This is a genomic window from Embleya sp. NPDC008237 (assembly GCF_042956465.1).
In the GTDB taxonomy this organism is placed as follows: domain Bacteria; phylum Actinomycetota; class Actinomycetes; order Streptomycetales; family Streptomycetaceae; genus Embleya.
In genome coordinates this window covers 1-108,489 of the sequence record NZ_JBIBGL010000027.1, presented here as the reverse complement: position 1 = coordinate 108,489, position 108,489 = coordinate 1, and the positions used below count along the sequence as shown (strand labels likewise).

Annotated in this window: 64 protein-coding genes and 3 pseudogenes; 39 read left to right on the top strand and 28 right to left on the bottom strand. The window is 72.0% G+C overall.

Going from position 1 to position 108,489, the window contains the following annotated elements:
- The 8 genes and pseudogenes from ACFZBU_RS43755 to ACFZBU_RS43720 all read left to right on the top strand — a co-directional run bounded on the left by ACFZBU_RS43755 (position 1) and on the right by ACFZBU_RS43720 (position 36,859).
- Positions 1–15,648: an SDR family NAD(P)-dependent oxidoreductase gene (locus ACFZBU_RS43755; RefSeq protein ID WP_391589384.1), complete on the top strand. Its 15,648-nt coding sequence runs from the start codon at positions 1–3 to the stop codon at positions 15,646–15,648.
- 85 nt (positions 15,649–15,733) lie between these two features.
- Positions 15,734–25,981 (top strand): type I polyketide synthase, encoded by a 10,248-nt coding sequence (locus ACFZBU_RS43750; protein ID WP_391589383.1) that lies wholly within the window; start codon positions 15,734–15,736, stop codon positions 25,979–25,981.
- 116 nt (positions 25,982–26,097) lie between these two features.
- A pseudogene (locus ACFZBU_RS43745) lies at positions 26,098–31,815 on the top strand (SDR family NAD(P)-dependent oxidoreductase); the annotation flags it as partial.
- On the top strand, positions 31,812–32,348 hold the full coding sequence (locus tag ACFZBU_RS43740; protein WP_391589382.1) for a nuclear transport factor 2 family protein: 537 nt from the start codon (positions 31,812–31,814) through the stop codon (positions 32,346–32,348). The pseudogene ACFZBU_RS43745 and the gene ACFZBU_RS43740, both read left to right, overlap by 4 nt.
- Positions 32,345–33,523, top strand: a complete 1,179-nt coding sequence (locus ACFZBU_RS43735) for a cytochrome P450 (protein ID WP_391589381.1) — start codon at positions 32,345–32,347, stop codon at positions 33,521–33,523. Before ACFZBU_RS43740 ends, ACFZBU_RS43735 begins: the two co-directional genes overlap by 4 nt.
- A gap of 893 nt (positions 33,524–34,416) precedes the next feature.
- Positions 34,417–34,959 carry a hypothetical protein gene (locus tag ACFZBU_RS43730; protein ID WP_391589380.1) on the top strand — a complete coding sequence of 181 codons (543 nt, stop codon included), beginning with the start codon at positions 34,417–34,419 and terminating at the stop codon, positions 34,957–34,959.
- 107 nt (positions 34,960–35,066) lie between these two features.
- Positions 35,067–36,170, top strand: coding sequence for a sensor histidine kinase (locus ACFZBU_RS43725; RefSeq protein WP_391589379.1), 1,104 nt, complete (start codon positions 35,067–35,069; stop codon positions 36,168–36,170).
- Positions 36,167–36,859: a response regulator gene (locus ACFZBU_RS43720; RefSeq protein ID WP_391589378.1), complete on the top strand. Its 693-nt coding sequence runs from the start codon at positions 36,167–36,169 to the stop codon at positions 36,857–36,859. The genes ACFZBU_RS43725 and ACFZBU_RS43720 overlap by 4 nt, the downstream gene beginning before the upstream one ends.
- A 260-nt stretch (positions 36,860–37,119) precedes the next feature.
- On the opposite strand, the gene ACFZBU_RS43715 is transcribed toward ACFZBU_RS43720, so the two are convergent.
- Positions 37,120–39,600 carry a VWD domain-containing protein gene (locus ACFZBU_RS43715; RefSeq protein WP_391589377.1) on the bottom strand — a complete coding sequence of 827 codons (2,481 nt, stop codon included), beginning with the start codon at positions 39,598–39,600 and terminating at the stop codon, positions 37,120–37,122.
- 162 nt (positions 39,601–39,762) lie between these two features.
- Between ACFZBU_RS43715 and ACFZBU_RS43710 the strand changes: the two genes are divergently transcribed.
- Positions 39,763–40,362, top strand: a complete 600-nt coding sequence (locus ACFZBU_RS43710; protein WP_391589376.1) for a hypothetical protein — start codon at positions 39,763–39,765, stop codon at positions 40,360–40,362.
- Positions 40,363–40,637: 275 nt separating this feature from the next.
- Positions 40,638–41,485, top strand: a protein-coding gene (locus ACFZBU_RS43705) for an IS5 family transposase (RefSeq protein WP_391589375.1) whose coding sequence is annotated in 2 segments (ribosomal slippage) — positions 40,638–40,950 and positions 40,950–41,485 — 849 coding nt in all. Because the reading frame shifts where the segments join, the coding sequence is not laid out codon by codon here.
- 49 nt (positions 41,486–41,534) lie between these two features.
- Here ACFZBU_RS43705 and ACFZBU_RS43700 read toward each other — a convergent pair.
- Both ACFZBU_RS43700 and ACFZBU_RS43695 read right to left on the bottom strand, forming a co-directional pair.
- Positions 41,535–42,113, bottom strand: coding sequence for a transposase (locus ACFZBU_RS43700; protein WP_391589374.1), 579 nt, complete (start codon positions 42,111–42,113; stop codon positions 41,535–41,537).
- Positions 42,110–42,604, bottom strand: a complete 495-nt coding sequence (locus ACFZBU_RS43695) for a winged helix-turn-helix domain-containing protein (protein ID WP_391589373.1) — start codon at positions 42,602–42,604, stop codon at positions 42,110–42,112. Before ACFZBU_RS43695 ends, ACFZBU_RS43700 begins: the two co-directional genes overlap by 4 nt.
- Positions 42,605–43,057: 453 nt before the next feature.
- Between ACFZBU_RS43695 and ACFZBU_RS43690 the strand changes: the two genes are divergently transcribed.
- Both ACFZBU_RS43690 and ACFZBU_RS43685 read left to right on the top strand, forming a co-directional pair.
- On the top strand, positions 43,058–46,627 hold the full coding sequence (locus tag ACFZBU_RS43690; RefSeq protein WP_391589372.1) for a WD40 repeat domain-containing serine/threonine protein kinase: 3,570 nt from the start codon (positions 43,058–43,060) through the stop codon (positions 46,625–46,627).
- Positions 46,624–47,526 carry a tetratricopeptide repeat protein gene (locus ACFZBU_RS43685; RefSeq protein ID WP_391589371.1) on the top strand — a complete coding sequence of 301 codons (903 nt, stop codon included), beginning with the start codon at positions 46,624–46,626 and terminating at the stop codon, positions 47,524–47,526. The genes ACFZBU_RS43690 and ACFZBU_RS43685 overlap by 4 nt, the downstream gene beginning before the upstream one ends.
- Positions 47,527–48,012: 486 nt before the next feature.
- Here ACFZBU_RS43685 and ACFZBU_RS43680 read toward each other — a convergent pair whose 3' ends face one another.
- Positions 48,013–48,714, bottom strand: a complete 702-nt coding sequence (locus ACFZBU_RS43680; protein WP_391589370.1) for an AAA family ATPase — start codon at positions 48,712–48,714, stop codon at positions 48,013–48,015.
- A gap of 870 nt (positions 48,715–49,584) precedes the next feature.
- On the opposite strand from ACFZBU_RS43680, the gene ACFZBU_RS43675 reads away from it, so the two are divergent.
- Positions 49,585–49,833 carry a hypothetical protein gene (locus tag ACFZBU_RS43675; protein WP_391589369.1) on the top strand — a complete coding sequence of 83 codons (249 nt, stop codon included), beginning with the start codon at positions 49,585–49,587 and terminating at the stop codon, positions 49,831–49,833.
- A gap of 239 nt (positions 49,834–50,072) precedes the next feature.
- On the opposite strand, the gene ACFZBU_RS43670 is transcribed toward ACFZBU_RS43675, so the two are convergent.
- Positions 50,073–50,507 carry a hypothetical protein gene (locus ACFZBU_RS43670; protein ID WP_391589368.1) on the bottom strand — a complete coding sequence of 145 codons (435 nt, stop codon included), beginning with the start codon at positions 50,505–50,507 and terminating at the stop codon, positions 50,073–50,075.
- 247 nt (positions 50,508–50,754) lie between these two features.
- Between ACFZBU_RS43670 and ACFZBU_RS43665 the strand changes: the two genes are divergently transcribed.
- Positions 50,755–51,798, top strand: a complete 1,044-nt coding sequence (locus tag ACFZBU_RS43665; RefSeq protein ID WP_391589367.1) for a hypothetical protein — start codon at positions 50,755–50,757, stop codon at positions 51,796–51,798.
- A gap of 202 nt (positions 51,799–52,000) precedes the next feature.
- On the opposite strand, the gene ACFZBU_RS43660 is transcribed toward ACFZBU_RS43665, so the two are convergent.
- Positions 52,001–52,357, bottom strand: coding sequence for a hypothetical protein (locus ACFZBU_RS43660; RefSeq protein ID WP_391589366.1), 357 nt, complete (start codon positions 52,355–52,357; stop codon positions 52,001–52,003).
- Positions 52,358–52,824: 467 nt separating this feature from the next.
- Here ACFZBU_RS43660 and ACFZBU_RS43655 point away from each other — a divergent pair, with 467 nt between their 5' ends.
- The gene (locus ACFZBU_RS43655) at positions 52,825–53,334 is read left to right on the top strand and encodes a regulator (protein WP_391589365.1); all 510 of its coding nucleotides are present in this window, start codon (positions 52,825–52,827) and stop codon (positions 53,332–53,334) included.
- A complete protein-coding gene (locus ACFZBU_RS43650) occupies positions 53,328–53,567 on the top strand; it encodes a hypothetical protein (RefSeq protein ID WP_391589364.1) in 240 nt (79 codons plus the stop codon). The genes ACFZBU_RS43655 and ACFZBU_RS43650 overlap by 7 nt, the downstream gene beginning before the upstream one ends.
- 223 nt (positions 53,568–53,790) lie before the next feature.
- Here the strand turns inward: ACFZBU_RS43650 and ACFZBU_RS43645 are convergent, their stop codons facing one another.
- The 3 genes from ACFZBU_RS43645 to ACFZBU_RS43635 are packed head-to-tail and all read right to left on the bottom strand — an operon-like array spanning position 53,791 to position 55,358.
- The gene (locus ACFZBU_RS43645) at positions 53,791–54,102 is read right to left on the bottom strand and encodes a hypothetical protein (RefSeq protein WP_391589363.1); all 312 of its coding nucleotides are present in this window, start codon (positions 54,100–54,102) and stop codon (positions 53,791–53,793) included.
- A 57-nt stretch (positions 54,103–54,159) separates the two neighbouring features.
- Positions 54,160–55,047: an IS21-like element helper ATPase IstB gene (istB, locus tag ACFZBU_RS43640; protein WP_391589362.1), complete on the bottom strand. Its 888-nt coding sequence runs from the start codon at positions 55,045–55,047 to the stop codon at positions 54,160–54,162.
- Positions 55,044–55,358, bottom strand: coding sequence for a hypothetical protein (locus tag ACFZBU_RS43635; protein ID WP_391589361.1), 315 nt, complete (start codon positions 55,356–55,358; stop codon positions 55,044–55,046). Before ACFZBU_RS43635 ends, istB begins: the two co-directional genes overlap by 4 nt.
- Positions 55,359–55,730: 372 nt before the next feature.
- Here ACFZBU_RS43635 and ACFZBU_RS43630 point away from each other — a divergent pair, with 372 nt between their 5' ends.
- Complete coding sequence (locus ACFZBU_RS43630; protein WP_391589360.1) at positions 55,731–56,165, top strand: hypothetical protein; 435 nt, start codon at positions 55,731–55,733, stop codon at positions 56,163–56,165.
- A 53-nt stretch (positions 56,166–56,218) separates the two neighbouring features.
- On the opposite strand, the gene ACFZBU_RS43625 is transcribed toward ACFZBU_RS43630, so the two are convergent.
- Positions 56,219–57,568 (bottom strand): helix-turn-helix domain-containing protein, encoded by a 1,350-nt coding sequence (locus ACFZBU_RS43625; protein ID WP_391589359.1) that lies wholly within the window; start codon positions 57,566–57,568, stop codon positions 56,219–56,221.
- A gap of 222 nt (positions 57,569–57,790) precedes the next feature.
- On the opposite strand from ACFZBU_RS43625, the gene ACFZBU_RS43620 reads away from it, so the two are divergent.
- The 6 genes from ACFZBU_RS43620 to ACFZBU_RS43595 all read left to right on the top strand — a co-directional run bounded on the left by ACFZBU_RS43620 (position 57,791) and on the right by ACFZBU_RS43595 (position 62,768).
- Positions 57,791–58,498, top strand: coding sequence for a hypothetical protein (locus ACFZBU_RS43620; protein WP_391589358.1), 708 nt, complete (start codon positions 57,791–57,793; stop codon positions 58,496–58,498).
- Positions 58,499–58,503: 5 nt separating this feature from the next.
- The gene (locus tag ACFZBU_RS43615; RefSeq protein WP_391589357.1) at positions 58,504–59,829 is read left to right on the top strand and encodes a UDP-N-acetylglucosamine 1-carboxyvinyltransferase; all 1,326 of its coding nucleotides are present in this window, start codon (positions 58,504–58,506) and stop codon (positions 59,827–59,829) included.
- Positions 59,826–60,851: a serine hydrolase domain-containing protein gene (locus ACFZBU_RS43610; protein ID WP_391589356.1), complete on the top strand. Its 1,026-nt coding sequence runs from the start codon at positions 59,826–59,828 to the stop codon at positions 60,849–60,851. Before ACFZBU_RS43615 ends, ACFZBU_RS43610 begins: the two co-directional genes overlap by 4 nt.
- A 22-nt stretch (positions 60,852–60,873) precedes the next feature.
- Positions 60,874–61,971, top strand: a complete 1,098-nt coding sequence (locus ACFZBU_RS43605) for a UDP-N-acetylmuramate dehydrogenase (protein ID WP_391589355.1) — start codon at positions 60,874–60,876, stop codon at positions 61,969–61,971.
- Between the two features lie 312 nt (positions 61,972–62,283).
- Entirely contained in the window at positions 62,284–62,475 is a 192-nt protein-coding gene (locus ACFZBU_RS43600) for a toxin-antitoxin system HicB family antitoxin (RefSeq protein ID WP_331768951.1), read from the top strand.
- Positions 62,472–62,768, top strand: coding sequence for a hypothetical protein (locus ACFZBU_RS43595; RefSeq protein ID WP_391589354.1), 297 nt, complete (start codon positions 62,472–62,474; stop codon positions 62,766–62,768). Before ACFZBU_RS43600 ends, ACFZBU_RS43595 begins: the two co-directional genes overlap by 4 nt.
- Positions 62,769–62,789: 21 nt before the next feature.
- Here the strand turns inward: ACFZBU_RS43595 and ACFZBU_RS43590 are convergent, their stop codons facing one another.
- The 4 genes from ACFZBU_RS43590 to ACFZBU_RS43575 all read right to left on the bottom strand — a co-directional run bounded on the left by ACFZBU_RS43590 (position 62,790) and on the right by ACFZBU_RS43575 (position 68,749).
- Positions 62,790–63,209: a hypothetical protein gene (locus ACFZBU_RS43590; RefSeq protein ID WP_391589353.1), complete on the bottom strand. Its 420-nt coding sequence runs from the start codon at positions 63,207–63,209 to the stop codon at positions 62,790–62,792.
- 33 nt (positions 63,210–63,242) lie between these two features.
- Entirely contained in the window at positions 63,243–64,061 is an 819-nt protein-coding gene (locus ACFZBU_RS43585; protein ID WP_391589352.1) for a hypothetical protein, read from the bottom strand.
- A 288-nt stretch (positions 64,062–64,349) separates the two neighbouring features.
- Positions 64,350–68,102 (bottom strand): hypothetical protein, encoded by a 3,753-nt coding sequence (locus tag ACFZBU_RS43580; protein ID WP_391589351.1) that lies wholly within the window; start codon positions 68,100–68,102, stop codon positions 64,350–64,352.
- 137 nt (positions 68,103–68,239) lie between these two features.
- Entirely contained in the window at positions 68,240–68,749 is a 510-nt protein-coding gene (locus tag ACFZBU_RS43575) for a hypothetical protein (RefSeq protein WP_391589350.1), read from the bottom strand.
- 233 nt (positions 68,750–68,982) lie between these two features.
- Here ACFZBU_RS43575 and ACFZBU_RS43570 point away from each other — a divergent pair, with 233 nt between their 5' ends.
- Positions 68,983–69,462 (top strand): hypothetical protein, encoded by a 480-nt coding sequence (locus ACFZBU_RS43570; RefSeq protein ID WP_391589349.1) that lies wholly within the window; start codon positions 68,983–68,985, stop codon positions 69,460–69,462.
- Positions 69,463–69,625: 163 nt separating this feature from the next.
- Here ACFZBU_RS43570 and ACFZBU_RS43565 read toward each other — a convergent pair whose 3' ends face one another.
- Both ACFZBU_RS43565 and ACFZBU_RS43560 read right to left on the bottom strand, forming a co-directional pair.
- The gene (locus tag ACFZBU_RS43565; RefSeq protein WP_391589348.1) at positions 69,626–70,465 is read right to left on the bottom strand and encodes an IS5 family transposase; all 840 of its coding nucleotides are present in this window, start codon (positions 70,463–70,465) and stop codon (positions 69,626–69,628) included.
- A 265-nt stretch (positions 70,466–70,730) separates the two neighbouring features.
- Positions 70,731–71,569: pseudogene (locus ACFZBU_RS43560) on the bottom strand (IS5 family transposase).
- Between the two features lie 1,014 nt (positions 71,570–72,583).
- Between ACFZBU_RS43560 and ACFZBU_RS43555 the strand changes: the two are divergent.
- Both ACFZBU_RS43555 and ACFZBU_RS43550 read left to right on the top strand, forming a co-directional pair.
- On the top strand, positions 72,584–72,889 hold the full coding sequence (locus tag ACFZBU_RS43555) for a hypothetical protein (protein WP_391589347.1): 306 nt from the start codon (positions 72,584–72,586) through the stop codon (positions 72,887–72,889).
- 468 nt (positions 72,890–73,357) lie between these two features.
- Positions 73,358–73,717 (top strand): hypothetical protein, encoded by a 360-nt coding sequence (locus ACFZBU_RS43550; protein WP_391589346.1) that lies wholly within the window; start codon positions 73,358–73,360, stop codon positions 73,715–73,717.
- 261 nt (positions 73,718–73,978) lie between these two features.
- On the opposite strand, the gene ACFZBU_RS43545 is transcribed toward ACFZBU_RS43550, so the two are convergent.
- The gene (locus tag ACFZBU_RS43545; RefSeq protein WP_391589345.1) at positions 73,979–74,743 is read right to left on the bottom strand and encodes a class I SAM-dependent methyltransferase; all 765 of its coding nucleotides are present in this window, start codon (positions 74,741–74,743) and stop codon (positions 73,979–73,981) included.
- Positions 74,744–75,706: 963 nt separating this feature from the next.
- Here ACFZBU_RS43545 and ACFZBU_RS43540 point away from each other — a divergent pair.
- The 7 genes from ACFZBU_RS43540 to ACFZBU_RS43510 all read left to right on the top strand — a co-directional run bounded on the left by ACFZBU_RS43540 (position 75,707) and on the right by ACFZBU_RS43510 (position 83,125).
- A complete protein-coding gene (locus ACFZBU_RS43540; protein ID WP_391589344.1) occupies positions 75,707–76,231 on the top strand; it encodes a DUF6193 family natural product biosynthesis protein in 525 nt (174 codons plus the stop codon).
- A gap of 640 nt (positions 76,232–76,871) precedes the next feature.
- Positions 76,872–77,513: a hypothetical protein gene (locus ACFZBU_RS43535; protein ID WP_391589343.1), complete on the top strand. Its 642-nt coding sequence runs from the start codon at positions 76,872–76,874 to the stop codon at positions 77,511–77,513.
- 777 nt (positions 77,514–78,290) lie between these two features.
- Positions 78,291–78,680, top strand: coding sequence for a hypothetical protein (locus ACFZBU_RS43530; RefSeq protein WP_391589342.1), 390 nt, complete (start codon positions 78,291–78,293; stop codon positions 78,678–78,680).
- A 351-nt stretch (positions 78,681–79,031) separates the two neighbouring features.
- A complete protein-coding gene (locus ACFZBU_RS43525) occupies positions 79,032–79,238 on the top strand; it encodes a hypothetical protein (RefSeq protein ID WP_391589341.1) in 207 nt (68 codons plus the stop codon).
- Positions 79,239–79,242: 4 nt separating this feature from the next.
- Positions 79,243–81,384, top strand: coding sequence for an asparagine synthase-related protein (locus tag ACFZBU_RS43520; RefSeq protein WP_391589340.1), 2,142 nt, complete (start codon positions 79,243–79,245; stop codon positions 81,382–81,384).
- Positions 81,385–81,392: 8 nt separating this feature from the next.
- Positions 81,393–81,914: a lasso peptide biosynthesis B2 protein gene (locus ACFZBU_RS43515; protein ID WP_391589339.1), complete on the top strand. Its 522-nt coding sequence runs from the start codon at positions 81,393–81,395 to the stop codon at positions 81,912–81,914.
- Complete coding sequence (locus tag ACFZBU_RS43510; protein ID WP_391589338.1) at positions 81,911–83,125, top strand: protein-L-isoaspartate O-methyltransferase; 1,215 nt, start codon at positions 81,911–81,913, stop codon at positions 83,123–83,125. Before ACFZBU_RS43515 ends, ACFZBU_RS43510 begins: the two co-directional genes overlap by 4 nt.
- Before the next feature lie 298 nt (positions 83,126–83,423).
- On the opposite strand, the gene ACFZBU_RS43505 is transcribed toward ACFZBU_RS43510, so the two are convergent.
- The 3 genes from ACFZBU_RS43505 to ACFZBU_RS43495 all read right to left on the bottom strand — a co-directional run bounded on the left by ACFZBU_RS43505 (position 83,424) and on the right by ACFZBU_RS43495 (position 84,646).
- Positions 83,424–83,810 carry a hypothetical protein gene (locus tag ACFZBU_RS43505; protein ID WP_391589337.1) on the bottom strand — a complete coding sequence of 129 codons (387 nt, stop codon included), beginning with the start codon at positions 83,808–83,810 and terminating at the stop codon, positions 83,424–83,426.
- On the bottom strand, positions 83,807–84,013 hold the full coding sequence (locus ACFZBU_RS43500; protein ID WP_391589336.1) for a hypothetical protein: 207 nt from the start codon (positions 84,011–84,013) through the stop codon (positions 83,807–83,809). The genes ACFZBU_RS43505 and ACFZBU_RS43500 overlap by 4 nt, the downstream gene beginning before the upstream one ends.
- A 186-nt stretch (positions 84,014–84,199) precedes the next feature.
- Positions 84,200–84,646 carry a DUF4267 domain-containing protein gene (locus ACFZBU_RS43495; RefSeq protein WP_391589335.1) on the bottom strand — a complete coding sequence of 149 codons (447 nt, stop codon included), beginning with the start codon at positions 84,644–84,646 and terminating at the stop codon, positions 84,200–84,202.
- Between the two features lie 362 nt (positions 84,647–85,008).
- Here ACFZBU_RS43495 and ACFZBU_RS43490 point away from each other — a divergent pair, with 362 nt between their 5' ends.
- Entirely contained in the window at positions 85,009–85,152 is a 144-nt protein-coding gene (locus ACFZBU_RS43490) for a hypothetical protein (protein WP_391589334.1), read from the top strand.
- A 146-nt stretch (positions 85,153–85,298) separates the two neighbouring features.
- Positions 85,299–86,495: a methyltransferase domain-containing protein gene (locus ACFZBU_RS43485; protein WP_391589333.1), complete on the top strand. Its 1,197-nt coding sequence runs from the start codon at positions 85,299–85,301 to the stop codon at positions 86,493–86,495.
- 269 nt (positions 86,496–86,764) lie between these two features.
- Here ACFZBU_RS43485 and ACFZBU_RS43480 read toward each other — a convergent pair whose 3' ends face one another.
- Positions 86,765–87,481 carry a hypothetical protein gene (locus tag ACFZBU_RS43480; protein WP_391589332.1) on the bottom strand — a complete coding sequence of 239 codons (717 nt, stop codon included), beginning with the start codon at positions 87,479–87,481 and terminating at the stop codon, positions 86,765–86,767.
- Positions 87,482–87,629: 148 nt separating this feature from the next.
- Between ACFZBU_RS43480 and ACFZBU_RS43475 the strand changes: the two genes are divergently transcribed.
- Positions 87,630–87,803: a hypothetical protein gene (locus ACFZBU_RS43475; RefSeq protein WP_391589331.1), complete on the top strand. Its 174-nt coding sequence runs from the start codon at positions 87,630–87,632 to the stop codon at positions 87,801–87,803.
- A 78-nt stretch (positions 87,804–87,881) separates the two neighbouring features.
- Positions 87,882–88,343: a YidB family protein gene (locus ACFZBU_RS43470; protein WP_391589330.1), complete on the top strand. Its 462-nt coding sequence runs from the start codon at positions 87,882–87,884 to the stop codon at positions 88,341–88,343.
- A gap of 367 nt (positions 88,344–88,710) precedes the next feature.
- On the opposite strand, the gene ACFZBU_RS43465 is transcribed toward ACFZBU_RS43470, so the two are convergent.
- Positions 88,711–89,934: a hypothetical protein gene (locus tag ACFZBU_RS43465; protein WP_391589329.1), complete on the bottom strand. Its 1,224-nt coding sequence runs from the start codon at positions 89,932–89,934 to the stop codon at positions 88,711–88,713.
- Between the two features lie 586 nt (positions 89,935–90,520).
- On the opposite strand from ACFZBU_RS43465, the gene ACFZBU_RS43460 reads away from it, so the two are divergent.
- Together ACFZBU_RS43460 and ACFZBU_RS43455 are read left to right on the top strand one after the other, a co-directional pair.
- Positions 90,521–90,769 carry a hypothetical protein gene (locus ACFZBU_RS43460; RefSeq protein ID WP_391589328.1) on the top strand — a complete coding sequence of 83 codons (249 nt, stop codon included), beginning with the start codon at positions 90,521–90,523 and terminating at the stop codon, positions 90,767–90,769.
- Positions 90,770–90,864: 95 nt separating this feature from the next.
- Positions 90,865–92,149, top strand: a pseudogene (locus ACFZBU_RS43455) (methyltransferase domain-containing protein).
- Here the strand turns inward: ACFZBU_RS43455 and ACFZBU_RS43450 are convergent.
- The 6 genes from ACFZBU_RS43450 to ACFZBU_RS43425 all read right to left on the bottom strand — a co-directional run.
- A complete protein-coding gene (locus ACFZBU_RS43450) occupies positions 92,116–93,768 on the bottom strand; it encodes a hypothetical protein (RefSeq protein ID WP_391589327.1) in 1,653 nt (550 codons plus the stop codon). The pseudogene ACFZBU_RS43455 and the gene ACFZBU_RS43450 sit on opposite strands and share 34 nt — an antisense overlap.
- Positions 93,765–97,643, bottom strand: a complete 3,879-nt coding sequence (locus ACFZBU_RS43445) for a hypothetical protein (RefSeq protein WP_391589326.1) — start codon at positions 97,641–97,643, stop codon at positions 93,765–93,767. Before ACFZBU_RS43445 ends, ACFZBU_RS43450 begins: the two co-directional genes overlap by 4 nt.
- Entirely contained in the window at positions 97,640–100,123 is a 2,484-nt protein-coding gene (locus ACFZBU_RS43440; protein WP_391589325.1) for a hypothetical protein, read from the bottom strand. The genes ACFZBU_RS43445 and ACFZBU_RS43440 overlap by 4 nt, the downstream gene beginning before the upstream one ends.
- A complete protein-coding gene (locus ACFZBU_RS43435) occupies positions 100,120–105,660 on the bottom strand; it encodes a DUF6603 domain-containing protein (protein WP_391589324.1) in 5,541 nt (1,846 codons plus the stop codon). Before ACFZBU_RS43435 ends, ACFZBU_RS43440 begins: the two co-directional genes overlap by 4 nt.
- A gap of 30 nt (positions 105,661–105,690) precedes the next feature.
- Positions 105,691–107,061: a hypothetical protein gene (locus ACFZBU_RS43430; protein WP_391589323.1), complete on the bottom strand. Its 1,371-nt coding sequence runs from the start codon at positions 107,059–107,061 to the stop codon at positions 105,691–105,693.
- 835 nt (positions 107,062–107,896) lie between these two features.
- A partial coding sequence (locus ACFZBU_RS43425; protein ID WP_391589322.1) for a hypothetical protein occupies positions 107,897–108,489 on the bottom strand: 593 nt, incomplete at its 5' end.

The following is a 108,489-nucleotide window of genomic DNA, read 5'->3' as shown; positions in this document are numbered from 1 at the left end:
GTGTTGGCGGGCGAGGTGGCGTGGCCGGCGGGTGAGCGGGTGCGCCGGGCGGGTGTGTCGTCCTTCGGGATCAGCGGGACGAACGCACACGTGGTGCTGGAAGAGCCGCCACCGGTGACCGAAGTGACGGATGTGGCGGTCGAGTCCGGGCTCGGCGGGCGGCACACCTGGGTGGTGTCGGCGCGGTCCGAGGCAGCGGTGCGGGAACAGGCGGCCCGCCTTCGGGACTGGGTCAGGGACCGCCCGGATCTCGATCCGGCACACGTGGCCCGGTCGTTGGTGTGCGAACGGGCTCTGTTCGGCCATCGGGCGGTGGTCTCCGGCGCCGATCTCGCCGAGCTGGCCGAGGGGTTGTCCGTTGTGGCGGCCGGCGCCGAGGGCGCGGTGGTCGGTGCGGTGGGTCGCGGGCCGGGGAAGACGGCCGTGCTGTGCACGGGTCAGGGGGTGCGGACCCTCGGTATCGGCCGCGAACTCCACGCGGCCTTCCCGGTATTCGCGGCGGCGCTGGACGAGGCGTGCGCGGCCTTCGACGGCGTGGTGCCGTTCTCGGTGCGCGACGTCGTGCTCGGCGCCGAAGGGGTGTCGGAGGCCGACGCGCAGGACACCGGGGTGGCCCAGCCGGCGCTGTTCGCGTTCGAGGTGGCGCTGTACCGGCTGTGGGCCTCGTGGGGGCAGACGCCCGACTTCGTGGTGGGGCATTCGCTCGGCGAGATCGTCGCGGCGCACGTGGCGGGCGTGTTCTCGCTCGCGGATGCGGTGGTCTTCGTGGCGGCGCGGGCTCGGCTGATGAGTGCGTTGCCGAGCGGAGGGGCGATGCTCGCGGTCGGTGCGGGCGAGGCCGAGGTGGCGGCGTTGTGCCCGGCCGAGGTGACGATCGCGGCGGTGAACGGCCCGGCGAGTGTGGTGGTTTCCGGACCTGCCGAGACGGTGGCCGCGCTCGAACCGGACTGCCTGTTGCGCGGGTGGCGGATCTCGCGCCTGCCGGTTTCGCACGCCTTCCACTCGGCGCTGATGGAACCGATGACGGCCGAACTCAGGGAGGTGCTGGGTGGGTTGACCTTTGGCACACCCGAGGTCACGGTGGTGTCGGACACCACCGGACGGATCGCGGGCGCCGAAGAGTTGGCTGATCCCGAGTACTGGGTGCGGCATGTGCGCCGCGCGGTGCGTTTCGGGGATGCGATCGCCACGCTGCGCGCCGAAGGGGTACGCACCTTCGTGGAGATCGGGCCGGAGGCGGCGTTGACCGCGATGGTGGTCGAGGGCACGGCCGGCGCGGAGGATGTGGCGGCCGTACCGACCCGGCGCCGGGGTCGAGCGGCCGTGGCGAGCGTGGTCGAGGCGCTGGCCCGGGTGTTCGTGCACGGCGCGAACGTGGACTGGGCCGCGCTGTCGACCGGTTCCGGGCCCGGAGGACGGGCGGACCTGCCGACCTACGCCTTCGAGCGGCGGCGCTTCTGGTTGGACGCCGGTGTCGACGCGGGCGACGCGGTCGGGTTGGGGCAGGGCGTGGTGGACCATCCGCTGCTCGGTGCGGTCGTGGGCCTGGCGGACGACCAGGGCGTCCTGTTCACCGGCCGGTTGGCTCTGGGCACCCATCCGTGGTTGGCCGAACACGCCGTCTTGGGGTCGGTATTGCTGCCGGGCACGGCATTCCTGGAACTGGCCCTGCACGTCGGCCGTCTCGTGGACTGCGCTCGGGTCGACGAGCTGACCCTGTCGGCGCCGCTGGCGCTGCCGTCGACGGGCGGTGTGCAAGTCCAGGTCCGGGTCGGTGTACCGGAAGAGAGCGGAACGCGCACGATTACGGTGCATGCCCGCCCGGACGCGGTGGAGGAGGCGCCTTGGACGCTGCATGCCGCCGGGAGCCTGGCTCCATCGGGTGAGGTGGACACTCCCTCGGATGCCACGAGTTGGCCGCCCACCGACGCGACCGCGATGGACACGGCGGAGCTGTATCCCTGGTTCGCCGAGACCGGCGTCGACTACGGACCCTCGTTCCAGGGCGTACAGGCGGCTTGGCGCCGTGGTGACGAGGTGTTCGCGGAGATCGTGCTCGCGGCCGACGACCCGGCCGCCGACGGCCGGTTCGAGCTGCACCCGGCGCTGTTCGACGCCGCGTTGCACCCGCTGGGCCTGAGCCTGCTCGACGCGGAGGCGCCGCGCTTGCGGCTGCCGTTCTCCTGGCGCGGAGTGGCGCTGCACACGTCCGGGGCACGCACGTTGCGGGTTCGGCTGCGTCCCACCGGGTCCGACACCATCGCGGTGACGGCCACGGACGAGACGGGCCGACCGGTGGTCTCGGTCGAGGCCCTGGCGGTGCGCGAACCCTCGCGGGACCGACTGTCGCAACCCGACGCGAACGCGGGCGAGTTGTTCGAGCCGGAGTGGACGCCGGCGTCGGTGGAGGACACGGCGGTAACGCTCGGTGCCGTGGTGGGCGGTCCCGAACTCGCCTCGACAGCCGCTCGATTCGGCGCGCCGCACCACCCCGACCCGGCCGCCATGGCCGAGTCGGCGATCCCCGAGACGGTCCTGTACGACCTGGTCACCCCAGCCGAATCCGTAGAAGCCGTACACCAGGCCGCCGCCCGGGCGCTCGACCTGGCCCGATCCTGGCTCGCCGACGAGCGCTTCGAGTCGGCCCGCCTGATCGTGCGCACCCGCCACGCGGTCGCCGCCGTAGAAGGCGACGCGCCGGACCCGGCCGCCGCCGCGGCCCATGGCCTGCTTCGTACCGCCTGCTCCGAACACCCCGAGCGGTTCGCGCTCGTCGACGCCGACGACCTCGACGAGATCTCGCCCGAGGCCATCGCCGCCGTGGCGGTCGAGCCCGAGGTGGCCGTGCGGGCCGGGCGGATCCTGGTCCCGCGCCTGCGCCGAGCGGCGGTGGCGCCGAAGGCCGACTTCGGCTTCGCCGCCGACGGCACCGTCCTGATCACCGGTGGCACCGGAGCCCTGGGCCGGCAGGTCGCCCGGCACCTGGTGCGCGTACACGGGGTGCGCCGCCTCCTCCTGCTCTCCCGTCGCGGCGACGGAGCCCTCGAGGCCGCCGAGTTGCGGGCCGAACTGATCGAGGCCGGCGCGCACGTCACCTTCGCGGCCGGTGACGCGGCCGAACGGGATGTGCTGGCCGACGTGTTGGCCGCCATCCCGGCGGCCCACCCGCTGACCGGCGTGGCGCACCTGGCCGGGGTGACCGACGACGGGCTGGTCGGGGCGTTGACCCCCGAGCGGCTGGCGGCGGTGTTGCGCCCCAAGGTCGACGCGGCGCTGCACCTGGACGAACTCACCGCCGACGCCGACCTGTCGGCGTTCGTCCTGTTCTCCTCGGCCGCCGGTCTGGTCGGCAACCCCGGGCAGGCCAACTACGCGGCGGCCAATGTCGCCCTCGACGCGCTGGCCCGCCGGCGCCGGGCGCGCGGCCGACCGGCCGTGTCGTTGCAGTGGGGGTTGTGGGCGGAACGCAGCGCGCTGACCGAGACGATGAGCGCGACGGACCGGCGGCGGGCGGCCGGTGCGGGTGTGCGGGCGTTGTCCGTCGAGCAGGGCCTCGCGCTGCTGGACGCGGCGGCGGGGCGGCCCGAGGCGGTGCTGACGCCGCTGCGCCTCGACCCGGCGATCCTGCGCGGTCCGCAGGAACGGGTGGCGCCCGTGTTGCGCGGGCTGGTGCCGACCCGGGCCCGGCGCACGCCGGGCCGCACCTCGGACACCGCCCGCTCGCTGGTGCGCCGATTGGCCGCGCTGCCCGAGGCCGAGCAGGACCGGCTGTTGGTCGACCTGGTCCGCACCCACGCGGCCGGTGTGCTCGGCCACGCCGACGCGCGCACGATCGACCCGGACCGCGCGTTCGGCGAACTGGGCTTGGACTCGCTGGCGGCGTTGGAACTGCGCACCCGGCTGAGCACGGCGGTCGGACTGCGCCTGCCCGCCACGATGTTGTTCGACCATCCCTGCGCGCGGGCCGTTGGCGTACACCTGCGTGCGCAACTGCTCGACGCGCCGACACCCGGGCGGGCGGCGAGGGTTGCCCGGCCGGTGTTCGACGAGCCGGTCGCGGTGGTGGCGATCAGCTGCCGCTTCCCCGGCGGCGTCGCGAGCCCCGAGGACCTGTGGCGCCTGGTGTCGGAACACACGGATGCTATCTCGGAGTTCCCGCAGAACCGGGGCTGGGACCTGGCCGAGCTGTTCCATCCCGACCCCGAACACCCCGGAACCTCGTATGTCCGCGAGGGCGGATTCCTCTACGAAGCACCCGAGTTCGACCCGGAGTTCTTCGGCATCTCGCCGCGCGAGGCGCTGGCCATGGATCCGCAGCAGCGGTTGCTCCTGGAGGCGTCCTGGGAGGCGATCGAGCGGGCCGGCCTGGATCCCCGCTCACTGCGCGGCAGTCGTACCGGGGTGTACGCGGGCCTGATGTACGCGGACTACGCGTCGCGGCTGAGCAGCGCCCCGGAGGGCGTGGACGGCTATCTCGGCAACGGCAGCGCGGGCAGCATCGCATCCGGGCGGGTGGCCTACACACTGGGCCTGGAGGGGCCCGCGGTGACCGTGGACACCGCCTGCTCGTCGTCCCTGGTGGCACTGCACCTGGCGGCCAACGCGCTGCGGCAGGGTGAGTGTGATCTGGCGCTCGCGGGCGGGGTGACGGTGATGTCCAGCCCGGCCACCTTCGTCGAGTTCTCCCGGCAGCGCGGCCTGGCCCCGGACGCGCGGTGCAAGTCGTTCGCCGCGGGCGCGGACGGCACCTCGTGGTCCGAGGGCATCGGACTGCTCCTGGTGGAACGCCTGTCGGACGCGCGCCGGTTGGGCCATCCGGTGCTGGCCGTGGTTCGCGGCAGTGCGATCAACCAGGACGGTGCCAGCAACGGCCTGGCCGCGCCCAACGGGCTCGCCCAGGAGCGGGTGATCCGGGACGCGCTCGCGCACGCCGAGTTGCGTCCGTCCGACGTGGACGCGGTGGAGGCGCACGGCACCGGCACGCCGCTGGGCGACCCGATCGAGGCCCGCGCCCTGCTGGCCACCTACGGGCAGGACCGGGCGGCGGATCGGCCGCTGTGGCTGGGGTCGGTCAAGTCCAACCTCGGGCACACCCAGGCGGCGGCGGGCGTGGCCGGCGTGATCAAGATGATCATGGCGATGCGGCATGCCGAACTGCCCGGGACGCTGCACGTGGACGCCCCCTCGCCGCATGTGGACTGGTCGGCGGGGGCGGTCTCGCTGCTCACCGCCGCGACCCCGTGGCCGGAGACCGGGCGTCCGCGCCGTGCGGGGGTGTCGTCGTTCGGGATCAGCGGGACCAACGCGCACGTGATCCTGGAACAGGGCGATCCCGCCCCGACCGCGTCCGTCGCACCGGTCCCGGAGTCGGCGCCTCCGGCCGCGCTGGCCTGGCCGCTGTCCGGGGCGAGCGCGGCGGCCTTGCGCGGGCAGGCCGAGCGGCTGCGCGCGCACCTGGACGCGCACCCCGAGTACGGGCCGGTCGATGTCGCGCACGCGCTCGTCGGCGGCCGATCCCGGTTCGAACACCGCGCCGTGGTGGTCGCCGAGGACGCGACGGGCCTGCGGGCCGGGCTGGACGCGCTGAGCGCCGACCTACCCGACGCCGCGGTACCGGTGGGCGTGGCCGGCGAACCCGGCCGAATCGCCTTCGTGTTCGGCGGCCAGGGCTCGCAGTGGCCCGGCATGGGCGCCCGACTGCTCACCGAGTCGCCGGTCTTCGCCGCCCGGATCCGCGACTGCGACGCGGCGCTCGCGCCGCACACCGACTGGTCGTTGCTCGCCGTGCTGCGCGGCGAGTCCGACGCGCCGCCGCTCGACCGGGTCGACGTGGTGCAACCGGTGTTGTTCGCGGTGATGGTCGCGCTCGCCGAACTGTGGCGCTCGCTGGGCGTACGGCCGGCCTCGGTGGTCGGCCACTCGCAGGGCGAGATCGCCGCCGCCCACATCGCGGGTGCGCTCACCCTCGACGACGCGGCCCGGATCGTCGCACTGCGCAGCCGCGCCCTGCGCGGGTTGTCCGGCGACGGCGGGATGATGTCCGTCGCGGCCGGCCCGGAGCAGATCGCCCGATTGCTCGACGGATTCGCGGACCGGCTCGGCATCGCCGCCGTCAACGGCCCTGCAGCCGCGGTGATTTCCGGCGAGACCGACGCGCTCGCCGAACTGCACGCCCGCTGCGAGGCGGACGGGATCCGCGCCCGGGTGCTCCCGGTCGACTACGCCTCGCACTCCGCCCAGGTCGAGCAGGTCCGCGAGGAACTGCTCGCCGCCCTCGGCGAGATCGTGCCCACGCCGACCACCGACGCGGTCTTCTACTCCTCGGTCACCGGCGAACCCGTCGAGGGCACCGCGCTCGACGCCGAGTACTGGTACCGGAACCTACGCGCCACCGTCGCCTTCGACCGGGCCACCGATGCCCTGCTGCGGGACGGTCACACGGTGTTCGTCGAGACCAGCCCGCATCCGGTGCTGGCGCCCGCCGTCGAGGACAGTGCCCAGCGTGCCGGTACGGACGTGACCGTCGTGGGCAGCCTTCAGCGCGACACCGACACCCTCGCCCGTTTCCTCACCGCCGCGGCCGGCCTGCACGTGCGCGGCGTCCCGGTGGACTGGTCCGCGACCCACGCCGGACACCGACCCCGGCCGGTCGAGCTGCCCACCTACGCGTTCCAACGCGAGCGCTACTGGCTGGAGGCGGGCAACACGCCCACCGACGCGGCCGGCCTCGGCCTGCACCCGGCGGCACACCCCCTGTTGGGCGCGGCTGTGGCACCCGCCGAGGGCGACCGGCACATCCTCACCGGCCGCATCTCGCTGCGCACCCACCCCTGGCTCGCCGACCACACGATCCTGGACACGGTGCTGCTCCCGGGCACCGCGTTCGTCGAACTCGCCCTCCAGGCGGGCGATCGGGCCGACTGCGACCTGATCGAGGAACTGACCGTCGAGGCCCCGCTGCGGCTCACCGACATCGGCGCCGTACACCTGCAAGTGTTGCTGGACGAGCCGGACGAGCAGGGCCGCCGCGCGCTGACCATCCATTCCCGTCCCGACGACGCGCCCGCCGGGCAGGCGTGGACGCGGCACGCGAGCGGGGTACTGGCACCGGTGGCGGACGGGCCCGGAGTCGTGGTGGTGACCGATGACGCATGGCCGCCCGCCGGGGCCGTCGCGCTGGACGTGGACGGGCTGTACGAGCGGCTGGCCGGGCAGGGCTACCGGTACGGACCGGCCTTCCGCGCGGTGCGGGCCGCGTGGCGCCTGGGCGATACGGTCCTGGGCGAGGTCGCGCCGGGTGACGAGGCGCACGGCGCACGGGACTTCGCGCTGCACCCGGCCCTGCTGGACGCCGCGCTGCACGCGGCGGGCGGTACAGCCGACGGCGACGGCGGCGACGGCGCCATCGGCCTACCCTTCGCCTGGACCGGCGTACGCCTGCACGCCGTCGGCGCCGCCGCGCTCCGGGTCCGCCTGGAACGCCTCGGCCCGGACACCGTCGGCCTCGAACTCACCGACCACACCGGCGCCTTGGTCGCCACCGTCGGCGCCCTGGTCGGCCGCCCCGCGACTGCCGACCGACTCGCGCCCACCGCCGACCCGGCCCACCGCGACCTCCACCACGTCGACTGGACCCCGCTGCCCACCCCCACCGAACCCAGCACCGCCCGCTGGTCGTTGCTCGGCCCCGACGAGCTGGCGGCGGTGGCCGGCCTGCGCGCCGCCGGCACCGAGGTGCACGCGGACGGCGAGCCCGACCCCGCCGACGTACTGCTGATCACCTGCGCCGGCCGGGCCGGGGACGACGTCCCCGAAGCCGCCCGGGCCGCCGCACACCGCGTACTCGACCTGCTCCAGCGTGCGCTGACCGACCCACGCCTCACCGCATGCACCCTGGTCGTGTTGACCCGGGGCGCGGTACCCGGGCACCACGGCGAGGACGTGTCCGATCTGGTCGCCGCGCCGATCGTCGGCCTGGTCCGCTCCGCGCAGACCGAACACCCGGGCCGGATCGTGCTGGTCGACCTGGACGACCACGCCGACTCCTTCGCCGCGCTGCGCGCCGCCGTCGTCGCCGACGTCGGCGAACCGCACCTGGCCATCCGTACGGGCACCGTGTCCGCGCCCCGACTGATCCGCACCGGGACCGAACCGCGCCTGAGCCCGCCCCCCGGCACCCCGGCCTGGCGGCTGGACCTGCTCGGCGGCGGCACCCTGGACCGGCTCGCGCTGCTCCCGAACGCCGACGCGGCGGCCCCGCTGGCGCCCGGACAGGTCCGGATCGCCGTCCGCGCCGCCGGGCTGAACTTCCGCGACGTCGTGGTCGCTCTCGGCATGGTCGCCGACACCCGCCCGCCCGGCGGCGAGGGCGCCGGGATCGTCGTGGAGGTCGGCCCCGACGTACCCGAACTCGCGCCGGGCGACCGGGTGATGGGCCTGTTCGGCGGCGGCACCGGACCGATCACCGTCGCCGATCACCGGCTGCTCGCGCCGATCCCCACCGGCTGGACCTACGCCCAGGCCTCGGCCGTTCCGGTAGTGTTCCTGACCGCCTACTACGGCCTGGCCGACCTCGGCGGGCTGCGCGCCGGCGAATCGCTGCTCGTCCACGCCGCCACCGGCGGAGTGGGCATGGCGGCAGTGCAACTGGCCCGGCACTGGGACGTGGAGGTATTCGGCACCGCCTCGCCCGGCAAGTGGGCCACCCTGCGTGGCCAGGGCGTGGACGACGCGCATCTGGCGTCCTCGCGCGATCTCGACTTCGCGCACCGGTTCGGCGAGGTCGACGTGGTGCTCAACTCGCTCGCACACGAATTCGTGGACGCCTCACTGCGGTTGCTCGCGCCCGGCGGCCGATTCCTGGAGATGGGCAAGACCGACATCCGCGACCGGGACGAGGTGCTCGCCGCCCATCCGGGCCGCGACTACCGGGCGTTCGACCTGATGGACGCGGGGGCCGAGCGCATCCGGGAGATGCTGGCCGACCTGTACCGACTCTTCGAGACCGGCGTGCTGCACCCGCTGCCCGTGACCACGTGGGACGTGCGCGGTGCGGTCGGCGCCTTCCGGCACCTCAGCCAGGCCCGGCACACCGGCAAGATCGTGCTGACCCTGCCGCCCACCCTCGGCGCCGCCCCGGACCCGGAGGGCACGGTCCTGATCACCGGCGGCACCGGCACCCTCGGCGGCCTGCTCGCCCGCCACCTCGTCCGCACCGCCGGGATACGAAACCTGCTCCTGATCGGCCGGCGCGGCCCGGCCGCCGACGGCGCGGCCGAGTTGTCCGCCGAACTGACCGCGCTCGGCGCCCGGGTGACCATCGCGGCCTGCGACGCCGCCGACCGTGCGGCGCTCGCCGCGCTGCTCGCCGAGATCCCGGCCGAACACCCGCTCACCTCGGTGATCCACGCCGCCGGCGTGATCGACGACGCGGCGCTGACCGCGCTCACCCCCGAGCGGCTGGACCGGGTGCTGCGCCCGAAACTGTACGCCGCCTGGAACCTGCACGAGTTGACCCGCGACCTCGACCTGACCGAGTTCGTGCTGTTCTCCTCGATGGCCGGCACCTTCGGCGGCGCCGGACAGGCCAACTACGCCGCCGCGAACGCCTTCCTGGACGCACTCGCCCAGCACCGCCGAGCCCGCGGCCTGGCCGCGACCTCGGCCGCCTGGGGCCTGTGGGCGCAGGCCAGCGGGATGACCGGACACCTGGGCGCCGAAGACCTGGAGCGCATCGCCCGCACCGGCGTCGCCGCGCTGGAGACCGCCCACGCACTCACCCTGTACGACGCGCTCCGCGCGGCCGACCGACCCACGATCGTGCCCGCCCACCTGGACCCGGACACGCTGCGCGCCGCCGCCCCGACCGTACCCGCGCTGCTGCGCGACCTGGTCCGCCCGCGCGGACGCCGCGCCGCCGCCGACACCGCGCCGGACGCCGCGTCCCTGGCCGAGCGGCTGGCCCGACTGCCCGAGGAGCGGCGCCGGCAGACGCTGCTGACCCTGGTCCGCACCGAGACCGCCGCCGTCCTGGGCCACGCGACCCCGGACGCGGTCGCCCCGCTGCGCCCTTTCAAGGCACTCGGCTTCGACTCGCTTACCTCGGTCGAACTGCGCAACCGCATCGGCGCGGCGACCGGCCTGCGCCTGCCCGTCACCCTGGTCTTCGACCACCCGACCCCGCAGGCGCTGGCCGACCACGTCGGCGCCGAACTCCTGGGCGTCGCACCGGTGGTCGTCGAGCCCGAGCGACCCGCCGCACAAACGGACGACGACCCGATCGTGATCGTGAGCGTCGGCTGCCGCTACCCGGGCGGGGTGGCCGGACAGGACGAGATGTGGCGGATGCTCGCCGAGGGCACCGACACCATCGGGCCCTTCCCCCAAGACCGGGGTTGGGAGTTGGACACACTCTTCGACCCGGACCCCGACCGGGCGGGCAAGTCGTATGTGCGCGAGGGCGGATTCGTCGCCGACGCGGTGCACTTCGACGCCGAGTTCTTCGGGATCTCGCCCCGCGAGGCGACCTCGATGGACCCGCAGCAGCGGCTGCTGTTGGAGACCGCGTGGGAAACCTTCGAGCAGGCCGGCATCGACCCCACCGCGCTGCGCGGCAGCAGTACCGGGGTGTTCGTCGGGGCCATGGCGCAGGACTACCACGGCACTTCGCAGGCGATGGCCGAGGGCCAGGAGGGCTACCTGCTGACCGGGACCGCGACCAGCGTGATCTCCGGCCGGGTCTCCTACGTCCTGGGCCTGGAGGGGCCGGCGGTGACCGTGGACACCGCGTGCTCGTCGTCCCTGGTCGCACTGCACCTGGCGGCGAACGCGCTCCGTGCGGGCGAGTGCGATCTCGCGCTTGCGGGCGGGGTGGCGGTGTTGACGTCGCCGCAGGCGTTCATCGAGTTCAGCCGGCAGCGCGGACTGGCCGCGGACGGGCGCTGCAAGCCGTTCGCGGCGGCGGCCAACGGCACCGGTTGGGGCGAAGGCGTCGGCCTGGTGCTGGTCGAGCGGTTGTCCGACGCGCGCCGGCGCGGGCATCCGGTACTGGCCGTGGTGCGCGGCTCGGCGGTCAACCAGGACGGCGCCTCGAACGGGCTGACCGCGCCCAACGGCCCCTCGCAACAGCGGGTGATCCGGCAGGCGTTGCGCAACGCCGGCCTGGCCGCGACGGACGTCGACGCGGTCGAGGCGCACGGCACCGGGACCACGCTCGGCGACCCGATCGAGGCGCAGGCGCTGCTGGCGACCTACGGTCAGGACCGGCCGGCGGATCGGCCGCTGTGGCTGGGGTCGGTCAAGTCCAACATCGGGCACACCCAGTCCGCGGCGGGGGTCGCCGGGGTGATCAAGATGGTGCTCGCGCTGCGGCACGGGACGTTGCCGCCGACGTTGCACGTGGACGCGCCCACGCCGCATGTGGACTGGGCGTCGGGACAGGTGCGGCTGCTCACCGAGCCGGTGGCGTGGCCGGCGGGGGAGCGGGTGCGCCGGGCCGGGATCTCCTCGTTCGGGGTGAGCGGGACCAACGCGCACGTGATCATCGAGCAGGCGCCGGCGGAGGTCGCGGTCGAGGCCGCGCCGGCCGCCGCGCCCGGGGGAATCGTGCCGTGGGTGGTGTCCGCGCGATCCGAGGCCGGGTTGCGGGCGCAGGCGGCGCGGCTGCGGGACTGGGCCGCCGCGCACCCTGAGTTCGCCCCGGCCGACGTGGCCGCCTCGCTGGTGCGCGGGCGGGCGGTGTTCGAGCGCCGGGCGGTGGTCCGGGGGCGGGACACCGCTGAACTGGTCGCGGCGCTGGGTGAGTTGGCCGATTCGCCGGCACCGGGCGAGACACCGACGGCGATCGGCCCCGGGCCGGTGTTCGTCTTCCCCGGCCAGGGATCGCAATGGGTGGGCATGGCGGCGGAGTTGCTGACGTGCTGCCCGGTCTTCGCGGAGACCGTCACGCGGTGCGCCGAGGTGATGGACCCGCTGCTGCCGGGCTGGGCGCTGCTCGACGTGCTGCGCGGCACCGACGAGGAGACGGCCGAACTGCTTCGCCGGGTCGAGGTGGTGCAACCCGTGCTGTTCGCGGTGATGGTGGGCCTGGCCCGCTGGTGGGAGTCGTGCGGGGTGCGACCGGCCGCGGTGATCGGGCACTCGCAGGGCGAAATCGCCGCCGCCTATATCGCCGGCCACCTGACCCTGCCGGACGCCGCTCGGATCGCCGCGCTGCGGATCCGCGCGGTGCAGGCCGCCGACATGATCCGCGGCGCGATGGTGGCGGTCGCGGTATCCGCCGTGCGGGCCGAGGAGCTGATCACCCGCACCGGCACCGGCGACCTGGTCAACGTGGGCGGGATCAACAGCCCGACCAACACCGTGCTGTCCGGCGACACCGACGCCTTGGCCCTGATCGTGGCGGACTGCGAGCGGGAGGGAGTACGGGCGCGCTGGATCCCGGCGGCGTACTCCTCGCACTCGCCGCAGATGGACGCCGTACGCGGCGACCTGGAACGCCTGCTCGCGGGCATCGAACCCACCCCCGGGCGGGTGCCGATGTACTCCACGGTCACCGGCGGCCGACTCGCCGACGACGCGCTGCTCGACATCGACTACTGGTTCGAGAACATGCGGCGCACCGTGCGGTTCGAGGAGGCGATCGGCGCGGCGGCGGCCGACGGACACACCGTGTTCGTCGAATGCAGCTCGCACCCCGGCCTGGTGGTGCCGCTCGGCGACACCCTGGACTCGCTCGGCGTGCACGGCGCCACCCTGGAGACGTTGCGCCGCGCGGACGGCGGCGCCGATCGGCTGCTCACCGCGCTCTCCGCGATGTTCGTGCACGGCGGCGCGGTGGACTGGGCCGGGATGCTGCCGGGGCGGCGCGTCGCGCTGCCCACGTACGCCTTCCAGCGTCGGCGGCACTGGGTGGAGCCCGTCGGCCCGGCCCGAGGGGGCGTCGGCTGGGGGCAGTTCCCGGTTGAGCACCCGATCCTGGGCGCCGGGGTCGACCTGGCCGACGGCTCGGCGACCGTGTTCACCGGGCGCCTGGACACCACCACACACGGTTGGCTCGCCGACCACCTCGTGCTCGGCGAAGTCCTGGTCCCGGGCACGGTGTTTGTGGATCTGGCGCTGCGCGCGGGCGGCGCGCTCGGCTGTGCGGTGGTCGAGGAGTTGACCCTGCACGAGCCGCTGGTGCTGCCGGACGCGGACGGGGTGCGGATCCAGGTCACCGTCGAGGCACCGGACGACGCGGGTGCGCGGGCGCTGACCGTCCACTCCCGGGCCGAGGACGCGCCCGCCGCCGAGCCGTGGACCCGACACGCCTCGGGCACGGTGGCCCCCGGCGCGCACCGGCCGCAGCAGGAGTCCGGGCCGTGGCCGCCGATCGGGGCGACGCCGCTGGATGTGGCGGATGTATATCGGCGGTTGGCCGAACTGGGCCTGGGCTACGGTCCGACGCTCGCCGGACTGCGGGCCGCGTGGCGGCGCGGCGACGACTTGTTCGCCGAGGTCGCGCGCACCGCCGACGCCGAACGTGGCACCGCCCGCTTCGGCCTGCACCCGGCCCTGCTCGACGCGGCCCTGCATGGCCTGGTCCCCGGGGCGGAGCCCAGCGGCGCACCGACCGAGGTGCGGCTGGCCGGCGCCTGGCGCGGGGTGACGCTGGACGGCGACGCCGGTACCGCCGGCCGGATCCGGCTGCGGGGCGCCGACGGGGACGGCGTCGAGGTCGAACTGGCCGACGAGACGGGCCGATCCATGGCCCGGATCGAGTCGGTGACGCTGCGACCCTGGACCACCGGGCAGGTTCGGGCGGCCGGGCGGGCCCGAGCGTGGTTGACCCGCTGGGAGTGGGCCCGGGTCGAGCCGACCGACACGGCGGCGGCAGGAGGTCGCTGGGCCGTGCTCGGCGCGCAGGCATGGGACGGGGAGGCGGCCTACCCGACCGTCGCCGAACTGATCGCGGCCGTCGAGGTCGGCGTCCCGGTCCCGGATCTGGTCGCGCTGCCCGTGCGTATCGACCCGGCCGGCGGCCTCGATCCGGAGGCGATCCGGGCCACGATCCGGGCGGTGCGCGAGACCGTGCGGCAGTGGCGGGCCGAACCACGTCTGGCGGCCTCGCGCCTGGTTGTGGTGACCCACGACGCGGTGTCGGCGCGGCCCGAGGACCGGGTCGCCGATCCGGGCGCGGCGGCGGTGTGGGGCGTGGTTCGGGCGGCCCGGACGGTGGACCCCGAGCGGTTCGTGCTCGCCGATGTGGACGGGGAGGACGCGTCCTGGCCGGTGCTGCTCGCCGAAGCGTCCGCCGGTCGCGCCGAGTTCGCGATCCGCGCGGGCACGGTACTGCTGCCGCGCCTGGCCCGGGTACCGGCGGGCGAGACCGGCACGGCGGGCTTCCCGACCGAGGGCACGGTATTGGTCACGGACGCGACCGACCCGACCGACGTCACCGACACGGTGGGCACGCTGCTGGCCCGGCACCTGGTGACCGCTCACGGAGTGCGCCGGCTGATCCTGGCCGGCGGCCCCGCCGCCGCCGGGATGCCGCTTGCCCGGGAACTGGCCGCGCAGGGAGCGGAGATCGACGTAGTCGCCTGCGATGTGACCGACCGCGCCGAACTGGCGAGGCTGTTGGCCACGATCCCCGAGCACAGCCCGCTGACCGCCGTGGTGCACGCCGCCGGACTCGGCGGGTCGGACCCCGAGGACGTGCTGCGGGCCCGGGTGGACGCGGCCGTACACCTGCACGAACTCACCCGCGACGCCGACCTGTCCGCGTTCGTGCTCTGCACCGCCCTGGACGGCGTACTCGCCGACCCCGGGCGCGGCGAACACGCGGCCGGCGACGCCTTCCTGGACGCCCTGGCCCGGCACCGGCACGCCGCCGGGCTGCCCGCGCTCGCGCTGGCCTGGGCACCGGGTGACGAACCGGCCGCCGGGCTGCTGCCGCTGCCCACCGAGCAGGCCACGGCCCTGTTCGACCGGGCCCTCGGCCTGCCCGAACCGGCCCTGGTCCCGCTCACGCCGGACATCTCGGCGCTGCGCCGGGCCGAACCGGGCGCGCTACCGACGCTGTTGACCATGCTGGTGGCCGACCCGAACCACCGCGCCGGCGCCGCCGCCGAGGCGGCGCCCGCGCTGATCGGCCGACTGCTCGACCTGCCGGACGACGAGCGGGAAAGCGCCCTGGTCGACCTGGTCCGTGGCAGCGCCGCCGCGATCCTCGGTCATGCCGATCCGACCGCGATCGAGACGGGAGCGGCGTTCAAGGACCTCGGCTTCGACTCGTTGACGGCCCTGGAGATGCGCAACCGACTGCGCGCCGCGCTGGGTCTGACGCTGCCCGCCACGCTGATCTTCAGCCACCCCAACGCGGCGGCCCTGGGCCGGCATCTGCACGGCCTGCTGCGCCGCGAGCACGGGGTCTCGTGGGACTCGGTGCTCGGCGAGATCGACCGGGTCGAGGCGATGCTCGCGCAACTCGACGACGCGGACCGGGCCCGGGCGGCGGAGCGGTTGCGGGACCTGATCGGCGGTCCGGAAGGCCCGCTCGCCGGTCGCGAGTTCGGCGCGAACGGCGACGCGGCCGGCGGCCGAGGGTTCGACGCGGCCACGGACGAGGAGCTGTTCGACTTCATCGACGGCGGGATCGAGCACTGATTCGACGACGGCGGGATCGAGGACCGACGACCGATCGCGGGGCTGGGACTCTCCCGTCCTCCTGAACAGGCAAGGAGAAGCACCGATGGCGAACGAAGACAAGCTCCGCGACTATCTGCGCCGGGCCACCACCGAACTCCAGGAAACCCGGCAGAGGTTGCGCGAGACCGAGGACAAGTGGCACGAACCGCTCGCCATCGTCGGCATGCACTGCCGCTACCCGGGCGGGGTGGCCTCGCCGGACGACCTGTGGGACCTGGTCGACGCGGGCACCGACGCGATCACCGGACTGCCCCCGGGCCGGGGCTGGGAGGCGGACGAGGCCGCGAACGGGACGTCGTACCGGGGCGGCTTCCTGACCGACGCGGCCGACTTCGACGCCGACTTCTTCGGCATCTCGCCGCGCGAGGCGCTGGCCATGGATCCGCAGCAGCGGGTGCTCCTGGAGGCGTCCTGGACCGTTTTCGAGCACGCCGGGATCGATCCGACCACGCTGCGCGGCAGTCGTACCGGGGTGTTCGTCGGGGTGATCGCCAGTGACTACCTGTCGCGGCTTGCCCGGGTGCCCAAGGAGGTCGAGGGCCATCTGCTGACCGGCAGCCTGGTCAGCGTGGCGTCGGGCCGCCTCGCCTACCACTTCGGGCTGGAGGGCGCGGCGGTCACCGTGGACACCGCATGCTCGTCCTCGCTGGTCGCGGTACACCTGGCCGGCCAGGCGCTGCGCGCGGGCGAGTGCGACCTGGCCCTGGTCGGCGGGGCCACCGTCCTGGCCACCCCCGGTGCGTTCGACGAGTTCTCCCGGCAGCAGGGCCTGGCCGGCGACGGTCGTTGCAAGTCGTTCGCGGCCGGCGCCGACGGTACCGGCTGGAGCGAGGGTGTGGGCCTGCTGCTGATGGAGCGGCTGTCCGACGCGCGCCGCAACGGACACCGGGTGCTCGCGGTGGTGCGCGGCTCGGCGGTCAACCAGGACGGCGCCTCGAACGGACTGACCGCGCCGAACGACCTGGCCCAGGAGCGGGTGATCCGGCAGGCGCTGGCCAATGCCCGACTGGCCGCGAGCGACGTGGACGCGGTGGAGGCGCACGGCACCGGCACCCGACTCGGTGACCCGATCGAGGCCCAGGCGCTGCTGGCCACCTATGGGCAGGACCGGCCGGCCGCGCGGCCGTTGCGGCTGGGCTCGATCAAGTCGAACATCGGTCACGCCCAGGCGGCGGCCGGGGTGGCGGGCGTGATCAAGATGGTGCAGGCGCTGCGGCACGGTGTGTTGCCGCGCACGTTGCACGTGGACGAGCCGACGCCGCACGTGGACTGGTCCACCGGGCGGGTGGCGCTGCTGACCGAGCCGATGGCGTGGCCGGCGGGTGAACGGGTGCGCCGCGCGGGGGTGTCCTCGTTCGGGGTGAGCGGGACCAACGCGCACGTGATCGTGGAGGAGGCGCCGCCGGTCGAGGACCCGGTCGATGCCGCCGATCCGGTCCGGCCCCTCGGCGGGGTGACGCCGTGGGTGGTGTCGGCGCGTACCGACGACGGCCTGCGGGCCCAGGCGGAGGGGTTGCGGGAGTGGGCGATCGAGCATCCGGAGGCCGATCCGGCCGACGTGGGCCGGTCGTTGGCCTCGGGGCGGGCACTGTCCGGGCACCGGGCCGTGGTGCTCGGCCGGGACGCGGCGGAGCTGGCCGAGGGGCTGTCCGCCGTGGTGGACGGCGAGCCCGAGGCGATCGTGGGCGAGGCCCGACGCGGATCGGGCCGTACCGCCGTGCTGTTCACCGGGCAGGGGGTGCGTTCACGCGGAATGGCGCGCGAACTGCACGCTGGGTTGCCGGTGTTCGCGGCGGCGTTGGACGAGGTGTGTGCCGCGTTCGACGCGGTGTTGCCGTTCTCGGTGCGCGACGTGCTGCTGGCAGAGGGCGAGGACAGCGGCGAGGACGGTGACGGCGTCGAGGACACCGGTGTGGCGCAACCGGCCCTGTTCGCCTACGAGGTGGCGCTGTACCGGTTGTGGACCTCGTGGGCGGCGGAGCCGGACGCGGTGGCCGGGCATTCGCTCGGCGAGGTGGTCGCGGCGTATGTGGCCGGGGTGTTCTCGCTCGCCGACGCCACCACGTTCGTCGCGGCCCGCGCCGCGCTGATGAGCGCGCTGCCGTCCGGGGGCGCGATGGTCGCGGTGGGCACGTCGGAGAGCGCGGCGGCCCGGTTGCTCGCCGACCACCCGGGAGTGGGCATTGCGGCGGTGAACGGGCCTACTGGCGTGGTGCTTTCCGGCGAGGCGGCGGCCGTGGCGGAAGTGGCCCGGGTGTGTGCCGAGCGCGGACTGCGCATCTCCCGGCTGCGGGTGTCGCACGCGTTCCACTCGGCGCTGATGGAACCGATGCTGGACGAACTGGCCCAGGTGGTCTCGGGATTGACGCTGCGTCCGGCACGGATGGCGGTCGGGTCGAACGTGACCGGCCGGATCGGGTCGGCGGAGCAGTTGTGCGATCCGCGCTATTGGGTGGACCACGTGCGACGCGCGGTGCGCTTCGGCGATGTGCTGGACGCGCTGCGCGCCGACGGGGTGCGTACGTTCGTCGAGATCGGGCCGGACTCCGCGTTGACCCCGATGGTCGCCGACGTCACGGCCGACGCGGACGACGTGGTGGCGGTCGCCACCCGGCGGCGCGACCGCGACCCGGTGACGGGTGTGGTCGAGGCGCTGGCCCGGGTGTTCGTGCGCGGCGCGGCGGTGGACTGGGCGGCGCTGGTGCCCGGGCGGTGGGTCGATCTGCCCACGTACGCCTTCACCCGGCGGCGCTTCTGGCTGGACGCCGGCACCGGCGCGGGCGACCCGACCGGCCTGGGGCAGGGGACGGTGGATCACCCGCTGCTCGGCGCGGTGGTCGGCCTGGCCGATGGACACGGTTCGCTGTTCACCGGGCGGTTGTCCCTGGACACCCATCCGTGGCTGGCCGATCACGTCGTCCTGGACACCGTCCTGCTGCCCGGGACCGCGTTCCTGGAACTGGCCCTGCACACCGGACGCCGGGTGGGCTGCGACCGGGTCGAGGAACTGTCCCTGGAGACCCCGCTCGCGTTCGGCGAGCGCGGCGGTTGCCAGGTGCAGGTATGGATCGAGGCGGCCGGCCCCGACGAACGGCGGCGGGCGATCACCATCCACTCCCGGCCGGACGACGGCGACGGCGACGAGGAGTGGATCCGCAACGCGGTGGGCACGGTCGCGCCGGTCGAGGACGAGGCGCCCGCCGACGCCGTCGCCGACCCGACCCCCTGGCCGCCGACGGGCGCAATACCCGTGCCGATCGACGACTTCTATCCCTGGTTGGCCGACAACGGAGTCGCCTACGGGCCGTGCTTCCGGGCGGTGCGCGCGGTCTGGCGTCGCGGGGAGGAGATCTTCGGCGAGATCGCACTGCCCGAGCAGGTCGGGTACGAGGCCGACCGATTCGGCGTGCACCCCGCGCTGATGGACGCCACCCAACACCTGCTCGGAGTGGCCGCGTTCGCAGACCTGGCGGAGACCGAGGGCGGCGGTTTGGCGCTGCCGTTCTCGTGGCGTGAGGTACGGCTGCACGCTCCCGGCGCGGCCGCGGTGCGGGCGCGGGTGGTGCGGACCGGGCCGGAGTCGGTGACGCTGAGTCTGGCCGACGAGGACGGCCGACCCGTCGCCGAGGTCGAGTCGCTGGCCGTGCGGCCGATCTCGGCCGAACAACTGCGCACCTCCACGGCGGGTCGCCGCGACCCGCTGTACACGCTGCGCTGGACGCCGCTGCCCCGGCCGTCCGCCGCGCCGGGCACCGGTTCCCCGGCGATCATCGCCGAGTCGGGCTCGGGGGACCCGTTCGCGGGCCGGCTCGGCGGCACCGTACATCCCGATCTGACCGCGCTCGGCGACGCGGTGGACGCCGGGCTGCCGGCGCCCGAGGTGGTCGTCCTCGCGTGGCCCACGATCCCGGCCGGACCGCTCGGCGACGTGCCGGACCCGGACGACGTACACGCCGCCGTACACCGGGCGTTGGCCACCGTGCAGACCTGGCTCGGGGACGAGCGCTTCACCGGCGCCCGCCTCGTCGTGGTCACCCGGGGTGCGGTCGCCGTCGCGGACGAGGAGGTACACGATCCGGCCGCCGCCGCCGTCGGCGGCCTGGTCCGGTCGGCCCAGTCCGAGCACCCGGACCGGCTCGTCCTCGCCGACCTGGACGACGACGCGGCCTCGCCCGAGGCGCTGCTCGCCGCGATCGGCGCGGGCGAGCCGCAACTCGCGGTACGGGCCGGGGTGGCGTACCTGCCCAGGCTCACCCGGACACCCGCGATCGAGCCGAGCGCACCGCTGTTCGCGCCCGACGGCACGACCCTGGTGACCGGCGGCACCGGTGCACTCGGCGCCCTGGTCGCCCGGCACCTGGTGGTCGCGCACGGGGTGCGCCGGCTCCTCCTGGTCAGCCGGCGCGGGATCGCCGCGCCCGGTGCCGGGGCGCTCGCCGCCGAACTCACCGGCCTGGGCGCGACGGTCGACGTGGTGGCCTGCGACGTGTCGGACCGGGCCGATCTGGCCAAGAAGCTGGCCGCGATCCCGTCCGCCCACCCGCTGTCCGCCGTGGTGCACGTCGCGGGTGTGGTCGACGACGGGGTGATCGGCGCACTGACGCCCGAGCGGGTGGACCGGGTGTTGCGGCCCAAGGTCGACGCGGCGCTGCACCTGCACGAGTTGACCCGGGACGCGGACTTGACCGCGTTCGTGCTGTTCTCCTCGGTGGCCGGGGTGATCGGCAGCCTCGGACAGGCGAACTACGCGGCCGGCAACGCCTTCCTGGACGCCTTCGCGCAGCGGCGACGCGCGCTCGGGCTGCCCGCGGTGTCGATGGCCTGGGGGTTGTGGGCCGAGGAAAGCGGGTTGATGCGTGAGGAGTTCGCCGAGACCGACCGGCAACGCATCAACCGCAGCGGCGTATTGCCGCTGTCCGATGAGCAGGGCCTGGCGCTGTTCGACGCGGCCCTCGCGCACGGCGAGCCGATCCTGGCCCCGGTCCGCCTGGACCTGACCGCGCTGCGCCGCTTGGAGGACGAACTTCCCGCCATCCTGCGCGGATTGGTGCCCACCTCTCGCCGCGACGGCGCCCGCCCCGGCGCGGCGGACACCCGCCGACTGGCCCGGCGGCTCGCCGGCCGCTCCGAGCCGGAGCAGCTGCGCCTGCTCACCGAACTGACCCGCGCCCAGGCCGCCGTGGTACTCGGCCACGCGGGCGCCGACGCGGTCGCCGCCGATCGTGCGTTCACCGAACTGGGCTTCGACTCGCTCACCGCGCTGGAGATGCGCAACCGGCTCAACACGGTCACCGGCCTGCGACTGCCCGCCACGGTGCTGTTCGACTACCCCAACGCCGCCGCGCTGGCCCGCTTCCTGCGCGCCGAGACGCTGCGCGTACCGCAGTACACCCAAGCGGCGGCGAACACTGCCGCCAAGGCCCGGACTTCGGACGAGCCGATCGCGATCGTGGCGATGAGCTGCCGGTACCCGGGCGGCATCGACACCCCCGAGGAGCTGTGGCGCTGCGTCGCCGGCGGAGTGGACCTGACCTCGCCGTTCCCGACCGACCGCGGCTGGGACCTGGGTGCGCTGTACGACCCGGACCCGGACCGCTCCGGGCGCTGCTATACGCGCGAGGGCTCGTTCATGCGCGACATCGACCGCTTCGACGCCGAACTGTTCGGGATCTCCCCGCGCGAGGCGCTGGCCATGGATCCGCAACAGCGGCTGCTCCTGGAGACCTCCTGGGAGGCGTTCGAACGCGCGGGCATCGACCCGGCCTCGCTGCGCGGGAGCAACACGGCGGTATTCGCGGGGCTGATGTACGCGGACTACGCCGCGGGTCGCGTGGGCGACGTCGGAGACGAGTTGGAGGCGTACATCGGCAACGGCAACTCGTTCGGCGTCGCCTCCGGCAGGGTCGCCTACACGCTGGGCCTGGAGGGCCCGGCGGTGACGGTGGACTCGGCCTGCTCGTCCTCGCTGGTCGCGCTGCACTGGGCGGCACACGCACTGCGCAGCGGGGAATGTGATCTCGCGCTGGCGGGCGGGGCGACGGTGATGTCCACGCCCAGTGTCTTCGTGGAGTTCGCCCGGCAGCGCGGCCTGGCGCCCGACGGCCGGTGCAAGTCGTTCGCCGCGGCGGCCGACGGCACGGCGTGGGGGGAGGGCATCGGCATGTTGCTGGTGGAGCGGCTGGCCGACGCGCGCCGCAACGGGCATCCGGTCCTCGCGGTGCTGCGGGGTTCGGCGATCAACCAGGACGGCGCCTCCAACGGCCTCACCGCGCCCAACGGCCCCTCGCAACAGCGGGTGATTCGGCAGGCGTTGGCGAACGCCGGGCTGGCGACGGCGGATGTGGACGCGGTCGAGGCGCACGGTACCGGGACGGTGCTCGGCGACCCGATCGAGGCCCAGGCGCTGCTGGCCACCTACGGGCAGGATCGGCCGGCGGAACGGCCGCTGTGGTTGGGCTCGATCAAGTCGAACTTCGGCCACACCCAGGCTGCGGCCGGGGTGGCCGGGGTGATCAAGATGGTGATGGCGATGCGGCACGGGATGTTGCCGCCGACGCTGCACGTGGACGAACCCTCGCCGCATGTGGACTGGTCGACCGGGCGGGTCGAACTGCTCGCCGAGGGACGGCCGTGGCCCGAGGTGGGGCGGGCTCGCCGGGTGGCGGTGTCCTCGTTCGGGATCAGCGGAACCAACGCGCACGTCATCCTCGAACAGGCCGACGAGGAGCCGGAACCCGCCGCCCGGACCACGGCCGGCACCGGGATGGGTGGGGTGCTGCCGTGGGTGCTCTCGGCCCGGACCGAGGCGGGCGTACGGGCCCAGGCGGCCCGGTTGCGGGACTGGGCCGGGGCCCGGCCCGAGGTCGATCCGGCCGACGTGGGCTGGTCGTTGGCGTCGGGGCGGGCCGTGTTCGAGCGGCGCGCGGTGGTGTGGGGCCGGGACGGCGCGGAGTTGACGGCGGGCCTGGACGCGCTGGCGGCCGGGCGGGACGCGGGAGCACGTGCCGTGCTGGCGGGCGGCACCGGCGTGTCGGGCGAGGCGGTCGTCGGGCCGGTGTTCGTGTTTCCCGGTCAGGGCTCGCAGTGGGTCGGCATGGCTGCGGAACTGCTGAACTGCTGCCCGGTGTTCGCCGATTCGGTGGCGGAGTGCGCGGCGGCGATGGATCCGCTGGCGGCCGACTGGGCACTGCTCGACGTGCTCCGGGACGCGTCCGCCGCGCTGTTGGAGCGGGTGGATGTGATCCAGCCCGTGTTGTTCGCCGTGATGGTCGGCCTGGCCCGCTGGTGGGAGTCGTGCGGGGTGCGGCCGAGCGCGGTGATCGGACACTCCCAGGGGGAGATCGCAGCGGCGCATGTGGCGGGCTTCCTGTCCCTGGAGGACGCGGTCCGGATCGTGGTGCTGCGCAGCCGGGCACTGCGGGGGCTGGCGGCGGACGGTGACGGGATGTTGTCGGTGGGCGTGTCCGCCGAGCGTGGCCGCGAACTCGTCGCACACATCGAGGGATTGTCTCTGGCGGCGGTCAACGGGCCCGGCAGCGTGGTGCTTTCCGGGCCGGTGGAGGGCCTGACCCCGATCGCGGCCGAGTGCGAGCGCGACGGGGTTCGGGCGCGGTGGATCCCGGTGGACTACGCCTCGCACTCGGCGCGGATGGACGACGTACGCGAGGTATTGGCCGAGTCGCTGGCGGGGGTGGAGCCGGGGATCGGGCGGGTGCCGATGTACTCGACCGTGAGCGGGCTGAAGGTCACCGATCCGGCGGACCTGGCCGGCGAGTACTGGTTCGAAAACCTGCGCCGCACCGTGCAGTTGGCCACGGCGGTCGGCGCGGCGGCGGCCGACGGGCACACCGTGTTCGTCGAATGCAGCCCGCACCCCGGTCTGGTGGTGCCGCTCGGCGACACCCTCGACGCCCTCGGCAGCGCGTCCGGCACGGTCCTGGAGACGCTGCGCCGGGGCGAGGGCGGCCCCGAACGGCTGCTCGCGGCACTGGCGGCGGCGTTCGTGAGCGGCCTGCCGGTCGACTGGGCCGGACTGCTGTACCACGACGGGGTCCGGCGGGTACAACTGCCGACGTACCCCTTCCAGGGGCGCCGGTTCTGGCTCGAACCGGACATGGGCACGGCGCTGCCCGGCCGGGCGACACCGGCACCGGTGGTGGGCGATGCCGAGGACAGCAGGCTGTGGGAGGCGCTGGAGGCGGCGGGCGCCGAGGACCTGGCGGCCGAGTTGGACGTGGCGGCGGACGCGCCGCTGAGCGACGTGCTGCCGGCGCTGACGTCGTGGCGGGCGCGGCGGCGGGCGGACGCGACGGTGCGGTCCTGGCGGTACGGGGTGCGGTGGGAGCCGTGGGCGGCGCCGGCCGCCTCCGCCGACGGGATGGGGCGCCTGGTGCTCGTCGCTCCGGACGGGGAGATCGCGGACGTGCTCGCGGGTGCGTTGGCCGAGTGCGGTGCCGAAGTGGTGGTGCTGTCCGCGGAGGGGGAGCGGACCACGTTGGCGCGGCGGCTCGCGGCGATCGGCGAGGAGGGTGTGCCGGCCGGGGTGGTGTCGTTGTCGGCGGTGGGTTGCGCCGCCGACGCGGACCCCGTGTCCGCGCTCGCGCCGGTGCTCACGCTGGTGCAGGCGTTGGGCGACGCCGGGATCGAGGCACCGCTGTGGGTACTGACGCGGGGTGCGGTGTCGGTGCTGGGCGAGGAACCGGCCGGCCTGGCGGGTGCGGCCGTACAGGGGCTCGGGCGGGTGGTCGGGCTGGAGCATCCCGGGCGGTGGGGTGGGCTGATCGACCTGCCGGAGGTGATGGACGGCAGGGTGGCCCAGACGCTTGCGGGCATCCTGGCGGCCGGTACGGGCGGCACCGACTCGGGCGAGGACGAGATCGCGATTCGGCCGCTGGGGGTGTTCGTCCGGCGGCTGGCGCGGATGGCCGGGCCGGAGGGCAACGGGACGAGCCGGTGGCGTCCCGGTGGTACGGCGTTGGTCACCGGCGGTACCGGTGCGCTGGGCGGGCGGGTCGCACGATGGCTGGTCCGCGAGGGCGTCGAGCGGGTGGTGCTGGCCGGGCGGCGTGGGCCCGAGGCGCCCGACGCGGACCGACTGCGCGAGGAACTGGCGGCGGCCGGGGCCGAGGTGGCGGTGCTCGCCTGTGACCTGGGCGATCGCGACGCGGTGGCCGCGCTGTTGGCGGAGGTACGGGCCGGCGGCCGGCGGATCGACACCGTCGTACACGCGGCCGGCGCGGTGGTGGTCGGCCCGCTGGCGGACAGCACCGTCGCGGATCTCGCCGACGCCTCGGCGGCCAAGGTGGGCGGCGCGCTGCTCCTGGACGAGTTGTTGCGGGCCGACGAGCCCGACACCGTGGTGCTGTTCTCCTCCGCCGCCGGGGTGTGGGGCGGCGCGGGGCAGGGGGCGTACGCGGCGGCGAACGCCTGCCTCGACACGATCGCCGAGCGGCGCCGGGCGCGCGGGCTGCGTACGGTCTCGATCGCGTGGGGGCAGTGGGCCGGCGGCGGGATGGCCGACGGCGCGGCCGGCGTGCACCTCGACCGGATCGGGGTGCCGGCGATGGACCCGGATCGGGCCCTGGAGGCACTGCGGCAGGCCCTTGACGAGGACCTGACCTGCGTTACCGTGGCCGACGTGGACTGGCCGAGGTTCGCCGCCGGGTACACGGCGGCCCGGCAGCGACCGCTGATCGCGGACTTGGTGGCGGCGGAGGTCGTGGCGGCGCCGGCCGCCGAAGCGCGCGGGGCGGCCGAGTCGGACGGTCCGAGTGTGTGGCGGGCCCGACTGGCCGAACTGGGCGCGGCGGAGCGGGAGGCGGAACTGCTCGCCCTGGTCCGTACCGAGGTCGCCGCGCAGTTGGGCCACGCCGACCCGGCCGCGATCGAACCCGAACGGCCGTTCCGCGACCTCGGGTTCGACTCGCTCGCGGCGGTGGGCCTGCGCAACCGACTGACCGAGACCATCGGTCTCCGACTGCCCAGCACGCTGGTCTTCGACCACCCGACAGCCGTTGCACTGGCCGCGCACATCGACGGCGAACTCTTCGGCGAGACCGCCGGAACGGTCTCGGTCTTCGCCGAACTGGACCGCCTGGAAGCGGCGCTCGGCGAACTGGGCGGCGACTTCGCCGAACGGGGCAGGGTCGGTGTCAGGTTGGCCGAACTTGCCCGGAAATGGCGGGAGATCGAGGCCGCGAGCCGGAAGGCCGAGCCCGAGGGAGCCGACTTCGCGGCAGCGGAGGACGAGGAGATGTTCGACATGCTCGGAAAGGAGTTCGGCATCTCCTGAGCGGGGCCGGCGACGACCGCCGGTCACGGGTCCCGACGGCACACGGCTCGATCAGGTTCGATCAGGCAGAGGACGGACGTACGGACATGTCGAACGAAGAACGGCTGCGGCACTTCCTCCGGGAGACCGCCACGGATCTGCGCCGCACGAAGCAGCGGCTGCACGAGGTGGAGTCGGCCGCCCGCGAGCCGGTGGCGATCGTGGCGATCGGGTGCCGGCTGCCGGGCGGCGTACGCTCCGCCGAGGACCTGTGGGAGCTGGTGCGGACCGGGACGGACGCGATCGCCGGCTTTCCGTCCGACCGGGGCTGGGATCCGGCGAACGTCTACGCGGACCTGCCGGGCGGCGAGGGCGGCGCGGGTGGTTCGGCCGGATCCGGCGGGTCGACCACCCGGCAGGGCGGATTCGTCTATGACGCGGCCGAGTTCGACGCCGAATTCTTCGGCGTCTCGCCGCACGAGGCGTTGGCGATGGACCCGCAACAGCGGCTGCTCCTGGAGACCGCGTGGGAGACCTTCGAACGGGCCGGCATCGATCCGCTGTCGATGCGGCGCAGCCGGACCGGCGTGTTCGTCGGCGCCGGCGCGCTCGGCTACGGCGGCGGGATGCGGGCGGACAACGCCGAGATCCAGGCCCATCGGGTCACCGGCGGATCGATGTCCGTGGTGTCGGGGCGGATCGCCTACACGCTCGGTCTGGAGGGCCCGGCGGTCACCCTGGACACGGCGTGTTCGTCGTCGCTGGTGGCGCTGCACCTGGCGGCGCACGCGCTGCGCTCGGGGGAGTGCGACCTGGCCCTGGCCGGGGGCGTCACGGTGATGGCCCGGCCGACCGCCTTCGTGGAGTTCTCCCGCCAGGGCGGATTGGCGTCGGACGGCCGGTGCCGGTCGTTCGCGGCGGCGGCGGACGGCACCGGGTGGGGTGAGGGTGTCGGGCTGCTGCTGGTGGAGCGGTTGTCGGACGCGCGGCGCAACGGGCATCCCGTACTGGCGGTGCTGCGCGGCTCGGCGGTGAACCAGGACGGCGCGTCGAACGGGTTGACCGCGCCGAACGGTCCGTCGCAACAGCGGGTGATTCGGCAGGCGTTGGCGGCGGCGGGCCTGTCGGCCGCCGATGTGGACGCGGTGGAGGCGCACGGGACCGGGACGGTGCTCGGCGACCCGATCGAGGCGCACGCGCTGTTGGCCACTTACGGGCGGGACCGGCCGGCGGATCGGCCGCTGTGGCTGGGCTCGGTCAAGTCCAACATCGGGCACACCCAGTCCGCGGCCGGGGTCGCCGGGGTGATCAAGATGGTGATGGCCCTTCGGCACGGGCTGCTGCCGCGCACCCTGCATGTGGACCGGCCGTCGCCGCACGTGGACTGGGCCTCGGGACGGGTCGAGCTGCTGACCGACGAGGTGACGTGGCCTGCGGGCGTTCGGGTGCGTCGGGCGGGTGTGTCGTCGTTCGGGATCAGCGGGACGAACGCGCATGTGGTCCTGGAGGAGGCGCCGGCGGTCGAGGAGGAGTCGGGAAAGGTGAGCGAACCCGCGCCTGGGGTGGGTGGGTTGATCCCGTGGGTGGTGTCGGCGCGCTCACCGGAGGCGTTGCGCGCGCAGGCGGCGCGGTTGCGGGAGCTGGGGGCCGCGGATCCGGCGGACGTCGGTCGGTCGTTGGTGACGGGACGGGCGTTGCTCGACCATCGGGCGGTGGTGCTGGGCCGGGATGCCGCCGAATTGAGGCGTGGGTTGGCCGCGTTGGCGGCGGGGTCCTCGGGTGCGGTCGAGCCGTCGGAGGGGGGAACTCCGGTCGTGGTGACCGGGAACGTGCCGCGAGCGGGTGGTGTAGGTGGTCGGGTCGCCGGGCGGGGTGCGGTGGTGTTCACCGGGCAGGGGGGCCGGTTGCCCGGGATCGGGCGGGAACTGTACGAGGCGTTCCCGGTGTTCGCCCGCGCGCTGGACGAGGTGGGTGCGGCGTTCGATGCGGTGGTGCCGTTCTCGGTCCGGGACGTGTTGCTCGGCGTGGAGGGCACGGTCGGCGTCGACGCCGAGGACACCGGGGTGGCTCAGCCGGTGTTGTTCGCGTTCGAGGTGGCGCTGTACCGGTTGTGGAGTTCGCTGGGGTCGGTCCCGGACTTCGTGGTCGGGCACTCGCTGGGTGGGATCGTCGCGGCGCATGTGGCGGGGGTGTTCTCGCTTGCGGACGCGGTGGCGTTCGTCGCGGCGCGGGCCCGGTTGATGAGCGCGTTGCCGGGCGGGGGCGCGATGCTCGCGGTGGGGGCGAGCGAGGCGCAGGTCACCGCGCTGTCGGGTGGGCTGCCGGTGTCGATCGCGGCGGTCAACGGACCCGCGAGTGTCGTGGTTTCGGGCGCGGTGGCGGCGGTGGACGAGGTGGCGGCGCGGTGTGCGGCGCGCAGTTGGCGCAGTTCGCGGTTGCGGGTCTCGCACGCCTTCCATTCGGTGCTGATGGAGCCGATGTTGGCCGAACTGCGGGACGTGTTGGGCCGGTTGACGTTCGGAGCGCCGGAGATCGGGTTGGTGTCGGATACCACCGGGCGGGTCGTTACGGCGGAGGAGGTGGGCGATCCGGAGTACTGGGTGCGGCATGTGCGCGACGCGGTGCGGTTCGCGGATGCGGTCGGCACGCTGCGTGAGCGGGGTGTGGCCACCTTCGTGGAACTGGGTCCGGACGCGACGCTGACCGCGATGGTGGCCGAGTGCACGGCGGGTGCGGGCGAGGTGCTGGGGGTGCCGGCCCAGCGGCGTGGCCGACCGGCCGTGGCGACGCTGGCCGGCGCGCTGGCCACGGCGTTCGTGCGGGGGCTGCCGGTGGACTGGGTCGGGGCTCTCGGCGGCCCGGGCGGGCGGCGGGTGGAGCTGCCGACCTACGCGTTCCAGGGGCGGCGCTACTGGCTGGAGCCGGCGAAGGCTTCGGTGACGCCGGTCGGGCCGGATTCGGGGGACGGGCCCCTGTGGGACGCGGTCGAGCGGGCCGGGGCGGACGAACTGGCCGCGATCCTGGCGGTGTCCGAGGACGCGACGCTGCGCGAGGTGGTGCCGGCGCTGTCGTCCTGGCGAGCCCGGCGGCGGGTGGACGCGACGGCCGCGTCGTGGCGCTACGCGGTGCGATGGGAGCCGTGGGCGGGTGGATCCCCCGACGCGGCCGCGTTGTCCGGGCGTTGGCTGCTCGTGCACCCGGCGGCGAGCGACCTGGCGGACGCGTTGGCCCGGGAGCTGACCGAGCGTGGCGCGGAGGTGGTGCGGGTCGGGGGTGAGGGCATCGGGCCGCACGTCGGTGGCGAACCCGTCGCCGGGGTGGTGTCGTTGATCGGCTCCGGCTCCGGCTCCGGCTCCGGCTCCGGCGCCGGCGCCGGTTCGGGGTCGTACTCGGGCTCCGGTTCCGGTTCCGGTTCGGGCTCGTACTCGGGCTTCGGGTCCGGTCCGGGCTCGGTTTCGGGCGCCGGTTCCGGTTCGGGGCCGGGTTCGGGTTCGCGCGCGGGTGACGACTGTGCCGACCTCGTGGCCGCCGTGGTGGCGATGGGCGAACTGCTCGCGGACCTGCGCCGGTTCGAGGTCGCCGCCCCCCTCTGGTGTGTGACCCGGGCGGCCGTGTCGGTCCTGGGCGAGGACCTGGCCAATCCCGTGGGCGCCGGCCTGTGGGGCAGGGGCCTGGTGGCGAGCCTGGAGCAACCCGGGTGCTGGGGCGGCCTGGTCGACCTGCCGGCCGCCGCGGACGCCCGCGCGCTGGGGGTGCTGGCCACGATCCTGGCCGGGACTTCGGCCGAGGACCAGTTCGCCATCCGCCCGCTGGGCGTGTTCACCCGGCGGCTGACCCCGCTGCCGGCCGAGGGGTCGGACCGGGTGGTGCGTACCCGCGAAGCGGCGCTGATCACCGGTGGCACCGGCGTGTTGGGCGCGCACGCCGCCCGCTGGCTGGTCGCGCACGGCACCGAGCGGGTGATCCTGCTCGGCCGACGCGGCGCGCGCGCACCCGGATTCGATGCGCTGCGGGCCGACCTGGAGGCGGCAGGCGCCGAGGTGGTGCCGATCGCCTGCGACCTGACCGCGCCCGACGCGGCGGACCGGCTGCGCGTCGCGCTGCCCGCGACGGGTGCGCGGATCCGTACCGTCGTGCACGCGGCGGGCGTGCCCGGATCGCCCACCGCGACCGGCGCCGACGCCGTCGCGGACACCGTCACCGCCAAGGTCGCCGGTGCGCTGGCCCTGGACACGCTCTTCGGGGCGGACCAAGCCCTGGACGCGTTCGTGCTCTACTCCTCCGGCGCGGGGGTGTGGGGCGGCGCCGGCCAGGGCGCCTACGCGGCGGCCAACGCCTTCCTGGACGCGCTCGCCGTACGCCGTCGGCAACGCGGCCTGCCCGCCACGGCGATCGCGTGGGGTCCGTGGGCGGCCGGCGGGATGGCGGACGGCGAGGGCGAACGGCTCCTGGCCCGGGTCGGCGTACGGGCGATGGACCCGGCCGCGGCGCTGAGCGCACTGGGCCGGGCCCTGGTCGAGGACCTCACCTGCGTGACCGTGGCCGACCTGGACCGGCCCCGGTTCGCGGCGGGCTACACCTCCGCCCGTCCCCGGCCGCTGATCGCCGACCTGATCGACGCGGAGCCGCCGGTCGAAGCCGCCGCGCCGACCCGGCCCGGCGGGGCGTGGGACCCGGCGGTGACCCGCTCGCCCGCCCGGCTCGCGGCCGAACTGCTCGACCTGGTCCGCGCCGAGGTCGCCGCGCAACTCGGCCACGCGGGCGTCGAGGCCGTCGAACCCGACCGGCCGTTCCGCGACCTCGGCTTCGACTCGCTGGCCGCCGTCGGACTGCGCAACCGCGTCGCCGAGGCCACCGGGGTACACCTGGCCGGCACCCTGATCTACGACCACGAGACGCCCTCGGCCCTGGCCGCACACCTGGCCGACGCCCTGCGCGAGGGTGCGCCCGCGACCCTCCCCGTGCCGACGGAACCGGGCGGCGCCGAGGACTCGAACGAAATGCTCGGCACGGTCTACCGCAAACTCGCCCTGCTCGGCCGGATGGACGACGCGGAATCGCTCCTGGTCGGCGCGGCCGGCCTGCGGCAGACCTTCGAGGACCCGAACCGGCTCCCGGAGACACCCGGCTTCACCCGGCTCGCGCGCGGACCGGCCCGGCCCCGGGTGATCTGCTTCCCGCCGTTCGCGCCGGTCGAGGGCGCCATCCAGTTCGGCCGGCTGGCGGGCACGTTCGAGGGCCGGCACGACACGGCCGTGGTGACCGTACCGGGCTTCCGGCCCGGCGAGCCGCTGGCCGCCTCGCTGGACGTGCTGCTCGACCTGCTGGCCGAGGCGACGCTGCGGTGCGCCGGGGACGACCCGTTCGCCGTGCTCGGCTACTCCTCCAGCGGCTGGCTCGCCCAAGGCGTGGCCACCCGCCTGGAGGCGACCGGCCGTACGCCCGCCGGGGTCGTACTGCTCGACACCTACCTGCCCGCCACGATGTCGCGGCGCATGCGCAAGGCGATGAACTACGAGGTGATCGTGCGACGGCAGGCGTTCACCGCGCTCGACTACATCGGGCTGACCGCGATCGGCACCTACCGCCGGATGTTCCGGGGCTGGGAGCCCAAGCCCGGCTCCGCGCCGACGCTCGTGGTGCGGCCCTCGCGCTGCGTCCCGGGCTCGCCGGAGGAGCCGATGACCGGCGAGGACTGGCGTTCCACCTGGCCGTACGAGCACACCGCCGCCGAGGTGGAGGGCGACCACTGCACGATGATCGGCGAACACGCGGAGCAGACCGGTGCGGTGGTGCGCGCGTGGCTGGCCGGTGACAGGACGGTTTCGAACGACACGAGGGAAGGCACGGCATGACCGACCCGCGCTATCCGCGATACCCGCAACCCGGCTCCGTCGAGCATCTCGACGCGGAGTTCCTGGTCCACCGGGCCGCGATCCAGGATCTCGTCGCCGCGTACAGCCTGCTCTACGACGCGGGCGACTACGACGGGCTCGGCGACCTGTTCACCGAGAACGCGACATACGCATTCACCCCGGCCCCCGAGGGATTTCCGCCCTCGGTGTCCGGTCGGGACAAGATCGTCGCGGCGATGGCCGCGCTGCGCGAGCACAACCTGCGCACCCGGGCCGCCCACCAGCGGCACTTCGTGACCAACACGGTGATCACCCGCCTCGACGGCCGCACCGCCGAGGCGCGGTCGCTGATGGCGGTGGCGTTCGCCCATCCGCAGGACGGCCGGCAGGAGTTCACCCGCAGCGGGGTGTACGCCGACGTGCTGACCCGACAGGGGAGCCGGTGGCGGATCGCCGACCGGCACCTGTGGTTGGCCGAGTTGCCGGCGCCGCGCCCCGGCGACACATCCGTTCCGGAGGAGAGTCGGCCATGATTCCCGTGCTCGAACTGGTCCAGATCTCCACCCTCCCCGACGCCGAACGGGAACTGGAGCAACTGGCCCGGCGATACCCGATCATCCGCACCCGACAGGTCGGCGGCATCGAGGCGTGGACCGTGCTCGGCGCCGGGCTGACCCGGCAACTCCTCGGCGACCCACGGCTGTCCAACGACCTGCACACGCACGCGCCGCACGCGGCCCAGTCCGCCGACGGTCCGACCGTGCTGTTCGAGCAGGACAATCCGGACCACGCCCGCTACCGCCGCCTGGTCAGCGCCGCGTTCGCGTCGCGGGCCGTGCGCAACCTGGAACCGCGGATCGTCGACATCGCGCGCACACTGCTCGACCGGCTGCCGGCCGAGGGCGGCACGGTGGACATCGTCGAGGCGTTCGCCAACCCCTTCCCGCTGGAGGTGATCTGCGAACTGCTCGGGGTACCGATGGCGGACCGCGAGGTGTTCCGCACCCGGGTGGAAAACATGGACTCGCCCTCGACGGCGGTACGCCGGGCGGCGATGGACGCGTTCGTCGCCTACTGCGCCAACCTCGTCGACGCCAAGCGCACCGAGCCGACCGAGGACCTGCTGAGCGAGCTGGTACAGGCCGAACTCGACGACGGATCACGACTGTCGGCCAACGATCTGATCGGCTTCGGCTCCGTGCTGCTGTTCGCGGGGCACGTCACCACCGCCTACCTGATCGCCGCCGCACTGTACGAACTCATCACCCACGACGACCAGTTGGCCGCACTCCGGGCCGATCCCACGCTCGTCGAGGGCACCGTCGAGGAGGCGCTGCGCTTTCGCGGCTCGTTGTTGTCCACCACGAACCGGGTGGCGCTGACCGACCTGGAGATCGGCGGCGTGCTCGTGCGCCGGGGCGACCTGGTGCGCTTCCTGCTCTCCGCCGCCAACCGCGACCCGGAGATCCGCGAGGACCCGCACACCTTCGACATCACCCGGTCCACCACCGCCCACCTGGGCTTCGGCCACGGCCCCCACTTCTGCCTCGGCCAACGCCTGGCCCGCCAGGAGATCAAGGTCGCCCTCACCGAGCTCGTCACCCGCTTCCCGACCCTCGAACTGGCGGTCCCGGCGGAAAAGCTGCGCTGGCGCGCCTCGGACTTCCTGCGCGGCCTCGCCGAACTACCCCTGACATACGGCCCGTGACCACCGACGGGGGAAGGCGGCCCGGACCCGGGCCGCCCGAGCTTCGCGGCGGTCCCGCCCCCTCGTGCCGAGTGTGACGCGCCGCCGAACAGTCGATGTCGGCTGCGCGTCACCCATCGCGGCCCCCGCGCCCTCGTGGTTGCGTACCAACTTCGGGGCGTCACCTGGGCGAATTCCACTTCGATGCCCAGGCCCGCCAGGTAGTCGTCGATCGAGGCGAAGCTGTCGAGGAAGTCCTTGCGCTGCGACTCCTCGCGATATCTGGCCGGGCGGGCGACGTCCTCGACGGTGACCTCGCGGACGTCGAACCAGCCGTCCGCGAGCAGGCGTTGTACGTGCGTCGCCGGATCGCCGTCGAGCCGGACGACCGCCACCTCGGGCAACTCCCGGGCGACCAACCCGCATTCGTAGGGGCTGTCGTCGGCGAAGACGAGGCTGTCCAGGCCGATGTCGAGATCGGCGGCCAGGGAGCGCAGATGCCCGCTGCGGCGCACCCACGAAACCCCCGAAGATTAACCGCCGCGAAACAATCCGCGACACCATGAACGACATTACGACGTGGGGAATCGAACGCTCCGCTTCCCGATACATCCCCTGAAACCCGGACACGGTCGGATCCGCCGCGCCGCCGAACCATTCCACCTCGAAACACCCGCGCCAGGACCGTGCAGGTGCAAATCATCGTGGAGGATGCCGCCGGCAGTGCCTGCATCACACTGACGGCAGGCTCCACCTCGAACCGGAACTCCGCAAGAGGTCGATACGTCCGCACGGCCGTCTGCTGACCCACCGGGGTCCACCCGCGTCTGCACCCGCGTCTGCACCCGCGTCTCCACCCGTGTTTCCACCCGTGGGTCCAGGTGCGGAACGGGCGACGGCGGCAGGCTGGGGACATGAACACCACAGACTGGATCACCGACATCCTTCTCGTTCTCATCGTCTTTCGGCAGTTGCGGGAAGACCGGCTGGACCGCAAGACCTTCCTCATCCCGTTGGGGATCGTGGCCTTCGTGGCGTGGAGGTACCTGGACACGATTCCCACCGCGGGCAACGACACGGTGTTGATCGGCGCCCTGATGGCGATCGGCGCGGCGCTCGGCGTGGCGGGCGGCATCTTCACCCGGATCCGCTCCGCCGGCGGGCATCTGCTGATCAAGGCCGGTGCGGTCTCCGCGGTGTTGTGGGTGGTGGGCATGGGCGCGCGGATGGGGTTCCAGGTGTGGGTCGACCACGGCGGTGCCGACGATGTCGCCCGCTTCAGCCTCGCCCACCACATCACCACCGGGCAGGCGTGGGTGGCGGCGTTCGTGCTGATGGCGCTCACCGAGGTCGTCACCCGGGTGGCCACGATCTTCGTACGGAGCCGGATGGTGGGCTCCGGGCGGCCCGCGAACACGGCGGCACACGCGGTGTCGTCCCTGGACCGGGTGGCCTGACGGTGGGATATGGTCGCGCCGTGCCCGTATCCGAGAGCGTTCCCGTAGCCGGGTCGTCCTCGGGGCGCGGTCCCGGTCCGCGAGCGATGGTCCGGCACGACCCTCGAGTGCAATGGGCCTTCACCCTGGGCGTGATCGTCGTGGGAATCGCGACGATCCGCCCGATGGGCTTCAGCGGTCGCGGTCTGGCCGTCGTCGTCCTCGTCGCGTTGAACTCGCTGTTCCTGTTGGGCCGCAACGTCCCCCAGGACCGGGTCCCCGCACGTGTGGTCGTCGTATGGGCGTCGCTGGGCATCGTCGCGGCGGCCTCCCTGATCGGCGCCGCCCGTACCGGGACCGGCTACCTGTTCGCGTTCTTTCTCGTCGGCCACATCGGTTACCGGCTCCCGCCCGTAGGGGCCGTCCCGCTCGCGGCGCTGGCCGGCGGGCTCTGCGGGGGAGTGCTGTATCTACACCTGGGCCCGGGGCACGAGTCGTTGTCCTGGGGGGTCGGGTTGTGCGCCGCCCTGCCGGTGGTGGTGGGCATCGTCAGCCGCAGCCGGCAGCGAGCGATCGACGCCGTGATCGAATCCGCGGAATCCGCCGAGCGCGCCGCCCGCGCCGAGGCCCGCACGGCCGCCCTCGCCGAGCGCAGCCGCATCGCCCGGGACGTGCACGACGTCCTCGCACACTCCCTGGCCGGCATCAACATGCAACTCGAACTGGTGGACGCCCTCCTCGACACGGGCGACCTGACCAGGATCCGCGAGGCCAACGACCGGGCGCACAGCCTGGTCAAGGAGAGCCTGAAGCAGGCCCAGTGGACCGTGCACGCGCTGCGCGAGGACACGCTGCCGCTGCTGGGGAGCCTGACCGCGATGATCGAGTCGTCGGGCCACCGGGACGCGCTCACCGTCGACGGCACCGTACGCGAACCACCGGCCCGCGTGGTCCAGCACCTGCTGCGGATCGCCCAGGAGGCGCTGACCAACGCCGCTCGGCACGCGCCCGGAGGCGACGTACGGGTGGAGGTGACGTTCGCCGCCGCATCCACGACACTGAGGATCCGCAACGGCCCCGCCACCCGGGAGGCGGCCGGGGCCGGCAGCGGCATGGGACTGATCGGGATGCGCGAACGCATCGCCATGGTGGACGGAACCCTGACCGCCGGACCGATCACCGAGGGACCGGACCGAGGCGGCTGGCAGGTGGAGGCGGTGATCCCGGAATGAGCGATACAGGCGACACCACGCGGCACGACGCGCCGTCGGCCGATGCGCCCCGGCGACTGCGGGTGGTCGTGGCCGACGACCAGGCCGCCGTGCGCGAACCGCTCGCGGCCGTACTGGCGCTCTCCGAGGACATCGACGTCGTCGCTGCCGCCGAGGACGGGGACCAGGTGCTCGCCGCGGCTGCCGCGGGCCCGGTGGACGTGGTGCTCATGGACCTGCGCATGCCCCGTACCGACGGCATCGAGGCGACCCGCCGACTCACCGACGAACACCCCGAGGTGGCCGTCGTCGTCCTGACCACCTTCGCCGACGACGACTCGATCCTGGCCGCGCTGAGCGCGGGCGCCCGCGGCTACCTCACCAAGAACGCCGGACGCCGCGACATCGTGCGCGCGATCCGAGCCGCCGCCGCAGGCCAGTCCGTCCTCGACCGCGAGGTCCAGGACCGCCTGCTGGCCACCGTCCGCACCCGGGCCACGGCGCCGAGCCAAAACCTCCCCGACGACATCACACCCCGCGAGCGCGAAGTCCTCGCCCTCATCGGCCAGGGCCTGCCCAACCGGGCCATCGCCGAAAAACTCTTCATCAGCGAGGCCACCGTCAAAACCCACATCAACAACCTGTTCGCCAAGGCCGGCATCCGCGACCGCGCCGACGCGGTACGCCGAGCCATCGCGGCCGGCCTGTAACACCGACGCCGGACGACTGCTCCCGCCTCCGGCCGTCGCGAGGTGAGTCGGCGAGAGGCCGCCACCCGAGCCGTGACAGGCCGTCCGAACCCTTGCGCCCGCCTGCGACCCCGCGGCGCCGGCCGAGCCGGTCGTGGCGACGGCCGCTCCCGCGAGCAGTACGGAGGCCATGGCGAACGAGGCGAGACGATCGCACGGTATTTCCCCCGCCGCCCCTGCCGGCCGCCGTCGCCGCCCCGCCCCCGCACCGGCCTCGGCTCTCAGCGCGTCGTGAGTCTGAACCCGTACGTGCCCGAGAGAGCCGGGTCCGGCTTGTCGACGACGATGACGTACGTCGAGGTTTCCGGGAGGGTGAGTAGGCCCAGATCCTGGCAGATCGAGACGGCGGGCAACAGCGGTGCCACTCCCTTTCGTTCGTCGTCGACGCCCCCGTACAGCCGCCATCTAAACGGGCATTCACCCCCCGGCAGGTGGTTGAAGTGCGTCTTCTGCCCGGCCTCGCTCGCGAAGCGCAGTTCGTACCTCGGGCTTCCCGCAGGGAGGAAGCCCGTACAGGCGAAGGCACTGCCGAATTGTTCGGTGTCCCCGATGATCAGCGTGAAGCGGGTGGTGACGTCGCCGTTGTCCTCCGCGCGACATTCGGACCGGTCCGGAGCCTTCTCGTCGGTCGGTGCCGTGCGGCGCGTGGCCGCTTGGAACGCCTTCTGCGCCGCGGTCGCGGCGGCGAACTCCTTGCGCCCCGTCGAGGCCACGTCGAAGACGCAGTCCTCGACCAGTTCGGGGTCCGTGACCCCGGCGCCCCGACACGTCGCGTCGGCCCGGTCGCGTGCGGCCAAGGCGGTGGGAGGCGTGGGGAATCGGCGATTGGTGAACGTCGCCGTCGACTGGCCCGGGGCGTAGTCGAACAACGAGGCTTCCTGCGTGATGCGCCATCGGTCGGCGTACGGGCCGTGCAGGTCGTCGGGCCTGGCGGGGACGGCGAGTGTGTTGCCCGCGCCCATGTCCAGGTCGTCGTCGGGCCGGCCGTCGAAGTTGCCCAGCAGGCCCTCCATGCGCCCCCGCCGAGCGGACGGCACGACCACGTCCGCCCGGAGGCCGACAGCGCCGATGGTGCTCACGTGCAGGCGGCTTCCGTCGGGCCAGACGACGCTGTACAGCGTGGTGGCGCCCTCGCCCTGCCTCGTCAGCACCCCGCCATGGGGCAACGCCGTGTCACCCGCCGGCGGGGCGATCGTGACGCCGTTCAGATGAACCTCGATCACCTCCGGGCCGTCGGTCAGATACAGGCCGACCCGGTCGCCGGCGACGTTCGCGGCCAGTGCGCCGTTGATGCTCGCCGTGGTCAAACCGGGACAGGCCTTCTGGCGCGCCTGCACGAGCAGCCCGTCGGCCGGCGAGCGCGCGAGGGTGAACTCGCCCACCGATTGCAGGTCGTAGCGCAGGTTGTCGAAGGTCACCAGGTGCGGATCGCCATTGCTGCCGCCCGTACCGCAACTCTCACCCTCGCGGTGGGGGAGGACCGGGCGTACGGGGGCGGCCCGTACCGCGTCGCCTGCGGGTGCCGGACGTGGCCGCGGCGGTCCCGGCGGCTGACAGCCGGACTTCGGCACGGGGGCGCGAGAGGACGGCCCCGAACCGGTGCCGGGTGCGGGCTTTTGCTTGGCGGGGCCGCAGAACGCCTTGAGGCTGGTACCGGTGAATCCGACGGCACCCGCCTTGACGCCGGCGGTGATGCCGAGGAAGGCGCGCCCGCCGGCAATGGACTGGAACCGTGTGCCCGCGCCGGGCGTGTCCTCCGGGCACTTGCAGTCGGCCCCCATCGTGCAGAACACCGTCGAAAGCGCGGCCGGGAAGACGAAGTCGCCCGCGCCGCCGGGTCCGAATCGGCCGCCCGCCGCGTCCTTCGGATCGGAGGTGAACCGGAGGACTTCCGCGGTGACGTTCAGCGCCGTCAACCCGACCGCCAGCGGCGGTGATCGCAGGGCCGCCGAGGTGCTGTTGCCGACGGGGATCGGTCTGGCGAACCTTGCCTTCGTGCCGGTGATACGCGTGCCGTTCGTTGTCCACGCGAGACCGTGCGTGGAGGCGCGGGTGTAACTGACGGGCCAGCTCTGTCGAATGTCGTCGGCGCTGTTTCCCAGGGCGGTGGTGAACGCGGCGTCGCTGTGTCCGGCCTTCGCGTCCGCCGAGGCCCGTACGACCGGGATGAAGCGCTTCCATACGTCGATCCCGCGGTAGTCCAACTCCCACCAGAATCCCATGGCCTCGTTGGACATTCGGTGCAGTGGACTGCCGGCGCTGCCGAGGTATTCGTCCCATTTCCTGGCGGACTGGTTGAATGTCAGGAGCATCTTTCCGGCCACCCGGTCGGCGACTCTCTCGGCCACCCACGACGGGATGTTGCCGTATGCCTGGACATTCGCGACCGCCAAGCCTTCGGCGCAGTGGGTGAGTTCGTGGACGATGGTTGCCTGGGGGTCGTAGTTCGGTGTGCTCGTGTCGAAGAACTTCGGATAGAAGTAGACCTGGCACTGCGGAGCGTTCCCCGCACGCCAGCCTCTGGTGGCCGCGACGATGACCTGGACAGGCTTGTTGTCACCGGCGAAGCACGAGTGCTGCGCCGGTGTGCCGGGACACGGTGGTTGGCAGCCGGCCAGGCCGGCATGCAAAAGCCATGCGACATGTCGCCGGACCGGTTGGCTTCGCCAATCCGGTTGCATGATGCCGCGGGGTGTTCGCACGACCAGCAGCGCTTCCGTTCGAAGCTGATCTCTCCAGGGACGATCCGATGTTGGCACCTACCCCGACCGCGCCCCGGCGCAGGCAGCCGCCCCGGAAACAGCTGGGCTACCGGTCCACACCGTGAGAGCATTCCGGTTCAGGACAGGGCAGGCGGGGCGGGCATGGGGCTGGACTACAGTTACGAGATCTTCGTACCCTCGCGGAACGTTGTGCGGGCACTGACGCGGCTGGCCGCACTCGCACCCCAAGGCCGTAACACGCCGCTGCTTCCGGTCACTTTGCCAGGCGGCGAGCAACTGATCGTGCCGTTCACCTCGAAGTACAAGAGCGAACCGGTCGACTGCTCGGCCGGCGGCACGCTCGAACTGGACACCTCAATCGTGATCGACGTCGACGACGCGATGCGCGAGTTCCACCTTGGCGATATCGACAGGGTCGACGAGTTGGGAAGAGTGTCGGTCGGATACATCTACTTGACTATCCGGTTCTCACCCGCATGGCACCCGGACTTCGCGTCGCTGCAGTTCACAGCGGCCACCTCGGGCATGAGTCGAATGTTCGAGCAGTCCGCGAGCGTCAGGAAGGTGTTCATCGACCTCACCGCCGCCGCCGGGGGCGCGTGCTGTCTACTCGACACGGAGACCGGAACCTTCGACATCTGCTGGCTCAACGGCGAGACGGTCAGTGGCGAGACTGTTCCGGGCGGCCGATTCTCGCGCTTCCACGATCTCGTCGCCGCCTGGCGCGAGCCGATGGAGTAGAACGAGAACCCAACCGGCGTGGCCGGCCCGGCTGAACGCACAGGTCATGCAGGCTGCATAGTGCTGACCATCGTGACCCGGCTGGCACAGCCGGTGTGACCCTTCGAGATCGGTGGCACCTGACCTTGTGGTTGACACCATCCCTGAAATGCACCGATGCCGTCCCGGCTCCCTGCTGTGCTGGTTCCCACTGCCCGCAAAGCGCTAGAGGGCGTCTGAGAAGGGTTGTTCAGGGAACGTGACTTGGTAGTCGCTTCTCTCGGGGGATGCGGGTCATGGTCGGACCACGTGCTGTGTATGGGACGGATCTGTCCGATGGGGAATGGGAGGTCCTGGCTCCCCTCGTGCCGCCGCCGAGGCCGGGTGGTCGACCGCCCAAGCACCCACGGCGCGAGATCCTCAACGCTTTGTCGTATTGGCTTCGGGCCGGCTGCGCGTGGCCCCTGCTTCCGCACGACTTCCCGCCGTATCAGACGGTCTACCACTACTGGCGAACGTGGCGGATCGAGGGCCGGTGGGAGGCGATCCTGGCCACGCTCCGCGAGCGGGAACGCGTCCGTCAGGGCCGTGATCCCACACCGAGCGCGGGATCGTGGACAGCCAGAGCGTCAAGGGCACGGAACGAGGCGGATGGCACGGATACGACGGCGGGAAGAAGGTGATGGGCGTCAAGCGTCACCTTCTGGTCGACACGCTCGGGCTGGTCCTGGCGGTCTGCATCAGTCCCGCGAACGTCGACGACCGCGACGGCGCCGAAGTCCTCCTCGCCCGCGCCGCCGGCAAGTTCCCGCGACTTGGGTACCTGTGGGCCGACCAGGGCTACCGCGGCCGGGACTTCGTGGACGGCATCCGCCAAACCCACGGGATCACCCTCGGGATCGTCCAACGCCGGGACGGCGGCTTCCGAAGCACCTGGGCCCCGGCCGGGGCCCCACCACGAGAGGTACCCCTGTTCGCGCTGGTCCCCCGCCGGTGGGTGGTCGAGAGAACCTTCGCCTGGCTGGGACGGTACCGGCGACTGTCCAAGGACTACGAGTATTGCCTGGGCAGTTCCGAAAGCGCCGTCTACCTCGCCACCATCATGCTTCTGCTCCACCGAACCGGAGCAAGAACGCGCTCCTGAACAACCCTTCTCAGACGCCCTCTACTGAGTCTTTCTGGTTAGGGTGACGTCACGGCGTGTCCAGGGTGAGCCCGGTCTGGGCGATGAAGCCGTTGAGGAGTGCGGGTCGGTATTGCATGCGTCTGAGGCGTGTGCGTGCCAGGCCAGCGAGTTCGTCGGTGGTGCAGGCTGCGAGGTTGCCCAGACTGCGTTTCAGGTGGGCCCAGACCCCCTCGGCAGGGTTGAGGTCCGGGGCGTACGTCGGGAAGCGGAAGACGGTCAGCCACTCCCGCGCCTCGATCAGCTCCCGCATGGCGGCGTCGACATGATGGGTGTAGTTGTCCCACACCAGCACAATGGGCCCGCCGAGCTGTTGGTGGGCCGCGTCCAGCAAGGCGGCGAAGTCCTTCTCACGGAACCCCTTCGGATCGCCCTTGCGGCCCCGGTGCACCCGCATCCGGTAGATCAGCCGGGTCCGCCGACCGGGCCTGCAACACACCATGCCCGCCATGGAGATACGTCCGGAGCCCTTGGCGGACACCTCCACGACGGGCGGGTGGCCCCGCCGGGACCAGGTGCGCGCCCTGGGCGGGCGCAACGTCTGGCCGGCCTCGTCCGCGAAGCACAGCCAGGCGCCCTGGTCCCTCACCGTCTTTCCACGCGCGGCCACGTCTCCTTCACCCACGTCGCGACCGCGTCCTCGTCGCGTTCGGCCGCACGGCGCCGGGGCATCTGCGGGGTCCAGCCCATCTGCCGCAGGATCCGCCAGGTCTGCGGAACGCTGAACCGCACGTGGAACCGGCGGGCGATCACGACCGCCACCCGCTGGACCGTCCAGCGCTGGTCCTCGACCCAGCCGTGCGCGGCCGGGCCACGCGCCAACTCCGCATCCAGCCACGCCCGCCAGCCCGGTCTCATCCGCGAGGACCTGCCCGGCGGCCCCTTGGACCGCAACGCCTCCGGGCCTCCGCTCCGCCAGTCGGCGTGCCAGGCGTACGCGGACTTGCGGGAGACCCGCAGCCGCCGGGCAACCTCCGGCGGCGCGACCCCCTGGGCGAATAACTCGGCGGCCTCGAACCGCACTTGCTCCCGCTGGGCCCGCTGCTTCGCGGTCAGGCCGCCCCCGTCGGAATACCGCATAACAAGGACATACACCCACCACCACGCTGATCGTCACCCCCATCCGAAAGACTCATTAGCCAGGCCAGGTGAGCACCGAATCTCCCTGACCAGACGCGGCGGCCCACTCGGCAATCCGAGTGGGCCGCCGCGTCGGGCAGGGGGGCCGGCGACAGCACCGGCGGGTTGCCCGGCAGGACGAACGCCTCCGGGGCCACGCCGCCGGTGACACCTGGGAAGCCGTCTTCGGATGGGACGGCGACACCCCCGGTCGGCTACGTGTACGACAGCGGCGTACCCGCTTGAACGCAGCGCTTCTCGGGGGTTGAGGAACCCCGACCGGCGACGATGTCGCCGCCCTGACGGCGTTCTCGTCCCCAGGCGACGCCCGCCGCGGATAATTCCCGACGCGGCGTGGGGCGGCCGGGTGAACACCCCGATCATGAACGGCCGTTCGTGAGCGTAGGAGGCCGCTTGGGAGGGCGGCGGCGGGAAGTCTCGTGGCCTAGTCTGGTTTTCGGCGGGCCGCGGGGGCTCCGAGCGGGGGCGCGCATGACGGGTGGTATCGGGGTGTGGCACCCCGGGCAGGTCGTGCTGGACCGTTATGAGGTGCTGCGGACGGCCGGTGTGGGCGGTATGGGTGTTGTGTACCAGGTGCGGCATCTGGGCTGGGATCACGTCCTGGCGGTCAAGGTGCCGCGCCGCGAAGTGCTCGGTTCACCGCACCGCGTCGCCGCGTTCGAGCGGGAGGCCGAGGCGTGGGCGCATCTGGGGTTGCATCCGCACACCGTGCATTGCGCCTACACGCTGCGCGTCGCCGGGTTGCTCACGGTGTTCGCGGAGTGGGTGGACGGGGGCAGCCTCGACGGCGTGATCCGGTCCGGTGCGCTGTACCGCGACGGGCCCGAGCGTGCGCTGGCGCGCGTACTCGATGTGGGCGTGCAGTTCGCCTGGGGGCTCGACCACGCGCACCGCAGCGGGCTGGTGCACCAGGATGTCAAGCCCGCCAATGTCATGCTCACCGCCGACGGTGTCGTCAAGGTCACCGACTTCGGCCTCGCCAAAGCGCGTTCGGAGGTCGGCGGGGTCCGCACCGGGCCGCCGACCGGCGGGCCCGATCCGAGCTTCACCGTTGCCGGGCTGACACCGGCGTACTCCTCGCCCGAGCAGACCGCCGCCGCGCGCGGCGAACCGATTCGGCTGACCCGCGCGACGGACATCTGGTCCTGGGCGGTCAGCGTCCTGGAGATGTTCGCCGGACGGCGTCTGCCCGGCCAAGGCCCTGACGCGCCGTCCGCCCTCGTCCACCTCGTCCGGCACGGCGCGGTCGACCCGTCGGTGCCGCCGTTGAGGCCCGACGTCGCCGATCTGCTCGCCCGGTGCCTGAGGTTCGAGCCCGGGGAACGACCGGCGAGTCTGACCGAGGTGGCGGACGAACTGGTCGCCATCCACGAGGCGACGGCCCGCGTCCGGTACTCCCGCCCTGCCCCGAAGCCGGCCGATCTCATCGGCGACAGCCTGTCGAACCACGCCCTGTCCGCTCTTGACCTGGGCGACGAAGACCGCGCGACCGACCTGTGGGAACAGTCGGCACAACGCGATCCGCACCACCCGCACACCGTCTACAACCGGGGACTGCACGCGTGGCGTGCCGGACGGCTCACCGACGCGCAACTCCTCGACGAGTTGGCGGCGGTACGCGACACGGATCCGCGCGACCGGCTTCGCAGCCATCTCCTGGGCCTGCTCCATCTGGAGCTGAACGATCGCGTCCAGGCCGCCGCGCTGCTGCGTGACGCTTCCGACGCCACGGCCGTGCGGAGCCTGCGGCGGGCCTCGACGGTGCGGCCGCCGCGCGTCCTCGTGCCGGAAACCACGTCGGCCGAATCGCTCGCCATCGCCCCGGGCGCCCGGGTGGCGCTCACCGGCCGCGGCGAACACACGATGCCCACACCGCCCGGCAGCGAGGGCGGAGCCGTCCGCGTGTGGGGTCTGGTGTCCGGAACCTGCCTGCACGCGTGGCCCGCCCACCCACGCACCGCGTACACCGTCGCGCTGAGTGACGATGGGACGCGGGCGGCGTCGGGCGGCGACGACGGGACGGTGCGGGTGTGGGAGACCGACACCGGACGCCCCCTGCACTCGCTGCCCGCCCATACCGGGCCGGTCGAATCCGTCGCGTGGAGCCCGTGCGGGCGCCGGATCGTGTCCGCCACCCCGCACGGGTCCCTCATCGTGTGGGACGTCGACTCCGGCAGGCCGGTACGCGAGCTCCAGCCCCACGACGCGACGATCCACGGATTCCGCGGCTCCGCGGTGTTCGCCCCGGACGGCGAGTCGGTGGTGCGGTGGGAAGCCGGGCAGGCCCGCTTCCGGGTCTGGGAGATCGCGACCGGACGACTGATCCGCAGCCAACGCCTGTATCGATGCCGGGTCGCCCTCGGACACCACGGCCGGGTGGCCCTGGCGAAGGGCGATGACGGCATGGTGACCCTCTGGGCGCCCCTCACCGGCCGGAAACTCGGACAGTTCGAGGGACACCCGTTCTGGGGGGAGCAGTTCGCCGTCGACGCGGACGGCCGCCGCGCCCTGACCACCGGCCCGCTCGGGGCGCAGTTGTGGGACCTCGACACCGGACGCTGTCTTCGCACCCTGCGGGGCCACGGGCGGAACGGACCCGTGGCGATCAGCCCGGACGGCGGTGTCGGGCTGTGCTGCTCCGCGGACGGAGTCCGCGTGTGGGATCTGCTGCCCCTCGGGCCGACCGCGCCCTGGTCGTACGCCCGTCCGCACGAGGCCGCCGCTGTCACCGGCGCAGCCGATGCGGCCGCGACGGCGCTCGATCAGGCGGAACTACTCGCACAGAAAGGGGAGTTCGCCGCTGCAGCGGGCCGCATCCGGGCCGCGCGCGACGCCCCGGGGCACGAACGCCACCGTCCACTCGCGGACCGCTGGGCGGAACTCGGCAGCGCGCACGGCCGCCGCGTCGGTCTGAGATCCGCCTGGCACCAACACACCTTCGAAGCCGGCAACACACCCCTGGCGGTTCTCAGCCCGGACGGACGGCTCTCGCTGACCGCCGCCACACCGTTGCACAGCGCCGTGCTCTGGGACAACACCACCGGACTTCCGCTGCACACCCTTCGAGGCCACACCGAATACGTCCGCCGCGCGGTGTTCGCTCCGGACGGACGGACCGTGTTCACCGGGGACGACGACGACACCATCATGATGTGGGACACCGCCACCGGGAAGTGCCTCAAGCGGCGCACGGGGCACCGTGGGCTCATCTCCGTCGCCATGCTTCTGCCGGACAGCCGACACCTCGCGTCGGCACTCGGGGACCTCACGAACGCATATGCCCGCCGAGCCGTCCGCGAGCACCGCGGCTTCATCACCTCCGCGGCATGCACCCCCGACGGGCACACCGTGGTCACCGGGGGCGTCGACGCCACCGCCCGCGTGTGGCACCGCAGCCTGGCGCATCGGGCCGGACCGGTTCTGGCCGACCACACCGAGACGGTGACGTGCGTCGCCGTCGACGCCACCGGCGAAATGGTCCTCACCGGCTCGTGCGACAAAACCGCGCGCCTGTGGAGCCTGGCGACCGGACGATGCCTGCACGTACTCCGCGGCCACCACGACGACGTCGTCGCCGTCACCTTCGCACCGGACGGAAGAACCGCGCACACCTCGTCCGTTGACGGCACCCTTTGCGTCTGGGACCTGGCGAACGGCCGCGCCATCATGGTCCTGACCGGTCATACCGGCCTCATCAAGACACACCTGACGACTCCCGACGGACGCGCGGCACTGACCGCCGGGAACGACGGGACGATCCGCATTTGGGACCTCTCGCGGGGTACCGCCCTGCGTGTGCTGACCGGGCACACGAACCGAGTCACCGATATCGCGTTGAGCCACGACTGCCGCACCCTGCTTTCCGGCTCGTGGGACAACACCGCTCGACTCTGGTATCTCGACTGGGACTACGACTTCCGAACCCCCGCACCTCGTACGGACGAAGGGATGACATCACCATGATCAGCTCCTGCGCCGGAGAGCACTGCAAACGCCTCGTGAGCCTGTCCGAGGTACCCGGCGGAAACCCGGTCGCGCTCCGGGATCCCGAGGGCTTCGCCGTGTCCTTCCTCATCTGCGGCGACTGCAAGCTCACCTTCTGCGAGCGCTGCGACCCACGACGTATACGTCTCATCCGGGCGCTCCCTTGTGGCGCCTGCGGCGGCAAGCTGTTCGACGGCAACTACTGGCGCAACGCGCGCCGCCAACCCACCCCCGAGGCCGTCGTCCTGCACGACCAGGGCTACGAACTGGCCGCACAGGGCCAACTGGCGGAAGCCATCACCGTCTTCCGCGATGTCATCCGCCAACGCCCCCGGTACGTCCGGGCCCACATCCACCTCGCCGCCGCGCTCGACGGCGTCGGTGACGCCCAAGGCGCGCTCGAAGCCGTCGACAGGGCCCTGCGCATCGCCTCCGACAACCCCGCCGCACTCGTCGACCGCGCGAACTACCTGACCCAGCTCAGCCGCGGCGCGGAGGCGGTCATCGCGTACGACCGGGCCATCAAGCGCCTGCCCGCGCAACTGGCAGCCCACGTCAACAAGAGTCTCGTACTCCTCGACCTGAACCGCGTCGACGAAGCCGTCGCCGCCTGCACCGAGGCGGTCCGCCTCGCCACCACCGGAACCGGCGTCGACATCACTCCCACCGCCACCGCCGCCGCCCACGGCAGCCTCGGCGCGGCCTACCACCGTGCGGGCCGACACGACCTCGCGGTGAACGCCGCCGACCAGGCCATCCAATCCGACCCCGACAATCCCCAGTGGTACACCAACCGGGCCAACGCCCTGATGAACCTGGGACGTCCGGCGGAAGCCCGGCGCGATCGCGAAACCGCCGCGGCCCTGGCCGCGAACTGACGACGGCTCGCACCGGTCCCTCCGCACGGTGCCCCTCGTGCAGGAGAGCGTCGCCGTCCGCGTACCGGCGCAGCCGTCCCGCGGACTTCCACGCCTCGAATGTCAGGGGTTGGGGCTGCTTGTGTGTGAAACACAAAATTGCGACGTGGTGGCGACGTGCGCTGTCTCGCTGCGGAGTACCACTCACAAGCGGGGCGTTCGGTATGCCGCGGACAGAGCGGCACGGGAACCGGCGGATGCGGCAAAGCCGACCTTCGGGTACGAGGGGAGAAGGAAGTCGTACGGAACGAGTGGATCATCACCGCGGGCAAGCGTGTTCGGTGGAGAGGCTTGGGAATTGCTCGACTGCGCCCGCGTCCGGAATCAGCCTCGCGGCACCCTGCAGACGATCGCTGGCATCGGGAGGCGTGGCAAGCCGGGCACTCGCGAACAGATGTGTCTTACTTCCGAGGCGGCCCAGGGCGCACGATGGTCCGCACGTGCGCGTTACGGGCCCGCGGCGGAGGCGGCGAGTCGGTGTGCGGTGACCCGGTGCCATCCGCGCAACGTCCCGCCGACGTCCCGGTTCAGGCCGGTGATCTCACGGGCCGTGGTGTCCGCCCACAACGGGTGCAGGCCCGGGACCACCGTGACCGCCTCGGCGTCCGTCAAAGGCTCCAACCGCACACGCCGATACGTGTGGGAGTGCAGGTTCGGCGCCCGTTTCGGCAGCGCCGTGCCCCAGGCGGGGGAGCCGACGACGATCAGGGCGAGGTCGACGTGCGGGTCCTCGGCCAGGGCCGCGAAATACTCCAATGCGTCCTTCGGCAGGACGTCGGCGTGGTCGACGACGACGGTGCGCGGGGTTCGTTCGAACGCGCGGGTGACGCCGTGTTCGAAGTCGATCCGCGACCGCGGGGCCGTCCGTCCCGGCCACAACCGCCCCCACAACGCCTCCCGCACGATCGCCATCGTCGGGCGGGAACGAAACGTCAACCACGCCGCGTTCCGGCCCCGTTCACCCCGCGCCTCGTCCAGCGCGGCGGCCACGGCGGCGGTCTTGCCGACCCCGGGTACCCCGGTGACGCACAGCACGGCCGGTGTCGCGACCGCCTCCCGCACCGCCTCCCCGACCTCCAACAGCCCGACGGTGGCCGCCGTGCCCCACCCGGACACCACATCGACACCGGCCTCGGCTTCAGTCCACACGCGACGCGCCCTCCCGATCGACACCACCCCCGAACCGACCCAGTCTGGCCCCGAGGTCCGGGCCACGAGTCGAAAACCGGGGAAGTACCGGCGGCGGGCCGGTCGCCCGGTGACGGTGCCGCGTCGAGCACGGACGGCGGCCCGGTGATCTGGGAGGGCGCCTCGGTGGCGGTGGGCGACGGGTTCGGGCTCGACGTCGGGTCGGAGGTCGTCGGTGAGCCGGATCGGAGCCACCGAGACGGCGTCACCGCGACGATGTCTGTGGGCACCTGTAGGTTCCGTGATCGTGTTCGAGGGGTGGCGGGTGCCGGCGGACGAAGAGCGGCGGACGTGGATGCTGGAGCCGTTCGTGGGTGTGGGGTCGCTGCGCTTCGGCTTGACCCCCGACGAGGTCGCGGACGCGATGCGGGAGGTCACCGCGGAATCCGAGCGATACAGGCGTAGTTGTCCGCCGGGCGCGAACGTCTACATGGTCGAGGAGGGGTGGTATCGGGAGTTCGGTCTGCGCCCTGGGCACCCACGCCGGTGCCGAGGCCGCCGCGCCGATTCGCGACGACCTCCTGGAAGCCGCGACCGGTTCGGCCGATCACACCGCCCGGGGCGTGCGGTGGGCCGTCGCCCGCCGCCGGTACCCTTCCCGGGCCAGCGTGTGCAACCGGCTCGACAGCCCCAGGAGTCATCGTGAAAAGTTCGCACACCGCCGGCATCTCGAGAGTGAGGAATGGGTCGTGACCAACCGCGCGGCGGACCCGAACGAGCAAGCCCGCAAATCGTGGGAGCGCGGACTGAGGCTCCTCGACTCCTCCGACGAGGAGGAGCGCTTCCAGGGCGTTTCATGAACATCGTCCACGCCAGGGAGATGGATCCTGCGTGTCGACGGATGCCGACGAGGTGCTTCGCGACTTCGCGGCGGGCCGTCGGCGGCGCTGGTTGCCCGATCGGCTCGCCGTGCGAGCGGCTCGCCTCGCAGTACGTGGCAAGGACCCCTTGAACGCCTACCGGGGCAACCCGGCGGTCAGGTTTTGGCGGACGTGCACCCTGCAGGAGAAGGCGATGGCCGGGGCAATGGCGCTCCTGGGCCTGATAATGATCGTGATCGGTGTCCAAGCCCTCCCGTGAAGCCCACTTGCGCGTCCGGGTGCTCCGTCCCGGCCGTTGTAAAGGGTCTTGCCGGTTGATCCTGTGTTGACCGTTGGGTCTGCAGACCGGCCACCCCGACATCACCGTGGTGTGCGCCGGCGGCGTCGATCGGCCGCCACGGACGCCGCCGCGACCCGAGGACCGTCCGTCCGCCCCGCCTCCTCCCGCGTCCGCAACCTTGGGTGCGGGCCCATGGGATCCGCCTCGTTCCCGCGGGTTCAGCGGGTGTCGATGCGGTCGTCGGTGCCCGGTGTGGGGAGGAGGTGATCGAGCGATCGGGCGTCGTCGTGGGTCCCGCTGTACGGGGTCGAGTTGGTGATGCCGATGTAGACGGGACCGCAGGTGGTGCGTGTCTCGAGCGCGGTCCACTGGTCGAGTTGGTGTTCGGCGTACGCGTGGAGCAGGACGGCGAGTCGGATCTCGTGGGCGGGGGTGAATCGGTTCTCCCGCGCGCCGAGCGGCGGCAGCAGAGCGTCGATCGAGTGGAAGTAGCCGTCGGTTGTGCCCGTGGGGATCGTACGGAACATTTCGAGGTACGCGTCCCCGTACTTCGTCCGCACCCGCAGTATGGCCGACTCGTCCAGGACGTGTTCGGCGTACTCGTGCAACACCAGGGCGAGTTGCCGTCGGTCGGTGTCGTCGAACCCGGTCATCGCCCCAGCGTATCGGCGCGCCCGGGAGCCTCACCCGACCGGGTTCCGGTTCCCGGCCTGCGCGACGCGGGGTCGCGTGCCTCGGGGATCGGAGGCCTTCGCCGGGGGCGGTCGGGTCGCCTGCGCCGGTCGTGGGTGTCCACCGCCGGGGCGGGGCGACCGGTCCGGGCCGTCCCGGAGCGAGGCGGTGTCGGTGTGCGGTGGTACCCAATCGTGATTCGGCCGGTGACATCCGTGGGAGGCGATCGTGACATCCGAGGAACTCGTGTTCGATTACCGGCGGGCGTGTGTGGACGGGTTCGAGGTGTACGAGGGGACCGCGTTGGATGTGCGGATCGTGGTCGCGGGCCTGCCGAGGGCGGTTCGGGACGGGTTCCTGCTCGGGGAGGTGCCTTGGGGTCGGTTCTCCCACGCGTACGGCTCGGGCGAGGACGTGCCCGCACTCCTGGAGTCGATGCGTTCCGCGGACGCGGACGGGGCGATGCACGCGTGCGCGACGTTGTGGGGTTCGGTGTGTCATCAGGGCACGATCGGTTCGGTGGCGCCGCTGGCGGTGCCGTTCCTCTTGCAGATCGCCGCGAACCCTCTCGGGCACGTACGGGCGGACGCGCTGGGCCTGGTCGCCGCGGTGGCGTGTCGCAACCACTGGGGCGACGGGTCCCGCGAGCATCTGTTGCGGGTCGCCGACCCCGACGACGAACCGCGCTTCGACGGGGGCGGCTACCCGCAGAACTGGTCGGTGCGGGCCGCGCGGGACGCGATCGCGGCCGACGCGCACATCCCGATCGCCCTCCTGGACGACCCGGATCAGCAGGTGCGACAGGAGGCGGCATGCGTGGCGGCGGCGTCGTCGGGCCGCGCCGGGGAGTTCTCCGCCGCCCTGCACGAGCGCCTGCGCGCCGAGAAGATCCCGCGCCTGAGGCCGGGTCTGGTCCTGGCGATCGCACAGTTGGCGCGGGAGCACCGTCACGAGGACGCGGTCGGTTTCACCCACGCGTGCTGGACGGACCCAGGACGCCCCGCCGAGGTCCGTGTCGCCGCGGCGCTGGGGTGGCTGTGCCTGGTCGACGACCCGCCCCCCGCCGAGCTGCGTGCGGTCCTGGACGATCTCGTTACGCCCGAACTCGGCCGCCTGATGGCCGAGGTGCCCTGGATAGCGCAGGTCGACCACTACCGCGGCGCCGGACTGACGCGCACCCTTGAGCACATGCTCGGCCCTGTCCGACGCCGCACCGCCTTCCCCGACTCCTGGGCAGAGACGGGGTGGTTCGTCGACGAGCCGCCCTTTTGACCAGTGCACGGGTGACGAGGGTGTCGCGCGCCCGCTGCGTGTCGGGGAAGAACCCCCGGGCGTGGCCGCCGACGGCCCTGCCGTCGTCATCGACGCCGGCGAACGAACGGCTTCTCGCGGTGACGAGTTGCCGCCACCGCTCTGCCGCTCATAGCCACGTTGCTCCTGGGAGGCGGAGCCGGAAGTTCGGGGCCACGCAGGGTCAGCAGCCGGCCGTCACGTTCCCGCAGTAGATCCATCCATAGCGGGCTTCGGGGGTCCGAACCGCGTACCACTTGTGGTGGTAGCTGTTGTAGTCCGACCCGAGTACGACAAGAATCTCCCCCGGGGGGCTGTAGGCGACGGGGTCGGACTTCCCGTACATGTCCTTCCGGACGTTGCCGCCCGAGGACACTGTGGTGTCGACAACCGCTACCGAATCGGCGGCGGTGGTGATGGGTGCGGTTGTCGTCGTGTGCGTGTCGATGGGCGCGGGTAGCGCCTGGGCAGCGGTGGTGGGAACACCGGTCAGCAGGACGGCTCCCGCCACGGCACTGGTGAGTGCAAGTCGAGTACGCATGTTTTCCCCTCAGGGTCGAAGTGTTGCTGTTGCCGTGGTCCGAGGACTGTTCGGGTGTGCGATATGCATGGTGCCGATCGGGACGCCACGCGGCGTTCTGTCAGTCCGCGCAGGTGTGCGCCCACCTCTGGCCCGGTCGGGCCCTCGACCGCGGTGCCCCGACGCCCGTCCCATCACGACGCTCGGGATGCCCCAAGGGTGAGTTCCTGCGTGTGCGTGTGTCTCCCCTTCGTTGTGGCCACACCGCGGCGGACGCGACCGGCCGTCGAAGCATCGATGGATCGAGGTCCCGTTCCCGCCGCGGGCGTGGACGAGTGGCCGGTTAGCGGCTTCCGCGTTCTTCGTGCGACGGTCCAGGCTTGGAGTTGCCGTTTCATCGTCGGGGCCGCGGGCGGTTCCACGCATTCGGTTCGGCGTGGACCGAATCGAGCGGGTGGCGAAGCCTGTTGCGTGGTGAGGGGAGAGCCATGCTGCGCGTGTGTTTCACGGCCGAGGACCTGCTGCGGGTGAGGTTCGCCGACGACCCGGCACCGATGGTGGAGTTGATGCTCGCCGTCGCAATGCTTCAGCGCTCCGATGCGGTCTTCGGGCTCTGGCGGCGGCAGGTGGGCCGGAAGCTGACGCCCTCCTTGAGGCCGTTGTCGGAACTCGTGCCGGCCACCGGCAAGGGGCCGCTGTTCCTTGATCCACCCGACTCGGACTTCGATGGCGGACTCGATCGGGTCCTGTCGAGCCCCACCGCGCTTGTCCGTTCCGAGTTGCAGCGGGTGCACGCCCGAGACCGGCGTCCGAGCCCCTGGACACGCGAGCTGGCCGATCGCGACCGGCACGCCTGGCAGAGAGCCTCGAACATGCTCTGCGGAGTGCGCACGCGCGCATCATCGGCGAGCCCTGGGATCGCATCCGTGCCGGCTTCGACGCCGATCGCGCCTGGCGTGCCCATCTCCTGGCCGGCCGGGGCATCCGCGAGATGCTGACGGGCCTGACCCCGACCGCACGCTGGCGTGAGACGACCCTGGAATTCGACAGCACCGACGATGTCGAGCTCACCCTCGACGGGACAGGCATCACCCTGCTTGTTTTCGACAGGTTGTTTCGGAGCCACTCGGGCAACGTGATTGAGAGCCACGTTGCTCCGTTCGTGGTGGGGATGGACTGTGGTTCGAGTCCGGTTTCGGCAACGAGTTTGAGAGCCACCCCTTTCGGGTGACTTCGGGTGTGCCGGTTCGGCGGTCGGCGGGTTGGTCACGCGGACGTGCAATAGCGTGGGCCCCCGGGTCCTCGCTGCGCTGTGTCCCTGACAGGCGCGGTGCGCGAGGACCCGGTCAGATGACGCAGGCGTGCGTGGGGCCGGCCGGGCTCCCGCGCCCGACCGGCCCCTTCAATGCCCGTTCCGGCCATTCCACCGCGGCAGCAGTGGAGCCGATGGAGCGTCAGGCGCGGCTCTGCGAACGGGACTTGTCCCAGAAGCTACCCGCGATCGACACCACGCCGGCGAACACGGCGATGCCGAAGCCGATGTTGACGTACCGAACGGTCGTGTCGTCTGATGCCCCGGCGATCAGCGGGATACTGCCGACAAGCATCCCCGCCTCGGCGATCAGCAGCCCGGTGATCGTCCACCGGGCGTTGATTCGGGGGTTCGACCGGGGTACCCGGCCGCGCCCCAGCGCGACGGCGAACGTTCCCACGAACACGGTCGAAACGACCGCCAGCACGAGCCAGACAATCTGATCACCACTCATGGCCGCTCCCCTGTCGTCGAGTCGTGATCAGTGTCGCATCGGGCATCCCGCCAGTCTTCATCGGAGCTCGTTCCGGGCTGCTTCGGCGGCGTGTTCGGCTTCGGTGGCCCGCAGCCGGTAGGACTCCGAGCCGGTCTGGACCACGATGGCCAGGAACGTGAGCCGATCGGCGATGGCCGCGCAGAGCCGGGGATCGGTGAAGGTCTGGTCCCATTCGGTGAACGGCGCGTTGCTGGCGACCGCGGTGGACTTGCGTTCCTCACGCTCGGTGAAGATCTGGAAGAGCAGCTTGGCGCCCTTCTTGTCCAGGTTCAGATACCCAAATTCATCCAAACACAGGAGATCGACCTTGCTGTAGCGGGCGATCACCGAGGAGAGGCGGCGGGCCTGTTCGGCCTCGGCGAGCTCGTTCACCAGCGCCGAGGTGGTGGTGTAGCGGACCGAGAGCCCGGCCTCGGCGGCCGCGGTGCCGGCGCCGATCAGCAGGTGGGACTTGCCCGTGCCCGAGTCGCCGATCAGGACCAGCGGGCGCCCGTCGCGGACCCAGGACGGATCGGTGATCATTCCGACGACCTCGGGCGGGACGTTCGGGTTCCAGGTCGGGTCGTACTCCTCCATCCGCTTTTGGCGGGGGAACTTGGCGGCGCGGACCATCCGCTGCTTGCGGCGGGTCTCCCGGTCCGCGCACTCGACCTGGAGCAGGTCGGCGAGGAACTGCTTGTAGGAGTACTTCTCCCGGCCCGCGACCGCGGTGATCTCCTCGAAGCGGGCGCGGATGGTGGGCAACCGCAGTTCGCGGCATGCCTCGTCGATGACCTGGTCCTCCCAGTCCGAGTCCGGCAGCGGGACCCGGGAGGGCGGCAGGTGCCGCCCGGCGACGTCGTCGGCGGCCCGGCGGGCCGCGGCGGTGGTCTCCTCGGCGGCGGGACGGGTTGCGGGGCTCATGCGCTGGTGCCTCTCTGCTGGCGGTCGGGGGCGGAGCGGGGCGGGAGGACCGGCCGCAGGAGCCGGTCGTACTTGGCCATGTCCGGCAGCGGCCGGCTGTCCGGCGGAAGGCGGCGCTCGTGCAGGACGAGCACCCGGCCGCCCGCGGGCTGGTCCCGCGCGGCGTCCCGGGGCGGGCTCTCGGTGTACTTGCGGGCCTCGATCGCGACCAGGTCCGCGCTGACCGAGCCGAGGCGGACCGCCGTCCGCAGCGCGGCGGCCATCGCGTCGGCGGGCAACTGCCGGTGCAGCAGCAGCACCTCGATCAGCATCCGGGTCCCCTCGCGCTCCCCGCACTTGGCCTTCGCTGCGACCCAGAACTCCTCGTGGGCGCGCTCGGGGGGCCGGCGGCGATGCGGGCGCGGTGTCCGCCGGTGGGTGGGTGATCATTTCCGCCACCGGGGAGATCAAAGTTTCCGTTGACACCCACCCCCGCCCAACCCCGCCGCGTCCTGGTCCACGGCACCGGCGCCCGCCGACACCCCTACGCCGACCTCCAACCCCCCGGTCGGCGTTCTGCGGACCTGAGCCGCTACGGGCACCGAAGCCGGGGGAGCGCCGGCTGAACCCGTCGGGACGTCTCGCGCCGCCTTCGGCGCGGCAAGGTGTGTTCGTCTCCGCGTCTCCGTTGTCCCATCGGGGCGTTGGCAGTGTTCGTGGTGCAGGCTCGCGGCGACGAACGCGCCGCATCACCGGCAGGTAGTCCTCGTCCGGCATCCCCTGCGGATTTCGCAAAACGCTGGATCGCGTCCGTCCGCCGCGAATGCACCGACCGGCTCCTCATCACCGGCGAACGCCATCTGCGCATCGTCCTCCACGCGTACGTCGCCCACTACAACACCGGCCGCAGCCACCAGGGCGACGGAATGGACCTGCGCGCCCCGGGCGAGGCCCCGAACGTGACCGCCCTCCCGAGCCGGCCCAGCCGCGCCGTCAGGGCTCCTCGACGAGTACGAAGCAGCCGCATGAAAAGCGCAGGTCAGGACCGGTATCCGAGTATTCGACCAGCACAGGGATTCGACGTTCTCAGCGAATTTGACCGCGTGCTGACAGCGGTGCCCCCGTGCCACTGGTGCTGACCGCCGATTCGGCCCGGCGCGCTCGCATGGGCGCGCTCGGGGGGCCTTCCCGGTCAGGTGATGGCGCACCGCGCGGCGAGTGCGCGGAGTTCGGGTGTCGTGCGTGAGCCGACCAGGAGGCCCGAGACGAGGGCGCGGACGGCGGGTCGGGTGTGGATTTCCTCGGGGGAGCAGCGTTCGGCGTTCAGGAGGGCGTGCAGGCTTTGGTCGCGGCGTCCCCAATGGGCGTACGCGGTGGCGATGTCGGTGAAGTAGCGGCAGCGGCGTTCGACGGTGGGCAGGGTCGCGGGTGTGATGGTTCGGGCTGCGGCGATGGCCGCGCCGGGGTCGCCGGCGGCGTTCTCGGCGGAGATGCGGTGGAGGGTGACGGTCGTGGGTCCGAAGCCGCCGCCGTGGTCGCGGAGCACGACCCCGCCCAGGCGGGCGGCGATGGCGGCCGCCTCGTCGGTGAGTTCCCGCATGCCGTCCCGGTCCCGCGCCCGTGCCGCCGTGTATGCGGCGGACTGCAGCAGCAGTCCTCGTTCCGCGGCGAAGCGTGGAGAAGAGCCCTGGAGGGTGGGGTGGTCGGCGGCGTCGAGGGCGATGCGCATGGCCTGTTCGTGCCACCCGGCCTTGCGGGCGAGAACGGCCAGGTTGCGGGCGGCCTCCGCCGCGACCAAGGGGCTGTTGCCGGCGTGGGCGGTGACGCGGGCGCGGTCGGCGGCCATCCACCCCAACTGGACGTCGTCGAGTTTGATCAGCATGCGCGTGGTCAGCACGTAGACCTCCGCGAGCAGCGCCTGGTGCTCGGCGCTCGCGGTGTCGTCGGCCAAGGCGTGGCCGGCCGCGACCAGGCGCGGCAGGCGTTCCGCGAGGGCGCCGTAGCTGCCGGCGTGATAGTCGCCCATGGCCACCGCCAACGCGCCGCGCAACCGCGTCGTCGTGGTCGTCGGCGGCGCGTCGTCCAGGCCGAGCATCGCATCGCGCACGCGCGCGACCAGGAGATCACCCGACGCTTGCGTCCGCGCGCCGCCGGCCCCGACGAGGGGGAGGGACGCGGTGGCCGCCAGGTTCGCCAACAGGCGTCGTCTGCGCACGTTCTCGCCCTCTCGTGGTTCCTCGCGCACAACAGTAGAACCCGGCAACCCCGGAAGCGATCCACGCGCGGCGGGACGCGATCCCGGTAACGCCGGCGCGGGCGCGAGCCCGAAATCCTCGACCGACAACTCCAGCGCGTGGGCGAACCGCCGGATGACCGTGACGTCCGTCAACGGCGCGAGGCCGCGTTCGTACCGGGAGACCTGGGCGGCGGAGTACCCGGCCCGGCGGCCGAGTTCGGCGAGCGTCCACGCCCGCGCCAACCGAGCCTGCCGTACCCGCATGCCCGAACCCGCACCCTGCCGCTGTTGCCTGACGGTGGCCACGGACGACCTCCTCGCCTGCCGGTGCGGGAACTCCCAGTGATAGCACCCGCACACCCCCACGATGAACCGCTTTGCACAACATGCAAAGGGTTTGCGCCATACGTTCCCGGCCGGGACGCGACGACCCCGTCCGAGGCGTGATGGGACCACGCGGCACCCACTTCCCGGTCCGCGTCCGAGGCGGCCACCTCGCCGTCCGGCCCCACCGCACGAGGAGCGACCGTGCGTACTCCGACCTCACCCCACCCCGATGAACGCCTCACTCCGGCCTACTACATCGACCCCCGGCAGGTCACACACCGCTACATCGCCGACCTGATGGCCGGCTGCGCCACCGTGTTCGACGTCAAGCCGGCCATCGCCGCCGACCTGGCCCACCTCACCGCCACCATCGCCGACACCGCCGACGTCCACCCCGACGCGCGCCTGACCGGAGCGATCCGCATCGAGGACGGGGCCACGGTCGAGGCCGGCGCCACGATCACGGGTCCCGTGCTGATCTGCGCCGGTGCCGTGATCGGGGCCGGCGCGGTGATCCGCGACCACACCGTCATCGGCCCCGATTGCCGCATCGCGGGCGGCGCGGAGATCACCCGCAGCCTCCTGGTCGGCCGCGTGCTGATGGTGCACCACGCGTTCGTCGGGGACTCGATCCTGGGCCACGGCGCCAACATCGGCGCGTTCTGCACCACCACCGGCATGCGCGTCACCGGCCCGGTCACCGAACCCGCCACCACCGAGATCACCCTCGTCCTCGACGACGAGCGCATCACCACCGGCCACACGAAGTTCGGCGCTGTGATCGGCGACGACGTCGCCCTCCCCGCCGGCACCGTGCTGAGCCCCGCCACCCTCATCGGCCCCGGCACGGTGATCTTCCCCCGCAACCACGTCGGCGGCGTCCTGCCACGCGGCACCCGAATCAGGTGACCCCCGTGACCACAGCCCATCCCGTCACCGCCACGGCGACCGAGACGCCCAACGTCCTGCGGATCACCGGCGGAACCCCGCTCACCGGCACCACCACCATCCAAGGCAGCAAGAACATCGCCCTCCACCTCTACGCCGCAGCCCTCGCGTGCGACGGACCGACCGTCCTGCGCAACGTGCCTGGCATCATCGACACCGACGTGTGCGCCGCGATCCTGCGCCACACCGGTGCCGAAGCCGGCCACACCGACGGCGAGTTCCGTGTCACCCCGACCGGGCGCCCGATTGCCGAGATCCACCCGACGCTGGGCGCACGGGTCCGTATCACCACCATCCTGGGCGCCGCCGTCCTGGCCCGCGCCGGCCGCGTGAGCATGCCCCGGCCGGGCGGGGACGCGTTCTGCCCACGCCTGATCGACCGCCACCTCGCCGCGATGACCGAAGTCGGCGCCACCGTCATCGACGACGGCCACACCATCCGCGCCGTCCTCGGCCCGCGCGGCCTGCGTCCGTTCCGTGTCGACGTGAACACCCCCTACGGCCCGAGCATGGGCGCGACCGTCACTGCCCTGCTGCTCGCCGCCCGGGCGCCCGGGAGCAGCCTGATCACCCACCCGAGCGTCGAACCCGAAGTCGTCAACACCGCCGCGTTCCTCGCCGCCGCCGGCGCGAACATCGACTGGGCCGAGGAGGGCCTGCACGTCACCGGCACGGACCGCCTCACCGGCGGGGCCCACACGATCCCCGGCGACCGGATCGAGGCCGCCACCTGGGCGATGGCCTGCGCCGCCACGAGCGGCCGCGTCCTCCTCGACGGCATCACCCTGGCCGACCTGCCCACCGGCCTGACCACACCCCTGCGCGAGGCCGGGGTGACCCTCACCGACCTGCACCACGCCGTCGCCGTCCTGGCCCCCGACCGACTCCTCCCGGTCACCGCCCACACGGGCCCGCACCCGGGGCTGCCGACCGACACCCAACCCCAACTCACCGCCATGCTCACCCAAGCCCATGGCACCTCGACGGTCACCGAGGCGATCTACCCCCGCCGTGACTCCCACGTGACCGGGCTGCGCGCGTTCGATGCCGATGTCACCACCGACGGCCCCCACATCCGCGTTCGCGGACCCGCTCGACTCCACCCCGCCGACGTGCACGGCGACGACATCCGCGCCGCCACCGCCTACCTCATCGCCGCCCTGACGGCGGACGGAACGTCTACGATCCGCGGCATACACCACCTGCGGCGCGGCTACCAACGGCTCCTGCCGACTCTCGCCGCCCTCGGAGCCCACGCCACGCTCACCACGACGGAGAACCCACACCCATGAGCCCGACGCCGTTCACCCGCACCGACGTTCAAGCCCTGCACGACGCCCTCGACACCCTCGTCACCACGGGGGGCAGCCCCGGCGGCATCGTCGTCTGCGGAACGTCAGCCGGGCAACGGCACACGATCACGACCGGCGTCGTCGCACCCGAATGCGGCGACGCCCCACCCACCGAACACACCGCCTACGACGCCGCGTCGCTCACCAAGGTCGTCGCCACCTGGCCGCTGATCGGCCGCGCCCTCGACAACCAACTCCTCGACCTCGACACCCCGGTACGCGCCTACCTCCCCCCGATCACCGGCGACGCCCCCGGCGCCGACGCCACCATCCGCCAACTCCTCACCCACATCAGCGGACTGCGCGCCGAAACGCGCCTGGACCGCTATCGGGGCAACCCCACGCCGCTCGCCGAACTCCTGTGCCGCGAACCACTCGACGAACCCCCGGGCCGCCACCGCTACCTCAACCGGGGCTTCATCCTCCTCGGCCTGGCCCTGGCCCACGTTCATCGACGGCCTCTGCACGAACTCGCCGCCGAACTGTGGACCGACCTCGGCATGACCGACACCACCTACGGACCCGTCACCCGCAGCCCACACGTCGCACCCACGGAACAGCGCCTCGCCGGGGCACCCCGGATCTGGGGCGGCGTCCACGACGACAACGCCGCCCTCCTCGGCGGCATCGCCGGCCACGCCGGCACCTTCACCACAGCGGCCGACCTCGCCGGCTACGCCGAACACCTCCTCGACCGGGAACACCCTCTCCACACCTGGCTAACCGCCTCCAGCACACCCCATGCCCCCGTCGAACCCGGCCTCGACCGAGGACTCGCCTGGCTGGTCGCGGACGACGGCGACGTTGTCTACCACCACGGCTGGACCGGCACGAGCCTGTACCTCGCCCCCACCATCGGCCGCTACATCGCGATCTGCACCAACGCCGTCTACCACGGCCCACCCGGCCCCCGCCTCGTCCCGCTGCGAACCCTCGCCCGCAAGACCCTCGCCACCACCTGACCCCCACCACCCGGAGCCCACCATGGGTGACCTTCTCGCCGACCACACCACCCTGCGGCTCGGCGGCCCCGCTGACCGTCTCCTCGTCCACACCGACCCCACCGCCTGGCCCGACCTCGCCGCCGAACTCCCCGACCACCCCTGGGTCCTGGGCGGCGGCAGCAACGTCCTGGCGCCCGACACCGGCCACCGGGGCACCGTCGTGGTCATGGCCACCCGGGGCATCACCACCACCCACGGCCCGCACGGCACCGTCGAGGTGACCGCCCAGGCCGGCGAACCCCTCGTCGACCTCGTCGCCCACTCCGTCGCGCACGGCCTGTCCGGGATCGAGTATTTGGCCGGCATCCCCGGTACCGTCGGCGCCGCACCCGTCCAGAACGCGGGCGCCTACGGACAGGAGATCGCCGACTCCCTCATAGCGCTCACCGCCCATGACCATCACACCGGCCGCACCGTGCGCCTGGCCCGCGAGCAGTGCCGGTTCGGCTACCGCGCCAGCCGCTTCAAGACCGAACCGGGCCGCTTCACCATCCTCGACATCACCCTGCGCCTGACGCCGCGCATCCACGCCGCACCGATCACCTACCGACACCTCGCCGAAGCCCTCGACGTCGCCCTCGGGACCACACCACCGCTGGCCGAAGCCGCCGCGGGCGTATCGGCCGACCGCGGCGCGCGCGGACTCCTGCTGCCCGCCGACGGCCCCGACGCCCGCCAAGTCGGCTCCGTCTTCCTCAACCCACCCGTCACCATGAGCCAAGCCGCAGCGGTACGCGCAGCGGGAGGACCCGTCAACCGCACCTCGGACGGAACCCGACGCGCCAGCGCGGGTTGGCTGCTCCAACAACTCGGACACCAACCCGGCTCTCGCCTGGGCGCCGGTGTCTGGTGCTCGACCCGCCGCGTCCTCACCCTCGTCGCTCGCGAGCACGCCACCGCAACCGCATTCACCGGCGCCCTGTCCCGCTTGGTGACCGACGTGGAAACCGCTTTCGGCATCTGCCTGCGCCCCGAGCCGACCGACCTCCGGGACTGGGCGCGCGGGCAGGAGCTGCGGGAGCACCCGGGCCTCGCCGTCCTCGACGCCGACACGGACCGCATCCGGGATCACTCGTAACCCGGTCCCCGTCCCGCTGCGCCGGCCCCCCCGCCCCGAGCGGGTCCGGGAGCGCGCCCTGCCCGAAAACGGAGGAGCGGCCCACCGGTTGCGCGCGGCGCAGACCGGCAGCCCTGCGTAGGGATCGGATCAGCGCGCACGGCGCAGTCCGAGCCGAGTCCCGCGTTCGACCGGATCGGCGATGGAGCCGGACGCCGCAGTGATTGCGACCGGCCGTGCGCGGGGTCGGGAACACCGACCGGGCCGGACCGGCGTGGAAACGAACCCTTGCCACCGGTGACGCCACCGCATCGTGGTTGCTAGGTTGGTGTCATGACGGTGATGACGTTGCGGATTCCCGATGACCTGGACGCCTCGATCCGCGCGGGCGCGGCGGCGGCGGGCCTGTCCCTGAACGCCTACATCGTGCGGGCCGCCCGCAGGCAGGCGGTCCTGGACGCCGCCCGGCACCTGGCCGGGCTCGGCTTGGGTGAGGACCTGTGCGGCGAGGGCGACAGCCTGTGAGGCGAGGTGAGATCTGGACCCTCGGCGACGGCCGCAATGTCCTGATCGTCTCCCTTGACGGCCTCGAACAGGCCTACGCGGCACTCCTGGCGATCGTGCTGCACCCCGCGGGGCGCTACCCGGACACCGCGATGTCCGTCGTCGTCGAGGACCCCCTGCCGTGCACGGCCGTGGCGGTCAACCTCCAACAACTGCGCACCACCCGCTTCGACGACGCGGACCTCGTTGGCGCCGTCGATTCTGTGGTGATGGAACGCGTCGACCAGGCCCTGCGCGCGGTCTTGGACCTGTAGGACGACACCCGACGCACGCACCTATTCCGTCGTTCGTTGGATCCGCATGGCGCGGGTGTCCTCGTGTTGGGCGAGCGCGTCGAGGATGCGTTCGGGGCGCGCCGCCGCGGTCGGGTCGATGTGAGGTGATGTGCGCATTCGTTCGAGCCAGTCGGGGAGTTCGTGGACCTGGGTCGCGAGTCGTCGGTGGTGGCCGTCGACGAGAGTGTGGATCCATGTCAGGCCGGTTGTGGCCTGCCATGCCGAGGGTGTGGTCTCGATGAACGCGAGGAGCGCCCGGACCGTTGCCGTTTTCCCCCGGGCGAGTGGCAGCCACCGCTCGATGAGGGTGGCGAGCGCGTCGGGCGTGATCCAGTCGGCCCGCGCCGCGGCCAGGGGATCGGGCACGTCGATGGCGGCGGTCGTCCACATCGTCGGTCGGGGGATGAGGGCGGCGAGCACGTCCGCGCCTTGTCGGTCCCGGTGGAGTGTCGCTCAGGCGGCGATCGCGTCGAGGACGGTGCTCATGATCGGGGGCCACACGCGCGGGAGGTGACGGCGCAGGTGTGGTTCGCGGCTGAACAGGCACATCAGGGTGTGTGCGAGGTGCACCACGGCCGGGGGTTGCTCGAGGTAGGCCCGTACGTGCTCGAGCAGCGGCCGAAGGTCGCCTTCGGTCGCGGTGGTCAGCAGCACTCGTTCGACGCCTCGGCGTTCCTGGTCCCAGCCTCCCCGGGAACTGTCGCCGTGATGGGCGACGGCCCGGCGGTGGGCGTCGAGGAGTTCGAGTAGCAGCGCCCGGGCGCGCGCCGCGACGCAGGTCGTCCCTCGCGCCGCGTCGAAGGCGGCGACAATCGGGGCGTTCAGCCGGTGGGGCAGGAGCAACTCGGCGGAGACGGTCGGGAGGATCCCGGTGACGGGGCCGATCAGCGGGTCGGTGTCCCGGCTCTGCGTGTGCCGGTTCCATGCGCCGCGTCTGCAGTCGCGAAGGCCCGCGTCGACCGCGAGCCACGCGATCTCGTGACCGCACGCAGCGCCTCCGCCCCGGCCGCTGCCGCCGTCACAGGCGGTGGACCACACCGGTCCCATCCCTACCGCCAGGACGCGTCGGACCTCTTCGAACGTGCTGGTTGCGCAGGTGACGAGAGCGTCGCGGAGTCTCGCGGGGTCGATAGGCACGGCGGTGAACGCGGGGAGCAGGAGCAGGGGAAGGGCGGCGGCCGCCGAGCGGTCGGGTCCTCGCGAGTCCACGCTCCACTCGCCGACGTACGCGCGCCCGGTCTGTGGCGTGGCCGCGTCGACGAGGATGTCCATCGCCCAGACCAGGTCGTCTTCTCGGACGTGGTGGCCTCTGCTGTGCGCGACGACCGTCGCGTCGTCGGGCGGGCCCTTGGGTCGGCCGTCGTTCGGCTAAGGGCAAGCGACCCAATCCACCGCGACCACCCCCGACCAGAACACCGGGCACAGCGCCGAACCCGAAGTCGCGAACGTATCCCTGGCCCTGCTGGGCCGGGACCGATCGCCGTCCCTGCCCTCCGCGTTCCGGCACCGGGACGCGGACGCCGGTGCCGACGTGCACGTCGACCGCGAGCGCGATCGCGACTACCCCGTGGTCGATGGGGTGGTTCGGCACCCGGGCCAATATGCGACACCCGGGGCCAGGTAGGCCCACAGGGTCGGGGACACGGGCTCGCCGAGGGTGGCGCACAACCGGCGCAGGACCGCTTCAGGGTCGAGCGGCCAGGTACGCACGACGCCGTCGGCGTCCGCAGACAGCAGCGTGTCGCCGCTCGGGGCGAAGACGAGGTCGCGGACCGGGGCCGCGTGGCCGGTGAGGGTGGCGACCTCGGCGGCGTCGGCGAGATTCCACAACCGCACGGTGTGGTCGCCGCCGGCGGAGGCCAGTGTGCGGCCATCGGGACTGAACGCCACCGCCGACACCGCCCCGGTATGACCGGGCAATCGATTCCGGAGCCGGCCAGTGGCCGAGTCCCAGAGCCAGACGGTGCCGTCGGCCATGCCGGTGGCCAGCGTGCGGCCGTCGGGACTGTAGGCGACGTCGAACATGTTGACGAGCATCCCGCCGAAGTTCGTATAGAGCCGGTTGCGGCCCCGGCCGGTGAGGTCGACGAGCTTGGCCTGTCCGTCGTCGCCGGCGAAGACGACGTTGTGGCCATCGGGGCTGAACGTCACCCGATAGACGTCGATGTCGTGGATGTAGCTCAGCCCTTCGATGGTCGACAACGGTGCGCCGGTCGAGACCGCCCACAATCGCCCGGTGCCGTCCGCGCCCGAACTGACCAGCGTCCCGCCGTCCGGGCTGAACGCCACACCCGCGACGGCACCGACGTGCCCGACGAGCGTGTGGACGAGACGCGGGCGGTCGGTCGCCGTCCACAGCCGCACGGCGCCGCTGTCGATGCCCGCCGCCACCAACGTGCCGTCGGGGCTGAACGCGACCGAGCGGGCCGCCGCGCCGACCTCGCCGAGCACGGCCACCCGGCGGTGGGTTGCCGAGTCCCACAGTTCCACCAAACCGTTCACGCGCGCCGTCGCGTACCGGCGCCCGTCCCGGCTCGCGGCGAGGGCCTGGATGTCGAGCGCCCGCGGCGCCGGCAGAGCGGCTTCGTCGAGTGTCCAGGTCAGGATGTCGCCGTCGGCGTCCCCCGCGGCCAGGCTGCGTCCGTCGGCGGAGAACCGCAACGTGCGCACCAGGCCGCCGACTCCGGTCAGGGTGCCGGTGCGGACGCCGGTGGTCGCGTCGAACACGTGCACCTTGTTCGAGTCGGGATCGGCCACCGCCAGCGTCCGTGCGTCCGGACCGAGCGCGGGAGCGTCCAACGACACCGCGTACTGGGAGGGGGCCGACAGATGGTTGCCGGACGTGACGTCCCACACCTGGATCCCGGAGAAGCCCGACGCCGTCGCCACGATACGCGCGTCACCGCTCCAGGCCACGGCCAGGAACCCGCCGGACGCCTCGGCGGGACGCGCGGTACTCACACGTCGTGGCGGCGCGTCGGCCGCGACCCGCCACACCTCGAAGTCGCCCTTCCCGGTGACCACCGCCAGACTCGCGCCGTCCGGCAGGAACGCCAGCCCCCCACGCGCCACATCGGCCGCACCGGCCAGCGGCAGCGGCGGCCCGTCCCCGGTCGGATCACGTACCTCGACATCGGCCTCCGCCCTGCCGATCGCCAGGAACCGCCCGTTGCCGCCGAACGCGAGCGAACGCGGCCGCGTCGGCCCGGGAAACGCCGCGGTCGCCCGGCCCGTCGCCAGATCCCAGACCCGCACCACGCCGTCGGCGCGCCCGGTCGCCAGCAACCGGTCGTCGGCGCCGAACGCCAATTCGGTGATCGCCCCCGCGTCCCCGGACACGCCGTCGGGCACGGGTAACTCGGACAACGGTTCCCCCGAAGGACCCCACACCCGCACCACGCCGTCCGCACCCCCGGACGCGAGCATGCGCCCGTCCGCACTGCGCGCCAACGCCTCGACCGAGCCCCGGTGTGCGGAAAAGCGGTGCAGGCGGAAGGTCGAATCCGCGCTCAGCAACGCACTGCGCGCCTCGATCGTCGGGGACTGTGCGTACGCGGCGCCGGCCGCCAGCAACGCCCCGGCCGGCCGCTCGGCGGCCAGGCGCCCCGACTGGGCGGCGAACTCCCGCGAGGTGGCCGCCCGTTCCTGTCTGCGGGCGGAGTCCCGTTGGTTGAACGCGACGATCGCCGCCACCGAGGCGAGCAGCGCGAGGGCGACGATGACGGCGACCACGCCCCTGCCCGCGCGGAGCCGGCGCTTCGCCCGATCCTCCGAGGCGTGCAGGAACGCGGCGCTCGTGGATCCGAGCACTCCCGGATGCGCCTTGGCGTACTTCAGCGCCTCGGCAAGGAGGTCTCCCCTGTAAAGCCGGCCGGAATCACCGCGGCGGCGCTTGCCGGGGGCGTCGGCGGCGGGCGTGGCTGCCCAGTGCGTGGCGGCCTCGTCGAGGCGCTGGCGCAGCAGGAGCCCGGCGCGGTCCGCGTCGATCCACTCCTGAAGCCGCGGCCACGCGCGCAGCAGGACCTCGTGGGTGATCTCGACCGTGTCGCGATACTGAGTGAGCAGGCGTGGCGCGGTGAACGCCTCGACGACCCGGGGCAGTACGTTCGGGTGCGGGCTTACGGCGAGCAGCTCGGCGCGCGAGACGCGGCGGCGGGTGTCGCGGGTGCCCGCACCGACGCGAACCAGGCGCAGGAAGAGCAGGCGCGCCTGCTCGCGGGCGACCGGCCCGTCGAGTGTGGCCAGCGCCGTGTCCGCGGATTTCGCCATCGCGCCGCGGATGCCCCCGGAGGATCGATAGGCCGCCAGGGTCAGCCGGTCGTCGACACGTCGCAGCCACGTTTGACGCAACGCGTGTGCGAGATGCGGGAGTCGGCCCACGTCGTAGGTCTGCTCCGGTCCGAACGAGCCGCCGTCGGCGTGCTCCCCGGCTTCGCCGTCGGGGCTCGCGAGGTCGCTCAACAACTGGGCGATCAGCCGGGTCTCGACGCGCAGGCCGGCGGCGAACGCCGGTCGGGTGATCGCGTCCACCAACTCCGCCGGGGTGAGCGACGAGACGGCCAGCGGACGATCCGCGAAGGCGTCCCGCAACACCGGGTGGGCCAGGCACGCGTCGTAGCAGTCGGCCCGGACCGCGATCACCACCAACGCGCCTGGCGGGGCGCCCCGTTCGCCCGGCGCAGCCGTCTCGGCAAGGCGCTCGACGAGGCGATGCCGAGCGGCCGGGTCCGGGCAGGCGTGGAACAACTCCTCGAACTGGTCGACGACGACCACGGATCGCGGTCCGTCGCGCGAGTGCTCCGCGGTCGGGTCGTCGGCGACGTCGGCGCGAGTGGCGGCGTCGCCGGGGAACGCCCGGGCCCAGGCCGCGTCCGGGTCCTCGGTCGGCGTGAACACGACGACCTCGCGCGGCAGAGGGTCGCCGGGCAGGCGCCGGGAGTCGTCGCGTAATCGGGGGTACAGACCGGCGTGCACCAGGGACGACTTGCCCGCGCCGGACGGGCCGACCACGACCTGGACACCGCCGCCGCGGACCCGGTCGCGCAGCCTCGCGACGAGGTCGAGGATCAGCGCCTCGCGGCCGTGGAAGAACCCGTCGTCGGCAGCGCCGAACGCGCGCATCCCCGGGTAGGGTTCGCGCCCGTCGGCGACCCTGGGAGCACCATCCTCCGGGCCGAGGAAGGTGTGTTCCGCGGCGAGTCGACCGAGGTGGCGTACGTAGACGGCGACCGGGCCGTGCACGTGCAGCGCGTCGGCGCGCCCGGCCGCGACCCCGCCGCCGACGGCGGAGATGTACGTATCCCCGCGCGGCAACCCGGGTGCCCGGTCCGGGCCCGGGCGATGCTGCGGCGCGGGCGCGCTCGGGGCGTCCTCGATCGGGTTGAGTGGTGGGGAGGTGGCGGCGGGTGTGTGTGGGGCGCCCGGGGACGGGCTCGGGTATGCCGGGTCCGTCAGCCCCGAGTGGCCGGAACCGGTTTCGTAGGGACCCGGAGCGTCACATCCCCCTGCACGATCGCCGCAGCGGCCGAGCGGTCCCGCGCCGAGATCGTGAGGTCACCGCCGACGGCGAGGCCCCGGGAATCGGCCGGCGAGGGCGCGCCGACGCCACCCGTCGACGGGTTCCCGGCCGTACCGAGTACTGTGGCCAACTCATCGGCAGCAGCGGTCCGTTCGGTGTCGGCGAGATCCGCCAGTACGGCCGCCAACCGCTCCCGCCAGGCCGTGGCCGCCTCGTCCCGAACGCTGCGGATCGCACCGGTGTCACCGGCTTCACCGGCCCGCGCGAGTCGCGCGGCGGTCTCGCCGAGCGCCTGTTCCGTACGTTCGACCACCCGCCGATCGCCGCGACCGACCCATGCGGCGATCCGGCCGCGCAGCACCGGCCACGCCTCGGTTCCGGCGGTGTCGACCACGGCTGTCCCGCCCGCGTCCACCAGCGCGGTCAACTCCTGCGACAGCACGGCCCACCCCCTATCGTTTCGCGGCCGCGGCCGCGTCGACACGACAGCACGACGGTAGCGGCGCGGCCCGCCGGCCGCGACCGGCTCGGCGAATCCCGCCCTATCCGGCCGCGTTGCCGCACCGGCGCGGTCCGAGATCGGCGCGGGCGGTGGGGATTCGCGATTGCCCCGTGACGAAGCCCCCCACTACATACGCTTGATGGCGATGGGGTCGGATCGACACAGGGGGCGGCATGTTGGCGGAGTCGTTGGTGGCGTTGGCCTCCACAGCGGGCGGGGCGGTGGCCACGGCCGCCGGTACCGAGTTGTGGCTCGGATTCCGGGAGCGGGTGGGTCGGCTCTTCGGGCGCGGAGACGCGGGGGAGACGACCGTGGTGCTGGCGCGCCTGGACCGGTCGCAGGCCGAGGTGACGGCGGCCGATCCCGCGCACGTCGAACAGGTTCGGGCCCGGGTGGGCGCGGCGTGGCAGGGACGCTTCGAGGATCTTCTGGAGAACACCGGGGAACCCGAACGCACATCGCTGGCCGAGGCCCTGCGCGACCTGCTGCGCGAAACGGGCGGCGGCGTGCGAGCGGGCGACGGCGGCGTGGCGGTGGGCGGAGACCTGCACATCACCGCCGACGGTGGCTCGGCGGCGGCGTGGTCGATGGGTTCGGTGCGCCTGAACACCCCCGATCCCCACCGCGACTCCCGGGATCCGCACCACGATTGAGCCGCTGCGGGTGATCGCCCCGGCTCGCGGGTCGGGCGGTGGCCTTCCGGTCGTCGGATCGTTGTGGGATCCGACAGCCGGCATGAGGTGCCGCATGTCCCGTCGCGTCATGGGTGGCGGATTCTCAGAGGGCGTTTAGCGTGGGTGAATTACTCCTTATGCCCTAGTAGGTTCCCCGCCAGGTTGGTGTGGTCTCGTCCGTGATGCGCTTGGCGAGGTTGTCGATCGAGGCGACGTGGATCATGGCTTCGGAACTGGCGGTGAGGGTCTCGTAGTCGCGGGCGAGACGTCGGTGCATCATGATCCATCCGATACTCCGCTCCACTACCCAGCGCCTTTTGAGGACGTGGAATCCGCGAACTCCGGGTTTTCTGTCGACGACTTCGACGTCGATTCCGAGCCGGGCGCCGTGCTCGACGACGGCTTTCTTGAAGCCGGTGTCCACCCAGCTCTTGGCGATGGTCGGGTACGTCTTCTTGGCTTGGTCGAGGAGGCGTATTCCCAGGGCGTTTTCGGAGAGGCTCGCGGCGGTGACGGTCACGGCGAGGACGAGGCCGATCGTGTCGGTGAGGATGCCTCGCTTCCGGCCCACGATCTTCTTTGCGGCGTCCGTTCCTTGGCTCGTCAGGGGCACGTTGGTGGAGGTCTTCACGCTCTGGGTGTCGATGACGGAGCCTGTGGGTTCGGGCTTGCGGCCCTCCTTCACGCGGGCCAGTGCGGTCAGGTCGTAGTTGAGTCGGGCGAAGATTCCCTCGTCGCGCCACACGGCGTAGTAGGCGTAGACCGTGGCGTGGGTCGGAAAGTCGTGTGGAAGGTATTTCCAGGGAATTCCGGTGCGGTTCACGTAGAGAATCGCGTTGAACACGTCTCGGAGGTCGACTTTGGCGGGCTGGCCGGTGGGTCTGCGGTCGAGCCGGGCTTTTCTCCATGCCGTCAACGTCGGCTTGATCAGGGCCCATCGGGCGTCGGACAGGTCGCTGGGGTACGGCTTCCGTTGGCTCACGGAAGAGCTCCTACACGAACAGCCGCGCCGAGGAGCGTACTTGGCTGATAGGGAGTTTCTGTGCCATCGACAAGCTAGACGGAATCCGGGTGCGATGAGCGGAGCAAACAGGCACCCGAGGTCGGAGCTTCGCGGATGCCAGGATGCAGGTATGGCGCAAATTATCCCGAATGCCACTGGCAGCCAAGCGACTTAACGTCTCAATCTATTCTTAAATCCCCACTCAAAGAGCGTTTTGTCCTGCAAATCGTGTTTGGTTCCGGGTTCAGGGGTCGCGCCAGTTCGGGGTGTTTTCGTGGGTGAGTCGTCGGGTCATGAGGTCGATCATGGCGAGGTGGATCATTGCTTCGGAGCGGTGTGGGTGGGTTTCGTAGTCGCGGGCGAGGCGGCGGTGCTGCATGAGCCATCCCAGCCGCGTTCCACGATCCAACGTCTGGGGAGGATCCTGAATCCCTTGACGGTGGGGTCGCGTTGGACCACTTCGACGTCGATGCCGAGGGTCGCGCCGTGTTCGATGGCCTTGGTGCGGTAGCCGCTGTCGGCCCAGGCCTTGGTGATGGTGGGGTGGGCGGCGGCGATGGCGGAGAGCAGGTGGATGCCGCCGGCGTTGTCGGAGACGCTCGCCGCGGTGACCCACACGGCGAGCAGGAGGCCGACGGTGTCGACCCCGACGTGGCGTTTCCGTCCCACGATTCTCTTGCCCGCGTCGATGCCCTGACCTGCGGTGGGGACGTTGGCGGAGGTCTTGACGCTCTGTGCGTCCAACACGCACGCGCTGGGCTCCGCGTCGCGGCCCTCCCGATCGCGGATCAGGCGCCGCAGGACTCCGTTGAGCTTCTCGAGGATGCCGTCCTTCTGCCAGTGGGCGAAGTAGCCGTAGGTGGTTTCCCAGGGTGGGAAGTCGTGGGGAAGGTAGCGCCAGGGGATCCCGGTGCGGTCGACGTAGAGGATGGCTTCCATGATGCGACGCAGATCGTGCTCGGGTGGGCGGCCGAAGTCCAGTCCGTTGCCCCGGCGTTCGGCCCGCCAGGCCGACAGGGTTGGTTCGAGCAACTTCCAACGAGCGTCGGACAGATCACTGGGATAGCGCCGATGTCCGGTCATGCCTCGTTGGTAGCGCCCGGCGGCCGACCTGCCCAAGGCGTGAACGGGGGCGGACCGGGGCGTCACGGGATCAGACAGGAGCGAAGGTAGTGAACCGGACAGATTCGGAGCGTCTTGAGCCGCTTCCGTCACGGGAGACGCCTACGGTCCCAACCATGCGGATCAATCCAACGCTGCGAATGCCATATCGCACTCATACAGGGATAAAACGCTCTTTCAAATCGCGTGTCATTTCTCAGTCGCGATGTCATCAGGTTGACCGATCTGACACGGGATCGAGAATCGCTGTTGTCCTGTCGCAGTGCAGTTGGCGTTTTCTCACTCGGTCTCATCCGTGCCGGCGGACTCTCACTGTTCCGTCGCAACGCAGGGGCGGGTTCCGGTGCTTCGCATTCCGGCCTTGTGGATTCTCGGCAGTTGCCCGGTGGGGATCGGACGGCGAGATCCCCGCCGGGCAGCGGACGAAGCGCCATCCTCGTGGGCCGGTGATCTGCCAAGCCTCGAACGATGTGTCGGCCGAGCTCGTCCCTGGGGAGGATCCCGGCGCGCGATGCCGGGCATGACTGGCTTGCGGATAGCTGATCACACTGGTGACACCCGTGCCGGCGAGCAGGTAGTTTACGGGAGGACAGAGAGAAGAGTTCGTATGGACTCCCGGATCGCCCGCATCCGACGCAAGCTGGCCAAGGTGCCCTACGCCGCGCTGCGAAGCCACTCCTTCGGCGAACAGAAGCACGGGTTCCGCCTCGAACCCCCACTGCCGGATGCGAAGTCGCCGAGTTCGAGGCCGACCACGACCTTGAACTGCCGGATTCCTACCGCAGCTTCCTGACCACGCTGGGCGGGGGAGGAGCATCACCCTTCTACGGCCTGATGCCGTTGCGGTCATGTCGGCTGTTCACGATGGACCCTCGAGGCGAACCCGGCCGCCCTCGGGGGTTCGCATTCGCCGGCGGCCCGCCTCACCAAAGCGACCTTTTCCTGCACGTCATCGAGGCGGGGTGCAGCGACCTGGTGCTTCTCGGCATCACCGGGCCCCTGGCCGGCCGCGTCGTCACCGGCAACGCCGACGGCTGCTGGGGCCCCGACGTCTCGTCGGCCACCGATTTCCTGGCCTGGTACGAACGCTGGCTGGATCACATGCTCGACGGCCGAGACAGCCGTGACCTGGGACTGACCTCGCCCGCCCTGCGAGCACCCCTCGACCACTTGCTGAGGAAACAGCGCCGCCGAGAGGATCTGCCACGCAACCGAGAATCCGGAGTCATGTCATCCGATTGCGAACGGCCGAAGGCGCAGGTCGCCCAGTCGGTCACGTGACATCGAGGCTGAGAACCTACAAACACCCTGTAGGGTCTCGCGCCGCGTGTCGAATTGAGGCAAAGCAAGGTAGTTATCACAAAAGCAGGCTGGTTGTCACCAAGGTCGCTGCGCGGGGCAACGTCCCGCATGGACGGGATTCCTGCGCAGCTCAGGCGCTCGGTGGGGTTCTGCGACCGGTGACAACCACGATGCTTCACCGTGCGTTGGTGACAAGAAGCGCGCCGATCTGGTGACAACCATCTTGCCCCGTCAACGCGAAGTAGGAGGCTGGCACTCGTTGTTGGTGACAACTGTCCCGTCCGTGATGATCTGGACCCAGTCTCAGTTGATCTGGTCCGATTCGCTTGTCGTCTCGGATGATCTGGTTCGCCAGATCGTTCTCGGGCAACCCGATCCGATTCGCTCGTGGTTTCCGAAGATTCGGTCGGTTGCGCTGCTGTCGGTAGGGGATGGCAGGTTGCGTCGATGAGCTACGACCTTGCTGTGTGGGAGGGCGAGCGGCCGGCGGACAACGCCGCTGCGGCCAGGTGCTTTGTCGATCTGTACGACCGGTACATGGACACGGAGGGGCCCGCCGTTCCCCCGGTGGATTGCATCACGGCCTTCGTCGCCGCGCTGTTGGAACGGTGGCCGGATCCCACGGAGATCGACGACGATGACTCGCCCTGGTCGGCGGGGCCGCTGATCGGCGCTGCCTGCGGCCCGCTGATCTACGTCCCGATGAGCTGGAGCAGGGTTGAGGAGACATCCGCCTACGCAGCGGAGGTTGCCGCGTCGCTGGGTCTCAACTGCTTCGACCCGCAGGCGCGGCAACTCCGGCCCTGACAACGGCGCGGGAGCGATCAAACTTCGGCAGTGGCCGGGCTGGCGGGCGCCCCCAGGTCTGGTGCCCGCTCGAAACACGGCCGACCCGATCATTCGTGAACGCAGACGAACGAGACGCCCGTCGATCGATCTCCGGATTCACCCGTTACGGAGTTCGGCTTCGGCGCTGAGTGTTCTCATCCGACCTGGCAACCCCGCAGCTCAGCACGAGATCCACAGACAAGCTCAACGAGACAGGACAGCTGGTCAGAGGAGCCGAGCTCACCGAAGGCCGAAGACAGCGACGTCGTAGCGCTCGGTGACGGATAGGGGCTGGTCGAGCGGCTCGCTCTCGGCCGCGCGGGCAAGGCGCTCAAGTCCCTCGTGGAACTGCTCTGTCGTCAGGTGGGCAAACTTCGACTGCGGTTGGGTCGCCATCCGGGCGTGGTAGTCGCGCAGGTTCCGGGTGACGGGCTGTGCGAACGACGTGGTCCCCCGAAAGGCGAAGCCGGCGGCGGCGAATTCCGCGGCGACTTCCTCCTCGCCGGGAAACCTGTGTGCGTCGACGGCTCGCAACCGGGGCCAGTAGTCGTAGACCACGGCGTCCAGCCGCTCCTTGAACGTCGTGCGGACAATGACTGTCCCGCCGGCACGCAGTACGCGGGCAAGCTCGCGCACGGCTGCGGGACGGTCGGGTAGGTGATGGATCACCCGGGAGAGCAAGGCCATGTCGAAGGCGTCAGCCGGAGCGGGCAGGCACTCTGCGGATCCGGACGCATACTGCACGGCCGGATGCGGGTGATGACGGCGCGCTTCGGACAGCATCGGTTCGGACGGCTCCACTGCAAGCACGGTGGAGCCCGTGATCCAGCGTGCCATTGCCGCGGCGAACATCCCGGTCCCGGCTCCGACCTCGATGATGGCCGGCGACGGACGGTCCAGGTGTGATGCGATCAGCTCGACCCAGGCCCGCAGGGCACTCTCGGGCATGTCATTGCCGCGTTCGTAGGAGTTGGCCAGTCGCTCGTTGTCGTAGGCACGGTTCACGCGAACCGATCCTCGTCGATCGATCGGATTCCGACAAGGGTGGGTCAGGTCGCGCATGCCTCAAGGGCACCACGAGGTCGAACTGCGGCCCGGCGTCCTGTGGTTCCAACGATCATGGCCAGGTTCCAACCGACGTGTCACGACTCATCGGTCGCTGTTTGTCGTCGGGGCGGGCTATGCAGGCAGCCAACTCCGGCTGAGCACCCGTCCGAGCCACCTCGATGAGGCGAGGGCCCGCACGGCGAGCAACGGCGAAGCCGAAGCCGAGGACTTGAAAAGCACTCAGCGCGCTCCGGCCGGGCGTCTGCACCAGATGACCCGCGACGACCTCGCCGCGATGCTCCACGCACAGACCAGCGCTTGCCGGCCCGCGCGCCGCCCCACTCGCCGACGGCGCCTTCGTCGTCTGGGACGGCTTGGTTCCGGCCGAGCAACTCGCACACACCTACCGAACCCGGCTTCGCCTCGCCCAAAGGCGCGGCCAGGCAACTCTGGCCCTTGCCGCCGCCGTCGACCTCCTCTTCCAGGCGGCAAAGGAACCCCTCCGCATCGGCCAGATCCGCCCATCGGATACGTCATGGACGTTCGTGCTCTTCCTCAACGCCGACGCCACTTCAGTATTGGCCTGCACCGGAGTTGCCAGAAGCGATCTCCCGGCAGCGGCGGGCTCCGACGCGAGGTGACACGCCTGCCTTCGTGACGGCTATCAGGCTTCGGCCTGAGACTTTCGCTGCAGTCCCGGAAACTGCCACGTCCAGCGAGAATTGCCTCTTCGGCGTCTCAGTCAAGCTGACGAACCACAGCTCAGCGCCTGGGCTTCAACCATGCTCGATGAGACTGCCGGCACCATCCGGGCAGCGGTCCGTGGCCCAGCAAGTCACCCACGAGACGAGTCTCACCCAGACCTGTCAGCCCGCGTCTTCATGACATGGTCAATGAGACGGGACAGCCAGGATCACGAGAGTGGCTGACCTTCTCCGGGTGGTGGGTCAGCATCACAATGGGATCGTGAGCTCAGACCATTTCCCCCGTGTCGAGGGCGACTCTCTGCCGCCCAGGCCCGCCCTTCCCGATCTGGCCGCGGCCTACGAACGCGGGCCGGCCGCTGCGGTCGAGGTGAAGTGGCAGCGGTTGATGCTGAGTTGGCAGTGGATGCGTGAGCGCCATGAGATCCTCCGTCCGACGCGGCCGTACCCGGGCATCGTTCCACTCCTTGAGGCGGCTTTCGCGGAACCCGGTCTGCGACAGCTCTTTCCTTTCACCAGCCACCACACCTTGTGCTTCAGCAGCTCCACCGAATACCCGTACGTCCCGCGGGTCCCGTGCGTCGACCCCTTGTCCGATGGGCGGTTCCGCGTCCGGCGGCCGCGCAGCTCCACCGTGATCGGTTTCGCCGACACCGCCGAGGAGGCCGTCGCTCTGGTCACCGCCCATTTCCCGGCCGCACTCGAACCCGCCGGCACGCGAGCCGACCGCCTCGGGCGGTGACATCGGAGCCGGCAGAGCACCTACTCTTCGCCGTCAAAGGCAAGGCCCGGTGAGACCGAACAACGGACCAAGGGCGTTGCCCAGCGCGAACGTTCCACCCGCTGACCACCACCGAACTCGCTCGCCGCTTCGCACGCCATCACACCATCCCAGGGGCGGGGCCTCTCTATCGCCACTTCTGCAAAGCCACGTCGTTTGAGAACAGCGCGGCGGGCGTTCTCAATCGACATGGCAACCGCGCTGCTCACGCCTGCTTGGTACGACATCTGCATTACGACAGGACAGTTCGAGGCGAGGCTTCGTCTCTTTTGGGTGACACCTGGTTTCTGGGTGACGCGGTGGCGTGGGCGTTCCACGCTCGTATGTACGGACCAGGCCCGGTCCTGGCTCTATCCACGGCAGGATCTGCGCGCCGAGATCGAACGGCTCCGTCGACGTCACCCCGGCCCGCCGTCGGCAGCGATCCCGCCCGGCCGGCAACGCGCCTCCGATATCTCGCCGTTGCGCACCTGGGAACCGCCACCTCGCGCATCCGCCGCTCGGAGGCGGAGACCCGGGAACTCCGCACGGCGCCGGCCCCGGGCGAACGCCGGGCCGCCGAAGTGCCCGGACAGCCGCGGCCTCCTGGCATCATGCCCTCATGAACGTCTGGGCTCACGACGGCCTGCTCTATGAGGTGGATTCGGGCTACAGCCTGCCGGACGACGCCTGGCGGTACGAGTTGGCAGGCGTCTCCGGCGCGCCCGGGACGGGACCGTACCTCGTCGTGATCATTCCCGACGCCACGCCGGACGACGGTCCCTTCACCCCGAAGCAGGCCGAGCACGTCCGGACGGTGATCCACGATGGACGGACCCCATGGCCGGTCCTCCTCCGCTTCGTGGACCTGATCGAGGGCTCCGGCGACGTTACCCACGGGCACGAGGCAACCTCGGACATCGGCACCCTGGCCTCGTCCAACAACGAATGGCAGTTCGCCGACCGGCGATTCGAGGTGAACTCGTTCCACATCGGCGACCGGGGTTCCTGGTGTTACGAGCTGTATGAGGTCGCCCCCGAGACGTCCGAGAACAACTACATCGAGGTACAAATCCCCGATGCTCAGCCGGCGGAGGGTTCGTTCGTTGCCGCGACGGCCGATCAGGCGACGTTCACGGCCCACGGGGCATGGACGCTGCCATGGCCGGTCTTCCGACACTTCCTCGACGTCATCGAGACATCGGGCGACATCGTCGCGGACACAACGACAGCCGGCCATCCCAAACCTACGCCGACACCGTGATCGACGAAGTCGGGACCGCGTCGTCGATCGACACGCCGAAGCGGAGTTCGCAAAGATTCGCCGGCCATTGCTGAACGCCTCAGTTCTTTGCCCCGTCCGCAACACCCGTCCACAACGGATCACCGCGGCTCGTAGCCGTGATCGAAATCGGAGTGCAAGACAACGAACGTATCCCCGCCACCTTTTCACCCATGCGGGAGTGGACATGGAAGTGATCGGACCGTTCGACGGCACCCGGGGCCGACGGATCGCCGGACGGCTCCGGGAGGATCACCTGCCGAGTCGTTGCAGAACGTGAAGCTCGACCTCGTGGCTCAGACTCCCAGGGTCATCAGTTCGAGGCCGGGCGGAGCCAGATCAACTGAGACACCAGCTGCCATCCGTGCGCCCGGGACCGGATCGACTGAGATTTCCGGCAACCCGGCGTCTCAATCGATCTGGTCGCCGCAGGTCACGGCCACGCACTCAGACCAGATCACTTGAGACGGGACAACAACCATCGTGCCTCGGCTCAGGAATCTCACGCTGGATGTCGGATCGCTGTCGGATCCGACATCGCCGTGAGACACCCCATGTCCTGTCGCATTGCAGTTGGCGGATTCTCACTCGATCTCATCCGTCTTGTCGGATTCTCACCGTTTCGCGAGCCGAGCGGGGTCCGTGTCGGCACCCCGACCGTGGCTGGGAGAAGGCTGTCGGTGGCAGTTCGTAGGGTGCCCGCGTGACATCGATGATCTTGCTTGGCAGGCGCGCAACCATGGTGGCGTCTACCCGCGGATGGTGCGGACCCTCCTCGACCTGGGGCAGGTGGAACTGCTGATCCGGGCGGCGCGGGAGCGTGGGGACTGGAACTGTGCGGAGGCGGCGGCCCGGGACCTGTGCGCGGCCGGGGAGTTCGATCGAGCGCTGGCCCTGGTGGACCCGTTCACGGATATCGGCTGGCGGGCCGCCGAGTGGGTCACCGCCGAGATCATGATCCTCCGGGGCGAGGGCGACGAGGCACTCGCGATGGTGCGTCCGGACCCCGCCGAGCTGGGCGACGGCCACGTGTGCGCCCGCTACGCCGAGCTGCGAACGCGGCATCGAACTGAGACACCGCAGGTCAGCGGACTGCGGTGCTTGCCGGACGTATGTGGTGAATATGGATCCCCCGAAGGTTCGCCGTGAACCACTTCGCCCAGTCGTTGACATCCGTACCCTGCGCCTTCGATCAAATCGAGACCACACCCCGCCGCAGCCCTAGAGCGGGTGGGGGCTTTGACCGGGCTCGGGATGCGGTGGGCGTAGCGGGGTGTCGTTCGCGCCGATCGGCGCGGGCGCCTTTGTGTAGGGGTCGCGGGCCGGGCTCGACGGGGGCGATGGGTGGCTGGGGTCGCGTACCTGTGCTAAGCGCTGGAATCGGCGTACGCGGCGTGCACCGCGCAGTACGCTCCGAGTACACGACCCGGCACAGCCGGCTTCGGCCGGTGGGCGCCCGCGGGTGCGGGACCGGGTGTCGGCGCGAGGTATGGGGGCTCGATGGACGGCGTCAGCGATTACGAGCCGCCGCAGATCGTGGAGTTGCCCGCGGTGTTGGCGTTGGCCGGGGCGGATGACGAGGGCGGCGACTCGGACGACTCGAACAGCTCGGACACGTATCTGAAGCGTCCGGCGCAGGTGTGGGGCGGCGCCTCCGCCGGGTTGTCGGTGCGGCGCCGTCGGTGGTTCACGCGGCCGGGTCGGTAGGGCGATGGCGCGGCCGGCGGCGTGGTGGTGCGGGCTGCCCGACACCGACACCGCGCGGCCCTACGCCGACCTGCTGCGCAGCCCGTCGTGGGGCGGGCGCGTGGTCGCCGTCCACCACAGCGGGCGCCCATGGATCATCATGCGGGGTGAGCCGCATCGTGTCCTGGTCGTCGAACGGCCCGACCTCACCGTGGTGGTGGCGGGGCGGTTCGCGGGCGACCGGGACGCCGTGCTGCGCGCCGTCGACGCGTCCGGGTCGGCGGGCCTGCCTCCTGCGGCGCGGGTGATGACCGCGTTGGACGGCTGCTTCACCACCGTCACCACGACGCCCGACGGTCAGGGCGGGTGCGGGGACGTGGTCGGGCTCTCGCCGGTTTTCTGGGCGCGCGGCGCGAGCGGGGTGGTGCTGCTGGCGGATTCGGCGGGCCTGCTCGCCGAGGTGACCGGGCGCACCGCCGTGGACCGGGTGTACGCGGCGGCGCGGCTGGCGGGCTGGGCGCCGCCGTCGGTGCACGCGCGCCGCAGCCCGTACGAGGCGGTCGCGTTGGTGCCTCCGGGGTCCGCGATCGAGACCGGTCGTGCGGGCGAACGCATCTCCAGGGCATGGGCGTTCCCCGACGACGACGCCGACCTGACGGACGCGGCACCTTCGTGCCGGGACGCGTTGGCGCGTGCGCTGGCGACCTGCCCGGCCGGCCGGCGCCGGGTGGTCGCGACGGTGTCCGGCGGTATGGACTCCGGCGCGCTGGCGGTGCTCGGCCACCACTTGGGGGTGGTGGCGGCGACGTTGACGTGGGAGGCGGGGCACGGCGGCGAGGACGCCCGGCACGCCCGCGCGGTCCTGGACCGTCTCGGCGGCATCCCGCACCTGTGGATCGACCAGGACGACGAGATGCCGGGCGCGTTTTCTGGCATGGGACGTCCGGTGCCCGGTGACGAGCCCGGGCTCGCGTTGCTGGCGCCCGACTCCCGGCAGTTCGTGTATCGGCGTGCCTCCGACTACGGGGACACGCTGGTGGCCGGCCATGGCGGGGACGAGATCCTGACCCCGCCGTTCGGCCACCTGGTGGAGTTGGCCCGCCGGGACCGGCGGCGTGCGCTGGCGCACCTGCGCGGCTATGCGGCGCTGGACGGGGTCCGGCTGCCGGTGGCGCTGCGCCGCCTCGCGGAGGGCCGCGGCTCGTATCCGGAGCATCTGCGCCGTTGGCGCGCCCGCCTGTTCACCGCGGCGACGGGCACCGCGTGGGGATGGGAACCGGGATCGGCGACGCCGCGCTGGGTCTGTCGGCAGGCGCGGGAGCTGCTGGCGGACGCCGTGGACTCGGAGGCCGGGCCGTTGCATGCGCGGCGGCATCAGCACTACACGCACGCCGCGATGACGTGGGCGGCGATGGGGCACCGCGCGAGCGCGCAGGCGGCCCGGCACGCCGGGGTGTATGAGGCTCTTCCGTTTCTGGACCGGCCGGTCCTCGAGGCGTTCGGCGCGGTCCGCGCAGAGCAGCGCCGCACCCCGTACGCCTACAAGCAGGCGTTGACCGTGGCGCTGGCCGACGTCTTACCCGGCACGCCGGCGCGGCGGCGCACCAAGAGCAGCTACTCGCTCAAACCCCACGTGGACGCGGTCGCGCCGCAGGTCGCCGGCCTGCTCGCGGACAGCGCGGCCGCGCGGCTGGGCCTGGTCGACCCGACCTACGCGCCGGACGCGTTGACGGACGTGACGGTGGACGACGGCGGGATGGCGCCGCTGACCCGACTGCTCGCCACCGAACTGTGGCTGCGCCGCCTCACCGGCCCGGTCGATGCCGGCGCAGTGAAGTCCGACCGTCCGGACCGTCCCGCCCGGAGGGTGACCGCGCCCGCAGGGGAAGCCGAACCTCCCACCCGGGCGGTGCGGTTCGCCGCCGACGTCACCGTGGTGGTCGACGACCGGGCCGACGACGGCGCCGTGCTGATCCGCGGCGGCCGGGCCTACGCGCTGGTCAACGCGGCCGCGGTGACCCTGGCTCGCTCCCTCGCGGCCGGCACCGATCCGGTCACCGCGCTGCGCTCACGGTTCCCCCACACAGACCCGGACGAACTGGCTCGCGCGGCCGAGGCGTTCATCGATCACCTGGACCGGCTCGATGCGCTGGTCCGGTACCGGTAGGAGCGACGATGCCCCGGATCATGGCGCTCCCGCCGCGCGAGCCGACGACCGTGGGCGAACGTCTGCGGGCGCTGGCCTGCGTCGCCCTCGCGCGAACGCTCGCCGCACGGCCACTGACCTCCCGACCGGCATGGGGCGACATCGTGCTGCCGCGCCTGCTCGGGGGCCTCGCCCGATCCGCGTCCCGCCCCGCCACCCGGCCGGAAGCCGAACGCGCCGTGGGCATCGTGGTCACCGCCGTTCCCCGGCTCGGCGGAAGCAGCGCCTGCCTGCCTCGCGCCCTGGCGGGGTTCCTGTACTGCCGCGCCCAGGGCCTGGCCACGACGATCGTGGTCGGCGCCGCCGACGCACGGACCGTTCACGCTTGGTTGGAAGCCGAAGGTCTACCCGCGGGCGAAGCCTGCGACCCCACCGGTGTGTTCACCTCCACGCACTCCTACGGCGCCGCCCCGCGCAGCAGCGCCCGATCCGACCCGGCCCCCACCGGGTCCGCCCGCCCCGCACGCTCGGCCCGAAGGAGAGACGGATGACCGCCGCCCCCACCGCGACCACCACCTGGCACGCCCACGCCCGGGCCCTCGCCGAACTCCTGGCCACCGAGGAACCCGATCTCCACCCCGCGGTGCCCGCGCTGTTCACACGCGTTCCCCGCCATCTGTTCCTGCCCGGCCGGTACCGCGCAGGGCAGTACACGCCCGTCGACCACACCGCCGGCACCTACCCGGACGACCTGCTCGAGTCGACCTACCGCAACACGAGCCACATCACGCACCACGCCATCGAAGCGGACCCCGCGCGGCGCACCTCCAGCTGCTCCCAGCCCTCCGTCATGGCCGCGTTCCTCGACGTCATCGCCCGCCGGCACGCCCGCGCGCCGATCCGCCGCGCCCTGGAGGTCGGCGCCGGCACCGGCTTCCACGCCGCCCTGATCGCCGAACTGACCGGCGCGACCGTGCACACCCTCGACGCCGCCCAGGTCATCGTCGACGAGGCCAACGCCTCCCTCACGCGCGCCGACCACACCGGCCGCGTCACCGCACACCCGGGCGACGGCTACCTCGGGCTGCCCGACCACGGCCCCTACGACCTGATCGTCGCCACCTGCGGCGTCATCGGCGCCTCCCCGCACTGGCTCGACCAACTCGCCCCCGACGGCACCATCCTGATCCCCCTCGCCCACGGCGGCGCCCACCCGATCGCCCACCTCGAACACACCGACGGCCACCTCACCGGGCGGCTGTGCGGGTTCGCGGACTTCATGCACGCCACCGGACCGCTCTACGGCGACCATCCCGGCACCCCCCGCAACCGCGACATCCGCCTGCCCCCACCCACCCACACCCACCCGCTCGCTCCCGCCGAACTGACCTGGGCGCAGCTGTGTGACCTGACCGCCTACCTCGCCGGCCACGACCCGCGCACCACGTGCGTGCGCGTCGAGGGTCTGCGCGGCACCGGCAGCATCGGCCTGTTCGACGAGACCACCCACAGCGCCGCCGTCGTCCAGACGATCGCGATCCACGGCACCGGACCAGCTGTCGAACCGCTCGTCGCCGCGGCCGCCGGGCTCTACCGGAGCTGGGACAAGCACGGCCGACCCGGCGTCGGAGACTGGCGATTCGAGACCGATCCGCGCACCGCCGCCGACGGCACCGTCATGCACGTCCCTTGCGAATGGTTGCTCCACAGCGCCGGGACCGAGGCCACCTCAGCGCCGCTGGACCGCAGTACCCGGCGGTGATCGGCAGCCCGAGCAGGTGTCGCCCCCGTGCTCCCGAAGCGAATCCACACCGCGGACGAGTCGATCGCGCCACGATCCGATCGGGGCGGCCACGCTCCGGAGCATCGGAATTGTCCGGCGGGGCCTTGCCCTTCGACGGATCCGGACTCGGCCTACCGTGATCACCCATACCGGCCTCCCCGGATCGCCCGACGCCGGCAGGGCATGTCGCCGCCGGGGGCCGGGTCGGGGCCCGCCTACGGAGGTTCCCTCCGGGTCCGCTCGGCGAGTTGTCGCCGCCGAAGGGTGGGTCCGATGTTCAATCGGCCCGCGGCCGGCTCCAGGCGCGCAGAGTTCGGGCGACGTCGGTGAGGGAGTGTTTGCGTTCGCGGATGTCGCGGGTCAGCTGTACCCAGCCGCCGGGAGGGACGGTGAGGGGTTCGTCGGAGCCGGCCATGTAGCGGTCGGCGCAGGCGCAGCCGACGACGGCGTTGAAGTCGGCGAAGGGCTCCAGGACGATCATGGAGTGGACGAACGTCGCAGCGCGCGCGGCGGTCTCCTCGTAGTACAGCTCGCCGCGGAAGCGTTCGTAGCGGTGGCGCTCGACGCAGAACGCGAACGACCCCCAGTCCGTGAGCGGCAGGTTCACCGGGGTGTTCGCGGTCTGGATGTCCAGGACCCAGCCGGCGTCGACGCGCAGGATCAACGCTGCCCCTCGGGGAACGCGTCCTGGAACTCGGCCAGGTGGTCGGTGACGAACGTGGCGGCGCCGGTGACGAAGTTGCGGCGGGCGGCCTCGGACACGCTCAGATCGTGCACATGGGCCTTCACCGACTTGCCCCCCAGCCGCGCGGCCTCGCGCACGGCGGCCAGTTCCTCGTCCGTGTACTCGATGTTCAAAGCTGGCATGCCCGACAAGGTACCAGGCAGGTACCAGCGGCGGTACCGGGCCGGTACCAAAACCACTGGGCCCTGGGAGCCGTCGTCGTCGGCCGCCGGGCCGGGGCGCGGCCGTGCCAGGGGCAACCGACCGCAAGGGAGCGGCGCTGCATCCCGCCGGCGACGCAGGGCATCGGTACCGGCATGGCCCGAGGGTCAACGTGCGGTCGGGACGCTCACGCACGGGGTGGTCGGGGTGGGCGCGGGGGCGGTTGCCTGGGCCGGGCGTTCGCGCAGCAGCAGGCCGGCGGTGAGTGCCACCAGGCAGGCGGTCAGGCCGTGGACGCCGAAGGCCGTGGCGGCGGAGCCGTCGTTGCTCAGCACGACCGTCATGTCGCCGGCCGGGATGAAGGTCATGGCGAGCATCGTCCAGCCGAGTGCCCGCCGGTGTCCGGTCAGCAGGAGGGCGAACATGACCAGCCCGGTGCCGATGTCGCGGACGCCCTTGACGGCGAGGAACCCGGTGCCTTCGTGCTCGGGCCAAGTGGGCAGGCCGAAGCCGGACGCGGTCGCCTGCGGGGCGAGCAGGTAGGCCAGGCCCACGTAGATGATGAAGGCGCCACCGAGGGCGGCCAGGATGGTGGTGACGGTCCTGAGCTTCATGATGTTCTCCCGAGTGTCGAGCCGGCGGGACCGGCCGTCGTCGCCTTGTGGGGACAACACTCGCCGGGTGGCCCTGGAAGGCACATGGAAACGACTTGGAGGCGACCCGGAGGGCAAGCGGAGAACCGCCGGGGCCGGTCGGTGGGGGTGGGTGCGATCAAGGTGATCATGAAGGGGTTCGCGGGGTGGTTCGGCGAGGGGAGTGGGGACGCGGCGATACGGGACCAACTGCCGGGCATCGGCGGCGCGGATCCCAGTCCACCGTTTCCATCCGGTTCGTCAACATCGGACCGGGTGCTCTGCGCCGTCCCGGCCGGGCACCGCGGAACTCCCCGAGGTCGACGACTCGGCGACGTGGTGGCGTGGCCTTCGACTTCGCGACGGGCACGGAGTTCGCGGACGTCGTCCGCGAACTCCGGGACGCCAAGATCGTGCCGCCGTGCCTCGACGACGACCGGGGCCGTGCGGCGCCGGCACTGGCGATCACGCGGTCGGTCACGGGATGATGACGCGACGTCACCGCGAGGCGGGAATTCGACATGGGTACGCACAACGAGCCCACACCGCCCCCGCAACCGGCTCCGGAGCCCTCCCCCGACGGCGACGACCCGACGTTGCGCAATCCCGGTCCGGGCACGCACAAGAAGCCGAAATGAGCGTCGAGGACGACCATCTCGCCCAGGCGGTCGAAGCCCTGGACGCCCTGGGCGAGTTCGAGCATCCCTGGATGCGCGGGGGGTTGGCGGGGATTCCGCGGCACCGCTTCGTCCCAGACACCGTGTGGATTCCCGACGCCGGTGGCGGGTACCGCGCGCTGGAGCGGGCCGTGGAGCCGGAGCGGTGGGCCGAGGCGGTGTACGCGCCGCAGGACCCGCTGGTCGTCCAGGTCGACGACGGCCGACCCGCCCTCCCGGGCATCGGCCGCGCGGCGTCGAGTTCGATCAGCGCGCCCTCCGCGGTGTTGTTCATGCTCCGCGCGCTGGACGTGCAACCGGGCGACCGGGTCCTGGAGATCGGCGCGGGGACCGGCTGGAACGCCGCGCTGCTGTGCGAACGTGCCGGGCCCGACCGGGTCTGCACGGTCGAGATCGACCCCGCGCTCGCCGCCCGGGCCCGCCAGGCGCTGGAGGCGGCCGGCCGCAGGGTGGACGTGGTGTGCGGGGACGGCGAACTCGGCCACCGCGAACACGCCCCGTTCGAGCGGGTGATCGCCACCGCCGCCGTGGGCCGCATCCCGCACGCGTGGATCGAACAGTGCGCGCCCGGAGGCGTGATCGTCGCCCCCCGGATCGTCCCCTTCCACCAGGGTGGCCTGCTCCGACTCGTCGTCGGCGACGACGGGACCGCGTCGGGGTCCTTCGACGGCGGGGTGATGTTCATGCCCACCCGCGGCCAACGCCGCCCCCGCTTCGACCCCGCGACGCTGATCTCCGACGACGCGTGGGAACGCTCCGTCGAGGACACCACCGCACTCGACGTCGCCGCCCTGGACGACGTCCACGCCCGATTCGCGGTCTCGCTGCGCGTCCCCGACGTCCACCACCTCCTCGAACCCGACCGGGGCCGGGGCCGCACCCTGTGGCTGGGCGACGCCGCCGGCACGTCCTGGGCCGTCGTCCGCACCGCCACCGACGGCGACGGCGACGGCGGCGACGGCGGCGACGACGTCAACCGGTTCGGGCCCCGCGACTTGGCGCGGGAGGTCCACGACGCCCTGGTCCTGTGGGAGAAGGCCCAACAGCCCAGGCTCTGGGACTTCCACGCCACCGTCACCCCACAAGGAACCACCTACCGGGTCGGTGACACCGACCAACCCTTCGCGCAGGACCCCGGCCCACCCGGTCGATAGAACCGCCGAGCCGGCGTCCGGGACGGACCGCACCCGCCCCGCCGGAACACGGCGCAGCGGCGGGCTGCTGCCGGGCATCACGTCCCTCGAAGCCACCGACGCGACACGAGCGCCGGCGCAAGAAGCGGCGCGGCGGCGGTGTCGGGTGTGCCGGGCCGGGAAGAGCCTTCCGTTGTGCGGTCGTTGCGGTCACGGCGTCGGACCCTGGGCGGTGGGAGATTGCGACGCACGGTCTCCACGACCGGGCCCGGCCGGTGACACGGCCACGCTCAGCTGGTCGGGGTCGGGGTCGGGGTCGGGGTCTCGGGTCCTTGTCGACGGAGGTTGCGTTGGGCGCGGGCGCGGGCGCATTCGCGGGAGCAGTACAGGACGCCGCTGGTGCGGTGTTGGCCGTAGGTGGCGCGTCCGCGTTGGCGTACGAAGTGTCGTCCGCAGTTGTCGTTGGCGCAGCGTCGGGTGGTGGCCTGTTCGGCGAGGTGGTTGTACAGCTGCAGGAACGCGACGGAGTAGACGCTGAGGTTGCGGTCGGCGAGGTCGCCGGGTCCGATGCTGAACCGGCTCAGTGCCCCGGTGAGGGCGTCTTCGAGGCCGTGTACGCGGCTCCGGATCGTGACGGCGCGTAGCTCGTCGAGGGATGCCGGCCACGGCGGGTCGTGGGTGGGGTTCTGGGCACATATCGCGGCGAGTTCGGCGTCGGTGACCTCGGGCTCTACCAATTCTTCGAGGCCTCCTTCGCGTTGGCAGGCGAGCCAGGTCGTGATGGCTTCCTGGGCGGTTTCCAGGTGGAGGTGGACCAGGTCGCGGTGGACGCCCAGCCAGTAGCGACCGTCGTCGTCGAATCCGGGTTCGGGGATGGCGTCGATCCGGTCGATTTCCTCCTGGTCGAGGTTCACCAGGCGGAGGTCGCGGCGATCGAGGTCGAACAGCAGTCCGTAGTCGACGAAGAGTTGGGTTGCGGCATCCAGATCGCTGGCCGGGGTCTCCATGAGTTCCCGCAGGTAGAAGTCCTCGGGAAGCTCGGCCGGCTCCGGCTGCTTCGTGAGCCCCCCGGGGCCCCAGCAGATCCCTCGAAGGCCGGGACGTCGCCGCCGCCAAGGACCGCCACAACGACGGCCCAAGGTCGTCAACGACGACATGCGCGTCTTCGCCCTCGCGCTACGGAAAAAGGGCGTGCCCGTTCCCGATATCCCCGCCGAGCTCGTGATCAAGACCGGCAGGAATGCGCGTCGCCGGCCCTCGCTCGCGTCGGTCTACCGCGCACTCGCCGAAGCCGACGGAACCATGCACGACACATCACCGACGCACTGATCCGCGTCCGACACGGGGTTCGGCCGATCGGCCGAGAACGATCTTTCCGGGGGCCGGACGGTGGGAGAGGATCCCTGCATGACCGATCCCGTGAACGAGGGCGCGCCGGCGCCGACCACCTTGTCGATCTCCGTGAAGGGCCTCGCGGACGCCGGCCTGGAACCGCAGTTGCGGTCCTGGGTCGGCTCCGGGCCCAACGAGCCGGTGACCGCCGAACAGATCACCCTCGCCGTCGGGGAGGACGAACTCGCCCGCACCGCCGCAGCCCTGGGACGCGAGGCCGGCGACCTCGCCGCGGACATCGCCCTCGCCCTCCCCGAACTGATCGACACCGCATCCCCCGACGGCAGTGCCGAACTCGTCCAGGCCAAGGTCAACAACGTCGTACTGAATCAAACACCCCAGATGGTGGTCGGGGAATCCGAATCGAACGTCAACTACAGGGCCCCGGTGAGCATCACCGCGAGGGGGACGAACTTCACGCCGGGCGACTACACCGGCGCCGTGACGATGATCTTCGACGCCGTGCCCCCGGTGTAGGTCGACGACCGGCCCGCGGACGAGGGCAGGCCCGCGGGGCGCGGTCGCCGGACGAATCGGCGGCCGCGTCTGTCCGCCCGGGGCGACACGCCCCGGGCGCCGCGGTCGACGGCCGAAACCGCGGACGTTCCCTCATGGCGAACCTGCTGCCGCATTCGGGCCCAGTCCCCGAAAGCGTGAATCCCCCGGCGAGCGCGCTCACTCGGCGGCACCGGCGAGGAATCCGCGCCGGTCGGCACGTGGTTCGCGACGCCCGATCCACGACGCGGGGATCACCCACGCTTCCCGGGTTCCGCGGCCGAGTGTTGTGGGTGTCGGACTTCGCCACCCGCGGCGCTCCGCCGGCCGGTCCGGTTCACAGCAAGGATCACGGGGTCCAGGTGAAGGTGAACCGGTTGACGTCGGACCTCTGCCAGGTGAGGGCTTCGGGCAGTTGGCTCTTGTCCTCGTCGATGCCGACCGCGCCGGTGCTCTGGTCGTAGGTGAAGTACACCGAGCCGGTGGCGAGGTCCTGCGCGGTGGACACGCGCCGGACGATGATGTGGGTGGTCTGTGTGCTCTGGGTGTCGACGGCCTTGCACGACTCGCCGGAGATCAGCTGCTGTTGGTCGTCGCCGACCTTGAGGACCAGGGCGTAGGTGTCCTGCGGGTCGCCGGTGGTGTGCAGGCAGGCGCAGATCTGCCGGGGTTCGAGCGGTCCGCAGTCCCGGTCGCGTTCCCGTGCCACGGCCAGGAAGTGGAGAGCGCCGCAGGCCACGGCCGTGACCCTTTTGCCCGCCGTGGCGTCGAGAATCTCCGGCAGCACACCGGCGGTGCCGGATCCGGCGCCCAGGAGCGTGCCGTCCTCGGTCACCGCCAGGCACACGTTGTGGATGGCGGCCACGGCCGTGACCCTCTTGCCCTCGGCGGCCTTCAGGATCCCCGACACCTGCTGGGAGCTGTCGTTCCCGGTGGCCAGCAGTGCGCCGTCCTCGGTCACCGCCAGGGCGACCCCGTTGCCGGCCGAGACGGCCCTGATCCTCTTTCCTTCGGCGGCCTTCACGAGCTGCGCCGAGAACGACGTGCCACTGGAGGACGAGGTCAGTGTGCCCTCGTCGGTCACCGCGAAGCAGTAGCCCGAGCCGCAGTCCGTGACGGTGATCCTCTTGCCCTCGGTGGCCTTCAGGATCGCCGCCAGTTGGCCGCCGTTCTCCCGTCCGGCGGTCGAGAGCGTGCCGTCCTCGCCCACCACGAGAGCGAATCCGGAGCCGGCGCTCACGGCCCTGACCGTCTTGCCTTCGGTGTCACGCATGATCTCCGCCGCGCCGTGTCCGGCGGCCAGGAGGGTGCCGTCCTGCGTCACGGCCACAGCGGTGGCGTCGAAGGCGGAAACGGCCGTGATCCTCCTGCCTTCGGCGGCCTTCAGGATCCCCGACACCAGCTCGTAGAGGTCGTCTCCGGCGGCCAGGAGCGTGCCGTCCTCGGTCACCGCCAGACTCGCCGCGGCGGAGGCGGCCACCGCCGTGATCCTCCTGCCCTCGGCGGCCTTCAGGATCGCCGACACCTGCCCGGAGTCGTCCGACCCGGCGGCGACCAGAGCGCCCGGTGTCACGGCGCCACCGGGGTGAAGCCCCGAGGCACGCGGCGAAGTGGCGGATCCTGCGTCGTTACTGCCCACGAACACTCCCTGAACTCATCGGTCGGTGTCCCCGCCACGGTAGAGCCGACCCAAGCGCCCAGGACCGAAATCGCCCGACTCGCCCCCGACCAGCCACCGTATGGCCGGATGTAGCGGCCCACGGAACGCGCCTTTGCGTGAGAACAGGTCGTGAGAACGATTCGGGATTTGACACCGACACCGGTTTTCCGGGCGACTCGTACCCGGGCCCCGGGACAACGCGCTCATCGGGGTCGTGGCCGTGACCACGATGCGGCGCGGGGCTGATTCGCGGTATGCCAAGCCCGTTGTCCATGCCGACCTCCCGGCCGATCGGGATCCGTATGATGCCGACGCGGTCGCTGCCGCGGTGACCCGATACATGCACGATCAACGGCTGTGTCGACCTCGCGGTCACCTCGACCGGGGAGCACGTGTTCTACGAGGCGAATCCCCTTGGACAGTAGGGCTGGATCGAGGCGGCCACGGGCATGCCGATCACGGCGGCGATCGCCGACCTTCTGCAGAACGGACTCCCGACGTGAACGACTTGCCCGCCTTCGCCGCGACCGAGGACAGGGCCGCGCTGCGGCGTCGCCTGGCCGACGACCTGACCGACGGCGGAGACGTGCGCCGCGCGGCGTGGCGCGTGGCGTTGGAATCGGTGCCGCGGGAGGTGTTCGTGCCCGAGTGGTTCGAGCGCGTGGACACCGGGCGCGGCACCATGTGGACCCCGGTCACAGGAAAGCCGCGACGCTGGAGCGGGTGTACGAGAACACGACGTTGGTGACCCAGCTCGACGGCGGGATTCGACCCGGGGACGTCACCGGGCCGGTCTACGGGGCTCCGTCGTCCTCCTCGACGCTGCCGGGCCTGGTGGTGGGCATGCCGGAGGATCTGGGTGTCGAGGACGGTGATCGTGTCCTGGAGATCGGCAGCGGCACCGGATACTCCACGGCGCTGCTGACCCGGCGTCTGGGTGACGTCGGTCGAGGTCGACGCGGAGGCCGCGAGCCGGGCCGCCGCCGCGTTGAAGGAGGCCGGGTTGCGGCCGCATCTGGTGGTGGGCGACGGCCTTGACGGCTCGCCGGACCGGGCACCGTTCGACCGAGTGGTCGCGACCTGTTCCGTGCGGGATAGCCCGCACCCATGGCTGGAACAGTGCCGGCCGGGCGCGGTGATCGTGGCCAATATCTGCGGTTGGCTCTACGCGTTCGGGCAGGCCCGCCTGACCGTGACCGGACCCGGGCACGCTGTCGGCGAGTTCCTGGCCGGGACGATCTCGTTCATGGTCGCCCGCCGGCACGTTCCGCCTGCCCTGGACACCCGTGCGGCTCTGGCGGCCGACGACGCGGGCCGCCCCACCGCCCTGGATTCCGGAATCCTGCGCGACTGGACCGGCCGATTCGTATTGCAAGGGGCGCTGCCGACCGCGCAGCAGGTCACTCTGCAAATCGGCGACGGCCCCTACCTGGACCACTTCATCGATGCCGAAGGCTCGCATGCCACCCTGTTGCCGCAGCCGGACGGAACATGGCGGGTGCGCCAGGGAGGCCCCCGCAGACTGTGGGACCTCGCGGAAGCGGCCGTGATGTCGTGGCGCGAGCAGGGCTCCCCGCCCATCGACGCGTTCCGCCTGCGGATCACCCCGACCGCCAGAGCGTCCATCTCCCGGGCAGCAACCTGTCTTGGGACCTGCCCATCGGCGGACGGTCGCAGCCGATGCGCACGGAGCCGATTTCCGTTCCGGGGCGAGGGGCGAGGATGGTCGGCCACACGCGGGGACGGTGCGTGCGGGGCCGGGTTGTACGCCGCGTGCCTGCACCGTTCGGGAAGGCCGGGTGCTCCGCCTGCTCATAGACGAGGCGGCGGAGCACGCGGCACTCGACCGCGCCTGCTCGACTTTGACCCCGCGATGGGTTTGACCGGTGCGGGTCCGACGGCGGGCCGGCGGTGGTCTCGATCGCCGCCGGCGGACCCGCCGGGGCGCCGTACCCGCACAATCGGGCCAGGGTGGCGAACCCCTCCTCGGCGTGGGCCGGTTCCCAATGCTTGGGTGGTCGCGGCTGGGCACGGACAGCCCTGCGCGTCGACCACTGGGCCACGCGTCGATTCTGGTCCGGCAGTGCGTCGGACTCAATCTCCGGACACGGTTGTCGTGGAGTTGTGATCGGCACCGTCGTTCAGGTCATGCGTGTCGGAGCCGACTGGGTCCGCGGTGGCGCCGTCGAGTTCGGTTGCGGATGCGCTCCTGTGGATGATTTTCCACAGGATCGGCACCCAAGCCCCCTGGACGGCCCTGTGGGCGAAGACCCTCAAATAGTCTCCGGAATCGACTTTGTCGTCGCAGAGGAGTTGTCCGCCGCGGTCCTCGTTGAGGAGGGAGATGGTGTCTCCTTCCCGGACGGCCCTCTTGTTCGCGACGGTGATGTTGTTGTCGACCGTCAGTCCGACTGCGCCGGTGATCTTGACGTTGCTGTTGATGGTCAGTGTTTCGCTGGGCGGGCCCTGTAGGTTCCTGATCCTGGTGATGCCGGTGTCGGTCAGGTGGACGTTTCCGTAGATCTTGAGTTCGTTCGAAGCCCCGTGGATTTCGCCGGCGTAGAGCTTCCCGTTGAAGGTGACTTCGCCGGCGGCGATGACCAGGGCCTCGTCTCCGGAGTCTCGGTATGGGCCGTACAGGGTCCGGATCCTGACGGCCTTTCCTGTCCCGGTCGCGGTGACGTGTCCCCTGGCGTCGAGGTCTCCGGTGATGTTGACGGGGCCGCCTGCGGTCAGGGTCTGGCCTTCGGCGACGGTGACGGGGCCGTTCGCGGTCAGGGTCTTTCCCTCGGCGACGGTGACGTTGCCGTCGGCCTGGAGCGCGTTGCTGACCGTGAGGGCCTCGAGGGTGGGGTTGGTGACGCAGACGGTGACGTGGTCCCAGCGGACGACGTGGCCGGAAGTGGGGGTAGGGGTGCTGGTCTTGAGGGCGAAGGTGGTGTCGCGGGTGAGGCCGGCGTCGATCGGCCAGCGGCTGCCGCCGGCGATCGCCTCGAGTTCGGCCTGGGTGGATCCGACGCGTTTGCCGTCGGCGTACAGCTCGTGACTATCGCCGCGTTGGTGGTGCCATTCCAGGACGATGGGAGCACCGGCGCCGATGTTCGTGGCCGGGGGTCCGCCGGTGCCGGTGAGGGCGACCAGGGCGCGGCCGATGCCGGGGTGGGGGTCGGATCCGCTGCGGAAGGGGAACTTCGCGACGTCGAGCTTCATGGTGTTGGGGACTTCGGGGAGGGGGCCTTCGGTGTCGGTGGCCCATTCCTCGATGTCGATCCGGGCAATGCCGCTCTTGGTGCTGACCTTGATGCCGGAGAGGTGGATGTAGAGGCCGTCGACCCTGATGTCGCGCCCGGAGCGCGGGATCACCTCGAAGCGCGCCACGGACGGCTCGGCGGCGGCTTCGTTGGTCGGGGCGAATACCGCGGTCTCGGCGGTAGGGATCGCGAGCAGGACGTCGGATTGGATGTCGACGACGGTCCATTCCGTCTCGGGGCTGACGTAGGCGTCGATGCCCTCGCCGGTGACGGCCAAGTCGCGGGCGTAGGAACCCACGGGCAACACTATGGCGATCCTGGAACACCGCACGGGGGTGTTGCCGCTGTTGGAGACGACGATGTCGATGTCGGCGAAGGCGTGCTCGTCCTCGGTGCCGGGGGTGATGCTCGGCGGGCTGGCGGTCAGCGGGTTGGGGGTCGTCGTCAGGGCGTAGGTCAGCTTGCAGTCCTGGGCGGTGCGTAGGGCGGTGGTCATCGGCGGGTTCCTTCGGTCTCGTCGGCGGGGGCGGGACGGAGTTGCAGGCGCCCGGTGCGCAGGGTCGGGGTGGGGCGGGGGTGTTGGGCCCGGTCGTCGGCGGCGTCGGTGGGGGTGGTGGTCCAGGTGTCGTCGTCGCGTTGGGCCCAGGTCCAGGTGCCGTGGCGGTCGGAGGGGCGGGGCACGGTGAGCGCGGCGGCTTCACCGGTGCGGGTTCCGTCGGGGTCCGTGGTGGTGGTGGCGGGGAGGGGGCCGAGGCGGAAGGAGACCGGGAGGGCGGCCAGGGGTGGTTCGACGAGTCGGGTGGGGAGTTTGATCTCGGCGGTGGGCAGGATGTCGGTGGTGGCGTGGACGGTGCCGCGGGGGTCGGCGAGGAGGGTGAGGAACGCCGCTTCGCGATCGTCCGGGTCGGAACCCGGTGGCCGAGCGGGCAGGGTCAGTGCCGCACCGGTGTCGATCGGTGCGAAGTAGGCGCGGCCCTCGTCGGGCAGTTCGTCGTGATCGAGAACGGTGTGAAGCAGCTTGTAGTCGGTGGTGCCGCGTGCGCCGCAGAAGTAGCCGACGAGGCCGTCGGCGAGTTCGTTGCGCTCCCCCAGTCGGATCGGCCACCGGTAGTGGGGGTAGGGCGGCGGTTCGGCCTCGCGCAGCTTCTGCCAGGAGGGGTCGGTTGGGGGCGGCCCGTCGAGGTCGAGTTGCAGCCTGACCCGGATCAGGGCGATGGGGCGTCCCAGAAGGACGCTGGGGGTCGCCGGTGGTGGGGTGCCGCCGGTGGGCGCGGTCGTGGACAGGGTCCGGTCGACGACCGTGAGCAGTGCGCGCATCGCGGCGGGCCCTCGTGCGGGAGCGCTGAGTTCGGTGAGGAAGGCGTGCAGGTGCGGGAATTCGTCGCGCAGGCGGTCCTGTTCGGTGTATTCGGAATAGGGCAGCGCGTGCCAGGTGACTCGCGCAGTGCCGTCGGAGGGCATGGTGGTGCGGAGTTCGCCCAGGGGGGCGCCGTCGGGTGCGTAGCAGTGCAGACCCTGGTCGAGGTGGGCGGGCACGAGCCAGGCCCCGACAGCGGTGGCGTCGGGGTCGGGGGTGCGGGCCAGGGGGGTGTGGTCGTCGAGGGCGTCGAGGAGGGTGAAGCGGGCGCGGGCGGGTTGGAGCAGGCGTGGGGTGAGTTGCGCGAAGCGGTACCAGGTCGGCGGGTGGATGGTGCGCAGGCCGTCCTCGGGCCGGTCGGGGTTCTCGGGGGTGGGGGTGAGCTCCTCGGGGAGTTCGGGGGCGAAGCGGCGGGCGGGCGTGCCCGGGGCGATGACGTCGCCGGGCTCGTCGTCGTCGAAGTCCAGGGCACGCGGGTCCGGATAGATCGCCGGGAGGGCGTGGCCGAAGCGGTCGATGACGGCGAGGCGCTCGAACGCGAACTGCCCCGCCCGCAGAGGCTGATAGAGGGACGGGTTCCAGCCCTCGAAGGGGTGGGGGCGGTGGCCGGGATTGGGCGGTAGGACGCGGCCGGCGGCTTCGGCGAGCGCGGTGCGCAGGTCGGGGTCGAGGTCGTGGTGGGGGTTGATGACGGCGGGGGTGTGGCCGCGGGCGGTGAGTTGTTCGGTGAAGCCGACCATCTGCTGGGAGAACAGCTCGCCGTCGTCGGCCTGACGGGCGAGCGCGCGCAGGGCGCCCGCGGCGGGGCCGGGGTGGGTGCGGGCGTACTGGCGCAGCGCGGCGGCGTCGGTGCGGCCGGGGGTGGGGGTAAGGAATTGTCGGCCGCGCAAGGTCAGGGGCACGGGGTGGGCGCCGGTGCCGCGCCAGTGGTAGCGGTCGCCGTCGAAGTCCCAGTTCGCCCGGTCGGGTTCGGAGCCGTCGGGGTCGCCGTGCCATTCGATGGGGAAGTAGTCGACCTTCCACTCGAAGAACAGCGGCGACCACGGTTGGCGCCACTGCTGGGTGTATGCGCCGGGGGTGCCGACGGCGTTGGCGTGCGGGTCGCGCATGGCGTCGGCGAGGGCTTGGACCTGGCCGGTGTGGCCGGTGACGGCCGCGAGGCGGGGGGCGTTGGAGGAGGCGAGGTGGAACAGCTCGCGCACCAGGGCGTCCAGGGCTCCGGAAAGCCCGTCGGGTGCGGGCATGTTGGCCGGCTCCGGGGTCTGGGCTTGTGTCGCGGACACCGGTCGGCCGGCGACGGTGACGCCGGTGATCAGGCGATCGGGCCAGCGGCAGGCGAGCGGCGGGTTCTCGTCCTCCTCCTCTTCGTCCCAGGTCCCGGGGGGCACGCTGTAGGGGTCGATGTCGAGGGGGGTGGGGGGTGTGGGTTTGTCCTCGGTGCCGCGGATGACGACGACGGGATCGTTGGGCAGTTGGAAGTCGGGCAGGACGGCGCGTTTGAGGACGACCTCGTCCCGGGGCAGGCCGTGTTCGGTTTGGTATCCGCGAATGGCGGCGTCGAGGGTTTTCGGGGTGTCACCCCACGGAACGTCGGCACGTGCCCTGGTGACCGCGTCGCGACGGGCGACGGCTTCGCCGGTGGCTTCGCGGACCAGTTCGTTGAGGTCTTCGCGGTAGGCGCCGTCCGCTTCTCCGGGTGCGTCGGGGACCTTGGGCAGGTTCGCGGCCCACCACAGGTCGTACAAACGGCGTTGCGCGGCGACGAGGTCGCGCATCGCGGTGTCGTGGGTGGCCTGGTCGGTGTTGAGGCGCGCCAGGGCCGTCGTGTGTGCGGCGCGGGTTGCCCTGGATCGGCGGCGCGTGGTGCGCGGCGGCGGGGCGTCGTCGCCTTGGGGGGCGGCTTCTTCCAGGACCCAGGTGTAGCCCGCGGGGGTGGGGGTGAACCAGGAGGCGTGCAGGGCGCGTTCGGCCGAGAACTCGCCGTCGGCCTCGTCGAGGAGGTCGAGCACCCCGGCGTGCAGCGCGGTGAGCAGCGCGGCGACGTCCGGTGGCTCCCCCGCGCGGTGGGCCGCGTGTTCGCGTAGGGCGCCGGTGGCGTGTGCGGTGGTGTTGCCGAGGGCGACGGTGATGCAGTCGGGGCGTTTCGAGTCGGGCATGCCGCCGGCGCGTTGCCAGCGCACGTCCAGGACGGTGCCGTGGCACAGGGTCCGGGCGGAGACGGGCGCGGTGCCGTTCGCCGCCCAGTTCAGGGCGTCCATGCGGGCTTGGAGGTTGCCGGTGAGGGGGTCGCTCGTGGGGTCGCTGTACCAGCCGGCGACGAGGTAGTTCAGGCGCCATTGGATGGTGGGGTCGAGGTCGGTGAGGCGGTCGTGGATGGAGAACACGTCGGTGTTGTAGGGCTGGTAGGCGGCAAACGTCGCCAGACCGGGACCCACCGCGGTGAGGAACATGCCGCCGGCCGGGGTCCCCGGCTCGGTCCAGGCACCGGTCGCGAGGTCGATGCGGCGGCCGATGCGGGTGAGGCTGCCGTCGCGGGGGTGGAGGTAGGGGCTGGCGCCGTGTTCGGGGTCGAGGTGGTCGCTCTCGACGATCCAGCCGCTCTCCGTGCGCGCTCCGGACGCGGTGGCGACCGCTTGGCGGACGACCAGCCACCTGTTGGGCACCTTCGGGAACTTCGGCCCGGTCTCTCCCTCGTCCGCTTTCCCGGTGTCGTGCTCGGGGTCGGGGTTGGGTGTCTCGTCGATTCCGGCGGTGAGGGCGTCGGGGAGTTGCCAGTGCAGGTAGACGCCCTCACGGTCGGGGTCGGCGTTGAAGCCCAGGTCGGTGTTGGAGAACGGTGGGGGCTCCGGGGACAGGTGCAGTCGGGTCAGCGCGTAGTTCGCCTGCCAGCGCTGGAACACCTCCGCTTGGCGCACGCGCTCGTTGACGGTCAGTGCCTCCACCCGCATGGGCACGATCAGCGGTCGGTTTGGTGCGGCGGCTGGGGTGGGCGCGGGGCTTCGGGGGTCGGTCACTGCGCGTTCCTGCCCGTCGTCGAGGTCTGCGGCGTGGTCGGGGCCGCGCGGGTGATGAGTTGGCGGCGTGGGGTGTTGACGAGTTGCACGGCCAGGCCCGCCGGCCCGAACCCGGCGGCCGCGGACTGCTCCAGATCGAGCAACCGGGTCTTCAGCGCACCCAGCAGCGCCGCCGGCTCTGCCGGGCGCAGGTCCAGGATCGCCGGGCTGCCGGAGGGGTCGGGGCGCAGGTACGCGTCGAGGCCACCGGTGCCTGCGGGGGCGGGGAACGCGTGGCCGCCGAGTTCCTGGGCGACGGGGGCGTCCAGCCGTCGCAGGCCGATGACCCGGACGCCGCCGGAGGCGGTGTCGATGCCGAAGGACAGGCCCTCGGGGGGTTCGGCGAGTTCGATCTCGTCGGGGACGTCGGCGAACAGGACGAGCAGGACGTCGGAGGCGAGCGTGTCCTGGCGCAGTACCCGGATCGGTGTGCGGGTCGGTTCGTGGCCGCGGTAGGGCCGCACGAGGAGTCCGGGGCATTCGTGGACGAGGGCGGAGCGGATCAGGACGCCGGCGCGCGGCGGGTCGGCGTTGCCGCCGTGGGCCCAGGGGGCGGCCATGTGGGTGATGTCGGTGTCGTTGTCGCCGGTGATGGCGATGCCCGCCGCCCCCGCGGCCAGGGCGGTCGGCCAGCCGGCGTCGACGTGGAACAGGCGCAACGACTCGGCGGGCAACATGCGTTCGTCGGGGACCAGGTCGGCGAACGGCACGCCGTGCAGCAGCCGTAGGCGGTCCAGCCAGGCGACGATCGGGGCGCCTTCGAGGGCGAGGAGGTCGGCGAGCGCGGTGCGCATCGCTGCGGGCGGGTCGGCGAGCAGGTTCGCCGCGCGGGCGGCTCTCCCCTGTCCCCGCCGCCCGGGTGCCGCGCCTCGGCGCCGTGGCGTGGGGGGTGGGGTGTTGCGGGCGTTGGCGGGGTGGGTGGCCGCGCGGAGCAGTCGGGCGGCGGAGCCGTCGGCGACGAGGTCCTCCAGCAGTGTGCCGAAGGGGCGGTGGCCGAGCGCGCGGGTCTGCCGGGCCGTGAAGGCGGCCTGTTCGACGTCGGCCTCGGTGTCAGCGGCTGCTTCGGTTTCGGTTAGGGGGGTCGCGTCGGTGCCGGTGGCCGCGTGGGCTTCGGCGGCGGTGTCGGTGGGGGTGGGGGGTTCGGCGGCGTCCAGGCCGGGGGCTGTGAGGCGTTGGGCCATGGCGGCGGCGCGGGCGCGGGCCTTGGCGTGCCAGGCGGTGAGCATGGCGGTGAAGTCCGCGTCGGCCAGCGCCAGCGCGCGGCCCAGTGTCCAGGCCGCGGCGCGGCTCGTGTCGAAGACGCCCCACGCCTGTTCGTAGGCCAGGAGTTGGGCGGCGCTGGTCCAGCCCTCCTCGGGGGTGGGGGGCAGGGGTTGGGCGGGTTCGGCGGTGAACGGGCCCCGGTACCAGGCGTAGGTGTCCTCGCCGGTCTCCACGCGGTAGGGCAGGGGGATGTGCCCGGAGGCCAGGCGTGCGTGGGCCGCGGTGTGGGCGGCTGGGTCGGCGCCGGGTGGGGGTGTGGGTGGTGCTTGGGGCAGGCGCAGCAGGAGGTCGCGTTTGTTGTCGTTCTGGTCGCGGAGGAAGTTGCGGACGCGTCCGGGGAAGCCGCCTGCCTCGTCGGGGATGCTGGTGAACGCCCAGCTGTGGAGTGCGGCGAGGCGGATGCGTACGTGCGCGGTGAGGGTGCCGTCGTCGGCGTTCTTCAGGATCGAGCGGCAGCCTTCGAGGGAGACCAGGTGGGCGCTGTATCGGGTCTCGGTGGTGCGGTCGGGCAGGCGGGAGGCGACCACGACGGCGAATTCGCCCTCGGCGAGTTGTTCGCCGCGCAGGCCCGGGTCGGGGCGGACGTCGCGCACGTGCAGGAGGTGGCGCAGTTCGTCGGTGCGCGGGACGACGGTCTGGAAGATGTCGCCGGGGATGTCGACGGTGGCGCAGGGCGCGTCGGGGTCGCCTTCGATCTGCTGCTCGCCGATGCCGGGGTGGCGGATGCCGGGGGCGTCGGTGAGGAGTTGCCGTGCGGTCATGGTGGTCGTCGCCGCGTCGGCCCCGGGGTCGTCGGGGAGCTCGCCTTGGGCGAACAGCAACAGGGCCAGCCACGGTGCGGTGGGCTCGGCGCGGTCGGTTTCCGCGAGGTGGCGTTTCCACGGCAGGAGGGGGTCGGTGAGGGTGACGTGGGCCAGGGTGGTGGTGAAGTCGGCGGCGGCGTGCGGTGCGGGGTTGACCGCGTGGACCAGTTCGGGGTCGAGGGCGAACTGTGGGGCGCGGACCTCGAAGTCCTCGTGGACGGGGTCCAGGTAGGTGCCGGTGTCCAGGTCGGTGATGGTCTGGGTGGCGGTGATGCGGAACTTGCCTGCGGGCACGGCGGGTTCGCGGTTGTCCTGGAACCGCAGGACGAAGCCGGGGTCCGCGAGCGGTGCGCGGTCGTCGAGCTGGTCCGTCATCGGGCGGTTCCTTCCGGGGCGATCGGCGTGAACGCGGTCTGGGTGGACGCGGTGGCCGTGAACAGGGTGAACAGGGCGGCGGAGGCGACCGTGCCCGCGGGCAGGTTCCACCGGTCGACGACGTGCGGGCCGCCCGTGTCGCCGATCTCGACGACGGCGATGGCCGCGTCGGCGCACACGAGGTACGCACGTGCGGCGTCGGCGGAGAAGGCGATCGCCAACGGTGCCGCGTCGAGGGTGAGCGTGCCGCGCGGGGTGGCGCCGTCGACGACGGACACGGCCGCGGCGTGCAGGACCCAGCGGCGGTTGCGCGGGTCCAGGGCCAGGGCGACGGGCGCCGTGTCCAGGGCCACGTCGGAGACCAGGCGTGTGCTGCCGGGAGTGCCGTTCTGGACGGCGAACGTCGCCAGGTGCCCGGCGCCGTCGGGATACGCGCGGGCCAGCACGGCCTGGTTGTCGGTGTCGACGAGCATGGCCTTCGCGGTTCCCTTCTTCGGGAAGCGGTAGGGCTCGTAGTGCTTCGTGGCGGGTGGGCGCGGGCGGACCTGGACGATCCCGTTGCCGCCCTGCTCGGAGCCGTAGACGAACAGCACGTCCTGTCCCGGGACCGCCGACACCCGCAGGGGCGCCGAGGGTTCCGGGACGTGCCCGATGTAGATGCCGGTCTCGGTGTCGAACGCGGCGGTCTTGCTGGTGTTCGTCTCGACGGTGTACAGGCGCCCGGACTCGGCGTCCACCGTCAGCGCGTCGATCCGGTTCAGCCCGGCGTCGTACGCGTCGGTGGCGACCGGTTCACGAGCGCCGGTGAGGTCGACGGACACGGCGGCGATGGACTGTGCCGCCGGGGCTGCGGCAATCAGGCGTGTCGCGTCGCGCTTGAGGGCCAATACCTGGGCCCGTGCACGGAGGTCGGTGGTCAGCGGCGGGCCCAGGCGCAGGGTGGCGTTGTCGAGGACGTCGAGCCGACCCGCCGCGGTACCGGCGATGTACAGGCGGGCGCCGTCGGGTGTGGCGGCGGTGAGGTAGGGGCCTGGTGCGAGGCCGCGGGCGCGTCCCAGGAGGGTGCCGGTGTCGGGATCGACGGCGAGTACCGAGGCGGTGGTGTCGTCCAGGACGAGTAGGGCCGACTCGGGCGGGGGCGGGGCGGTGTCGTGCGTGAGCAGGAGCGGGTCGGCGTCCAGGCCCACGGTCCGGGCCTGTTCGGCGTACGAGCCGAGGGTGGCGTTGGGCAGGTCGTCGTGCCCCAACAGTCCCGCGAGGGCGCCGTGCAGGCGGGTGCGGGCGGCGGAGGAGGACAGGGTGGCGAGGTGGTCGGCGACCACGGCGACGCCCGCGCCGGCCGGCGTCGGCACGCGCACCGGTGAGCCGGTGGGCGGGTCGGCGGGGTCGAGCGGCATCGGGGCGTCCGGGGGAAGCCTCTCCCAGAGGAGGTCCCGCTCGGCGATCGGGCCGAGGTCCTGCCCGTTCACCTGGTGCGGGGGCACGGTGATGCGCAGGCCGGTGAGGTGGGTGAGCATGGCCTCGTGGCCGGGCTTGAGGGCGTCCTCGGCCTTGACGGCCGGGTCGCCCCACACCGAGAACGGCACCCGCCCGTACTGCGGTTCGACGATCCACCGGTCCAGGCCCGGGACTGCGCGCCAGGCCTCTTGCCGGCCGGCGTCGGTGGGCTTGTATTCGACGCGCACGTGCAGGAGGCCGTCCAGGCCGGTCAGTCCCATCGGCCGGATGTCGACGCCCTTCTCGCCCACGTCCTCGCGGGTGTCGAACCGGACGCGTCTGGTAGGCACGACCGTTTCGACCGCGAAGGAGAACGCGGCGGGGTCCACCAGCCACGGCTCCTCCCCCGCCTCCACCCGCGCGGCCCGCAGCTCCGGATCGGAGTCCGCGTCGGTGAGCAGGCCGGTCGACGCGGTCACCGTCAACGGCACCTGTTCCGGCAACAATTGCGCGGCGAACTCGGGCCAGGTCAGCGGGGGCGGGCTCAGGTGTTGGGCGCCGAAGCGCACGGTGACGGTGATGAACACGAACTTCGCGGTGACCGTGCCGCCGGTCGGCGGCCCCCACAAGTCGAGCGAGGCGCCCAACTCGCCGCGCAGGGTGAACAGCAGTTTGACCTTGACGCCCACGCTGATCGAGATCCCCGCGCGGAAACTCAACGGGGCCCACTGGACGAGGATGTCGGCCTTCGCCGTCAACCACGCCTCCACGTTCCCCGACCGGTAGCGCACGTCCAGCATCCCGCCGGCCATCACCGCGTTCGGGGTGAGCGCGAAGTAGGAGCCGCCGGTGATGCTGACCGAGCCCAGCGACCAGGAGAACCCCAACCGCGGCACCACCGGGAAATGCGCGGGGACCTTGTAGTGGGGGTGGTAGCCGCCGACGGTGACCACGAAATCCCCCGCGTACGCGCTGCGGCCGGACCACAGGTAGAACGCGAAACCGCCGGTGAGCACACACGCGGGGTCGATCACGTAGGAGTCGACGAGCTGCGCGGTGACCGCGAGTTCACCCCGCTTGGACTGGTACACCACCCGCAGATCGACGCCGATGCGGGCGTAGGCGGTGCCGGTCTTGGGGAAACTCGCGTTCGCCCGGCCGATCAACGCCAGCGTGAGATCGTTCCCGGCCTCCAGGAGCAGCAGCACGCGGGTGCGGACGAACTCGAACGAGGTGAAGTCCAGGCCCCCGGCCAGCCAGATCTGGCCCTGGGTCGGTTTCACCCACGGGTTCTGGCCGCCGGTGAGGAGCGTCAGGACCTGGAGGGGGTCGGCGGGGAAGTCGTCGTCGTCCAGGCCCTTGACGAGCGGGAACGTCCCGATCTCGTGTTGTTCGGGGATTCGCACGCTCGACTGGTAGCCGAAGCCGAGGGCGAAGCCGGTCACGTGGAACGGCGGCGGCCCTCCGAACGGGACGGCCGCGCGCCCGAACACGAACAACGACACCTGCCCGTGTTGCGACTTCTGGTAGGAACCGATCGCCAACACGCTCAGCTTGGGGGCCAGTTCCACCGTCAGCGAGCCCTGGACCAACACCGGCCACTCGGGCGGATCCGGGCGACTTACCAAGGCGCCCGCGACGTGCAACGGCGGGCGTTCGAAACCCACGCCCAAACCGTCCAGGCGGGTGCGTACCGGGAAGGCGTCGTCCTCGCCGTTCAGGTCGATGCCCAGGCCCAGGCCCGCCACACCGATCGTCACCCCCGCGGCGGACAGGGACGCGTCGACCATGAGCCACATCGTGCCCTTTGTGTAGGCCAGACCGATCCTGGCCACGTGCAACGGACCGAACGCACGACCCACGTCCAGCCAAGCGCCGGGGGCGGTGGACGGCTGCGGGGGCGAGGAGGTTCGGGCGGGTTCCAGGGCCGGGGGCTTACCCGGCGGGCGTGGGCCCGCGAGTTGGAACGACATCACCGATCGCGCGAGGCCCGGGAGTGTGTAGTCGACCGCCAGCCACGTGCCCGCGCCCAAGCTGCCGGCGCCCGGCTCCAGCGCTGGCAGAGTCAGCTCCGACCCGGCCGCGACGATCGCCGCGTTCAGCCCCGCCACCAGCGGCGCGGGCACCGGGGCCGAGGTGTACAGGAGTCGGATTCCGTGCAGCATCAGATCCGCGGCGGGCGGGATCATGCCCTCGAGCAGCGGCAGCGACGACAATCCGGTCTCCGCGGCCACCACGACCTGCACGGCGGTGACCCGGCGGCCCTGTGGATCCCGGCCGGACGCGACCACGACCCGGAGGGGGTCGACGGCGGCGGAGAACACGGTGCGGCCGCCCACCGAGTCGTACACGATCCCCAGTGACCGCAGCGCCGGCCGCAGTGCGGCGGGCCACACCTGCTCCGCCGCGTCGATGCCGTCCACGCCGACCGCGGCCAGCATCGCGAACAGGGGCACCGCCCGGTCCGTGGCGTTCCAGCGGGCACTCCACGCCGTGCCCGTGCCGCCGTGATCCAGCTCCATGTCCAAACGCATCGGGTAAGGGGTGTCGTCGAGGGCGACGACCAGGTCCAGGGATCCGGAGAACGTGACGCTCGGCTTCCCTGCGCCGTCCCTGGCGACCTGAGCGTCGAGGGTGAACGCGGCGCGGTTGCCTGCGTCGCCCAGCGGAAGCGTTCCGGTGAGGGTCACCGACCCGGCCGGCTTGGAGTTCAGCGCGACGTGGACCTCGGTCAGTTCCAGGCCCGCGAGGGAACCCGGCAACGGCACGTCGAACGTCGTGGCGAACCACCCGGCCACCGCGTCCAGGCCGATGCCGTAGGCGCTCCCGGCGACGGCCCAGCCGTCGGCGCCGCGGCGGGCCTCCAGGATCAGCGGCACACCGTCCAGGTCGACCACCCCGGTCACGGCCACGTCCGTGGCCGCGCCACCGTGGGTCAACTGCAGCGACAGTTCCTCGAGTTCGAGGCCGTCGGCGAACTCCCAGTTCGTGTCAAGCGCGAGCGCGAGGGTGTACACGCCGGATCGGGGCGCGCACCCCACCGCGAGACGACGCAGGGCGATACCCGAGGGCAGGCCGGTCCCCTCGAGGGAATCACCGATCAGGTCAGCGCCACCGGTCGGATTCGACACGGACGCGGTCAGGTAGACGTCGGGAAAGGTGGCCGCCGCCTCCAGGACGTATCCGCCGTCGAGACGGCATCGCCCGGACAGTCCGCCCCGTAGCAGGGGAGCAGCCGCGAGTCCCCCACCGGGTGGCCCGGATTCGAGCGGCCCCGCGGCGGCCAGCCAGCCGGCGCCGCCCGGGGCGGGTGCGGGTGTGGCGGTCATCAGGTGCAGCCACAGGCGTAGTTCGTCCAGGGTCAGGACGCCCGGCAGAACCGCCCAGTCGGAGGTGTCCAGGCGCAGGTCGAGCGTGATCTCGCGGAAGCGTCCGGTTCGGGTGTCGAAGGCGCCGCCGATGCTGACCAGGGACAGCGAGGACAGGATGTCCTGGATCTCGTCCGGGAGCGCGGCATCCCCGAGAACCTCGGCGTCCACGAAGGGAAGCGCGGCCAGCGACGTCAGCGAGGCGAACGTGAGGCGGTCGGCGAAGTACCCGACCACGCGCCACACCCCGGTCAGTTCCTGCTGCGCCATCAGCAGGTGCTCGGCGCGGCCCGCTCCGGCGAAGGCGAGGGCCGCCATCGCACCGGGCACCAGGACGCCCTCCTCGTTCGGCGTCGCCAGCAGCGCGAGCGCGGCGGAGGCGAACCCCAGGGCGGACAGGGAGCTCAGGTCGCAGGTGAGGTAGGGCAGATCGATCTGCCAGGTCGGCCAGGTCGCGACGACCTCGACGCCGATGACGGCGAGACCGTCGTCGTCCGTCAGGAATCGTGCGATCGCCGGTAACCGCCCCGATTCGACGCCCGGCAGGGCGAGATCCCCCGAGACGCTGAGCCCGGCGCTGTCGCCGGTCGCGTCGGCGAAGTCCAGATCACCGCCCAGGTAGTCGGTGAACAGCGGTTCGGCGTCCGCGATATCCAGCGTCTCGGCCGACAGCACGAAATCCTTCGATGCCGAGTCGAGAAGGTGCCTCAACTCGCAAATCGGCATACCCATACGGATGTTCCCCCTTCGTCTGGCGGAGCGTCAGGTCTGCACCGGCGACGACCGGACGCCGGGCCGGGCCAGATACGTCTGTTCCGCCGGCCCCCACCGAAAGACCGGGCCGGTGTTGCGCTTGGGCGGGGAAACCCTGTCCACCCACAGCGACTCCTCCGCACCGGGGGCGTTCTCGCGTGTACCGAAGCTGAACCACTCGCCCGCGTCCGCAGGCGTCTTTCCCGCACGGAACACCCAGAACTCGGGGTTGCGGCCGTCGGCGCTGCCGGCGCGAGGCCAGTAGGCGACCAGAGTGTGGCCGGTGTCCTTCTCCCACAACTGCAGGGCGTACTCGGTACCGCCGGGAGTCGCGAACCCTTTGAGGGTCTGGATGCTGAGGATGGTGCGACGGATCCCTCTGCGCACTGCCCCGGTGCCCAGAGCGAGGAGGGTCCAGATGGGGGGTGCCTGGGCGCCGGGAGGAGCCGGGTAACAGGGATTGTCGCGTTCGGTCCACCAGAATACCGGGGCGGTGTCGCTGGCAGGCCGGCTCTGCGCCTTGACGTTGAACGTCGGCTTGTCCGCATCCGGGGCCCCGTCCGCCTGGAGAGCCCACACCGCGACATACTCGGGAAACTCACGCGTCTGCCCGAAGGATCGAAGCCAGAAGTCCGGCTTCCGCCCCGGCGCCTGCGCCACCCACGTCGCGTCACCACCATCGATACCGGACACAAACTTGAAGGGAACACCCGGTTTGAGATCGGCGGTCGCAGTAGCCCTGAAATCGCACTCGCGGCCTTCGATGCCCGTCGGCGCCTCACGCAGCCAAAAACGCGTCACCTGATCCGCAGGAACACCATCCGGACGCCCGGCGGGAGGCCGCACCATCCGCGTCGGACCATTCGACGAGTCCTGGTCCAGCCAGTGGAACACCGGCCCTTGGTCCCGCTTCGGCGCGGCCGCACGAGCAACCCACAACTGCGGGCGCTCCCATTTCTCACCCAGATTCTCCCGAACCCCCAGAGCGAACCACTCCACCTGCCCGCCGGTCTGGATCTCACGACGCACCCAAAAACTCGGAAACCGCCCCTCCGACGTCCCCGCACGAACCCAATACGCGCCGAACCGCCAATTCTTCCCATGCAGATCCAAAACCAGATCCGCACTACCCGGCACACCAAAAGCAGGCAACCGCTGAATTATGAATGTGAAGTCGTTTTCGGCGACGAGGTCTCGGCCGAGCCACTCGCGCACGGTGCTCGCCGACCGACCGCCCCCGGCCTGGGCACCGTGCCCATCCCCGGTGGGCGCCGAAGCGGGTGCGTGCACCGTCGGCACCACCGGTTGCGCCGCACCCGCGCCCCCGGCAAACAGCCCCCGACCGCCGCTCCGGAACACGGCCTTCTCGGACAACGCCACGAATCCCCCTCGTCGTCGGTCATCCCAAGACCTGCGCACACGTCACCGGGCAGGCCCCGACCCCACAACCCACCACGCGCCCCGCCTCACGCACGACACCCGCAACCACTCGCCCGGCATCGCACACACGCCCCCGACCTGCCTGCTCGCGCCCACGCCTGACCACCCACCCCGAACCGGCGGGGACACGCGATCCTGACACGCCACCAACCAGGCGGGAACCCACCGAGCGAAGCTGACCGGAACTGTCCGACACATGACCGGATCAACGCCGCCGCCCCCGCGCGGGGCCGCAGGAAACGACCGTCCCGGGCACCGGACGGACCCTCGCCCGGCAGCTCCTCACATCCGACGCGTGGGCGCCGCGGAGCCAGGGCCCGCGACCCAACCCGCCGAAGGGGGCACCCGACATACGGGTCGCGGACGGCCCGGACGTCATGGTCTCGACGGCTGCTCGACCCGGGACCACGAGTACGTGCTCCACGCCGCCGCGAGGACCGGGTTGTCGCGGCCGGCGCGGCCGCCGGTCGCCTGGCGCAGCGTCCACCCGCGAGCGCGAGCGGCCGCCTGGAGGCGCTCCACCTGCGGCCGCGCGTGATCACCGGCGACGGCGAACGGGGATGGGCGCCGGGCGGACCGTACCGGCGGATCGTGTGCACGTGTTCGGGCCAACGTCTGAACCGCCTACGGCACGCTGCGCCTGGACGTCGACACCGACAGCAGCGCGCGGAGCCGGTTCGGGCCCGGCGGGGCGTTCATGGCCATGCGCGGCCACCGCTCCCCGTCACCCACGTCGCCGACGTCGTCCGCCCCGACCACCGGCCCCAGAAGCCTCCTACCCGACGAAGGCCGAACAGGTCGGGCTGCACCCGTACTTCGAGGACATCGACGACGACACCTGGCTCGACGCCGCCGTCTTCCAGATCCCTTCCTCGAACGCGCATTCGCGAACGGACAGGACGCCGCCCGGAGTCGCCATCCGGTTCTCCGTCGCGCCACCGACCCACTGGTTCCCCGTCCTGACCGCCCGGGTCCAACTGCACTTCACCGAACTCGGCCTTGCGAAGCGATACACCTCCCTCGCTGGCACGGAACTGAGCAGCATCGCCCAGCGGCTCTCGGAACTGTTCGCCGTCGGCGGGGCCACCCTCATGCGCAAACACCTCGCCGCCGAAACGGAGAGCAGGCAACACGACCAGCGCAACAGCTGGCGCACTGCGACATACACGGCCATCGCCGCCGACGACTGGTTCTGCAAACGGGGATTCGCCCAGCCCTGACCCCGACACCCGGTCGAGTCCGACTCGGCGCGTGGATCAACGACCAACGCGCATGACGAAGCTCGCTGTTCGTCGAACGGGAGCAGCCGACGACGAATCTCGGTGTACGAGCCGGCCATGACGCGGAGCAATTCGTGGGCGACCCGTG

Bases quoted from the DNA above. Each gene is read 5' to 3' on its own strand.
- ACFZBU_RS43610 (WP_391589356.1), top strand. From the start codon at position 59,826: ATGAGCCCGACGCCGTTCACCCGCACCGACGTTCAAGCCCTGCACGAC.
- ACFZBU_RS43670 (WP_391589368.1), bottom strand. From the start codon at position 50,507: ATGACCGGGTTCGACGACACCGACCGACGGCAACTCGCCCTGGTGTTG.
- ACFZBU_RS43435 (WP_391589324.1), bottom strand. From the start codon at position 105,660: ATGGGTATGCCGATTTGCGAGTTGAGGCACCTTCTCGACTCGGCATCG.
- ACFZBU_RS43530 (WP_391589342.1), top strand. From the start codon at position 78,291: ATGGTGCGGACCCTCCTCGACCTGGGGCAGGTGGAACTGCTGATCCGG.
- ACFZBU_RS43535 (WP_391589343.1), top strand. From the start codon at position 76,872: ATGAACGTCTGGGCTCACGACGGCCTGCTCTATGAGGTGGATTCGGGC.
- ACFZBU_RS43480 (WP_391589332.1), bottom strand. From the start codon at position 87,481: ATGGAGACCCCGGCCAGCGATCTGGATGCCGCAACCCAACTCTTCGTC.
- ACFZBU_RS43525 (WP_391589341.1), top strand. From the start codon at position 79,032: ATGGACGGCGTCAGCGATTACGAGCCGCCGCAGATCGTGGAGTTGCCC.
- ACFZBU_RS43470 (WP_391589330.1), top strand. From the start codon at position 87,882: ATGACCGATCCCGTGAACGAGGGCGCGCCGGCGCCGACCACCTTGTCG.
- ACFZBU_RS43660 (WP_391589366.1), bottom strand. From the start codon at position 52,357: ATGCGTACTCGACTTGCACTCACCAGTGCCGTGGCGGGAGCCGTCCTG.
- ACFZBU_RS43515 (WP_391589339.1), top strand. From the start codon at position 81,393: ATGCCCCGGATCATGGCGCTCCCGCCGCGCGAGCCGACGACCGTGGGC.
- ACFZBU_RS43635 (WP_391589361.1), bottom strand. From the start codon at position 55,358: ATGCTGATCGAGGTGCTGCTGCTGCACCGGCAGTTGCCCGCCGACGCG.
- ACFZBU_RS43720 (WP_391589378.1), top strand. From the start codon at position 36,167: ATGAGCGATACAGGCGACACCACGCGGCACGACGCGCCGTCGGCCGAT.
- ACFZBU_RS43650 (WP_391589364.1), top strand. From the start codon at position 53,328: ATGCTGACGGGCCTGACCCCGACCGCACGCTGGCGTGAGACGACCCTG.
- ACFZBU_RS43750 (WP_391589383.1), top strand. From the start codon at position 15,734: ATGGCGAACGAAGACAAGCTCCGCGACTATCTGCGCCGGGCCACCACC.
- ACFZBU_RS43520 (WP_391589340.1), top strand. From the start codon at position 79,243: ATGGCGCGGCCGGCGGCGTGGTGGTGCGGGCTGCCCGACACCGACACC.
- ACFZBU_RS43475 (WP_391589331.1), top strand. From the start codon at position 87,630: ATGCGCGTCTTCGCCCTCGCGCTACGGAAAAAGGGCGTGCCCGTTCCC.
- ACFZBU_RS43550 (WP_391589346.1), top strand. From the start codon at position 73,358: ATGAGCTACGACCTTGCTGTGTGGGAGGGCGAGCGGCCGGCGGACAAC.
- ACFZBU_RS43600 (WP_331768951.1), top strand. From the start codon at position 62,284: ATGACGGTGATGACGTTGCGGATTCCCGATGACCTGGACGCCTCGATC.
- ACFZBU_RS43645 (WP_391589363.1), bottom strand. From the start codon at position 54,102: ATGAGTGGTGATCAGATTGTCTGGCTCGTGCTGGCGGTCGTTTCGACC.
- ACFZBU_RS43685 (WP_391589371.1), top strand. From the start codon at position 46,624: ATGATCAGCTCCTGCGCCGGAGAGCACTGCAAACGCCTCGTGAGCCTG.
- ACFZBU_RS43710 (WP_391589376.1), top strand. From the start codon at position 39,763: ATGGGGCTGGACTACAGTTACGAGATCTTCGTACCCTCGCGGAACGTT.
- ACFZBU_RS43740 (WP_391589382.1), top strand. From the start codon at position 31,812: ATGACCGACCCGCGCTATCCGCGATACCCGCAACCCGGCTCCGTCGAG.
- ACFZBU_RS43440 (WP_391589325.1), bottom strand. From the start codon at position 100,123: ATGACGGACCAGCTCGACGACCGCGCACCGCTCGCGGACCCCGGCTTC.
- ACFZBU_RS43695 (WP_391589373.1), bottom strand. From the start codon at position 42,604: ATGCGGTATTCCGACGGGGGCGGCCTGACCGCGAAGCAGCGGGCCCAG.
- ACFZBU_RS43730 (WP_391589380.1), top strand. From the start codon at position 34,417: ATGAACACCACAGACTGGATCACCGACATCCTTCTCGTTCTCATCGTC.
- ACFZBU_RS43495 (WP_391589335.1), bottom strand. From the start codon at position 84,646: ATGAAGCTCAGGACCGTCACCACCATCCTGGCCGCCCTCGGTGGCGCC.
- ACFZBU_RS43570 (WP_391589349.1), top strand. From the start codon at position 68,983: ATGTTGGCGGAGTCGTTGGTGGCGTTGGCCTCCACAGCGGGCGGGGCG.
- ACFZBU_RS43655 (WP_391589365.1), top strand. From the start codon at position 52,825: ATGCTGCGCGTGTGTTTCACGGCCGAGGACCTGCTGCGGGTGAGGTTC.
- ACFZBU_RS43485 (WP_391589333.1), top strand. From the start codon at position 85,299: ATGAGCGTCGAGGACGACCATCTCGCCCAGGCGGTCGAAGCCCTGGAC.
- ACFZBU_RS43510 (WP_391589338.1), top strand. From the start codon at position 81,911: ATGACCGCCGCCCCCACCGCGACCACCACCTGGCACGCCCACGCCCGG.
- istB (WP_391589362.1), bottom strand. From the start codon at position 55,047: ATGAGCCCCGCAACCCGTCCCGCCGCCGAGGAGACCACCGCCGCGGCC.
- ACFZBU_RS43735 (WP_391589381.1), top strand. From the start codon at position 32,345: ATGATTCCCGTGCTCGAACTGGTCCAGATCTCCACCCTCCCCGACGCC.
- ACFZBU_RS43585 (WP_391589352.1), bottom strand. From the start codon at position 64,061: ATGGACATCCTCGTCGACGCGGCCACGCCACAGACCGGGCGCGCGTAC.
- ACFZBU_RS43500 (WP_391589336.1), bottom strand. From the start codon at position 84,013: ATGCCAGCTTTGAACATCGAGTACACGGACGAGGAACTGGCCGCCGTG.
- ACFZBU_RS43605 (WP_391589355.1), top strand. From the start codon at position 60,874: ATGGGTGACCTTCTCGCCGACCACACCACCCTGCGGCTCGGCGGCCCC.
- ACFZBU_RS43450 (WP_391589327.1), bottom strand. From the start codon at position 93,768: ATGACCACCGCCCTACGCACCGCCCAGGACTGCAAGCTGACCTACGCC.